The sequence below is a fragment of the Acinetobacter sp. FDAARGOS_559 genome (genome assembly GCF_003940475.1).
Classification (GTDB): domain Bacteria; phylum Pseudomonadota; class Gammaproteobacteria; order Pseudomonadales; family Moraxellaceae; genus Acinetobacter; species Acinetobacter baumannii.
On sequence record NZ_RKJG01000005.1, the window covers coordinates 3,458,805 to 3,570,947 of the forward strand.

General features: G+C 38.6%; 129 protein-coding genes (1 of these 129 cut by a window edge). 86 read left to right on the forward strand and 43 right to left on the reverse strand.

Features of this window, described 5'->3' with window-relative positions:
• Positions 1-35 precede the first annotated feature (35 nt).
• Complete coding sequence (locus EGS71_RS18150; protein WP_001109004.1) at positions 36-482, forward strand: hypothetical protein; 447 nt, start codon at positions 36-38, stop codon at positions 480-482.
• Between the two features lie 11 nt (positions 483-493).
• Here the strand turns inward: EGS71_RS18150 and EGS71_RS18155 are convergent, their stop codons facing one another.
• Positions 494-1,369 carry a LysR substrate-binding domain-containing protein gene (locus EGS71_RS18155; RefSeq protein ID WP_085941188.1) on the reverse strand — a complete coding sequence of 292 codons (876 nt, stop codon included), beginning with the start codon at positions 1,367-1,369 and terminating at the stop codon, positions 494-496.
• 184 nt (positions 1,370-1,553) lie between these two features.
• Between EGS71_RS18155 and EGS71_RS18160 the strand changes: the two genes are divergently transcribed.
• The 4 genes from EGS71_RS18160 to EGS71_RS18175 all read left to right on the forward strand — a co-directional run bounded on the left by EGS71_RS18160 (position 1,554) and on the right by EGS71_RS18175 (position 5,563).
• The gene (locus tag EGS71_RS18160; protein ID WP_000926495.1) at positions 1,554-2,303 is read left to right on the forward strand and encodes an SDR family NAD(P)-dependent oxidoreductase; all 750 of its coding nucleotides are present in this window, start codon (positions 1,554-1,556) and stop codon (positions 2,301-2,303) included.
• 78 nt (positions 2,304-2,381) lie between these two features.
• On the forward strand, positions 2,382-3,683 hold the full coding sequence (locus tag EGS71_RS18165) for an MFS transporter (RefSeq protein WP_000381866.1): 1,302 nt from the start codon (positions 2,382-2,384) through the stop codon (positions 3,681-3,683).
• Between the two features lie 19 nt (positions 3,684-3,702).
• Positions 3,703-4,548 (forward strand): transketolase, encoded by an 846-nt coding sequence (locus tag EGS71_RS18170; RefSeq protein ID WP_000935658.1) that lies wholly within the window; start codon positions 3,703-3,705, stop codon positions 4,546-4,548.
• 10 nt (positions 4,549-4,558) lie between these two features.
• A complete protein-coding gene (locus EGS71_RS18175) occupies positions 4,559-5,563 on the forward strand; it encodes a transketolase family protein (protein WP_000080238.1) in 1,005 nt (334 codons plus the stop codon).
• Between the two features lie 79 nt (positions 5,564-5,642).
• On the opposite strand, the gene metH is transcribed toward EGS71_RS18175, so the two are convergent.
• A complete protein-coding gene (gene metH, locus EGS71_RS18180; protein WP_002011265.1) occupies positions 5,643-9,329 on the reverse strand; it encodes a methionine synthase in 3,687 nt (1,228 codons plus the stop codon).
• Between the two features lie 462 nt (positions 9,330-9,791).
• Between metH and EGS71_RS18185 the strand changes: the two genes are divergently transcribed.
• Both EGS71_RS18185 and EGS71_RS18190 read left to right on the forward strand, forming a co-directional pair.
• Entirely contained in the window at positions 9,792-11,423 is a 1,632-nt protein-coding gene (locus EGS71_RS18185; protein ID WP_001087641.1) for an inorganic phosphate transporter, read from the forward strand.
• 161 nt (positions 11,424-11,584) lie between these two features.
• Complete coding sequence (locus EGS71_RS18190; protein ID WP_000859898.1) at positions 11,585-12,919, forward strand: D-serine ammonia-lyase; 1,335 nt, start codon at positions 11,585-11,587, stop codon at positions 12,917-12,919.
• A gap of 43 nt (positions 12,920-12,962) precedes the next feature.
• Here the strand turns inward: EGS71_RS18190 and EGS71_RS18195 are convergent, their stop codons facing one another.
• The 5 genes from EGS71_RS18195 to EGS71_RS18215 form a co-directional block, all read right to left on the reverse strand.
• On the reverse strand, positions 12,963-14,510 hold the full coding sequence (locus tag EGS71_RS18195; protein ID WP_000098376.1) for a hypothetical protein: 1,548 nt from the start codon (positions 14,508-14,510) through the stop codon (positions 12,963-12,965).
• A gap of 536 nt (positions 14,511-15,046) precedes the next feature.
• Positions 15,047-15,211, reverse strand: coding sequence for a hypothetical protein (locus tag EGS71_RS18200; RefSeq protein WP_000854552.1), 165 nt, complete (start codon positions 15,209-15,211; stop codon positions 15,047-15,049).
• 109 nt (positions 15,212-15,320) lie between these two features.
• A complete protein-coding gene (locus EGS71_RS18205) occupies positions 15,321-16,328 on the reverse strand; it encodes a formylglycine-generating enzyme family protein (protein ID WP_000769049.1) in 1,008 nt (335 codons plus the stop codon).
• Positions 16,325-18,001: an arylsulfatase gene (locus EGS71_RS18210; protein ID WP_000875364.1), complete on the reverse strand. Its 1,677-nt coding sequence runs from the start codon at positions 17,999-18,001 to the stop codon at positions 16,325-16,327. The genes EGS71_RS18205 and EGS71_RS18210 overlap by 4 nt, the downstream gene beginning before the upstream one ends.
• A gap of 170 nt (positions 18,002-18,171) precedes the next feature.
• Positions 18,172-18,789 (reverse strand): rhomboid family intramembrane serine protease, encoded by a 618-nt coding sequence (locus EGS71_RS18215; RefSeq protein WP_000902942.1) that lies wholly within the window; start codon positions 18,787-18,789, stop codon positions 18,172-18,174.
• A gap of 157 nt (positions 18,790-18,946) precedes the next feature.
• Here EGS71_RS18215 and nfuA point away from each other — a divergent pair, with 157 nt between their 5' ends.
• On the forward strand, positions 18,947-19,585 hold the full coding sequence (gene nfuA / locus EGS71_RS18220) for a Fe-S biogenesis protein NfuA (RefSeq protein WP_000102721.1): 639 nt from the start codon (positions 18,947-18,949) through the stop codon (positions 19,583-19,585).
• A gap of 169 nt (positions 19,586-19,754) precedes the next feature.
• Entirely contained in the window at positions 19,755-22,019 is a 2,265-nt protein-coding gene (locus EGS71_RS18225; protein ID WP_000044157.1) for a TonB-dependent siderophore receptor, read from the forward strand.
• A gap of 22 nt (positions 22,020-22,041) precedes the next feature.
• Here EGS71_RS18225 and EGS71_RS18230 read toward each other — a convergent pair whose 3' ends face one another.
• Complete coding sequence (locus tag EGS71_RS18230; RefSeq protein ID WP_002011190.1) at positions 22,042-23,049, reverse strand: hypothetical protein; 1,008 nt, start codon at positions 23,047-23,049, stop codon at positions 22,042-22,044.
• Between the two features lie 26 nt (positions 23,050-23,075).
• The gene (locus EGS71_RS18235) at positions 23,076-24,101 is read right to left on the reverse strand and encodes an alpha/beta fold hydrolase (RefSeq protein WP_000197530.1); all 1,026 of its coding nucleotides are present in this window, start codon (positions 24,099-24,101) and stop codon (positions 23,076-23,078) included.
• Positions 24,102-24,385: 284 nt separating this feature from the next.
• Between EGS71_RS18235 and EGS71_RS18240 the strand changes: the two genes are divergently transcribed.
• Complete coding sequence (locus tag EGS71_RS18240) at positions 24,386-25,000, forward strand: carbonic anhydrase (protein WP_001141695.1); 615 nt, start codon at positions 24,386-24,388, stop codon at positions 24,998-25,000.
• 32 nt (positions 25,001-25,032) lie between these two features.
• Here EGS71_RS18240 and EGS71_RS18245 read toward each other — a convergent pair whose 3' ends face one another.
• Positions 25,033-25,656 (reverse strand): arylesterase, encoded by a 624-nt coding sequence (locus EGS71_RS18245; protein WP_002036590.1) that lies wholly within the window; start codon positions 25,654-25,656, stop codon positions 25,033-25,035.
• Between the two features lie 44 nt (positions 25,657-25,700).
• On the opposite strand from EGS71_RS18245, the gene EGS71_RS18250 reads away from it, so the two are divergent.
• Both EGS71_RS18250 and EGS71_RS18255 read left to right on the forward strand, forming a co-directional pair.
• On the forward strand, positions 25,701-26,393 hold the full coding sequence (locus EGS71_RS18250; RefSeq protein ID WP_001136100.1) for an ABC transporter ATP-binding protein: 693 nt from the start codon (positions 25,701-25,703) through the stop codon (positions 26,391-26,393).
• 3 nt (positions 26,394-26,396) lie between these two features.
• Positions 26,397-28,856 carry an ABC transporter permease gene (locus EGS71_RS18255; protein ID WP_001245160.1) on the forward strand — a complete coding sequence of 820 codons (2,460 nt, stop codon included), beginning with the start codon at positions 26,397-26,399 and terminating at the stop codon, positions 28,854-28,856.
• Between the two features lies 1 nt (position 28,857).
• Here EGS71_RS18255 and EGS71_RS18260 read toward each other — a convergent pair whose 3' ends face one another.
• Entirely contained in the window at positions 28,858-29,667 is an 810-nt protein-coding gene (locus EGS71_RS18260; RefSeq protein ID WP_000195955.1) for a rhomboid family intramembrane serine protease, read from the reverse strand.
• Positions 29,668-29,743: 76 nt separating this feature from the next.
• Here EGS71_RS18260 and mtgA point away from each other — a divergent pair, with 76 nt between their 5' ends.
• Both mtgA and ppk1 read left to right on the forward strand, forming a co-directional pair.
• A complete protein-coding gene (gene mtgA / locus EGS71_RS18265) occupies positions 29,744-30,421 on the forward strand; it encodes a monofunctional biosynthetic peptidoglycan transglycosylase (RefSeq protein WP_000642938.1) in 678 nt (225 codons plus the stop codon).
• A gap of 104 nt (positions 30,422-30,525) precedes the next feature.
• Positions 30,526-32,604: a polyphosphate kinase 1 gene (gene ppk1 / locus EGS71_RS18270; RefSeq protein WP_001090303.1), complete on the forward strand. Its 2,079-nt coding sequence runs from the start codon at positions 30,526-30,528 to the stop codon at positions 32,602-32,604.
• A gap of 53 nt (positions 32,605-32,657) precedes the next feature.
• Here the strand turns inward: ppk1 and EGS71_RS18275 are convergent, their stop codons facing one another.
• Complete coding sequence (locus EGS71_RS18275; RefSeq protein ID WP_085940550.1) at positions 32,658-32,786, reverse strand: hypothetical protein; 129 nt, start codon at positions 32,784-32,786, stop codon at positions 32,658-32,660.
• Between the two features lie 57 nt (positions 32,787-32,843).
• Between EGS71_RS18275 and EGS71_RS18280 the strand changes: the two genes are divergently transcribed.
• The gene (locus tag EGS71_RS18280) at positions 32,844-33,434 is read left to right on the forward strand and encodes an SPOR domain-containing protein (protein ID WP_001161240.1); all 591 of its coding nucleotides are present in this window, start codon (positions 32,844-32,846) and stop codon (positions 33,432-33,434) included.
• A gap of 29 nt (positions 33,435-33,463) precedes the next feature.
• Here the strand turns inward: EGS71_RS18280 and oxyR are convergent, their stop codons facing one another.
• The 4 genes from oxyR to rubA all read right to left on the reverse strand — a co-directional run bounded on the left by oxyR (position 33,464) and on the right by rubA (position 36,816).
• Positions 33,464-34,372: a LysR family transcriptional regulator OxyR gene (oxyR, locus tag EGS71_RS18285; RefSeq protein ID WP_000729506.1), complete on the reverse strand. Its 909-nt coding sequence runs from the start codon at positions 34,370-34,372 to the stop codon at positions 33,464-33,466.
• A 6-nt stretch (positions 34,373-34,378) separates the two neighbouring features.
• Positions 34,379-35,323 (reverse strand): esterase EstB, encoded by a 945-nt coding sequence (gene estB, locus EGS71_RS18290; protein ID WP_001083353.1) that lies wholly within the window; start codon positions 35,321-35,323, stop codon positions 34,379-34,381.
• A gap of 54 nt (positions 35,324-35,377) precedes the next feature.
• Positions 35,378-36,559 (reverse strand): rubredoxin reductase RubB, encoded by a 1,182-nt coding sequence (rubB, locus tag EGS71_RS18295; RefSeq protein ID WP_000553407.1) that lies wholly within the window; start codon positions 36,557-36,559, stop codon positions 35,378-35,380.
• 92 nt (positions 36,560-36,651) lie between these two features.
• A complete protein-coding gene (gene rubA, locus EGS71_RS18300) occupies positions 36,652-36,816 on the reverse strand; it encodes a rubredoxin RubA (protein WP_000760495.1) in 165 nt (54 codons plus the stop codon).
• A gap of 442 nt (positions 36,817-37,258) precedes the next feature.
• Between rubA and EGS71_RS18305 the strand changes: the two genes are divergently transcribed.
• Positions 37,259-37,696, forward strand: coding sequence for an SRPBCC family protein (locus tag EGS71_RS18305; protein ID WP_000449045.1), 438 nt, complete (start codon positions 37,259-37,261; stop codon positions 37,694-37,696).
• A 69-nt stretch (positions 37,697-37,765) separates the two neighbouring features.
• Here EGS71_RS18305 and EGS71_RS18310 read toward each other — a convergent pair whose 3' ends face one another.
• Positions 37,766-38,254 carry a YqiA/YcfP family alpha/beta fold hydrolase gene (locus tag EGS71_RS18310; RefSeq protein WP_000697205.1) on the reverse strand — a complete coding sequence of 163 codons (489 nt, stop codon included), beginning with the start codon at positions 38,252-38,254 and terminating at the stop codon, positions 37,766-37,768.
• A 256-nt stretch (positions 38,255-38,510) separates the two neighbouring features.
• On the opposite strand from EGS71_RS18310, the gene lysS reads away from it, so the two are divergent.
• The 5 genes from lysS (at position 38,511) to cysN (ending at position 44,605) form a co-directional block, all read left to right on the forward strand.
• Positions 38,511-40,040 (forward strand): lysine--tRNA ligase, encoded by a 1,530-nt coding sequence (gene lysS / locus EGS71_RS18315; RefSeq protein WP_000193744.1) that lies wholly within the window; start codon positions 38,511-38,513, stop codon positions 40,038-40,040.
• A 189-nt stretch (positions 40,041-40,229) separates the two neighbouring features.
• The gene (locus EGS71_RS18320) at positions 40,230-41,672 is read left to right on the forward strand and encodes a capsule assembly Wzi family protein (RefSeq protein WP_000479765.1); all 1,443 of its coding nucleotides are present in this window, start codon (positions 40,230-40,232) and stop codon (positions 41,670-41,672) included.
• Positions 41,673-41,928: 256 nt separating this feature from the next.
• The gene (locus tag EGS71_RS18325; protein WP_002011285.1) at positions 41,929-42,060 is read left to right on the forward strand and encodes a hypothetical protein; all 132 of its coding nucleotides are present in this window, start codon (positions 41,929-41,931) and stop codon (positions 42,058-42,060) included.
• Positions 42,053-42,961, forward strand: coding sequence for a sulfate adenylyltransferase subunit CysD (gene cysD, locus EGS71_RS18330; protein ID WP_000140408.1), 909 nt, complete (start codon positions 42,053-42,055; stop codon positions 42,959-42,961). The genes EGS71_RS18325 and cysD overlap by 8 nt, the downstream gene beginning before the upstream one ends.
• 30 nt (positions 42,962-42,991) lie before the next feature.
• A complete protein-coding gene (gene cysN / locus EGS71_RS18335) occupies positions 42,992-44,605 on the forward strand; it encodes a sulfate adenylyltransferase subunit CysN (protein ID WP_000019502.1) in 1,614 nt (537 codons plus the stop codon).
• 53 nt (positions 44,606-44,658) lie between these two features.
• Here the strand turns inward: cysN and EGS71_RS18340 are convergent, their stop codons facing one another.
• Positions 44,659-45,207: a DUF2239 family protein gene (locus EGS71_RS18340; RefSeq protein WP_001092983.1), complete on the reverse strand. Its 549-nt coding sequence runs from the start codon at positions 45,205-45,207 to the stop codon at positions 44,659-44,661.
• Between the two features lie 221 nt (positions 45,208-45,428).
• On the opposite strand from EGS71_RS18340, the gene EGS71_RS18345 reads away from it, so the two are divergent.
• Entirely contained in the window at positions 45,429-45,941 is a 513-nt protein-coding gene (locus EGS71_RS18345; protein ID WP_000462918.1) for a hypothetical protein, read from the forward strand.
• Between the two features lie 47 nt (positions 45,942-45,988).
• On the opposite strand, the gene EGS71_RS18350 is transcribed toward EGS71_RS18345, so the two are convergent.
• The 3 genes from EGS71_RS18350 to EGS71_RS18365 all read right to left on the reverse strand — a co-directional run bounded on the left by EGS71_RS18350 (position 45,989) and on the right by EGS71_RS18365 (position 50,318).
• Entirely contained in the window at positions 45,989-47,326 is a 1,338-nt protein-coding gene (locus EGS71_RS18350) for a CitMHS family transporter (RefSeq protein WP_000956799.1), read from the reverse strand.
• A gap of 552 nt (positions 47,327-47,878) precedes the next feature.
• Entirely contained in the window at positions 47,879-49,204 is a 1,326-nt protein-coding gene (locus tag EGS71_RS18360) for a hemolysin family protein (protein WP_000051871.1), read from the reverse strand.
• A gap of 124 nt (positions 49,205-49,328) precedes the next feature.
• On the reverse strand, positions 49,329-50,318 hold the full coding sequence (locus tag EGS71_RS18365; RefSeq protein ID WP_001047619.1) for a LysR family transcriptional regulator: 990 nt from the start codon (positions 50,316-50,318) through the stop codon (positions 49,329-49,331).
• 590 nt (positions 50,319-50,908) lie between these two features.
• On the opposite strand from EGS71_RS18365, the gene EGS71_RS18370 reads away from it, so the two are divergent.
• Positions 50,909-52,513, forward strand: a complete 1,605-nt coding sequence (locus EGS71_RS18370; protein ID WP_000214789.1) for an isocitrate lyase — start codon at positions 50,909-50,911, stop codon at positions 52,511-52,513.
• A gap of 62 nt (positions 52,514-52,575) precedes the next feature.
• Here the strand turns inward: EGS71_RS18370 and EGS71_RS18375 are convergent, their stop codons facing one another.
• Both EGS71_RS18375 and EGS71_RS18380 read right to left on the reverse strand, forming a co-directional pair.
• The gene (locus EGS71_RS18375) at positions 52,576-53,055 is read right to left on the reverse strand and encodes a copper resistance protein NlpE (RefSeq protein ID WP_000749184.1); all 480 of its coding nucleotides are present in this window, start codon (positions 53,053-53,055) and stop codon (positions 52,576-52,578) included.
• Between the two features lie 203 nt (positions 53,056-53,258).
• Positions 53,259-53,582 (reverse strand): hypothetical protein, encoded by a 324-nt coding sequence (locus EGS71_RS18380; protein WP_000688341.1) that lies wholly within the window; start codon positions 53,580-53,582, stop codon positions 53,259-53,261.
• Between the two features lie 194 nt (positions 53,583-53,776).
• Here EGS71_RS18380 and EGS71_RS18385 point away from each other — a divergent pair, with 194 nt between their 5' ends.
• The 8 genes from EGS71_RS18385 to EGS71_RS18420 all read left to right on the forward strand — a co-directional run bounded on the left by EGS71_RS18385 (position 53,777) and on the right by EGS71_RS18420 (position 59,535).
• The gene (locus EGS71_RS18385) at positions 53,777-54,652 is read left to right on the forward strand and encodes an urease accessory protein UreD (RefSeq protein ID WP_002015743.1); all 876 of its coding nucleotides are present in this window, start codon (positions 53,777-53,779) and stop codon (positions 54,650-54,652) included.
• A 101-nt stretch (positions 54,653-54,753) separates the two neighbouring features.
• Complete coding sequence (ureA, locus tag EGS71_RS18390; protein ID WP_000422460.1) at positions 54,754-55,056, forward strand: urease subunit gamma; 303 nt, start codon at positions 54,754-54,756, stop codon at positions 55,054-55,056.
• 12 nt (positions 55,057-55,068) lie between these two features.
• Complete coding sequence (locus tag EGS71_RS18395) at positions 55,069-55,377, forward strand: urease subunit beta (RefSeq protein WP_000612142.1); 309 nt, start codon at positions 55,069-55,071, stop codon at positions 55,375-55,377.
• A 36-nt stretch (positions 55,378-55,413) separates the two neighbouring features.
• The gene (gene ureC, locus EGS71_RS18400; RefSeq protein WP_000784169.1) at positions 55,414-57,114 is read left to right on the forward strand and encodes an urease subunit alpha; all 1,701 of its coding nucleotides are present in this window, start codon (positions 55,414-55,416) and stop codon (positions 57,112-57,114) included.
• 69 nt (positions 57,115-57,183) lie between these two features.
• The gene (ureE, locus tag EGS71_RS18405; RefSeq protein ID WP_000708730.1) at positions 57,184-57,666 is read left to right on the forward strand and encodes an urease accessory protein UreE; all 483 of its coding nucleotides are present in this window, start codon (positions 57,184-57,186) and stop codon (positions 57,664-57,666) included.
• Positions 57,653-58,318, forward strand: coding sequence for an urease accessory protein UreF (locus EGS71_RS18410; RefSeq protein ID WP_000103640.1), 666 nt, complete (start codon positions 57,653-57,655; stop codon positions 58,316-58,318). Before ureE ends, EGS71_RS18410 begins: the two co-directional genes overlap by 14 nt.
• A 23-nt stretch (positions 58,319-58,341) precedes the next feature.
• The gene (ureG, locus tag EGS71_RS18415) at positions 58,342-58,956 is read left to right on the forward strand and encodes an urease accessory protein UreG (RefSeq protein WP_000140200.1); all 615 of its coding nucleotides are present in this window, start codon (positions 58,342-58,344) and stop codon (positions 58,954-58,956) included.
• Positions 58,957-58,965: 9 nt separating this feature from the next.
• A complete protein-coding gene (locus EGS71_RS18420) occupies positions 58,966-59,535 on the forward strand; it encodes a HupE/UreJ family protein (protein WP_001009276.1) in 570 nt (189 codons plus the stop codon).
• A gap of 42 nt (positions 59,536-59,577) precedes the next feature.
• On the opposite strand, the gene rsmD is transcribed toward EGS71_RS18420, so the two are convergent.
• Together rsmD and mrdA are read right to left on the reverse strand one after the other, a co-directional pair.
• Complete coding sequence (rsmD, locus tag EGS71_RS18425) at positions 59,578-60,129, reverse strand: 16S rRNA (guanine(966)-N(2))-methyltransferase RsmD (protein WP_000795851.1); 552 nt, start codon at positions 60,127-60,129, stop codon at positions 59,578-59,580.
• Entirely contained in the window at positions 60,129-62,147 is a 2,019-nt protein-coding gene (gene mrdA, locus EGS71_RS18430) for a penicillin-binding protein 2 (protein WP_000809155.1), read from the reverse strand. Before mrdA ends, rsmD begins: the two co-directional genes overlap by 1 nt.
• Before the next feature lie 236 nt (positions 62,148-62,383).
• On the opposite strand from mrdA, the gene EGS71_RS18435 reads away from it, so the two are divergent.
• From EGS71_RS18435 to EGS71_RS18450, 4 genes are all read left to right on the forward strand, one after another.
• Positions 62,384-62,902 (forward strand): hypothetical protein, encoded by a 519-nt coding sequence (locus tag EGS71_RS18435; RefSeq protein ID WP_001227325.1) that lies wholly within the window; start codon positions 62,384-62,386, stop codon positions 62,900-62,902.
• Between the two features lie 61 nt (positions 62,903-62,963).
• Complete coding sequence (locus EGS71_RS18440) at positions 62,964-64,277, forward strand: membrane protein (RefSeq protein WP_000895449.1); 1,314 nt, start codon at positions 62,964-62,966, stop codon at positions 64,275-64,277.
• An 86-nt stretch (positions 64,278-64,363) separates the two neighbouring features.
• Positions 64,364-65,017 carry an adenylate kinase gene (adk, locus tag EGS71_RS18445; protein ID WP_001220244.1) on the forward strand — a complete coding sequence of 218 codons (654 nt, stop codon included), beginning with the start codon at positions 64,364-64,366 and terminating at the stop codon, positions 65,015-65,017.
• Between the two features lie 71 nt (positions 65,018-65,088).
• Complete coding sequence (locus EGS71_RS18450; protein ID WP_000691574.1) at positions 65,089-65,226, forward strand: hypothetical protein; 138 nt, start codon at positions 65,089-65,091, stop codon at positions 65,224-65,226.
• 29 nt (positions 65,227-65,255) lie between these two features.
• Here the strand turns inward: EGS71_RS18450 and nth are convergent, their stop codons facing one another.
• Both nth and EGS71_RS18460 read right to left on the reverse strand, forming a co-directional pair.
• Positions 65,256-65,948: an endonuclease III gene (nth, locus tag EGS71_RS18455; RefSeq protein ID WP_000279329.1), complete on the reverse strand. Its 693-nt coding sequence runs from the start codon at positions 65,946-65,948 to the stop codon at positions 65,256-65,258.
• Positions 65,949-66,740, reverse strand: a complete 792-nt coding sequence (locus tag EGS71_RS18460) for an RnfABCDGE type electron transport complex subunit B (RefSeq protein ID WP_001069881.1) — start codon at positions 66,738-66,740, stop codon at positions 65,949-65,951. It abuts the gene before it with no gap.
• A 271-nt stretch (positions 66,741-67,011) separates the two neighbouring features.
• On the opposite strand from EGS71_RS18460, the gene gdhA reads away from it, so the two are divergent.
• Positions 67,012-68,415 (forward strand): NADP-specific glutamate dehydrogenase, encoded by a 1,404-nt coding sequence (gdhA, locus tag EGS71_RS18465; RefSeq protein ID WP_000972046.1) that lies wholly within the window; start codon positions 67,012-67,014, stop codon positions 68,413-68,415.
• 55 nt (positions 68,416-68,470) lie between these two features.
• On the opposite strand, the gene EGS71_RS18470 is transcribed toward gdhA, so the two are convergent.
• From EGS71_RS18470 to EGS71_RS18495, 5 genes are all read right to left on the reverse strand, one after another.
• Complete coding sequence (locus EGS71_RS18470; RefSeq protein ID WP_000696023.1) at positions 68,471-69,580, reverse strand: META and DUF4377 domain-containing protein; 1,110 nt, start codon at positions 69,578-69,580, stop codon at positions 68,471-68,473.
• A gap of 170 nt (positions 69,581-69,750) precedes the next feature.
• Positions 69,751-70,527: a dioxygenase gene (locus EGS71_RS18475; protein WP_000422995.1), complete on the reverse strand. Its 777-nt coding sequence runs from the start codon at positions 70,525-70,527 to the stop codon at positions 69,751-69,753.
• Between the two features lie 112 nt (positions 70,528-70,639).
• A complete protein-coding gene (rlmH, locus tag EGS71_RS18480) occupies positions 70,640-71,119 on the reverse strand; it encodes a 23S rRNA (pseudouridine(1915)-N(3))-methyltransferase RlmH (protein ID WP_000702193.1) in 480 nt (159 codons plus the stop codon).
• 301 nt (positions 71,120-71,420) lie between these two features.
• Complete coding sequence (gene lon / locus EGS71_RS18485; RefSeq protein ID WP_001292274.1) at positions 71,421-73,850, reverse strand: endopeptidase La; 2,430 nt, start codon at positions 73,848-73,850, stop codon at positions 71,421-71,423.
• 484 nt (positions 73,851-74,334) lie between these two features.
• A complete protein-coding gene (locus EGS71_RS18495) occupies positions 74,335-74,919 on the reverse strand; it encodes a 5-formyltetrahydrofolate cyclo-ligase (RefSeq protein ID WP_001004358.1) in 585 nt (194 codons plus the stop codon).
• Between the two features lie 241 nt (positions 74,920-75,160).
• Between EGS71_RS18495 and EGS71_RS18500 the strand changes: the two genes are divergently transcribed.
• From EGS71_RS18500 to EGS71_RS18510, 3 genes are all read left to right on the forward strand, one after another.
• Entirely contained in the window at positions 75,161-75,502 is a 342-nt protein-coding gene (locus tag EGS71_RS18500) for a hypothetical protein (protein WP_000768344.1), read from the forward strand.
• A gap of 107 nt (positions 75,503-75,609) precedes the next feature.
• Positions 75,610-75,723: a hypothetical protein gene (locus EGS71_RS18505; RefSeq protein ID WP_001166305.1), complete on the forward strand. Its 114-nt coding sequence runs from the start codon at positions 75,610-75,612 to the stop codon at positions 75,721-75,723.
• A gap of 75 nt (positions 75,724-75,798) precedes the next feature.
• Complete coding sequence (locus EGS71_RS18510) at positions 75,799-76,116, forward strand: hypothetical protein (protein ID WP_000669359.1); 318 nt, start codon at positions 75,799-75,801, stop codon at positions 76,114-76,116.
• Positions 76,117-76,534: 418 nt separating this feature from the next.
• Here the strand turns inward: EGS71_RS18510 and EGS71_RS18515 are convergent, their stop codons facing one another.
• The 11 genes from EGS71_RS18515 to EGS71_RS18565 all read right to left on the reverse strand — a co-directional run bounded on the left by EGS71_RS18515 (position 76,535) and on the right by EGS71_RS18565 (position 82,486).
• Positions 76,535-76,798, reverse strand: coding sequence for a hypothetical protein (locus EGS71_RS18515; protein ID WP_000088975.1), 264 nt, complete (start codon positions 76,796-76,798; stop codon positions 76,535-76,537).
• A complete protein-coding gene (locus EGS71_RS18520) occupies positions 76,799-76,981 on the reverse strand; it encodes a hypothetical protein (protein WP_001293054.1) in 183 nt (60 codons plus the stop codon).
• Positions 76,978-77,277 (reverse strand): hypothetical protein, encoded by a 300-nt coding sequence (locus EGS71_RS18525; protein WP_000043829.1) that lies wholly within the window; start codon positions 77,275-77,277, stop codon positions 76,978-76,980. The genes EGS71_RS18520 and EGS71_RS18525 overlap by 4 nt, the downstream gene beginning before the upstream one ends.
• Positions 77,277-78,224 (reverse strand): hypothetical protein, encoded by a 948-nt coding sequence (locus EGS71_RS18530; protein WP_001061228.1) that lies wholly within the window; start codon positions 78,222-78,224, stop codon positions 77,277-77,279. The genes EGS71_RS18525 and EGS71_RS18530 overlap by 1 nt, the downstream gene beginning before the upstream one ends.
• On the reverse strand, positions 78,221-79,291 hold the full coding sequence (locus EGS71_RS18535; protein WP_000215606.1) for an ATP-binding protein: 1,071 nt from the start codon (positions 79,289-79,291) through the stop codon (positions 78,221-78,223). The genes EGS71_RS18530 and EGS71_RS18535 overlap by 4 nt, the downstream gene beginning before the upstream one ends.
• 11 nt (positions 79,292-79,302) lie before the next feature.
• A complete protein-coding gene (locus EGS71_RS18540; RefSeq protein ID WP_000181050.1) occupies positions 79,303-79,626 on the reverse strand; it encodes a hypothetical protein in 324 nt (107 codons plus the stop codon).
• A gap of 2 nt (positions 79,627-79,628) precedes the next feature.
• On the reverse strand, positions 79,629-80,069 hold the full coding sequence (locus tag EGS71_RS18545) for a hypothetical protein (protein ID WP_001101034.1): 441 nt from the start codon (positions 80,067-80,069) through the stop codon (positions 79,629-79,631).
• Positions 80,070-80,395: 326 nt separating this feature from the next.
• Positions 80,396-80,635: a hypothetical protein gene (locus EGS71_RS18555; RefSeq protein ID WP_000462483.1), complete on the reverse strand. Its 240-nt coding sequence runs from the start codon at positions 80,633-80,635 to the stop codon at positions 80,396-80,398.
• A gap of 212 nt (positions 80,636-80,847) precedes the next feature.
• Positions 80,848-81,357: a hypothetical protein gene (locus EGS71_RS22490; protein WP_000923285.1), complete on the reverse strand. Its 510-nt coding sequence runs from the start codon at positions 81,355-81,357 to the stop codon at positions 80,848-80,850.
• Positions 81,358-81,530: 173 nt separating this feature from the next.
• Positions 81,531-81,707, reverse strand: coding sequence for a hypothetical protein (locus tag EGS71_RS22495; RefSeq protein WP_000370480.1), 177 nt, complete (start codon positions 81,705-81,707; stop codon positions 81,531-81,533).
• A 14-nt stretch (positions 81,708-81,721) separates the two neighbouring features.
• A complete protein-coding gene (locus tag EGS71_RS18565; RefSeq protein ID WP_001093658.1) occupies positions 81,722-82,486 on the reverse strand; it encodes a LexA family transcriptional regulator in 765 nt (254 codons plus the stop codon).
• 108 nt (positions 82,487-82,594) lie between these two features.
• Here EGS71_RS18565 and EGS71_RS18570 point away from each other — a divergent pair, with 108 nt between their 5' ends.
• The 47 genes from EGS71_RS18570 to EGS71_RS18805 all read left to right on the forward strand — a co-directional run.
• Positions 82,595-82,846, forward strand: coding sequence for a Cro/CI family transcriptional regulator (locus EGS71_RS18570; protein WP_000996060.1), 252 nt, complete (start codon positions 82,595-82,597; stop codon positions 82,844-82,846).
• Positions 82,847-82,856: 10 nt separating this feature from the next.
• Positions 82,857-83,177, forward strand: coding sequence for a hypothetical protein (locus EGS71_RS18575; RefSeq protein WP_000048912.1), 321 nt, complete (start codon positions 82,857-82,859; stop codon positions 83,175-83,177).
• Between the two features lie 62 nt (positions 83,178-83,239).
• The gene (locus tag EGS71_RS18580) at positions 83,240-83,512 is read left to right on the forward strand and encodes a hypothetical protein (RefSeq protein WP_002011308.1); all 273 of its coding nucleotides are present in this window, start codon (positions 83,240-83,242) and stop codon (positions 83,510-83,512) included.
• Positions 83,509-83,805: a hypothetical protein gene (locus EGS71_RS18585; protein ID WP_001084132.1), complete on the forward strand. Its 297-nt coding sequence runs from the start codon at positions 83,509-83,511 to the stop codon at positions 83,803-83,805. Before EGS71_RS18580 ends, EGS71_RS18585 begins: the two co-directional genes overlap by 4 nt.
• Complete coding sequence (locus tag EGS71_RS18590; RefSeq protein WP_001268067.1) at positions 83,802-84,164, forward strand: hypothetical protein; 363 nt, start codon at positions 83,802-83,804, stop codon at positions 84,162-84,164. Before EGS71_RS18585 ends, EGS71_RS18590 begins: the two co-directional genes overlap by 4 nt.
• Positions 84,157-85,038, forward strand: coding sequence for a replication protein (locus tag EGS71_RS18595; RefSeq protein ID WP_000064615.1), 882 nt, complete (start codon positions 84,157-84,159; stop codon positions 85,036-85,038). The genes EGS71_RS18590 and EGS71_RS18595 overlap by 8 nt, the downstream gene beginning before the upstream one ends.
• Before the next feature lie 2 nt (positions 85,039-85,040).
• On the forward strand, positions 85,041-85,841 hold the full coding sequence (locus tag EGS71_RS18600; protein WP_001003665.1) for a hypothetical protein: 801 nt from the start codon (positions 85,041-85,043) through the stop codon (positions 85,839-85,841).
• On the forward strand, positions 85,838-85,942 hold the full coding sequence (locus EGS71_RS18605; RefSeq protein ID WP_001031751.1) for a putative phage replication protein: 105 nt from the start codon (positions 85,838-85,840) through the stop codon (positions 85,940-85,942). Before EGS71_RS18600 ends, EGS71_RS18605 begins: the two co-directional genes overlap by 4 nt.
• 15 nt (positions 85,943-85,957) lie before the next feature.
• The gene (locus tag EGS71_RS18610; protein WP_000778991.1) at positions 85,958-86,365 is read left to right on the forward strand and encodes an HNH endonuclease; all 408 of its coding nucleotides are present in this window, start codon (positions 85,958-85,960) and stop codon (positions 86,363-86,365) included.
• Between the two features lie 95 nt (positions 86,366-86,460).
• The gene (locus EGS71_RS18615) at positions 86,461-86,679 is read left to right on the forward strand and encodes a hypothetical protein (RefSeq protein WP_029749821.1); all 219 of its coding nucleotides are present in this window, start codon (positions 86,461-86,463) and stop codon (positions 86,677-86,679) included.
• Positions 86,676-87,080 carry a DUF1064 domain-containing protein gene (locus tag EGS71_RS18620; RefSeq protein ID WP_000203142.1) on the forward strand — a complete coding sequence of 135 codons (405 nt, stop codon included), beginning with the start codon at positions 86,676-86,678 and terminating at the stop codon, positions 87,078-87,080. Before EGS71_RS18615 ends, EGS71_RS18620 begins: the two co-directional genes overlap by 4 nt.
• 2 nt (positions 87,081-87,082) lie before the next feature.
• The gene (locus EGS71_RS18625) at positions 87,083-87,496 is read left to right on the forward strand and encodes an antiterminator Q family protein (protein WP_000992314.1); all 414 of its coding nucleotides are present in this window, start codon (positions 87,083-87,085) and stop codon (positions 87,494-87,496) included.
• 150 nt (positions 87,497-87,646) lie between these two features.
• Complete coding sequence (locus tag EGS71_RS18630; RefSeq protein ID WP_000005274.1) at positions 87,647-88,330, forward strand: hypothetical protein; 684 nt, start codon at positions 87,647-87,649, stop codon at positions 88,328-88,330.
• A gap of 69 nt (positions 88,331-88,399) precedes the next feature.
• On the forward strand, positions 88,400-88,618 hold the full coding sequence (locus EGS71_RS18635; RefSeq protein ID WP_001017697.1) for a hypothetical protein: 219 nt from the start codon (positions 88,400-88,402) through the stop codon (positions 88,616-88,618).
• A gap of 354 nt (positions 88,619-88,972) precedes the next feature.
• Complete coding sequence (locus EGS71_RS18640; protein WP_001115721.1) at positions 88,973-89,251, forward strand: hypothetical protein; 279 nt, start codon at positions 88,973-88,975, stop codon at positions 89,249-89,251.
• A gap of 52 nt (positions 89,252-89,303) precedes the next feature.
• Positions 89,304-89,771 (forward strand): hypothetical protein, encoded by a 468-nt coding sequence (locus EGS71_RS18645; protein ID WP_000341077.1) that lies wholly within the window; start codon positions 89,304-89,306, stop codon positions 89,769-89,771.
• Positions 89,740-90,381, forward strand: coding sequence for a putative metallopeptidase (locus EGS71_RS18650; RefSeq protein ID WP_000372119.1), 642 nt, complete (start codon positions 89,740-89,742; stop codon positions 90,379-90,381). The genes EGS71_RS18645 and EGS71_RS18650 overlap by 32 nt, the downstream gene beginning before the upstream one ends.
• A gap of 58 nt (positions 90,382-90,439) precedes the next feature.
• Positions 90,440-90,910 carry a DUF2280 domain-containing protein gene (locus tag EGS71_RS18655; RefSeq protein WP_000212566.1) on the forward strand — a complete coding sequence of 157 codons (471 nt, stop codon included), beginning with the start codon at positions 90,440-90,442 and terminating at the stop codon, positions 90,908-90,910.
• Positions 90,900-92,327, forward strand: coding sequence for a phage terminase large subunit (terL, locus tag EGS71_RS18660; RefSeq protein WP_000102068.1), 1,428 nt, complete (start codon positions 90,900-90,902; stop codon positions 92,325-92,327). Before EGS71_RS18655 ends, terL begins: the two co-directional genes overlap by 11 nt.
• Positions 92,324-93,775: a DUF4055 domain-containing protein gene (locus EGS71_RS18665; RefSeq protein WP_001286359.1), complete on the forward strand. Its 1,452-nt coding sequence runs from the start codon at positions 92,324-92,326 to the stop codon at positions 93,773-93,775. The genes terL and EGS71_RS18665 overlap by 4 nt, the downstream gene beginning before the upstream one ends.
• Before the next feature lies 1 nt (position 93,776).
• Entirely contained in the window at positions 93,777-94,880 is a 1,104-nt protein-coding gene (locus EGS71_RS18670; protein ID WP_000179751.1) for a minor capsid protein, read from the forward strand.
• Positions 94,881-94,888: 8 nt separating this feature from the next.
• Entirely contained in the window at positions 94,889-95,317 is a 429-nt protein-coding gene (locus EGS71_RS18675) for a hypothetical protein (RefSeq protein ID WP_000965231.1), read from the forward strand.
• Between the two features lie 98 nt (positions 95,318-95,415).
• Complete coding sequence (locus EGS71_RS18680) at positions 95,416-95,658, forward strand: hypothetical protein (RefSeq protein ID WP_000004361.1); 243 nt, start codon at positions 95,416-95,418, stop codon at positions 95,656-95,658.
• Between the two features lie 15 nt (positions 95,659-95,673).
• Entirely contained in the window at positions 95,674-95,889 is a 216-nt protein-coding gene (locus tag EGS71_RS18685; RefSeq protein ID WP_001290160.1) for a hypothetical protein, read from the forward strand.
• 52 nt (positions 95,890-95,941) lie between these two features.
• On the forward strand, positions 95,942-96,256 hold the full coding sequence (locus EGS71_RS18690; RefSeq protein ID WP_000159203.1) for a Gp49 family protein: 315 nt from the start codon (positions 95,942-95,944) through the stop codon (positions 96,254-96,256).
• A gap of 113 nt (positions 96,257-96,369) precedes the next feature.
• Positions 96,370-97,137, forward strand: a complete 768-nt coding sequence (locus EGS71_RS18695; protein WP_000770059.1) for a DUF6651 domain-containing protein — start codon at positions 96,370-96,372, stop codon at positions 97,135-97,137.
• A gap of 27 nt (positions 97,138-97,164) precedes the next feature.
• Positions 97,165-98,121, forward strand: coding sequence for a major capsid protein (locus EGS71_RS18700; protein WP_000214189.1), 957 nt, complete (start codon positions 97,165-97,167; stop codon positions 98,119-98,121).
• Positions 98,122-98,187: 66 nt separating this feature from the next.
• Positions 98,188-98,853 (forward strand): Ish1 domain-containing protein, encoded by a 666-nt coding sequence (locus EGS71_RS18705; RefSeq protein WP_000692546.1) that lies wholly within the window; start codon positions 98,188-98,190, stop codon positions 98,851-98,853.
• Between the two features lie 4 nt (positions 98,854-98,857).
• Positions 98,858-99,247: a hypothetical protein gene (locus EGS71_RS18710; RefSeq protein WP_000008494.1), complete on the forward strand. Its 390-nt coding sequence runs from the start codon at positions 98,858-98,860 to the stop codon at positions 99,245-99,247.
• Complete coding sequence (locus tag EGS71_RS18715; protein WP_002011315.1) at positions 99,204-99,620, forward strand: hypothetical protein; 417 nt, start codon at positions 99,204-99,206, stop codon at positions 99,618-99,620. The genes EGS71_RS18710 and EGS71_RS18715 overlap by 44 nt, the downstream gene beginning before the upstream one ends.
• 211 nt (positions 99,621-99,831) lie before the next feature.
• Complete coding sequence (locus tag EGS71_RS18720) at positions 99,832-100,590, forward strand: serine/threonine protein kinase (RefSeq protein WP_000961023.1); 759 nt, start codon at positions 99,832-99,834, stop codon at positions 100,588-100,590.
• Entirely contained in the window at positions 100,583-101,326 is a 744-nt protein-coding gene (locus EGS71_RS18725) for a PP2C family protein-serine/threonine phosphatase (protein ID WP_000891860.1), read from the forward strand. Before EGS71_RS18720 ends, EGS71_RS18725 begins: the two co-directional genes overlap by 8 nt.
• Positions 101,327-101,393: 67 nt before the next feature.
• A complete protein-coding gene (locus EGS71_RS18730; protein WP_000626003.1) occupies positions 101,394-101,807 on the forward strand; it encodes a hypothetical protein in 414 nt (137 codons plus the stop codon).
• Complete coding sequence (locus tag EGS71_RS18735; protein WP_002011283.1) at positions 101,773-102,141, forward strand: hypothetical protein; 369 nt, start codon at positions 101,773-101,775, stop codon at positions 102,139-102,141. Before EGS71_RS18730 ends, EGS71_RS18735 begins: the two co-directional genes overlap by 35 nt.
• A 1-nt stretch (position 102,142) precedes the next feature.
• Complete coding sequence (locus EGS71_RS18740) at positions 102,143-102,541, forward strand: phage tail terminator-like protein (RefSeq protein WP_001251841.1); 399 nt, start codon at positions 102,143-102,145, stop codon at positions 102,539-102,541.
• 1 nt (position 102,542) lies between these two features.
• Positions 102,543-102,755 (forward strand): hypothetical protein, encoded by a 213-nt coding sequence (locus EGS71_RS18745; protein WP_025464877.1) that lies wholly within the window; start codon positions 102,543-102,545, stop codon positions 102,753-102,755.
• A 105-nt stretch (positions 102,756-102,860) separates the two neighbouring features.
• Positions 102,861-103,790 carry a phage tail tube protein gene (locus tag EGS71_RS18750; RefSeq protein ID WP_000094284.1) on the forward strand — a complete coding sequence of 310 codons (930 nt, stop codon included), beginning with the start codon at positions 102,861-102,863 and terminating at the stop codon, positions 103,788-103,790.
• Positions 103,791-103,837: 47 nt separating this feature from the next.
• Positions 103,838-104,362, forward strand: coding sequence for a hypothetical protein (locus EGS71_RS18755; RefSeq protein ID WP_001162958.1), 525 nt, complete (start codon positions 103,838-103,840; stop codon positions 104,360-104,362).
• 543 nt (positions 104,363-104,905) lie between these two features.
• The gene (locus EGS71_RS18765; protein ID WP_001258720.1) at positions 104,906-105,616 is read left to right on the forward strand and encodes a DUF3800 domain-containing protein; all 711 of its coding nucleotides are present in this window, start codon (positions 104,906-104,908) and stop codon (positions 105,614-105,616) included.
• Positions 105,617-105,701: 85 nt separating this feature from the next.
• On the forward strand, positions 105,702-105,878 hold the full coding sequence (locus EGS71_RS18770) for a hypothetical protein (RefSeq protein WP_001983384.1): 177 nt from the start codon (positions 105,702-105,704) through the stop codon (positions 105,876-105,878).
• Positions 105,879-105,886: 8 nt separating this feature from the next.
• On the forward strand, positions 105,887-106,210 hold the full coding sequence (locus EGS71_RS18775; RefSeq protein ID WP_000523923.1) for a DUF4236 domain-containing protein: 324 nt from the start codon (positions 105,887-105,889) through the stop codon (positions 106,208-106,210).
• A gap of 31 nt (positions 106,211-106,241) precedes the next feature.
• Positions 106,242-106,589 (forward strand): hypothetical protein, encoded by a 348-nt coding sequence (locus EGS71_RS18780; protein WP_000720535.1) that lies wholly within the window; start codon positions 106,242-106,244, stop codon positions 106,587-106,589.
• A gap of 54 nt (positions 106,590-106,643) precedes the next feature.
• A complete protein-coding gene (locus tag EGS71_RS18785; RefSeq protein WP_000720610.1) occupies positions 106,644-107,045 on the forward strand; it encodes a J517_1871 family lipoprotein in 402 nt (133 codons plus the stop codon).
• 58 nt (positions 107,046-107,103) lie between these two features.
• Positions 107,104-111,168 (forward strand): tape measure protein, encoded by a 4,065-nt coding sequence (locus tag EGS71_RS18790; protein ID WP_000046515.1) that lies wholly within the window; start codon positions 107,104-107,106, stop codon positions 111,166-111,168.
• Between the two features lie 9 nt (positions 111,169-111,177).
• Entirely contained in the window at positions 111,178-111,537 is a 360-nt protein-coding gene (locus EGS71_RS18795) for a hypothetical protein (protein WP_000012518.1), read from the forward strand.
• Positions 111,530-111,871 (forward strand): phage tail protein, encoded by a 342-nt coding sequence (locus tag EGS71_RS18800; RefSeq protein ID WP_000071080.1) that lies wholly within the window; start codon positions 111,530-111,532, stop codon positions 111,869-111,871. Before EGS71_RS18795 ends, EGS71_RS18800 begins: the two co-directional genes overlap by 8 nt.
• A gap of 53 nt (positions 111,872-111,924) precedes the next feature.
• Positions 111,925-112,143, forward strand: the 5' portion of a protein-coding gene (locus EGS71_RS18805; RefSeq protein ID WP_000155324.1) for a hypothetical protein. It continues 639 nt past the right edge of the window; the window shows 219 of its 858 coding nt (coding positions 1-219); its start codon is at positions 111,925-111,927; its stop codon lies beyond the right edge, outside the window.

Genomic DNA, 112,143 nt, shown 5'->3' on the forward strand with positions numbered 1-112,143 from the left:
ACTTTATTAGCAAACTTCAACAATAAGCTATTTTTATGAATTATCCCAACTCGGTTTTAAAGTTTTCACTTGGTCTTAATGGCATGTCATTTGACTTAGATAACCAGCCCATTCACCTTGAGCAGGGCTTAGGTTTTATTAATTCAAAAAGTATCAGCAATAGTGTTATTGATGAGCTTGCGATTGAAAAGATGATTTATTTTATTGAAGAAATCATCGAGTCGCAGCCACTCAGAAATCTCAATATAAATGGTGTAGCCGTTACGGCTGATACCGCCATGGCACAACTGAGTAAGTTATTTTTTAGTGCTAAAAAGCAAATCAGCCGTATCGAGCTTGAGCATGGATTTAATGATTTTATTGAACGTTTGAGTTACTACACAAACCAAGTGGATCCAAATCAGCTTTATATTTTTACCTACTTTGTATTTATTCGAGAGATGATGCATCACTTACGAGTTGAGCAAATTCAGATCATTTAAGAAATGATTTCTCAGCCTGCCAATTCATCATGAATCCAGTTTAAAAATAACTCAATTTTAGGAATAAATTGGTGGGTTCTTGGATATACCAAGTGATGAGCAGAGATAGGAATCGATAGCTCATCTGCAAAAACTCTAACTAATTTCCCAGATTCTAAATAATTTTGGGTAAGCAAATTACTTTCTAAAACAAAACCTAGCCCGTGTGTGGCCGCCTCAAGTGACATATAAGAGCGGTCAAAACTCAAAGTGTAGGGAAACTCAGGAATGCTTAAACCCTGATGGGCAAACCATTGGGGCCAAGTAACTAAAGTTGAACGCGATAAAATTAGTTCTTTCTTTAATAAATCTTGAGGTTTATGAACCGGACTACGTTCCAGTAGCTTAGGGGACGCAAGCACTTCAAGCTTTTCATTACGAATGGTTCTGATTTCTACCCCTGTCCAGTTGGGTAAACCATGACGAATATCAATATCGATCTTATCGCGGGTAAAGTGCAAATTTTCATACGAACACGATAGGTTAACCTGAATCATAGGGAACTTTTCTTTAAATGATTCAAGGCGAGGGAGTAACCAAAGTAAACCAAAACTTGGGGATGAATGAATATATAAACTGTCTTTAGGGCTTTTATCGGCAGCTTTTTCTGTGGCTAACATCAGATTATGCAAAATGGTGGTGACATCTTGAAAATAGCGTTCACCTGAAGGAGTAAGTGTCACACCACGGGCACCACGAATAAATAAACTCTGCCCAATCATTTCTTCAAGCTTAGCAATTTGATGGCTCACTGCCGAAGGGGTGAGATTTAAATTCTCTGCTGCCTTAGCAACATTGCCGAAACGGGCGGTTTGTTCAAAAGCCTGTAATGTTTTAATTGAGGGCATTTGGTTGAAATTGTTTTCACTACTATCCATGAAATGATCCGTTTTTATCCCTAAAACTTATTTGAAAATAGCATAGGCATGAATTTTTTTCATGCCTTGTTGAATTCGACATGATTGCTGGGCTTTGTGAAAAAAGGGATTCTAAGTCAGAACTCAGGAAATAAAGCGTAAAAGAGGATTCAACATGTTACTACAAGGAAAAGTGGCATTAATTACGGGTGCAGCATCAGAACGTGGAATTGGGCGAGCAACCGCAGAAATCTTTGCACAACAAGGTGCCAAAGTCATTATTGTTGATTTAGATATTGCCCAAAGCCAAAACGCTGCAAAGGCGCTTGGCGAAGGACATATGGGTCTTGCTGCAAACGTTGCGAACGAAGAACAGGTCAAAGTAGCTGTTGAACAAGCACTACAGCACTATGGCAAGATTGATATTTTAATTAACAATGCTGGTATTACTCAGCCAGTTAAAACCCTTGATATTCAACGTAATGACTATGACCGTATTTTAGATGTCAGCCTGCGCGGAACACTGATTATGTCGCAAGCTGTTATTCCATCTATGAAAGCAAACGGTGGCGGAAGTATTGTCTGTCTATCTTCAGTTTCAGCACAACGTGGTGGTGGTATTTTTGGCGGGCCACACTATAGCGCTGCCAAAGCAGGCGTGTTAGGTCTGGCAAAAGCGATGGCTCGTGAGTTTGGTGCTGATCAGGTTCGTGTAAATTGTCTTACTCCAGGTCTAATTCAGACTGATATTACTGGCGGTTTAATGAATGATGACCGTCGTCACGACATTTTGGCAGGTATTCCACTTGGCCGCTTAGGTAAAGCGCAAGATGTTGCAAATGCAGCATTATTTTTGGCAAGTGATCTGTCAGCTTACTTAACTGGCGTAACACTCGATGTAAATGGTGGCATGCTGATTCATTAATCGGTCACTATTTCAAAACTAAAAATAGAATAATGGTCACAAGAGGATACTGTGGCCAAATGTAAAGGGATTCGCATGATGGATACAGTATTTTCATCTGAAGTAGATGAGGCGGTTCGTAAATCGGCCTATCGAAAAATTGCATTTCGGCTCATGCCATTTTTAATGCTTTGTTATTTTTGTGCCTATTTAGATCGAGTAAACGTAGGTTTTGCCAAGCTCCAAATGATGAGCGATTTACAGTTTAGTGAAGCTGTATATGGACTAGGCGCAGGGATTTTCTTTATTGGTTATTTTCTCTGTGAGGTGCCAAGTAACATTGTACTTCACAAAGTAGGTGCGAGACGTTGGATTGCCCGAATCATGATTACATGGGGCATTTTGTCAGGCTGTTTCGCTTTTGTTCAAACCGAATGGCAATTTTACACCTTACGTTTTTTGCTTGGTGTCGCCGAAGCTGGGCTAGCTCCGGGTTTGTTGCTCTACCTCACTTACTGGTTCCCATCTTACCGCCGTGCGCGCATGACCGTACTCTGGTTTATCGCGATTCCAATTTCAGGAATGATTGGTGGACCACTTTCAGGCTTAATCATGGACCGAATGAGCGGTGTACATGGTTGGTTTGGATGGCAGTGGATGTTTGTAATTGAAGCCATTCCTACTGTACTTGTTGGCCTGCTTGTACTTGCTGTTTTAAAAGATTCAGTTCAAGACGCCAACTGGTTAACCCAAGACGAAAAGAACTTGGTGAAGCAAGAGCTTGCTCAAGATAACCAGCACAAAGAAGGTCATGCTAGCGTCAAAGAGTTCATCGCAGATAAACGCTTATGGCTATTGGCAGGTATTTACTTTTGTGTCGTGATGGGGCAATACGCCATTACATTTTGGCTACCAACTCTCATTCGTAACTCGGGCATTAGTGATAACTGGCATATCGGTTTGCTCACAAGCCTGCCTTATATGTGTGCCATTGTGGTCATGATTTTGGCAGGGCGTAGCGGTGACCATTTCCAAGAACGCCGCTGGCACTTAATTATTCCGATGTGTGCAGGCGCTATAGCACTCACATTTGCGACTTTATTCGCTTCAAATCTAACACTCTCTTTAATTTGCCTTTGCATCGCAGCCTCAGGTGTGCTGACGGCATCCTCTTTATTCTGGATGTTACCGACCAACTTTTTGGGAGGTGTTTCCGCAGCGGCAGGTATTGCAGCAGTGAATAGCTTCGCCAATCTTGCAGGATTTTGCTCACCTTATTTAATCGGTTGGGTCACTACCAACACAGGTTCAAATGCAATCGGTATGTTCTTAATCACAGCAGTATTAATTTTCGGTGCCAGTTTGGTTCTGCGTGTTCCGGCAAAACTGGTTAATCGTTAACAAGGAATAGTAAATGACAATGTTAAATGTTGATAAAGCAGGCCAAATTGCCGAGTTGCAACAACGTGCCTACCACATTCGCCAACATGCTTTACGTATGGGGCAAGTACAAGGCCAAGGCTATGTTGGACAAGCCTTAGGTGCAGCAGATTTGCTAGCAGTATCTTATTTCCATGCGATGAAATATCAGCCAGAAAACCCCGAATGGGAAGGCCGTGACCGTTTTTATCTCTCTATTGGGCATTATGCAATTGCACTTTATGCAGCCTTAATTGAAGCAAAAATTATCCCGCTTGAAGAACTTGAAACCTACGGTGCAGATGACAGTCGTCTACCGATGTCGGGTATGGCTTCCTATACACCCGGTATGGAAATTACAGGTGGTTCATTGGGTCACGGTCTTGGAATTGCAGTCGGCGCATGTTTAGGGCTAAAACAGAAAAAATCAGATGCTTTTGTCTATAACTTACTGTCCGATGGAGAGCTAAATGAAGGTTCAACGTGGGAAGCCGTAATGTCTGCTTCTCATTGGAAACTAGATAACTTGATTGCCATCATTGATGTGAATAATCAGCAGGCAGATGGACATTCCAGCGAAATTTTAGCGTTTGAGCCAATTGTTGATCGTTGGCAGTCATTTGGTTGGTACACCCAACGTGTAGATGGCAACAACATGGAAGCTTTGCTTGAAGCATTCGATCAAGCGCGAAACCATGAAGGAGCATGCCCACGCGTCATTATTTGTGACACCAAAATGGGTAAAGGCGTGTCGTTCTTGGAAAGCCGCGAAAAAACACACTTTATTCGTGTTGATGAACATGAATGGGACGATGCTTTAAATATTTTGACCCACTACGGACAGTAAGGAATACACCATGAGCCAGTTAGCCAATCCTCCTAAGAAAAAACTAACCACTTCGGCAATGATTGCTTCTATTGCTGCCGAGGGCCAACCGACTAAACCAGCTCCATTTGGGCATGCACTGAATGCCTTGGCAAAAGAGCGTGACGATATCGTAGGTTTATCAGCAGATTTATCAAAATATACAGACCTACATATTTTTGCCAAAGAAAACCCCGACAAGTTTTTCCAAATGGGCATGGCAGAACAACTTTTGATGAGCGCAGCAGCAGGACTTGCTCGTGAAGGATTTGTTCCTTTTGCCACGACCTATGCTGTGTTTGCATCACGCCGTGCCTACGATTTTATTTGTATGGCAATTGCGGAAGATAACCTGAATGTCAAAATTGTAGCAGCTCTTCCGGGATTAACCACAGGCTACGGCCCAAGTCATCAGGCAACAGATGATATTGCAATTTTCCGTGCTATGCCGAACTTGATGATTATCGATCCATGTGATGCCTTGGAAATCGAACAGGCGATTCCTCAGATTGCCGCGCATAATGGCCCCGTATATATGCGTTTATTGCGTGGTCAGGTTCCATTAGTGCTCGATAAATACAACTACCAGTTTAAATTGGGTAAGGCACAGGTGATTAAACCCGGTAAAGACTTACTCATTATTTCGACTGGTTTATTGACCATGCGTGTGCTTGAGGCAGCCGAAGAGCTTGAAAAAGAGGGCATTGAGGTTTCAGTGCTACATGTACCGACCATTAAGCCTCTAGATGAACAAACTATTTTAGATGAAGTCACAAAAGGTGGCCGACCTGTTTTAACTGCCGAAAATCATTCAGTCATTGGTGGGTTAGGAGAAGCTGTCGGCTCACTACTTTTAAGAAATGGTCAACATCCTCGTTTTGATATGATTGGTTTGCCAGATGCATTTTTAGATGCAGGTGCATTACCCACTTTGCATGATCGATATGGTATTTCAACAGAAGCAGTTAAAGAGAAGATTAAGGCACATTTGAAGTAGAAAGATTAAACTTTCAAATTGAAAAGGGCGTGATGGAAATTCCTTAACGCCCTATTTTTAAACAGGGTTATTTAAGAACTTAAACAATCGAATCATCTAAATTCGGAGCTAACCAACGCTTCGCTTCATCCAGTGTCCAACCTTTACGTTTTGCATAATCTTCAAGTTGGTCTTGAGAAATTTTACCCACGTTAAAGTATTCACTTTGTGGATGAGAATAATAGAAACCACTGACTGAAGATGGTGGCATCATTGCAAAGTGTTCAGTCAGTTTAGTACCGATCTTGTCGGTAGAACCCAACCAGTCAAATAACACTGCTTTTTCAGAGTGCTCTGGGCAAGCAGGGTAACCTGGTGCAGGACGAATACCGACGTATTTCTCTTTAATCAGTTCTTCATTGCTGAGCTGTTCGTCAGCTTTATAGCCCCAGAACTCTTTACGAATACGTTCATGTAAGTGTTCTGCAAAAGCTTCGGCAAAACGGTCAGCCAATGATTGTACTAAAATTGCAGAGTAGTCATCACCTTTGGCTTTGTATTCATTTGCCAATTCTTCTGCACCGAAAATTGATACAGTGAATCCGCCTAAGTAGTCCTGCTGCTCGCGATCAGCACGAATGTAATCTGCCAAAGATAAATTTGGTTTGCCTGTCACCTTGTCAGATTGCTGGCGTAAGTGCTCAAAAGTATGCGTAACATTTTGACCAGCTTCATCAAATACGCTGACTGTATCTGCGTCTGTACGCTGAGCAGGGAACATACCAAATACAGCACGGGCATCAAAACGATTGTTGTCGATAATATCTTTCAACATTGCTTGTGCTTGGTTGTACCAGTCAGTTGCTGCTTCGCCGACCACTTCATCTTCTAAAATTTTCGGGAATTTGCCAGTTAAACTCCAAGAAATAAAGAATGGCGTCCAGTCAAAATAATCCACGAGTGTAGCAAGCGGATAATTCTTTAAAACTTGTGTTCCTAAAAGATTTGGTTTTGGTGGCACGTAGCTTTCATCAATTTTAAAACCATTTTCAACCGACTCTTTATAAGTCAGTTTGGCTGCTTTTGGTTGTTTGTTGGCTAAACGCTCACGAATTTTTGCATATTCAGCACGATGTTCTTCAATAAATGCACCACGCATTTCTTTCGAAAGCAAGGTTGTCGCTACACCAACAGCACGAGAAGCATCAGCAACATAAATTACCGCATCGTTTTGATACTGAGGGTCAATTTTTACTGCTGTGTGTGCTTTAGAAGTGGTTGCACCACCAATTAATAAAGGAATGTTAAAGCCTTTACGCTGCATTTCTTTAGCAACAAATACCATTTCATCTAAAGATGGGGTGATCAGACCAGACAACCCGATGATGTCACATTTTTCATCAATTGCAGTTTGTAAGATCTTCTCGCAAGGTACCATTACGCCAAGGTCAACAATGTCATAGCCATTACAGCCAAGTACTACGCCTACAATGTTTTTACCAATATCGTGTACGTCACCTTTAACCGTTGCCATTAGGACTTTACCTTTAGACTGTCCTTCGGTCTTTTCAGCTTCGATGTACGGGTTGAGCCATGCCACTGCTTGTTTCATGACTCGGGCAGATTTTACAACTTGTGGCAAGAACATTTTGCCTGAACCGAACAAGTCACCGACGACGTTCATGCCGTCCATCAGTGGCCCTTCAATCACATCTAAAGGACGTTTTGATTTTAAGCGAGCTTCTTCGGTGTCTTGGTCAATATAAGTCGTAATACCTTTAACCAAGGCATATTCAAGACGTTTTTCAACTGATTCATTGCGCCATTCAAGGTTCTCGGCTTCTTTTGTTGCACCACCTTGTCCACGGTATTTTTCTGCAACTTCAAGTAATTTTTCAGTCGCAGCCTGACCAGACTCACCTTGATTTTGGTTTAAAATGACATCTTCAACCGCTTCTTTTAGCTCGGTAGGAATATCATCATAAATAGCCATTTGACCTGCGTTCACAATACCCATGGTCATGCCTTGCTTGATGGCATGGTACAAGAATACAGAGTGAATGGCTTCACGAACTGGCTCATTACCACGGAATGAGAACGAAACGTTAGACACACCACCAGAAATCATGGCGTGCGGTAAGTTCTGTTTAATCCAGCCCGTTGCTTCAATAAAATCGACTGCGTAGTTGTTATGTTCTTCAATACCAGTCGCAACTGCAAACACGTTCGGGTCAAAAATAATATCTTCAGCAGGGAAGCCTACTTCGTTTACTAAAATGTCGTAAGAGCGCTTACAGATTTCACGTTTACGTTCAGCAGTGTCGGCCTGACCTACTTCGTCAAAGGCCATCACAATAATTGCAGCACCATATTGACGGCAGAGGCGGGCTTTTTCGACGAACTCGTCATAACCTTCTTTTAAGGAAATTGAGTTAACAACCGGTTTACCTTGTACGCATTTTAAGCCAGCTTCAATGATTTCCCATTTCGATGAGTCAATCATGATCGGTACACGTGAAATGTCAGGTTCGGATGCTACAAGGTTTAAGAAATGCACCATCGCATTTTGCGAATCGAGCATCCCTTCATCCATGTTAATGTCAATAATCTGTGCGCCAGCTTCAACCTGTTGCTGTGCAACTTCTAAAGCTTCGGCAAAGTTCTCTTCACGAATGAGACGTAAGAATTTTTTAGAACCGGTAACGTTAGTACGTTCACCAACATTTACAAACAATGAATCATCATAAATATTAAATGGTTCTAAACCACTTAAGCGACAAGCAGGTACCGTTTCAGGCACTTGGCGAGGCGCAATGTCTTTTACTGCATTGGCAATAGCTCGAATATGGTCTGGTGTCGTACCACAGCAACCACCAGTAATGTTAATCAAACCGCTTTCAGCAAACTCTTTTAAGAAAGCTGCAGTTTGCTCTGGAGTTTCGTCATATTCACCAAATGCGTTTGGTAAGCCTGCATTTGGGTGCGCTGAAACAAAGGTATCTGCGACATCGGAAATAGTTTTTACGTGAGGGCGCATGGCATCTGCACCAAGGGCACAGTTAAAACCGATTGAAAGCAAATCGCCATGACGAACCGAATTCCAGAAAGCTTCCGCTGTCTGACCTGTTAAAGTACGGCCTGATGCATCGGTAATGGTCCCTGAAATCATAATTGGTAATTCGCGACCAATTTGTTTGAATACTTCTTTGACTGCAAAAATCGCTGCTTTACAGTTTAAAGTATCAAATACGGTTTCAATCAGGATAATGTCTGCACCACCTTCAATTAGTGCATGAGTCGCTTCAATATAATTTTCTTTTAGTTCATCAAAGCTAATGTTACGAAAAGCAGGGTTATTCACATCTGGAGAGATTGAACATGTACGAGATGTTGGCCCCAGTACACCTGCCACAAAACGAGGCTTGTCTGGCGTTGAATACTTTTCGCAAGCTGCTTTGGCTAAACGTGCTGCTTCACGGTTAATCTCTGGAACAAGATCTTCCATGTGATAGTCAGACATTGAAACACGTGTGCCGTTAAAGCTGTTGGTTTCAATAATGTCTGCACCAGCATCGAGGTAGGCTTCATGAATACCTTGAATGATTTGAGGCTGTGTTAGAACCAAAAGGTCATTGTTACCTTTTAAGTCATGTGCCCAATCAGCAAAACGCTCACCACGATAGTCAGCTTCTTCCAATTTATGGCGCTGGATCATGGTTCCCATTGCACCATCAATAATCAGAATGCGTTTAGCAAGAAGCGCTTTTAGGGTGGCAAGCGTAGACATAGAAAACCCCGATCTTTATATGAATTTAAAAATGCGGCGCTATTGTAACAGAATAGCAGCACAAATGATGATCTACGAAGGTCAGGTGTAGCTGACTAAAAAGTTAAAAAAGAGATCGCTTTATGTCAAAAACAAAAGAATTTTCATGAAATATTCATCAAATGATCATGATATTGAAATATTTCATGCTCAATATGCCGAAATATTACAGTTGCTTTGTATGAAAAATAGACACATGGGTCATTTTATTTATTTTTTTGCTGTAAAAATAAGCACAAAAGGAGCTCATAATTAATGGTTTAAATTATTGTATTTTAAGAAAAAAATAAAAACAGTCGGGGAAAGGTGCATCAAATGAGGTCAAAATATAAAAAATTGACTTCATCAGGCGCCTCTTTGTCATATAATTGTCATAATTTAATTTAAGAATACAGAGGATTTTATTATCCTCTTACCGTCTGCATGAATTCTAATCTACCCCCTGTTTCGGATTCAAAACTTGCGGCAAACCTGCAAGCAAAATCGACGAATGTACATGTCCCGACACCTAAGTTTTTTATGCCGGTGTTTCTGACGATTATTATTGCAACACTTATTTATATTGGGTTTCAGGTCAGTGCTGATTTAGCGCATGTTCCACCTTTAAGCCTTTATTCAGTTATTCTTTTATCTACTGCACTCTTGATTGCACTAGGCTTTGAATTTGTAAACGGTTTCCATGACACTGCTAATGCAGTTGCAACGGTTATTTATACAAATGCTTTGCCTGCACCGGTTGCAGTCATGTGGGCAGGTTTTTGTAATTTCCTTGGGGTAATGGTCGCAAGTGGTGCTGTTGCGTATGGCATTATTGCATTGCTTCCAGTTGAACTTATTATGAACATGGGCAGTGGTGCTGGCTTTGCAATGGTTTTTGCATTGTTGATCGCTGCAATTCTTTGGAATCTTGGTACTTGGTTCTTGGGAATTCCTGCTTCTAGCTCTCATACCTTGATTGGTTCAATCTTAGGTGTGGGTATTATGAATCATCTGTTGAGTGCATCGACTGGCGTAACAACCAGTGGTGTTGATATGGATCAGGTGATTAAAGTAGGTAAGGCATTATTATTTTCTCCTTTAATTGGTTTTGCTTTTGCGGCAATTGTATTCTTGTTGGTTAAAACTATTTTCAAACGCCAATTAGAATTATTCCAGCCACCTGAAGGGAATAAGCCACCACCAGCAATCATTCGTGCAATTCTTATCTTTACCTGTACAGGTGTGAGTTTTGCACATGGTTCTAATGATGGACAAAAAGGTATGGGTCTTATCATGCTGATTTTGGTTGGTTTAGTGCCATTAGCTTATTCATTAAATAAAAACCTCGATACACAGCAGGTTCAATCATTCCATCAGCTTTCTTCTCAAACTGCGGTTTTGTTAAACCAAAATCAACCAGAATTGACTGACGAAAAAGCGCGTGCGGTTTTAACTAAATACATTCAAACCAAGCAACAAACGCCTGAAGTTGTGCCTGCATTGGCAAGCATGACTGACCATTTGGGTGAGCGTGTTTCTAGCTATAGCAACTTAAAAGATATTCCAGAAGCTGCAATTAGCGAAATCCGTAATGACATGTATTTGAGCACAACGACGTTTAAGCGTTTGGATAAGGCAGATGCTTTACCAAAAATGGATGACTCACAGAAAAAGCTTGTGAAAGATTATCGTAGTAGCTTGGATTCATTCTTACAATACATTCCAAACTGGGTGAAAGTGGCAGTCGCATTAGCGCTTGGACTTGGTACTATGGTTGGCTGGAAACGTATTGTGGTAACTGTCGGTGAGCGTATTGGTAAGCATCACATGACTTATGGTCAAGGGATGTCTGCTGAACTTGTTGCAATGAGTACAATTGCTGCAGCAGATGGTTTAGGTATGCCGGTTTCAACAACACACGTTTTAAACAGTGCTGTTGCAGGTACTATGGTTGCCAATAAATCAGGCCTGAATTTCAATACTGTAAAAACAATTCTCTCTGCATGGGTATTTACCCTTCCTGCAACCATCTGTTTGTCTGGTGGTCTATACTGGTTATTCTTACAGTTTGTATAAGCTGTCTGTTTGAATAAAAAAAGCCACTAGCATGAGTGGCTTTTTTATTTCTATATTTCAAAAAAAATCTTTTTTTAGGGTAAATTCTCTAACAAGTTAATGACTATCTAGAACGCCTATATTAAACACTTTAGCTTAAAATTTTTATGAAAGGATATAAGATGAAAACGGTTCAACTCGACCAATTAAAACAACAATTTCCACTCATTCAAACATTACAAGACTATCAAGAAACATTTTGGTTTAATCCTCACCGTTATCCTTTAAATGAAGCATTAGCGAAAGTGGGTCTTACAGAACAGGATGTAAAAGAAGCAGAAGCAAGGCTAGCGCGTTTCGCACCTTATTTGGCAAAAGTCTTTCCTGAAACTCAAGCCCAGCATGGAAAAATTGAATCAGCACTAGTAGAAATTGCGGAGATGCAACAAGCTCTATCGCTACAAAAACATAAGACACTTACAGGGAAACTTTGGCTGAAAAAAGATAGTCATTTACCTATTTCGGGTTCAATCAAGGCACGTGGCGGTATTTATGAAGTATTGGCCCATGCTGAAAAATTAGCCATTGAGGCAGAGCTTCTCAAGCTAGAAGATGATTACAGTAAATTAGACCAAGACTCATTTCGAACATTTTTTTCCAAATATCAAATTGCAGTAGGTTCTACCGGTAACCTTGGTTTATCAATCGGTATTATGAGCGCGAAGCTTGGGTTTAGAGTGTCGGTACACATGTCTGCCGATGCAAGGCAATGGAAGAAAGATAAGCTACGTTCACTTGGTGTAAATGTGGTGGAATATGCCAGTGATTACGGAGTTGCTGTAGAAGAAGGACGTAAGGCAGCCGAACAGGACCCATTTTGTTTTTTTATTGATGATGAGAATTCGACTACTTTATTTTTAGGTTATGCAGTTGCAGGTTTGCGTTTAAAACAACAGTTTGAACAAAAGCAAATTAAAGTCGATGCAGATCATCCCTTATTTGTATATTTACCGTGCGGAGTAGGGGGCGGTCCTGGTGGGGTGAGCTTTGGGTTAAAACTTGCTTTTGGTGAGCATGTACATTGTATATTTGCAGAACCTACCCATTCTCCGTGTATGTTACTTGGCGTTTATACAGGCCTGCATGATCAGATTTCAGTAAATGACATTGGTTTAGATAACATCACTGCGGCAGATGGGTTAGCTGTTGGCCGTGCTTCTGGTTTTGTAGGACGTGCTATGCAGCAGTTAATTGACGGTTACTACACCATTCATGATGAATGTTTATATGAACTCATTGCGCTTTTAAATCAAACTGAAAATATTCAAGTTGAACCCTCGGCGGTGGCGGGCATGATGGGGCCATATTATGTGCAAACTACTCCTGATTATTTGGCTTTGCATCAATTGTCAGCTGAAAAGTTACAGCATGCGACACATGTGGTATGGGCGACAGGAGGAGGAATGGTTCCACCTGATGAAATGCAGAAGTATTTAACGCATAGCCAAAGCAATTAATTGCACAAAAAAGCCCAATTCTAAAATTGGGCTTTCAACGTTATTATTTTTTAGAAAATTTCCTAAATGGAAGTTTCTCGGCTGCAAAGCCATAGATGGCGGCAAAAGGAAGAGCTGTACGCGCCAAATAAGCTACACGCCATAAACCGCCATGGTTAGCCCCCTCCATCATCAACTCTAGAGGGTGGTCGAGTACGGTTTCAGGGTTTGCGACAGAAGAATCATTTCTTAAGTCATGAATCCATAACGCCGCCATAATCGCATTCGTGGTTTCTGGACTAAATGCCTCTACATCAAAAAGTTCTGCGCCATTAAAAGCAGCTTTAAGGAGCGGATTCTTTGTGACCGAATGAGTTGTGGTAGATGGTGCAATATTAATACTTACACGTTGACCTTGATGACGGGCAAGTGTTGCACGCCATTGTTGAATACGTTTTGCCAAAGCATAGTTTGGCCCTTGTTCAACTACCAAACAGTCTGCAATACCATAAGTTTTGCCATTTTCACTCGTAATCAAATCTTGATAAGGTGCTTGGAAAAAACGTTTGAGTGAGAGTGTAGAAACACCTTTCACAGCCATTTTTTGTAGTTGTGAACGAGATTTAAATTTCTCTTGAGCAGCTTCTGCAACTTCTTTAGGTACTGCATAAACATCGGTTGGCGTACACATAAACATTAAGCTGGTATCAGGTTTATGTTCACTCACATATTGCATAATACTGTCCATTGCCATAGAAACACGGACATGTTTTTCTCCGTCTAAATAAGCAATAGCAGCCAAGTCTAATTTTTGAGGAAATTGAACTAACCACTGGGCAATTTCTGGTATTTGCGTTAATAAATTGGCACCCAATTTATCTCTCAATGCTGAAGCTTTTGCCGAAGAGTCAATTTTTTCAATACTTGGTGCAATAAGCGTTGCGTTTCCTTGCTGGATTGTATTTAGAATTTTCCCCCAAACTCGTGGGTTTGGTAAATCTATTGCAACAATATTCGCTTTCCATTTTGCTAGCCAAGGTAATGGTCCTGCTTCTGAGGCTGCACCAAATAACACCATCGTACGGTCAGATAAATCAAACCATTCAGGATGAGCAGCAGCTTCACGTAAAGCCGTAGCATGGCTTGGTTCAATAATACCTGCATTTTCCCATTTTTGAATTTGGTCAAGTAAGCTTTGCCCGCTCAGTTTTTGGCCTTTATATGGAACATACCATTCTGGTGCAGCTTCACTTTCGCCTTTAAATTTTACTGTATTTAAAGGTGTAGAAGTGGGGATGTGTAGAGCATCTTTTAAAAGATAGTGTTTACCATCGCGGTAATAATCAAAAAGATGATGAGCCTTATGCAATCCCTGTTTTGCAATGGTAATTGGATTATTGCTGTTAGTAATTCCGTGCTTAACAAGTGCCTTAAAGTAAATAGGATAATTTTTTCGCCAATTTTTTTCAGCCAAAATCTGTTGAGCAGTTTTATTATCTACAATAGATAAAGCTTCTGACAAAATCTCTTGGCCTGTAAGAGACGTGCTTTGCTTTTTGATCGAGGCGTGAATCGGAAATTGTAGACCTTCGGCTGAACTCTGGCTGGACATAAAATATCTCGCTTGTACGATAAGGTTAATATACAGGTGTATACATTATCTATGCCAACGAAAAGAAACGTGTGGCAATAACTGCCAAAATAAAATTCAATATTTTTGTGATGAATATAAGATGAGTCATTTTTTATGATAATTACATCGCATTTTACCTTCATTTTTTTTCACATTTTTAGAACATTTTTATAGACTTACGTTACATAAATAGTTATTTTGTATAGAGCGAATTCATCAGGTTTGACCTGAAGGTAAAATGATCAAAATGTATCAATAAAAAGATACAACGATGAGTAAAAACTAGACTTTTTTATTAAATGATCAGAAAAGTCAAACGAAATAAGAAAGAATTGGGGTGAAACTAGATAGAAGACAACGTAAGATTGTCTTTTAAAAATCTTGGGGATATGGTGATTTTTTACACCATAATTTTCTAGTTTCATCCCATCTAATTTTGGGCTGGAACCCTCCATTTCGGTATTCAGTTCATCATTTAATAGAAGTCTCTATCTAATGACTTTAAAAGAGTACTTCTAACAACGTCCTTTTTTAGCCTGTCCAGGTGGGCAAAAACCTCCTGGGTGTCCGTAATACGGAGAGTCAGGATCAATCACAATACTACCCTCAGGTGTATGTACTGCACAGGCTGATAATGACATTGTGAAAATTGCTGCGGCACAAAGAAGTAAAGTTTTCATGTTGTTCTCGCTTTTTTATCATTCTCCCTTTTACTATAGAAATGTTTTGATTACATTTCGATCAGTTTTTGGTTAAAAAATATCTTTTAGCAGCTAAATTAAGAAGAAATTAAGGAGAGCGTAAAATCGTTCTAAAACCCACATGGGTAGCGGCTAAATCAAAATCTTGGGGATAGCGGCTACTATTACGATAACGTGAGCAGTAATTTTCAGCACATAAAAACGATCCACCTTTAATCACATATTGAGTACTGCTCATTTCTTGTTGTCTTAAAGCAGAATAATTACCCATGTGCTGGTCATGCGCACCTTGATAAGGAGATGATGTCCACTCCCAAACATTTCCAATCATATCGAATAGTTTAAAACCGTTAGGTTTAAAACATCCGACAGGAGCAATACCAGTAAAATGATCTTGGTTCAGATTTTCAAAAGGAAATGCACCTTGCCAGTAATTCGCTTGTGGATGCTGGTGCTCATCGGTAGGTGCTTGATGTAAAGGAGTATCAGTTGGTGAGTTTGCTTTAGCGGCATATTCCCATTCAAGTTCTGTGGGTAAATCACGTCCTAGCCAAACTGCATAATGTTCAGCATCATTTTTAGTTACGTAGCGTACAGGTTCATGAGGATTAGGAAGAGCTCCATTTTTACCGTTTGGTGTTTTCCATGTATATCCTGTCTTAAGTTGCCACCATTGCTGAGGATGATGTGGGTCTGGAGAAAAAACAGCAGCTTGTTTTTGTTTTTCAGCATCGGTGATATAACCAGTTGCCTTCACAAAACTCGCGAACTGAGCAACAGTGACTTCAGTTTGATCAATCCAGAAACCTTTAACTTCCCGTTGTTTTTTTCCAAAGTTAAGTTCATCTGGATAAGCTTTTTCAGAACCAAAATTAAAATGCCCATCTGGAATGAATACCATGCCTGCGGTTGTATTTTTAAGCCAGTCTGTAGGAAGTCCTGTATAGCTCTTACACTGTTCGATGGAACCCAAAGCAGCCGATTGAATGGCATGCTTTGGTAAAACCGTTTTAGCGTCAGCGTTATGTTCAGACTTGCTACAACCTGTGATGAACAACAGGCCGATTGTAGTACTTAAAACCAATTTCAATTTCATTTGGCGTTATATTCCTGTACGCCATTTTGTTCAGTGTATTTTTGATAAACCGCTAATAGCTCTTGAACTTTTGCAGGGTAAAGCTGCGCAACATTATGATTTTCTCCACGATCAGTGGCAATGTTATAGAGCTCCCAAGAACCTGTTCCTAATTCAGGGCGACCTTGAAGTGCAATTTTCCATTCGCCTTGTTTTGCATATTTACTACCATGCAATTCATCGGCAAAACTGAAATTGGCAGGGCGTATCGTTTGTGATTTATTTTCAAGTACAGACTTCCAAGAATAACCGCTTGGCGTATTAATGGTTCGGCCTTTATATTGCCCTTGAGGTACTGGAATATGAGCATAATCTAATAACGTTGGGAAAACGTCGAGTACCGATGCAAAACTATGATTGGTTTCTTCAGCTTTCTTTTGGTTTGGTAATTTCACAATAGCAGGAGCGGTAGTTGCACCTTCACCAGCTGTATCTTTCCATAAGTGGAAAGGGGCTGCACTGACCTCGGCCCAACGTGGTCCAATATAATGGTAAGAAGTAGGGGTACCTACATTTGCTACAGAATTATCAAAACCTGATTCACTGCCATAGCTTCCGCGAACAAAACCTTCTGCGCCATTGTCAGAAACAAAGAAAATTAAAGTGTTGTCATAAAGGTTATTTTGTTTGAGATATTGAATAATTCGGCCTACATTGGCATCAAGATTTTCTACCATGCCTGCGTAGATTTCCATTTTGCGTGCTTCAAGCGCTTTTTGTTCAGCTGTTAACTCATTCCACTTGCCATATTTTTGTGGTGCATTTTGAGATGCAATTGGTTCTGCAGCCTCAAAGTTTACTGGAATAATTCCAAGCTGTTTTTGGCGTGCAATACGAGCGTTACGGATAGCATCGTAACCAACGTTATAAACGCCACGATATTTTTCACGGTATTCTGCTGGCGCTTGTATAGGCCAGTGGGGTGCTGTATAGGCTGCATAGGCAAAAAATGGTTTGCCACTATTTTTGCCTGACTCTAAGTAGCTCAGCAATTTGTCGGTAAAATAGTTTGTCGAGAAGAAGTCATCAGGCAATGCTGAAACAGGAATAATTTGTCCATCTTCGGTATACGTCGAGTTCCGTTTAAAGGCACTTGGGGCTTGTTTAAAGTGATGGTCTAGACCTTGTAATAAGGTAAATGAATGATCAAAACCTTTGGCATGCGCATTGGTTTCAGGTGTTAATCCCAAATGCCATTTACCGCTAATATAAGTTCGATAACCATTATCTTTGAGCACCTGAGCAATCGATAGTGAGCGTTCATTTAAATAGCCTTCGTAGCCAGGCTGTCCTTTTAAATGATCAGGGGTAAGCTCTGCCATAGCACCTATGCCTGCCAAGTGATGATCAGTACCAGAAATGAGTTGTGAACGAGTAGGCGAGCATGTAGGTGCAGTGTGATAGTCAGTTAAAATTCGACCTTCTTGCGCTAAACTATCAATGTTTGGGGTATGAATTTCACCACCAAAAGCTCCTAAATCTGAATAGCCTAAGTCATCGGCCATAATGAATAAAATATTCGGCTGCTTTGGTGTACTTACCGCAGTTTCTTGTGAATCATTATCGTTACATCCAGCTAAAGATAAGCTAAATAAAGCAATGGAAAGACTAGATAGAAGAGCTTTGTACTTCATTGTATCATCTGAATTATTAAAAGAATTGTGCTTGAGTTTAATCAGATGGTTTTTGCAATCAAAACAAGGAATTGATCAAAGAAAATCAGAAAAATATCTGAGAATTTATCTTGATAAATAAATGAGAAAAAAAGAAAAGCCCATATTGGGCTTTTCTCAAAAATATGCATTTAAAAAGGTAGGCGAGTAAGTTGATCTAAGAAATGAGGAATCACTCTTGGCTCAATCAAAATCGTTACAATTACGCCGTAAGCCGCACCCCATAAATGGGCACTATGATTAATATGCGTATTGCCACGTTTACCTGCCCAAATACTATAAGCAACATAGAGAACTGCAAAAATAATAGCTGGCACAGGGATGAAAAATACAAAAATCAGCTTCCACGGCTGAAATAGAATATAGGCAAACAGAACAGCAGATACGGCTCCTGAAGCACCTAGACTTGCCCAGTTTGCATCATTTTTATGTTGTAGGTAGCTTGGCAAGATCGCAAAAATTAATCCGCCTAAATAGAACAGCACAAAACCCATGTCATAAAAATATTGGCGATAAAAACTTTCGATGATGCTGCCAAAGAAAAACAGGGTAATCATATTAAAGAGCAAATGAGTACCATCTGCATGGATAAAACCATGAGTAATGAATCGATCAAATTGTCCACGTTGCATTGCAGGCGGCCAGAAGATCAGACGGTTCATGACATTTTGATTGCTAAAAGCAAGTAAAGACACAATGACCGTAATAATAATAAGAGTAATGGTGTGATTAAACGGCAAATGCAACATAAGAAATATTTAAAAATGATCAATACTGATGGCAATAATGCCATTAAAAACACAACTTGAAACCCTGTTGTGTATAAATCCGACAAATTTAGTTGATTTTTTTTAAATCCACCTCATCTTCGGTTAATATAAAGGCATCAGCTTGAGGAATATTGTTATGTCGACTGAGAACACCAACACTGCTGTTGCAGAAGAAATTCCGAACCTTTTGATTACACCATCTGCACAAGAGTATTTGCACGAATTATTGGCGAAGCAAAATACTCCGGGAATTGGCGTTCGAATTTTTGTTGAACATCCGGGTACACCACGTGCAGAGTGCTGTATGGCATATAGTGCACCAGAAGAAGTGGTGCCGACAGATTATAAACAGGACTATCCTGATTTCCCTGCATATATTGATGCGCCGTCTATCCCTTATCTTTTAGACGCTGTTATTGACTACAACAAAGATCGTTTTGGTGGTCAGTTAACTTTCCGTGCACCAAACTCTAAAGTGCCGCGCGTAGGGCCAGATGCATCAATTGAAGAGCGTATTACCTATGTACTTCAAGCAGAAATTAACCCGGGTCTTGCAGGACACGGCGGTAACTGTAGCTTAGTTGAAGTGCAAGATGACCCTGAACACGGGCTTACTGCTGTATTGAAATTTGGTGGCGGTTGCCAAGGTTGTTCAGCAATTGATGTGACTTTAAAACAAGGTGTTGAAACAACTTTGAAAGAACACATTCCTGAACTACAACGTGTGGTTGACCAAACAGACCATACACAAGCAGAAGGTGCTTATTTCAAATAATTAAATTATTTGAAAAGTGAAATAAAAAAGCCTCGGAATGAGGTTTTTTTATTATTCAATATAAATAATGATAATTATTATCAATATCATTTGTAATTTTATTTATATTTGTTACAATGCGAAACTGAAAATGAGAGATGTTTAATAAATCAATATATTGGGAATACTTATGTCGAAGCGTATTATCCAGTCAGTGCTTTCTGTTTCAGTACTGGCAAGTATGATGTCTATGGCTTTTGCTGCACAAAATGAGCAAGAACAAGCTGAACAAACATTAGAAAAGCCTGCTGAACCTGTGAAATTGGAAACAATTTTCGTAACAGCTGAAGAGCAAGTGAAGCAATCGCTCGGTGTATCGGTTATTACCAAAGAAGATTTAGAAAAACTACCAGTTCGTAATGATATTTCTGACTATGTACGTCGTATGCCAGGTGTCAACCTGACAGGCAATAGTGCTACAGGGCAGCGTGGCAATAATAGACAAATTGATATTCGCGGAATGGGTCCTGAAAACACGCTTATTTTAGTGGACGGTAAACCAATTAACTCTCGTAATTCAGTCCGTTATGGCTGGAAAGGAGAGCGTGATACACGAGGCGACTCAAACTGGGTACCAGCAGAAGCCATCGAGTCGATCGAAGTTTTACGCGGACCAGCAGCTGCTCGATATGGTTCTGGTGCGGCAGGTGGTGTGGTTAACATCATTACTAAAAAAGTGACTAATGAAACTCATGGTTCAGTAGAATTTTATACTTCACAGCCTGAAGACTCCAAAGAAGGTTCATCAAATCGTGTTGGTTTTAACGTAAGTGGGCCACTAATTAAGGACGTTTTATCTTATCGTTTATATGGTAATTATAATAAAACAGAAGCTGACGATGTTGATATTAATAAATCAATTGGTAGTACCGCAGCTGGCCGTGAAGGTGTTAAAAATAAAGATATTTCAGGCCGTTTAGCTTGGCAGGCAACAGACCAGCAAATTGTCTTGCTCGATATTTCTTCTAGCAAACAAGGTAATATTTATTCTGGTGACTCTCAGTTAAATGCAAATGCTGAAGCGGATGCGATTCTTTCGCAGCTCATTGGTAAAGAAACCAATACCATGTATCGTGATAGCTATGCATTAACGCACGAAGGTGATTGGTCTTGGGGTAAGAGTAAGTTAGTTGCTCAATATGATAAGACCCATAACAAACGTCTACCTGAAGGCTTGGCGGGAAGTGTAGAAGGAAAAATTAATAATCTTGATGATAAAGCCACTTCGCGTTTAGAAACTCTTCGCTTTAACGGCGAGGCTAATATTCCTTTTGAATACTATTTACCCCAAGTATTAACTGTAGGTACCGAATGGGTTGAAGACAGATTTAAAGATAATGTCTCGACAACTCAAGGTAAAGACAGCAGTGGTTCAGGTTATGGCGATCAATTGGCGAAAGGTGATCGTAGTAAAATGGAGTCACGTATTGCTTCTGCATATATTGAAGATAACCTGAAAGTTACAGACAGCACAGATGTTGTATTAGGTTTACGTTTTGATGACCATAGTAAATCTGGTTCTAATTGGAGCCCAAGCTTAAATATTACTCAAAAACTCAATGATTATTTCACTTTAAAAGGTGGGGTAGCAAAAGCTTATAAAGCACCAAATATGTATCAAAATGCCGAAGGGTATTTATTAAGTACAAATGGCAATGGCTGCCCTGCTAATATTGAGTCGCGTTGTTTATTACAAGGTAATGGTGATTTAAAACCTGAAACATCGGTAAACAAAGAGCTCGGTATTCAGTTCCAAAAAGATATCGTGAATGCGAGCTTAACTTGGTTCCGTAATGATTATAAAGATAAGATTGTTGCGGGTACTCATGTTGTCGGAACAGTTGATGGCTCAAGTACAAATGCAAATACAGGAGCTGTGACCAATACGAAGTGGAATATTTTGCGTTGGGAAAATACGCCTAAAGCTCTAATTCAAGGTTTTGAGGGAAGTTTGGGGTTAGACTTCGGTGATATCCGCTGGACTAATAACTTTACCTACATGATGGACTCGAAAGACAAGCAAACTGGGAATCCATTATCTTTAGTTCCAATCTATACAATTAACTCAATTTTTGATTATGACATTACTGATCAATTGGATGTAAATTTTGTATTTACTCAATATGGTCGTCAAAAATCACGTCAATTTGCAGAGAATAGACTTGAATCCGGTATAGGTTCAGGAGGTGCGAATTCTGCGCTTAAGCCAAGTACGGTAAAAAGTTATAGTACCGCTGGTATTAATGTTGGTTATAAGTTTTCAGACCAAATTAGTACGCGTGTTGGTGTGAGTAATCTGTTTGATAAACAAATTTTAAGAGACAGTAATTCTATTAGCCAAACTTATAATGAGCCAGGTCGAGCTTATTACGCATCTTTAAAATATTCTTTCTAATCAATAAAATAACAAAGGCGCTTTAAGCGTCTTTGTTATTTAAAATCTCTAATGCTTTTTCTGAATAATAAAACTTCTCTAAGTATACACGGGCACGACGTCTTAAATGTCCTGTTGTGACTAATTGTTGTAGTACGGGTGCAAGCAATTCGGTGAGTTCATGCTTCACTAAATTTTCGTCTATATTAAGATCACGGAGCAACAAATCAAAATTACGTTCCTGATTACGTACATACCAAGTATAGATACCATCATCTACTTGCTGTTTTAGATAATCAGTTTGACGAATGTGGTCCCAGATTTCATGTCCTAGGCCAACGGTTTTTGTTAAATCTTGAACTTCTATATAGTTTTTTAAAACAGAAAGTGGTGAGGTTTTAACTTTATGCCAAACATTTGCCTGAAAATGGTAGAGCTTATCATTGTCAAAATGTTGGTTTAAAACACGCTCACTCATCTGGCTGAGTTTTAAAATATTCTTTTGCAAGTAATGGTTAATGGTATTGTCAAGATTAGAGTCGGTTACTGTTTCTAATACAGATTTGCCCATCTTCATAAAACGACCTACACCGGGTACGCGTTTTGACATAGATTCATCTAAATAATCATGCATTGTTTGCTGAATCAATTGAGTCAACAGTGCTGAAAAGGCAGGGTTATTCACAATTGTTTTAATGAGTTTTTTACGGTGCTCTTCTTTACTTGCTACGTATTGTGCAATTCGATCAATGGTTAAAACAGGAATAACATCTTCAACAGTTGTTGTGTCATTTGCAGGATGAATCAGTGCAAAGCGGATATGCTCAGCAATCTGTTCAATAAGAAAATCCGAAGCGGGTGTGTCTAAAATCTGCTTTTGAATGAGCTGTTGAACCTGTTCAAACGTCCAAAGGTGCTGTAATTGTCGACTCCCCAACCAATGATAAAACTGCTCAAACTCTTGTTGGATCACCTGAGTCTGAGCAAATTGCTCATCTAAAAAATCTAGATGAGCTTCAATAAGTTTTTCAATCATGGGTTGGGTAGACATAAGGTCTCACAAGTCGGAAGTTTTATTTAAGGTGTTGTCGTTTTTGACGACTGGTTTGTTTCTACTTTCAGTAAAAACGGTACGTATTGTTGGATAACTAACTGTTCAGCTTCCAAAATTGGCATATGACCTACGTTTTCTAAGATAACTGGAGGCTGGGCATTTTTTAAAAGCCGTTTTAGCTCGTTTGCTACTTCTACATTAATAATTTTATCCTGTTTACCCCATAAAATGAGTGTAGGGGCGTCAATCGTTTTAGTAAGTACGGCAAATGAATCTGGGGTATAGACTTTATTGAGTGCAATCAATTGATCAACCAGTTTCTGTGTTTGAGGTGCTTGATTAATCATCAGTTTTTCTTGAGCTTGCAGGAACTCTTTAGGAATAAACGGAGGATTAAACATGGTTTGTTTTAATAAATAATTAAAATCACCTTTTTTAGAGACTAAAAGTTGTTTTAGATAGGTTGGATCTTTTAGATAAATTGTGTTGGCAGAACGGAAAATACCACCGCTATCGACTAAAAATAGACTTTTAGTTTCAAATGGATATTGTCCAGCATAGAGTAGGGCAATAGATCCGCCGAGTGAGTGCCCAGCAATATGAATTGGGCCTTTTAAATTGGCGGCTTCAACAAAGCGACGTAATTTTTCAGCTAAGTTGGGAACCGAATAATCAAAGTCGTGCGAGACGATAGTTTCGCCACTGCCCGGTAAGTCAGGAATAATAACGTGATAATTTGTCGTTAGATAATGGGCAACTCGGTTCCAGTTATCTCGACTGCCCGCTAGGCCATGAATGAGTAGTAAAGTTGGCTTTGTGCTAGAGCCACCTTCACTATATGACCAAGTGATATCACCCACCTTTAGGCTTTTGCTTTGCAGTCCTGCCCAGTTACGTTCTTGCTGTAATATTGTTTGAAAGCTGACATCAATATTATCGGCTGCCTGCGCTTGAGAAATGCTCATGACTGACAATAAGCTACAAGCCAAAGTCAGTGCAGTAGCAGTTTTTTTCATAGAGGCTTTAATTGGGGCGGACAGCCTTGTCATAGATTTCATCCTTGATGCTTAAGCGAGTTTGAAAAATTATTGAAAAACTTTGCCAATGAGTCATTTGCCAAACGTTTGGAATCAAGAAAATTATAGTCAATCTATAAACTAAAGTATGTCTATTTTTTCACTAAACAGTAGGTAATTGTGCGGTGATCTTCCTTATAAAACTAATTAAAGTTTTAAAAAATTTTCCTGAAAAAGGATTTATTTTTTGTCAGTGACATTCAAATTTTGACACATTAAAATGATTTCTAACCTTGAAAAAACAATGGAAATATAAAATGCCTACTGCGCAAGAAGTTTTAGATCGTTTGAAAGCAGGTAATCAACGATTTGTAAATGGAAATACTTCCCTTGCAAAAACCTTATCACATCATGAACGCGCTGAAATGGCAAAGGATCAAAATCCATTTGCAATTGTATTAGGCTGTTCAGATTCTCGTGTACCAGCAGAAATGGTATTCGATCAAGGTCTTGGTGACTTATTCGTAATCCGTGTTGCTGGTAATGTTGTTGCACCTTCACAAGTTGGTAGTGTTGAGTTCGCGGCAGAACGTTATGACTGTCCGGTTGTAGTTGTATTAGGACACAGTCATTGCGGCGCGATTCAAGCGACAATTGATACCTTGATGAACCCTGAGCACCCGCCATCTTCTAACTTAATGTCGATTGTGAACCGTGTTCGTCCATCAGTTGAGATTTTAATGCAGACTGATTTAAAAAATGACTTGAAAAAACTCTCATGTCATGCGGTGCGTTCAAACGTATTTGCTTCGGTAAACCAATTACGTCATGGTTCGGCTGTATTAGAAAATCTAATTGCAAAAGGTGAACTGATTGTCGTTGGTGCTGAATATTCGCTAGAAACTGGTGAAGTTACTTTCTTTGATTTCTGATCATAATAAAAATATTTAAAACTAAAAGGTGCCTATAGGGCACCTTTTATGTATGGGTAAGCTAAATTCAGTAATTTTGATTGTGCTTGGGCATTTGGATGAATCAAGTCATTTTGCATTAGTTGCTTTTGCCCAGCGACGCCATCAAGAAAAAAGGGTAGCAATTTCACCTGATATTTTTGACTTACAGTTTTGTAGTTATTTTCGAATGCTTTGCTATAAGCCGTGCCATAATTGGGCGGAATCTTCATACCAAAAAGAATAACCTTAGCTTTTTGCTTCTGGCTTAATTGAATGAGCTGAGACAGATTTTTTTGAATCATTTGTGGTGGTTGTCCACGTAAGCCATCATTCCCGCCTAATTCAATAACAACTACCTCGGGTTTATAAGTTTGTAAAAGTTTTGGTAATCGTGCCAAAGCGCCACTAGTGGTTTCCCCACTCACACTTGCATTGACCACTTTATGTTGTTTGGGATACTGTTGGTCTAAACGTTTTTGTAGTAATTGTACCCAACCTTGTTTAGGGTCTATTCCATAACCGGCACTGATACTATCTCCTAAAATTAAAATAGTTTTTGCCGAGACGAACATGGGCAACATGCTCAATGAGATGAGCAAGAGACTTTTAGAACCAAACAAATAAGATTTATACATTTGTGTTTCGACCCGAATACTCAATATATAGGACTGTTCACATCATGCCACAACCTATCATTGCTGCCCATCAAGTTACACAAACTATTCAGATTAACCAAAATCAATTTACGATTTTAAAAAATATTGATTTAGAGATTTATGAAGGGGAGCAGGTAGCAATTACAGGACGTTCTGGTTCAGGAAAATCAACTTTACTGGGTATTTTAGCGACTTTAGACCAACCCTCTGAAGGTGAGGTGTGGTTATGTGGTCAGGCGGTTCATGAGTTAACAGAAGAGCAACGTGCCCAAATCAGAATGCACCATATTGGTTTTGTATTTCAGTCTTTCCAGCTTTTGCCACAGTTAAATGCCCTTGAAAATGTGATGTTACCGCTTCGGTTACGTAAAGACTTTGATTATAAAACAGCTGAACAAAAAGCCTTAGATTGGCTGCATCGGGTAGGATTAAGCCGTCAAGCTGAACAAACACCTAAGGTCTTATCTGGCGGCGAGCAACAACGTGTGGCAATTGCTCGGGCTCTCATTGCCGAGCCACAAATTATTTTTGCCGATGAACCCACCGGAAACCTTGATGGCCAAACCGCACAAGAAATTGAAACCCTTCTTTTTGATTTAAATCGAGAGCTTGGTACCACCCTTATTTTGGTCACACATGATCGTAATTTGGCAGCACTTTGCCAACGACATGTGGAGTTAGATGATGGCCGACTAAAGACGGTACAGGGTGGTTAAACTATGCGTAATCTTCTCAAACCACTTTTGTTACAAAGCTTTCGTACCGGGGGCTTATATTTACTTATTATTGCGCTCTCACTTGCGATCAGTGCAACCACCGCTCTTAAGTTTAGTAATGACCAAGTTAAAAATGCGGTAAGTCTACAAGCAGCGCAAATGTTAGCAGCAGATTTGGTTCTGTCGAATAATGAACCTATAGACGCAAAATGGCAAAAAAGGGCAGATCAGCTTGGCTTAAAGCAGACTAATGTGACCATGTTTAGTTCAATGGCACATACTCAAGATCAGTTTGTCATGGTCAATGTAAAAGCAATAGAACCTGCATTCCCATTAAGAGGAAAGCTTGAGATTGAACCTATAGCGCGTGGTATCCAACCAGGTGAAGTATGGTTGAGTCAAAGGGCAGCCGATTTACTTAAAGTTAAACTAGGCGATATGGTATCTATTGCAGATGCGGCATTTCGCTTTAGTGGCGTGATTGTGCGAGATTCAAATCAAGAACTTGGTTTTTCTGGTTTTTCGCCTACTGTCATTATTCATCAAGCAGATATTGTTAAAACCCATGCAATTCAAACTGGCAGTAGAATCGATTATCGACTGTTAATGTCTGGTCAGCCTGAACATGTTCAGTCATTTTCAAGGCAATTTAAGCAACAACATCAACCTGCAAATGAACAGGAAGAAACCATAGGGTTACGTTTACGCGATGCCAGTGAATCAAATAGCAGATTATTACGTCCGTTAGAAAACCTAGATACCTTTTTGCAATTGGCCAATATTTTAACGATTTTATTGTGTGGTATCGCCATTGCTTTAACGAGTCAAAGATATGTTCAGCAAAACCAAGATCACATTGCTTTAATACGTTGTTTAGGTGCGAGTAAGTTTCAAATTTTATGGGCCTATATTGGGCTACTTTGTGTAGTCAGTGCAATTTCGATTGTGATCGGTAGTCTCTTAGGAATAATGATGGGCTATGGCTTGCTTGAGCTCATGCTACAACTGATTCCACAACTAGAGTTAAGTTTCTCTGTGGTTGGTTTTTTACTTGGTCCCTTACCAATTGCCATTTTTACCAGTGTAATTGTGCTACTTGGATTCATTTTGCCAAGCATTTGGGAGTTGTTAAATACTCCTCCCATCCGTGTTATTCGCGAGCAAGCCAAATCTCGAAAATCGTTATTCTTTATGTTCTTTGCTGGTATTACCAGTCTTGTTATTTTTAGCTTAGTTTTAAGTGAAAATTTAATGCTCAGTATTTGGGTGCTAACAGCGATTATTCTGCTTTGCATTTTACTTTACACCGTTGTCTGGCTATTGCTTCGTGCTTTAAAAAAGATGAAAACCCGTTTGTCTTTTTATATTCGTTCAGCATCGCAAAGTGCCTTACAAATTACAGCACTGGCTTTGGGTTTAAGCCTCATTACCGTGTTAAGTGTATTAAGAACAGATTTATTAGAGCGTTGGCAACAGCAATTACCAGAGGGAACACCAAACCAGTTTGTTTATGGCCTACCACCATTTGATTTAAAAGCTTTTGAGCAACAGTTAAAGCAAAATGGTTGGCAAAGTACACCGTTATATCCAAACATTCGTGGGCGGTTACTCGCAAAGAATGATGTACCTTTTTCAGAAGAAGCTATAAAGCAAAATAACGCTTTACGCCGCGAATTAAATTTAACTCAGTCGAGTGCTTTACCAAATGACAATGTCATTACAAAAGGTCAAGCGGAATTTAATGCAGTAGGCCAAGTTTCAGTTGAGAGTAAAACAGCAGAAAGTTTAGGAATCCAGATTGGTGACAGGCTTACTTTTAGTCTGCCAGAAGGTACCTTGCAAGCTAAAGTTATAAATTTTCGGAGCGTTGAGTGGGAAAGCTTTAGTCCTAATTTTTTCTTTATTTTTTCGCCTAAAACTTTAGATGAAAATGCTGGTAGTTACTTGGGTAGTTTTTATGTGCCTAAGCAAGATCAACCTAAAATGATCCATATGATTCAGCAATTCTCAAATACGGTTTTTATTGATGTTGATCGAATTTTAGATGAAGTAAAACGCTTAATGAACGTTCTAGTCAAAATCGTGACTGTGCTTGCAGCTTTAGTTGGCTTTTCTGGAATACTTGTTTTAATTGCTTGTTTAAATCTATTAATGGATGAACGCCGTCGGGAAGTGGCTTTGTTGCGTTCATTTGGTCTCTCTAAAAATAAAATGAAGCAGATGCTCAGTCTGGAAATTGGTTTTTTAGGTTTGTTAGCAGGCATTGTTGCCTGCTGTTTTGCCGAGGTAATTAGCGCTATTGCAAGTTATAAAATGAATATGGCTTTACAGTGGCATATTGAAATATGGTTGATTTTACCATTTGCCATGATGTTGCTTTGCGCTCTGATTGGCCGATATCGACTCGGTTATCTGTGTAATTTACCGCCACTACAAAGTTTACGTGAGCTGAACCAGATTTAAGTTAGGGGAGTATTTCTGGGTTCTGAATTAAAACCTCATGCCAAAGTGGAAGTAATGGTGAGTTAAGCTGATTACAGTAAACATAGAAGCCGACAGTCATGAAAAGTCCTCCCACTAACCCTAAGAATTTTAGGAGGCTTTTAAATTGAGTGCGGTAGCTTAAATACCAAATGAATGCGAGTAAGGCACCCATAATCATACCGCCGACATGTGCAGCATTATTAATACCTGTTGCGACAAAACCGAAAATAAGGTTAATCGCCATAATCATTAATAATGCTTTTTTATCAAGTATATAAGCTTGATGAGGCAGCGGCGGAAATAAAGAAAGAACAGTTAATGCTGCACCTAATCCCATCACAGCGCCCGAAGCACCAGCACTGACATGGGGAAGTAAGCTCTGATCAAAATGTTGTAATAATTCATGCCCATTTTGAATATTAATATAACTACTCAAAAGGCTACCAAACAAGCCTGCAAGTAAATACAGACCAATAAAGTATAAACGTCCAAATAAAGCTTCAGCGACATTACCAAAAATATATAAAGCCCACATGTTGAGCATAAGGTGAATAATACCAAAGTGAAAAAACATGCTGGTAAATAAACGTTCTGGCTGTCCAGAGAAAGTAAGTGGTGTAAAATCTGCTCCCCAGCGAAGTGCATCTTTTATAGCTGGGTCACTTATGTCCACCCCAGATACAATTTGCCAGATGAACAAACCTACATTAATCGAGATCAGTAGGGCGGTCAGCCACCAAGCTTGTACATTGAGTTTACGATTAATGTGCGGAGGCTGATATTGAGTCATGCTATGCTTTTGTTATATATGAACATGCTTTACAGCTTAACATGAAAAAAGTTGAATACAGGAGATCAGGACGAACATGAAAGCCTTTATTGTTCGCGTGTTGTTAATTTTTATTGGGGCAATTCTCCTTATTCAGCTTTGGATCTTCTCAAGTTTGGTTTGGTGGCGTACGCATGAAGTTGATACCACCATGTTTATGCGAATTGATTATTGGTCAGATCCATCTGAGCCGATTGTTCATGAATGGCTTGACTATGATGATATTAGTGACAATTTCAAACATGCAATTTTAGCAGGGGAGGACGCAAAATTTATTCATCATCATGGTTTTGACTGGGATGGTATTCGTTTTGCGCTAGAGCGTAACAATGAGCAAGGAGAGGTCGTTGCTGGTGGTTCTACCGTATCTCAACAACTTGCAAAGAACTTGTTCTTATATAATAAGCGTTCATTTATTCGTAAAGGTCAAGAAACTGTAGCGACATGGATGATGGAGCGTATGTGGTCGAAACGTCGAATTCTTGAGGTGTATATGAACTCTGTTGAATTTGGCAAAAATTTATATGGCGTTGAAGCAGCGGCCCAATATTATTACGGCAAAAGTGCCAAAAGCTTAACGCGTGAACAAGCTGCTTTTTTAGCCGCGTTATTGCCTGATCCGAAATATTATCAAGATCATCGCAATGATCGTAAACTACAATATCGAAAACGCGTTATTTTACGTTATATGAATAGCACCCAAATTCCTGAATAACACTGTTTTAAAGATGTGTTATTTTTTTAGTTTTTATCAAATTGACATAATTTTGCAGCATACTATTTTGCAGAGATTTTGGTTGGAAAGAGATTAGGTTAGACATGAATACAGCGATTACAGCAACGACCCCAACAGAATATAGTTATAATGACCGTTATATTAATCGTGAATTGTCTATTCTTGACTTTCATTTGCGCGTATTGGAACAGGCCGTCGACCCTTTACATCCATTACTGGAACGAATGAATTTCTTACTCATTTTTTCGCGTAATTTAGATGAGTTTTTTGAAATTCGTGTGGCAGGTGTTATGGAGCAATTCGCTCTAGGCAATGAAAGTCGAAGCCCGGACGGTTTAACACCAAGACAAGTCTTACAAAAAATCTCTGAAACTGCTCATGCTGCAATTGAGCGCCAATATCGTATTTTAAACGAAGAAATTTTACCTAAGTTACGTGAAGAAGATATTTGCTTTTTACGTCGTGGTGAATTAACACCAGCTCAATCAGCTTGGGTAAAAAAATATTTTCAGGAACAGGTTGCGCCTGTTTTAACTCCAATCAGTTTAGATCCAGCCCATCCATTCCCGCGTTTAGTCAATAAAAGTCTGAACTTTATTGTGACTTTAGAAGGTAAAGATGCGTTCGGGCGACAAATTGATTTGGCTGTTGTACCAGCCCCACGTTCATTGCCACGTGTTGTACGATTACCAGATGAGTTAACGGGTGGTAAAGAACATCACGTCATGTTGTCTGCAATTATTCATGAACATGTTTCAGACTTGTTCCCGGGCATGACTGCAACTGGCTGCTATCAATTCCGTGTAACTCGTAATGCCGATTTGGCACTTAACGAAGACGTTGAAGATTTGGCAAAAGCGTTAAAAGGTGAGTTAAGTTCACGCCGATTTGGTCGTGCAGTACGCTTAGAAGTAACCCAAAATTGTCCACAGCATATTTATGAATATCTACTTGAAGAGTTCGACTTAAACGAAGAACAATTATATAAAGTTGATGGTCCTGTAAACTTGGCTCGTCTGGTTTCGAACTTTAAACGCCCTCATTTGCGTTACGATTCACACACGCCAGTCGTACCAAAAGTATTTAAAAAGACCGAGAGTATTTTCTCGGCTATGCAAAAGCAGGATATCTTACTTCATCACCCATTTGAGTCTTTTGCACCTGTTATTCAGTTACTCCGTGAAGCAGCACGTGATCCGCAAGTACTCGCAATTAAACAGACACTTTATCGTAGTGGTGCAGACTCGGAAATTGTTCAAGTTTTAGCAGAAGCCGCGCGTAATGGTAAAGAAGTGACGGCGGTAATTGAATTACGTGCCCGTTTCGATGAAGAGTCGAATATCGAAGTGGCTAACGTTTTACAAGAAGCAGGAGCAGTCGTTGTTTACGGTATTGTGGGTTATAAAACCCATGCCAAAATGATTATGGTAGTACGCCGTGAAAACAACAAACTGGTGCGTTATGTTCATTTAGGAACGGGTAACTACCATGCTATGAATGCTCGCATTTATACCGATTACGGCCTAATGACCACCGATAAAGACTTGTGTGAAGACGTACACCGTATTTTCCAAGAGCTTACGGGTATGGGTAAAATGGCAAAACTGAAAAAGTTACTCCATGCACCTTTTACTCTGCATGCTCAGCTCATCAACTTTATTGATGAAGAAATTGCCAATGCAAAGGCTGGTCGTAAAGCCCAAATTATTGTCAAGGTAAATGCTTTAACTGAAGTTCAGCTTATTAATAAATTGTATGAAGCTTCTCAAGCAGGGGTGCAGGTAGATCTCATTATTCGTTCGATTTGCTGTTTACGTCCGGGATTACCAAATTTATCGGAAAACATTCGGGTACGTTCAGTTGTAGGTCGTTTCCTTGAACATACTCGAGTTTATTACTTTAGTAATAATGGCGATGCTCGTATTTACTGTTCAAGTGCGGACTGGATGGATCGTAACTTATTTAATCGTGTTGAAGCATGCTTCCCAATTGAAGATCCTGCTTTGAAAAAACGTATTTATCAGCAAGGACTCCTTAATTATTTACAAGATAATCAGCAAGCTTGGTTATTACAGGGCGATGGTACATGGGTACGTGCCCAGCCTGCCGCAGGCGAAAAATTACATAATGCTCAAAGAGAATTATTAGAAACTTTTAAATAAAAAATTATTTTTAAAAAAGCCGATATCATGTCGGCTTTTTAATTAACTGAATTTCATAATAATTTAATTAATTTTTCTAAATGGTTGTAGGATAAACGGCAATAATTTGAATTAAGGCAATATGTTTGAAAAATATGTGATTCTTTACATAAAACATTGAATTTTAAAAATATACAAATCACAAGAAATCTACTTTAATACGCCGCATTAAATATACTTAACTTTGGTAAGTGAATAATATGCAAGGCTTTATTAAAAGTTTATTTATTAGAATATTTTTGGGGTTAATGCCAGTGACTGCTTATGCGGATCAGAAGTGCTATGGAGATATTATTGTATTTCAGAAATTTGATGATCAAATGATATATCCTTATTTTATACATCCTTCTAGAGAGAAAAATAAGAAGAATGAAATACAAAATAAGACAATCGTGATTCAGAAAAGAAAACTTACTCAAGAGGAATTGTTAGCACAAAAGAAAATTGACGATAATCAGTTAAAAAAAATTGAAGAAAAGAAAAATATTGAGAAGAAAAAGCAACTTGATGCAGCGGTCGCGAAAGAAATTTTAGAAAACGGTGAAAAAAAATGGATGGTGCAAGTTGCTTTGGTATCTAATCAAAATAAAGCAAATATGATTCAGTCCCAATTACAGGCTAAAGGGTATAAAGTTGTTACCAGCCCAACTACCAAAGGAATACGGGTCATGGTCGACCCTGCCAATGACTACGCAATTGCACAAATTATTCGAGAAAAAATAATTGCAGATGATAGCTTGGATTTGAGATCGGCTTGGGTATTTAAATGGGCTTCTCTAACAGCACAGTAAAATAAAAAGGAGTCTGAAGACTCCTTTTTTTATTCATGTAAGTTTGTGGTAATTTTCTGCATGATTTGTAGAAGAACATCAAACTCACTTTGCAACGGCGTACTTTTACGGGTAACAAGTGCTAAAGTACGGCTAGGTGCGTCTTCAATTGGTTTTGCAGTAATCTGATCATTAAATTTGATCATACTATTTTCAATTGCGATTTCTGGTAAAAGAGTAAAGCCTAAATCGGAAGAAACCATCTCAACCAATGTTGGTAGAGAACTTGCTTTTAAGCGGTTATCGTTTTTACGTTCACCAATTGGACAGGCACTTAATACGTGATCACGTAAACAGTGGCCTTCTTCAAGCAAAATAAGACGTGATAAATCGAGATCATCAAGAGAATTTGCTTGAAGTGCATTTGTATCTTGTTTACTACAAACAAGATATAAATTTTCTTTTGAAATTTCAGCTACTTTTAAACTTCTTGTGTCAAAAGGTAGGGCAAGGACAATCATGTCCAAATTACCATGTTCTAGGCGCTCTACAATTTTCTCACTTTGAGCTTCATGTAAATGCAATTGAATCTTCGGTAATTGTTGATGCACTTCATCAAGTAACCGTGTCAGGATAAAAGGTGCAATTGTTGGAATAACACCCAAATGAAGATCACCTGTTAATGGTTCACTCATTTCACGGCTTAAACGCATTAAATCCTGAGCATCTGCTAGCAATACACGGGCTCGAGCAACAACTTGCTCACCTAATGGCGTTAAACGCACATTCTGACGGTCACGCTCAACCAGAACGCCACCTAGTAGCCTTTCCAGCTCCATAATGCCGCCCGATAAAGTCGATTGGGTAACAAAAGAGCGACGTGCTGCTTCAGTAAAATGCAAAGTTTCCGACAACGTAACTAAATATGATAGCTGTCTTAGTGAGGGTAATGCAGCCATAGTGTCCTAGTATGATGATTTAAAATGATGCGCAAATAAACCGCTAAGCTGTGGAATAAAATGGGCAGGGATATCATGCCCCATTCCATCAATTAATTCAAACTTAGCACCGGAAATTGCTTTTGCTACGGCCTTACCGTGACTCGGTGGAAGTAAGCGGTCACGAGAGCCATGCAAGACTAAAGTGGGTTGCTTAATTTCACGGTCCAGTTGCAGTAAGGAACCTGTACATAATATTGCTAAAAACTGTTGAAGTACACCAGCAGGATAGTAGCTACGTTGATAAAGTTTTCTTGCAGTTTGAACGGCTTCAATATGGTTAATATAACCAGGAGAACCAATCAATTGGAATAATTTTAAACTGTGATTCACAATTCCTTCTTCATCATGTGATTCTGGCTTGCCAATCAAGCTTAAAAGTTGCTTAGGGAACGGTGGCGGTAAAAACGGTTGATTATTACTGGTAAACATCAAACCTAATTTTTCTACTTTTTCCGGATATTTTGCAGCGAGAATCTGGGCAATCATGCCACCCATTGAGGCACCAATCACATGTGCTCTGCTTACTCCTAAACGGTCGAGAAGCATAGAAACGTCATCTGCCATATCATAGAGCGTATAAGGTGCACCCTGATTTCTTAGCCCTAAAGCAAAACGTCCCATCAATTTCATGGTATTTAAACGTTTACCTTGATGGCGGACTTTTGAAGAAAGGCCAATATCACGGTTATCAAAACGAATAACACGAAAACCTTGATCAATGAGTGATTTGCAGAAAAAGTCCGGCCAAAATAGCATTTGGGCACCTAAACCCATAATCAGCAAAATAGTCGGATGTTCTGATTTTCCACCTACTTCTACATGTAGCTCGATACCATTGCCTAAATTGACTTTGGTTTCCTGCATAAATGGAGTGTACGGTGAAATACTAAATTGTAAGGCGCTATTCATGTTATTCATTCCTTGAGGGAATACTCAAGATCATGAGCATTCCCAATTTAAACCTTATGCTTGGGCAGGAATAAGATCTGGAACAAGCTTAGTTAAAGTTAAACGTTGCTTGCCTGCTGTTGCACCTAACAATACGAAACCACGCAATGTTCCTTCATTGTCAATTGCTTTAGCAAGCATACCATCGTCGAATTCTTCAGTTTCCCAATTTACATCCACATCAACCGGTGCCGGTAAAACTGTAAGCGGTGCAGCCGGAGTTTTTACCGCAACCGGCATAGCAGGGTAATGTACATTTGTTTGTTGACCACTTAATGTTTTTGCTAGAGCGCGGGCTTGTTGCATAATTGGCATTACATATGGAAGCAGGGTACCGTTAACTTCTGCACAGTCACCAATCGCATAAATATCTGCTTGATTGGTTTCAAGTAAACTATTGGTAATCACACCACGGCTGGTTTGAATATTTGCACTTTGAGCAAGAGAAATATTCGGTTGTAAGCCAATCGCTGAAAGCACAATATCAGCAACCAAAGTCTGACCATTTGCCAATGTAACCGCGTAATCTTCACCGTTATTGATTTTACTGACTTTTTCAACGGTTGTGCCTAAGGCAAATTTAACACCCGCTTCTTCAAGATTCTGCTGGAATGCTGAAGCAATGTGTGAAGGTAATAAACGGCCTAATGGTTGAGGCGCTAAATCAATCACTGTTACATCATATTCGCTATGAAGTAAGTCATTGGCAAATTCACAACCAATTAAACCTGCACCCAAAATCACAACACGTTTATCTTTGCGCTGAGCTAGATTTTCTCGGAAAGAACGATAGTCAATGAGTGAGTTCACCACATGGATGTCATCACTACCATCACCAGCAATAGCAAGGCGAATCGGGTTAGCACCGACAGCTAAAATTAATTTTGAATAGGGTTGCTGAGAAATAACGCCGTCTTTTTCTAGAACAAGTTCATGACGCTCAGCTAAAATTTCTTTCACCCAAGTAAAAGGTTCAATACGCATATTGAGTTGGGCACTCATTTTTGCAGCATCACCTAATGGAATCTGTTCTGGGGCTTTTTTTCCTGCAAAAGCGTTGGATAAGGTTGGTTTTGCATAGTTCACCGCATCATCCGCACAAATCATCACAAGTTCTTGCTCTGGATTAAGCTTACGGAATTCACGTGCTAAGGTATAACCCGCCATGCCTGATCCGATAATGACGATTGGATGCATTTTTTTCTCCAGAATTAGAATTGTTAATTTAAAACGGTGATTGGTGATATATAAAAAAGACCATGTAAATCATGGCCTTTTAATTTAAGACATTAGATTTCGATCATTTCGAAGTCAGCTTTTGAAACGCCACAATCAGGGCAAGTCCAGTCATCAGGGATATCTTCCCATTTTGTTCCAGCTGCAATGCCGTCTTGTGGCCAACCTTCTGCTTCATCGTAAATCCATCCACAAACGATACATTGATATTTTTTCATGAGACTCTCCGCACTGATAAGTTTGCTCAAAGCTGCCTTTCAGTAAAACTATTCCATCTATTAATAATATAACTACGATCCGCTCAATAATAACTAATGTCGCTTTGATCGGATATCAAATTTTTACGCAGTTCTACATTTAAAGTAAAGCATAAAGGGAGTTTAATCATTCATAAGCAAAGATGAATGGCATATCGAGACAAATAAATGGTTATTTAGGCAAAACTTCAACATAAACACATAATAAATCATATGTTTTTAAGAGTTTATTCATGCAAGGAGACGATGAGTGATATGAAGGGTTACAAAAAGAGCAAAGCATTTATATAAATAAAGTTCTTAAAAAAGTAATCTGGTTAATAAATGGACAAATAAATTAATGTTTATATAAAACAGAAAAGTTTATGGAACAATTAATTAACGGAGAATAAGGAAGTCGAATATGGAAACTCTAATATATGAAGTAGAAATTAAAGCACCTATAGAAAAAGTATGGGACGTACTCTGGAATAGCGATACCTATAATGCATGGACAAAATTCTTTGCTCCAGATTCTTCAATGCGCACAGATTGGAAAGTTGGTGGTAAAACATATTTTCTAGATGGAGAAGGTAATGGAATGGTTTCGACCATTGAAGAAATGAAAAAGCCTGAAGTACTAATTTTTAAACATTTAGGAATGATTAAAGACGGGAAGGAAGACTTGGAAAGTGAAGAGGTGAAAGGCTGGAGTGGTTCGCTAGAAAAATATTTTTTAAGTCAAAATGGGGATACTACAACGGTAAAAGTAGAATTAGCCACCTTACCTGAGTACATCGGTATGTTAAAAAGTGGCTTCGTTCAAGGCTTTGAAGCTGTAAAACAAATGGCTGAAAAATAAGTTTCTGTAATTCAATTTGTTATCTTTTTCCATAATAAGTTTTTTGAAAATTATGTGTCATATGTAAATTCAAGCAAAATATTTTTTATGAATTTTAGTAATGAGATCATTAAGACGAGAAGGATAAGCAAGCCGATGATGGCCTCCGTCATAAGTTTCTATTGTCATATATGGTGACAGCTTTTCCTGTACTTGATACATATCAAGTTGCTCGTCTCCTAACTCTAAATAGGCCATTTTAGGGTTAGATTGGTCAAGATCTTCGTCACAAAGGTGAGGGTAATCATTACGAAAATTAGGTGTAAGGCTTGGGTTGGCAACAATAACAGCTAATTTATGTTGAGCTGCAGTTTTCAAAGCCCAATAACCGCCGAGGCTATGACCGACTAACAAATCAGGTTTAATTGTTTCAATCGCTTGATGATAAAAGTCTTTAACTGAGGCATAACTTAGGTTGCGATAATCAACATCAATACAAAATTTTTCAGGATGTAAAATGGCATGAAATTTTGTTGATTCACGAGAAGAATCCAAGCCATGTAAAAATAGAATTTTCATTATTTACTACACAATCTCATAGATAAAATAAAAGGCAAATAGGGCCTTTTCAAATCGAGGTTATTTGGATTTTTTTATATTTTACTCAAACCTAAAAAAAATGAACTTAGCGATTGGTCTAAGTAATTTTTATCATTCAATGTCCACTCAGATTGACGGCTTGGACTTTTTTCGTTTTTGTTTGATTGAAATCGTTCGAAAAACCTCAGCAATCTGTTAAGCTATGCCACTTCATTTTTACTTAACCGAGGCAGAGATGACGCAACAAAACGCTCAATCGACTTCTGAACCAACTATTTCCGAAAACGATTTAATTGCACAGCGTCATGCCAAATTAAAGCAAATCCAAGATGTTGCAAAGGAAACTGGAAAGAGTCCTTGGCCAAATACATTCAAACGTGAACATTACGCTGCTGATTTACAAGAACAATTTAAAGATCAGTCTAAAGAACAAATCGAAAGCGCTGAACATGTTTATGTAAAAGTTGCTGGCCGTGTCATGTTAAACCGTGGTTCTTTCATGGTGATTCAAGACATGACTGGTCGTATCCAATTATATGTTGACCGTAAGGGTTTACCAAAAGATACGCTCGAAACTATTAAAGGTTTAGACCTTGGCGATATTATTGCTGCTGAAGGTTATATCGGTCGTTCTGGCAAAGGTGACTTATATGTACACCTTGAAGGTTTTGAACTTCTTACAAAATCGCTTCGTCCATTGCCGGATAAATTTCATGGTTTGAACGACACAGAAGTTAAATATCGTAAGCGTTATCTTGACTTAATTGTGAATGAAGAAACGCGTAAGACTTTTGAAATTCGTGCCAAAGTCGTTGCAGGTATTCGCGCATTTTTAACCAATGAACGTTTCATGGAAGTTGAAACGCCAATGATGCATGTGATTCCGGGTGGTGCGTCTGCACGTCCGTTTGAGACGCATCATAATGCTTTAGATATGCCATTATTCTTGCGTATCGCACCGGAGCTTTATTTAAAACGTTTAGTAGTGGGTGGTTTTGAGCGTGTGTTCGAAATTAACCGTAACTTCCGTAATGAAGGGGTATCAACACGTCATAACCCTGAATTTACCATGATCGAGTTTTATCAGGCATATGCTGATTATAAAGACTTGATGGCTTTGACTGAAAACATGCTTGAAAAGTTAGCACTTGATATTTTAGGTACGACTGATGTGCCTTACCAAGGCGAAGTGTTTAGCTTTAAAGGGCCATTCAAGAAAATCTCTATGTTTGATGCGATTTTGGAGAATAATCCGCAGTTCACGCCTGAAAATGTAGGCGATCGTGAATTCCTTGCAAAATTTGTTCGTGAGGAATTAAAAGAAGAAGTTAAACCTGGTTTTGGTTTAGGTAAGCTTCAAACAATCGTATTTGAAGAAACGGTTGAGACTAAACTTCGTCAGCCTACTTTTATTACTGAGTACCCAGCAGAGACTTCTCCACTTGCTCGCCGTAATGATGATAATCCGCACATTACTGATCGTTTTGAGTTCTTTATTGGTGGCCGTGAATTGGCAAACGGCTTTAGCGAGTTAAATGACCCGATTGATCAGGCTGAACGTTTCCAAGCGCAAGTTGCTGAAAAAGATGCTGGTGATGATGAAGCTATGCATTACGATGCAGAGTTTGTTGAAGCACTTGAATATGGTTTACCTCCAACAGCGGGTGAAGGTATTGGTATTGACCGTTTAGTTATGCTTTTTGCAGATGCACCAAGTATTCGTGATGTGATTTTGTTCCCGCATATGCGTCGTAAAGAAGGTTAATTTAATCTTCAATGCAGAAAAAGGCAGTTTATACTGCCTTTTTTATTAACTATTTATATATAAAAAATACTTAAGTTATAGAAAACTTAAAACACCGTTAAAAAATGTAATTGCACAGTTTAACAATTGCAAATTTGCGATAAAAAAATTAATGTGTTGCTCATAAATAACTTTGAGAATTGTGCTGACATGTTTTTAAGAAAAACACTTTCGATTGCATTATTAGCAACTGCTTCATCGGCTGTTTTTGCACAAGGTTTAGTGCTTAATAATGATGATTTACGTACCGACTTAAACTGGTTGAATCAACAAGGTGTTATTAACATCAGCACTTCTACTTGGCCATTAAGTGGTGATGAAATTCAAAGAGCGCTCTCTCAAGCTAAAGTGACTCATCCAGCACAGCAAAAAGTTATTAATTCAGTTCTCAATGCATTAAAGGCAGATAACGATACAGTTAAAGTGGGTGCTTTTGCTGAAACTGATATCAAAAATATTCCTCAAGCATTTGGTGATAACCAAAAATCGCAGTACCAAGGTTCATTAGAGTTTAATGCTGGTGGTGAAAATTGGGATGCAAAAATCCGTGTAAACGCAGAAAAAGACCCTCAAATTGATAGTGGGCATGACGTTAACGTTGAGGGTTCATATGTCGCTGGTAAACTCTGGAACCAGTGGCTTGTTGCAGGTCAAATTCCAACATGGTGGGGACCTGGACATGATGGTAGCTTAATCCGTGGCGATGCAAGTCGTCCTGTGTATGGCGTGACGGCACAAAGAGCTGTACAAAATGCTTTTGAGACAAAATGGTTATCTTGGATTGGACCTTGGCAATATCAAGCTTTTGCAGGCCAATTAGATGATTATAAAGCGGTTCCTCATGCCAAATTATTAGGCTTACGTTTAACTGCAAGACCTTTACCCTATTTGGAACTAGGTGCTTCTCGTACTTTACAATGGGGTGGTGAAGGACGTTCTGAAAGTTGGGATTCTTTGTGGAATGCAATTAAAGGGAATGACAATGTGTATGATTCTGATGAAGATCGTTCTAACCAAATCGCAGGTTTTGATGCTCGTTTAAATCTACAATCTCTTATAAATGCTCCTGTTGGTATTTATGGTCAATATGTTGGTGAAGATGAAGCTGGACTACTTCCTTCTAAAAAAATGTATTTAGCAGGAGTCGACTATTCTTCTAGCTATAATAATATGCCATATCAACTTTATGCAGAATGGGCTGATACCCGCACTAATAATGATGTGAAGGGTATTTCCTATAATCATTATGTTTATAAAGATGGTTATTACCAACATGGCTTCCCATTAGGACATGCGATGGGTGGCGATGGACAAATGTATTCTGTGGGGGGTGATATCCGCTTTGACGTGATGAACCGTTTAAGCGGTCGTGCTATGGTGGTTAAAGTTAACCAATCTAACTTGGCAATTAATAAAGCATTCCCTAAAGATGATGAAATTAAAGCGCTTGATCTAACTTGGACACATTACATTAAACCTGATCTTCCATTAAAAATTAATGGTTGGGTAAGTGATTCTGACTTAGAAGGTAATGATGCTGGTGCATCAATTGGAGTAGAAATTCCTCTAGAGCGTAAAATGTTTGGTTTCTAATTTTTAGTTAACCTTATAATAAGAAAGAGAGGCTACAGAGGCTTCTCTTTTTTATTGTTTTTAGAGAAATCCAAAGCACAGATGGTGATTTGCTTAAGTTGACTACACCAGTTACGATTTTAAAGTTATAAGTGAATCAGCATATTACATGCATATGATGAATTTGAATATCAATATGAAAAAACAAGCAAAAGAAAACAGTTTTAAATCACTATAATGCATAACTAATGCTATAAGCCTCATAAAGGGCTTGTGGTTGGACTATTTATCACGAAAAATTGGAGTTGTTATGGCACTCGTTCCTCCACATGGTCTTCTAAGTGGTGGTGTAATACCGCTTCTAGATTTTATGGGCAAAATGGATAGAGAAGGGCGTGTTCATGACTGAATCAAGACTTACACATCTCAAGCAACTTGAAGCTGAGAGTATTCATATTATCCGTGAAGTAGCCGCAGAATTTGAAAATCCAGTCATGCTTTACTCAATTGGTAAAGACTCGGCTGTGATGCTTCATCTTGCATTAAAGGCATTTTATCCTGCAAAACTTCCTTTCCCTTTATTACATGTAGATACGGGCTGGAAGTTTAAAGACATGATCGCGTTTCGCGATAACATGGCAAAAACACATGGTTTTGATTTAATTGTTCATCAGAATAAAGAAGGCCGTGAAGCAGGAATCAACCCATTTGATCATGGCAGTTCGAAATATACGGATATTATGAAAACCCAAGCTTTAAAACAGGCTTTGGATAAATATCAGTTCGATGCTGCTTTTGGTGGGGCGCGCCGTGACGAAGAAAAATCACGTGCGAAAGAGCGTGTGTATTCATTCCGTGATAGTAAACATCGTTGGGATCCTAAAAACCAACGTCCTGAACTTTGGAATCTTTACAATGGTAAAGTGAACAAAGGCGAAAGTATTCGTGTATTCCCGTTATCAAACTGGACAGAGTTGGATATCTGGCAATATATCTATTTAGAAAATATTCAAATTGTTCCTCTTTATTTCTCTGCTGTTCGTCCTGTGGTTGAGCGTAGTGGTACGCTAATCATGGTTGATGATGAACGTATGCGCTTAAAAGAGGGTGAAGTTCCGCAAATGAAGTCTGTACGTTTCCGTACGCTTGGCTGTTATCCATTAACAGGTGCAGTTGAGTCTGAAGCTGATACATTGCCAGAAATTATTCAGGAAATGCTGTTGGCAACAAGTTCTGAGCGTCAAGGTCGTATGATTGACCATGATGAAGCAGGCTCAATGGAAAAGAAAAAGCAAGAAGGCTATTTCTAAGACAGTTTCTAAATTTGTGGAGTTTGAGCAATGTCTCATCAATCAGACTTAATCAGCCAAGACATTCTGGCGTATTTAAAACAACATGAACAAAAAGACCTTTTGCGCTTTTTGACTTGCGGTAACGTAGATGATGGTAAAAGTACCTTAATTGGTCGTTTACTTTACGATTCAAAATTGATTTATGAAGATCAATTGCAAGCTGTAACACGTGACAGTAAGAAAGTGGGCACAACAGGTGATGCACCAGACTTGGCATTACTTGTAGATGGTTTGCAGGCTGAGCGTGAGCAGGGTATTACCATTGATGTTGCTTATCGCTATTTTTCGACTGAAAAGCGTAAATTTATTATTGCTGATACTCCGGGCCATGAACAATACACTCGTAACATGGCAACAGGTGCATCGACTGCTGATCTTGCAATCATCCTAATCGATGCGCGCTATGGTGTACAAACTCAAACTCGTCGTCATACGTTTATTGCGAGTTTGCTTGGAATTAAAAATATTGTTGTTGCCATTAATAAAATGGACTTGGTTGAATATTCATCTGAACGTTTTAATGAAATTCAGGTTGAATATGATGCGTTCGTGAGCCAATTGGGTGATCGCCGTCCAGCCAATATTTTATTTGTTCCAATTTCTGCTTTAAATGGCGATAACGTTGTAAATCCATCAGCTCATACTCCTTGGTACAAGGGGCAAACCTTAATGAGTATTCTTGAGTCTGTGGAAATCAACCGCGAGTCAAGTAAACATGAATTCCGTTTCCCTGTTCAATATGTAAACCGTCCAAATCTCGACTTCCGTGGCTTTGCGGGTACAGTTGCATTAGGTGAAATTAAAGTTGGTGACGAGATTGTGGCGTTGCCTTCTGGTAAGCGTTCTACAGTTAAGGAAATTGTTACTTTTGACGGTAACCTTGAGCAGGCAGTTGCGGGTCAAGCAGTCACCTTAACGTTAAATGATGAAATTGATATTAGTCGCGGTAATGTCTTAGTACGTGCAGGCGAGCAACCATTAATTTCAAGAAGTGTTCGTGCTTCAGTGGTATGGATGAATGAACACCCACTTGTAAAAGGTAAGTTGTACAATATTAAGATTGGTACACAAACTGTTCCAGCAAAAGTAACTAATATTAACTATCGTGTAAATGTGAATACGCTCGAACACACTCAAGTAGAAGAGCTTGAGTTAAATGCGATTGCAGATGTTGTGGTTGAGTTTGATGCTCCAGTCGTGTTTGACCGTTATCAAGATTCACGTTACACAGGTTCATTTATTTTTATTGACCGTTTAAGTAACGTAACTGTTGGCGCGGGCATGGTAGAAGCCGCGGTAGAGTGGACGGCTCATAGTAATCCTGTTACTGCTGAAGATCGTGCTGCTCGTTTAGGTCAAAAACCTGCTGTTATTGGTGTTTCTGCACAGTTAATTGAAAAAGCTCAAGCTTTAGAAAGTTTGCTGATTCAGCAAGGTGTAGTTGCGATCGCGAAAACAAGCTTAACAGCTGAGCAATTGGTTCTATTACGTGAGACGGGTGTTGTCATTATCACAACTTCTGTGGATGGTATAGATACAGAGGTAACTGCTGAAACGATTGAAGAAGCAGTAGAGAAAATTGTGGAATTAGTTCGTCTTTAATAGATTGAAAATAAGTTCTAAAAACCCGCGTAAGCGGGTTTTTTTTATTGAGTTTAGAAAATATTTTGAGTTTTTAAAGTTAAATATTCCCTTACATCTTTGGGATAGCTCTGAATCATCTTTAAAAATATATCTCGATCACCTTGATATAAGGCGCGTGTTGCTTCCTCGTAATTTGGCATATTGCCTAACATAGCAGACATAAAGCGGTCGATAGCTTGTTTGGCTAGCATAATATTGCCTTCAGAATTTGGGTTATTTAACTCTTTATCAATTAACTTGCGAATCACTGCTGATGCACTCGCACTTTGTTGATCTAACCAATCCCAATGTTTTTTCTGTAAAGTGATTTCACGTGAAATTACTCCAAGTTTAGGTCGTCCAACTTTTTTAATTTCTTCCGGTTCAGCATAACGTTGTTGAAGTTCTTGTTCCGAACCAGAAAGATCAAGATCAATTTGTTGACCTGTTTGATCATTAAAAATCAGAATATTTTCTGTTGTTTTAGGAAGAGCTTTTAGTTTCTTTGCAAGTTCAATAAGGGAGTCACTCGCAATAAGCGTGCTTCCAGTGAAAGCAGTATAGGTGATTTTAGTATTCATTTTAGCCGCATATTTTTATCAGGGTAAAATAATATTATCAGGGTAAAACTAATTTGGCAAATGGTAAAATCATAACCAAAGAATTAACGGATTTTATGAGTGTAGTCTCTGAGATTAGGACTATAAAAATAGTCAAGATAATATGCTATTAAAAATTTTACTCTGCTTTAGTATCGCTTTTATGAGAGAATACGCCTTTAGTTGTATGTATAGAGACTCCTATGTTTGAGCAATCTCCTGAATCTTTAAGCGATATCGAAATTTTAGACATTTTACAGTCGATGAAAAAAGATAAGCTAGATACGGAAGCCAATGAGATCATCCGTAACGGGGGAAAAGCAGGACGTCAGGAAGCACATAAGCAGGCTTTGGTGGCACTAAATACAAATTTTGAAGAGAAGTTTGTAGAGGCAGTTACTCTTGCACTAGGTTTAAATGCAGCTCAAGCTAAAAAAATTCGCTATAAAAAAGATCGAATTCGTATTTTAAAAGCGCGTGGTATTGATTATCTTGCTGTTGATGGCGCAGAGACAGCGCAAGTTTTGGCACAAATTTCACAAGCAATTGTTCGAGAAGATGCAATAGTTACTCATGACTTGCATAATATTTTCCCATTTTGGAAAGAAGGCTTTCCAATGGTGCAATTTGATAATGCTTATAAAATTTTACAAGAAGATATTAGCTTGCACTTTCATGCGTTCTTAGATGCCATGATTGAGTATGTAAATAAATAAAAAATAAAAGCCCCGATAGGGGCTTTTATTTTTATAGTAGAGCAGAATTACATCGTACTAAAAAGTGGGAAAACACCAATCACTAAAGCTGTACCCATCAATACCATACAAGTAATAAATGCCCACTTAAAAGTGAACTTTTGATGGTCTGCAAAGTCGACTTTAGCAAGACCACATAACAAGTAGGTTGATGGAACGAGAGGTGATAACAAATGCACTGGCTGACCTACAATTGATGCACGAGCAATCGCTTCTGGGCTAATACCATAATGTGAGGCTGCTTCAGCAAGAATTGGCAATACACCATAGAAGAATGCATCATTTGACATAAAGAACGTCAATGGCATGCTCACCAGAGCAGTAATTGGCGCTAGATATGGCCCCATACTTGTAGGGATCATTGCAACAAATTCTTTAGACATGGCTTCAACCATGCCTGTACCAGATAAAATACCTGTAAAAATACCTGCCGCAAAAATTAAACCTACAACAGCCAAGATACTGTCTGCGTGCATAGCGATACGCTTTTTCTGCATATCAACATCAGGGTAGTTGATGAGCATTGCAATACAGAACGCCAGCATGAATAACACTGACATCGGTAAAATACCTTTAATCAATGCAATCATAAGAAGAATGGTGAGTACCATATTTACTTTACGTAAATGTGGACGAGTTGCTTCTGGGTCTTTTGAAACTGTAATGTTGTCACCATGGTGACTTTCAAGCTCAATCACGCCTAAACGTTTTTGCTCATAGCGACCATATAAATATGCCAAGAAGAATAACCAGCCAATACTAATCACCATTGGAAGAATCATTGGTACAAAGATATGGCTTGGGTCAACTTGGAGCGCACTTGCTGCACGGGCAGTAGGACCACCCCATGGGGTCAGATTCATTACACCACTACATAACAACATAAGTGCTGTCATGATCAGTGTATTCATACCGAGGCGTTGATAAAGAGGGAGCATGGCTGCCACACAGATCATGTAAGTGGTTGAACCATCGCCATCAAGAGAGACTAATGTAGTTAAAAAAACGGTCCCTAATGTAATTTTTAGGGGGTCACCTTTAACTTTTTTCAAAATCCATTTAACCGGAGGATCGAAAAGACCTGCATCGATCATTAAGGCAAAATATAAAATTGCAAATAATAGCATTACGCCAGTAGGCGCAAGTTTTTTGATGCCATCTAGCATCATTTCACTGAGACCTTTAAGCTCGATATGGCTCAAGCTTTCAAAGTAGTGACCAAGGCCCCAGGCAATAAGAGAAAAAATAAATGGGATGAGAATTAAAGCAATAATAGGGCTTAAACGTTTGGACATGATTAAATACATGAAGCATAAAATCATGCCAACACCAAGTAATGTCAGCATACAATCAATCCTTTGCCTTTAGTTTTACTGAACAAGTTTATTCAAAAACTCTGACCTCGATTATTCTTATGAATTTTTATTAAAAAGACAAATAATATATTTAGTTTATTTGGTTAATATATATTCACTTGGAAAGGTATATTTTGAAGAAATACTGAACATATATAATAATGGTATAGTCTATTTATAATGTATAGTGCTTATTATATATTCTTATAAAACCTTTATCATGTTTGAAATTATCATATATTTTTAAAAATTATATTCTATTTGAATACTGAAATGAGAAGTATACCCATTTACAAAGCTTCTACTCCCTACGTTACATAACGAAAGTGAATCTGTAAATCTTTTATGTGCAAAATTTTATTTTAATTCAATTTAATTTTTTTATTTTAATGAATGAGTTAATTTATATATTTGAAATTGTGATTAGGATAATTAATTAAACTTTTAATATAAAAAATTTTAAAATAATAATTATCTAAAAGAAAAAAATTATTTATCAAAAAAAATATCCTGCATTTGCAGGATATTTTGCACCAAAATAAATCAATTTTCATCAGGTGGAGATGGTAAATCATTTTTTTCTAATACACGTGTTACTAATAGCTGATCAATTTTAAAATGGTCTACGTCAACAACTTCAAATTTATAACCACCAAATTCAACAAAGTCGGCTGGACGAGGAATTTTGCGTAAACGGTACATCATGAAACCAGCTAATGTTTCATAATTCTCTTCATCAGGTAGTTCATCCATTTCAAGCGCATGCTTAAGATCTTCAATAGGTGTACTACCATCAATCAGCCAAGAATTATTATCACGTTTAATAATTTGCTGTTCTTCTTCCATAGGGGTAACCCAATCCCCCATAACAGTAATCATGATATCGCTTAGCGTAATTACCCCAACGACAAGCGCATACTCATTAATTACAACAGCAAACTTTTCTTTTGTTGAGCGGAAACGATCGAGTAATTCTGATAGTGTTAAAGTATCAGGTATCATTAGAACCGTACGAATAGTCGATTCATTGAGCTGGGTTAAAGATTGGTTGTTTAAAATACGTACAAGAATATCCTTAGCATCTACATAGCCAATCACTTGATCAATATTTTCGTTACAAACCAGAAATTTGGAATAAGGATATTCTGCCAGTTTTTGGCGAATGCTATCTTCATGCTCGTTAAGCGTAAAATAAACAACATTTTCACGTGTTGTCATACTTGATGGAACGGTACGTTCTTCAAGCTCAAATACGTTTTCAATAAAGTGATGTTCTTGTTTTTGTAGTACACCTGCTTGAGCACCTGCATCCATCACTGCTGAAATATCATCAAAAGTAATATTGTCTTCGCGTGTGGTATTTACTTTAAACAAGCGGAATAGCAAATTGGCAATTGCATTAATTCCCCATGCTAAAGGCTTACAGATTTTGATAAAAATCTGAATAGGGTTAATTACACTAATTGCAATTTTTTCAGGTGCGATCATTGCCAAGCGTTTTGGCATTAAATCGGCGAATAAAATAAACAAAGAAGTTACCAATGTGAAAGATAGGGCGAATCCAATAGTTTGCGTCCAAGGTCCTTCATAGAAACGGTCAACTAAGTTCACAAAAAAAGGACGAAACGCAGCTTCACCCAATATACCGCCTAAGATTGCAACAGCATTTAAGCCGATTTGGGACGCTGCAAAAAAGTCTGCAGATTGTTCTTGTAAATCAAGTACTTTTTGAGCACGTTCTTCGCCAGCTTCGGCTAAGATCTTTAACTTTACTTTTCTGGCACCAGCTAGAGCAATTTCAGTTAAAGATAAAAAGCCTGCTGCGATGATGAGCAGTACGATGATAATGATATTTTGAAAGAGACTCACAAATCACCCGAGGATCATCATTATTATGACTATGTTTTAACACAAAAAAAGCGCTGAGGTAATCAGATTGATTGCTCAGCGCTTAAAGATAATGTTTGAAAGAGACAATTAAATTAAAACTTATTTAATAGTGGGAAAATTGTGAATTATTGGTTAGGAATTCACGATTTTCCTCTTCGATCATTTGGCGAGCAACAAATAGAATGAGTTGGCGTAACCAGCGATGAGCTGGGTGATGGTGCAATAATGGACACCAAGCCATTTTAAGTTCAAACTCAGGAATGTAAAACGGTGGATCTTTAATAACTAATTTTGGATTTTGTGCTTGTAAACGCGCCATTCGAGTTGGAAGAGTGGCAATCAAGTCAACATTTTGAGCAAGTAATGCCGGCATCTGATAGTGACGTGTAAATACAGAAATTTTGCGACGTTGACCAATACGTTCTAATGCTTGATCAATCCAGCCCAAGCCACCTTGTTTATCTGGGTTTACCCCAAAGCCAACACCCATACCCGTTTTAGATACCCAAATATGTTGAGCATCTAAATAGCTTTTTAGATTTAAATGAGTCACAGCGGGGTGTTTGTCATTTAAAATACAGCTAAAGCTATCACGCCAAACTAAAACTTGGTGGAAGCTTTGCGGGATTTCATTGAAGCGGTTAATGGCTAAATCAACTTTACCCTGTTCCATGTCTCTATATGACACATCACTTGGAGTAAGAAAATCGAGTACAACGTTTGGTGCTTCTGAGCGGAGGGCTTTAACAAGACGAGGGACTAGGGTGGCTTCTGCATAGTCAGAAGTCATAATACGGAAAACGCGATTACTGGTATAAGGGCGGAATTCGGTACGCGGTTCCAAAATCATTGAAAGGTCAGAAAGAGCATCACGAATACGCGGTTGTAATTCAAGTGCACGTTCTGTCGGTGTCATCCCTTCAGATGAGCGGATCAGGAGGGGGTCATTAAATAAATTACGCAAACGGCGTAAAATATTACTCATGGCAGGTTGAGTAACACCAAGCTGTTCGGCTGCGCGAGTAACGTTTTTTTCACGAAGAAGAACATCAAGATATATTAATAGATTAAGATCTACCCGCTCCAGATTCATAAAAAAAATACCGAAAATAAAACCCTAAAATTGTTTCAAATTATGCCATATTTAAAGAACATTGTGTGAAAAAATGATGAGAAAAACGACATTTTTTGTTGAAATTAAGTATGGGCAAAAAGTATCTCAAATGCTGGATTCTATTATCGTTGATCTGTTTTTATTTTTATAATTATTGAACAAAAATATTTTCTTAATATTTAGTACTGTTCTAGCATGTTGATTGACATTTTGCATTGGCAAAATTCGCCTAATTTACAATTGACTTTTTATAGTAAAAATGAATGGAAAATTTTTAAAAAAACTGTATAAAAATAAAGCTTGGAGTGTTTTTTAATCAAAATTCTATACTCCTTTAGGATTATTTTGTTTTTATAAACAAAGTGTTATGTTTTTTAGTTTTACTTATAATATCGATTTATTGGTATATTTTTTAAATAAATACTGAAGATTAACGAAGGATATTGGATTAATTGATTGGCTAAGTCTAAGCTGTGTACATGAAGAAGCAGCTGGTGTCATAGGGAATTTTCATAACATGACTCTAGGCTTCGATCGATGAAATCCTAAAATGAATACAGGACAATATCATGACTACATATCAAACAGCGATTGATGCAGTACGTGAATTAAAAGCAAAATTCGGCAACACTTGGGCAGACATTAGCCCAGAAGATGCTGCTCGTATGCAACTTCAAAACCGTTTCAAAACAGGTTTAGATATTGCTAAGTATACAGCTGCGATTATGCGTCGTGATATGGCTGAATACGATGCTGATTCAAGCAAATATACTCAATCATTAGGTTGCTGGCATGGTTTCATCGCTCAACAAAAAATGATTGCTAACAAAAAGTATTTCGGTACGACAAGCAAACGTTATATCTACCTTTCTGGTTGGATGGTTGCTGCTCTTCGTTCAGAATTTGGTCCACTTCCTGACCAATCTATGCACGAGAAAACTTCAGTACCTGCTTTGATCGAAGAAATCTACACTTTCTTACGTCAAGCTGATGCAAAAGAATTAAATGACTTGTTCCGTGCTTTAAATAAAGCAAAAGAAGCTGGTGACTCTGTGAAAGTAGCTGAAATCACAGCTCAAATCGACAACTTCGAAACTCATGTTGTGCCAATTATTGCAGACATCGATGCTGGTTTCGGTAACGAAGAAGCAACTTACTTACTTGCTAAGAAAATGATTGAAGCTGGTGCTTGTGCGCTTCAAATCGAAAACCAAGTATCTGATGCAAAACAATGTGGTCACCAAGCTGGTAAAGTAACTGTTCCACATGAAGACTTCATCGCTAAGATCCATGCACTTCGTTATGCATTCTTAGAAATGGGTGTTGAAGACGGTGTTATCGTTGCTCGTACTGACTCTGAAGGCGCTGACTTAACTCAGAAGATCCCTGTAGTTAAAGAGCCAGGTGATATCGCATCTAAATATATTAGCTACTTAGATACTCAAGAAATTGATATCTCAGAAGCTCAAGAAGATGAGATCTTAATTAAACGTGATGGTAAATTACATCGTCCAACTCGTTTAGCTTCTGGTCTATACCAATTCCGTGAAGGCACTCAGATTGACCGTGTTGTACTTGACTGTATCACTAGCCTTCAAAACGGTGCTGACTTACTTTGGATCGAAACTCCGACTCCAAACGTACAAGAAATTGCACACATGGTTAACCGTGTAAAAGAAGTGGTTCCGAATGCGAAGCTTGTTTATAACAACAGCCCATCATTCAACTGGACTTTAAACTTCCGTCAACAAGCGTACGATCGTTGGGTTGCAGAAGGTAAAGATGTATCTGCTTACGACCGTGCTAAATTAATGAGCGCTGAGTACGACAATACTGAATTAGCTGCTGAAGCTGATGAAAAAATCCGTACTTTCCAAGCAGATGCTGCGCGTGAAGCTGGTGTGTTCCATCACTTGATCACACTTCCTACATACCACACTGCTGCTCTTTCTACTCATGAATTAGCACAAGGTTACTTCGGTGACCAAGGTATGTTAGCTTATGTTGCTGGCGTACAACGTAAAGAAATCCGTGGCGGTATCGCATGTGTGAAACACCAAGCAATGGCTGGTTCTGACATCGGTGATGACCACAAAGAAATCTTCGCTGGTGAAAATGCACTTAAAGCTGGTGACGATGCTAAAAACACAATGAACCAATTCTCAGCTCACTAAGAATTGACTTCATAAAAAATCCGCTCATTTGAGCGGGTTTTTTATTTATATTGAAAAATAGATTAATCTTCTTTTTTCAAAACATAATGTTCAGCTAAAGAACCTTCAACTTTTTTACCTTCCATATCTAAAGCGGTCGCGGTATTTTCACCAATAAAGAATTTACGGTTTTGAGCTTTATCATCTAAGGTAATAACAGAAGTATTGTCTTTATCGAAAGTAAACTTACCATGGGTTTCAAATGGGTTTGCATCACCTTTACCAAGATAGGTTTCTGTTAGCTCATAAGTTTTATCATCTTTTAATTCTAATTCAGTTTTGATGCCTTCACAGTCTGCGCAAGGAAGCGTACCTTTATATTTACCATCCCAATCTAAAGAATTCTCGGCTGTATGCGCTGTATCTACCGCTTCATTATTATTTGATTGAGCAGTTTGTACAGGAGTAGATGTATCAGAGGTTGTTTCTGTTTTATTTTCATGTTTATTACATGCGACAAGAAGAGTACTCATAAGTGCAATTGCTAATAATGATTTTTTCATAATGAATAAAACCTCAAAAAAATAAATATAAAGTACTGACAGGCTAGGAAAAAAGAATCGAAAATAAAAGCTCTAGTATGTAGTTTAATTTTAACAAAAGGTAAAGTGAGTAAAAATTGCACAGATTAGGGCTATGTTTTTTTATATTTTAGTTGAGAATTAAAAGTATCCACTAAAATGATTTAATGGATACTTTTAAAAATTTATGGTTGGGCAGAAACCCCACCTAAAGAATCGCACGCTGCTTTATAAAGTTGGTATTGCTGTTCTACGACTTCATCTAAGGGCATTGCAAATAATTCTTCACCATTTTTATAGCTTTCTACATAAGAGGTCGCTTTTTCCTTACTCACCGCTAAAGATTGCTGGTAATAAGAGTTGATTGAACTTGTAGAAATTTCACTTGTTTCAATATTTTTACATTGAAAGTTATTTAAAAGTTTTTCTGCACGTTTGACCTCACTTGATTGGCCAAAAATACACCCAGTTAAAAATACAAACGGTACTAACACGAAAAAGATTTTCATGGGAAAAATTTATAAGAGCGAGGATGGGCGCTATTGTATAAATAATTCCATGCTTTACTGTGGTTTTATGTTAGACATTGATGATTTTTTGACTCATTAAAATAAAAAAATTGTTTCTAAGTTTGTAATAACCACTTTTTGCTTTTGGTGCATATTTTGCTTATCAAAAAAGCCATTATCAAAAATGAGCCAAAATGAATCGAATTCAACAAACTTTTCAGACTTCTTCAGCACCATTTTGGTATGCCCAGTTAGAACTGGGATTTTGTTATGAAAACTCTCGCACCATAATGAGTCACCGAAAGCATTATGGCCCCGTTCGGGTGCAAAAAATGCTCTGGCCCGAAAAAACTGGGGTTTGTCATGCCATTATTGTTCATCCACCTGCTGGAATTGCAGGCGGTGATCATCTTACTTTTCAAATTGAAACAGAAGGGCAGGCGCATGCTGTAATTACCACACCGGGAGCGGGTAAATGGTATAGGACAAATGGAAAACAGGCTTTCCAGCATATTTATTTGAATGTAAAAGATGATTCTATTTTAGAGTGGATGCCGCAAGAAACAATGCTTTTTGACGGTGCTTTAGCCCACTCTGAAACAGATATCCACCTTGAACAAACTGCAAGTTTTATTGGATGGGATATGTTGATCTTGGGGCGGCAGGCTCGGGCTGAGAATTTTGTTCAGGGAAGCTATCACAACCAGTTTAAATTATGGCGCAAAAACAAGTTATTAGTTGCCGATACTTTATATTTTGAGGGAGGCGATCGCTGGTTAAGCTCGTGTTTAGGAATGAATAATCAGGCGGTGATGGCCAGTTTTTGGGCCGTGCCCCCTGAAAAATTCCGTTCTTCATTCTATTTAGAGCAACATATTGAACTCATCCGTGAACTCATTATGCGTATGGATGTTCCCGTGACGTTGACCTTATTAGAAGATGTACTGTGTGCGCGTTTTTTAGGAAATGATGTACGGCGATGTCATGATGCTTTCGCAGCTATACGGGCTAAATTAAGACGTTATTGGTTTGATTTAGATGAAGAATTTCCAAGAATTTGGAAAACTTAAGTTACGTTAAATTGCGTATTTTAAAAACGATTAAAACCGGTATGCTGCTTTTGAGCACGCATTTTGCTTAAAGAAAATTAGATGCTATTTAGGAAAGAGATATGGAACTCAATCCAACAGAAAAAGATAAGTTACTCATTTTTACTGCAGGCTTAGTGGCTGAGCGTCGTAAAGCACGAGGCTTAAAGTTGAACTATCCGGAAGCTGTTGCATTTATTTCCGCAGCCTTACTTGAAGGTGCACGGGATGGTATGACGGTGAGTGAACTTATGCACTTTGGAACGACTTTATTAAAGCGTGAAGATGTCATGGATGGCGTACCAGAAATGATTGCTGAGGTACAGGTTGAAGCAACTTTTCCTGATGGTTCGAAATTAGTCACTGTTCATCAGCCCATTGTATAAAAAGGAATACTTATGATTCCCGGTGAAGTTATTACTCCAGAAACTGACATTGAATTAAATGTTGGACGAGAAACTTTAAAAGTTGTGGTGGCTAATCTTGGCGACAGGCCTATTCAGGTCGGTTCGCATTTCCATTTTTATGAAGCAAACGATGCCTTACAGTTTGATCGTGAGGCAGTCAAAGGTTTTCGGTTAAATATTGCAGCAGGCACAGCAATACGTTTTGAACCGGGACAAAGTCGAGAAGTAGAGCTTGTTGCTTTAGCTGGTAAGCGAGAAGTATATGGTTTTGCTGGTCGGGTAATGGGCAAGCTGGATTAAAGATAACAACAATAATGAAAAGATGAGTAATAAGTTATGAAAATGTCACGTCGTGCATACGCAGAAATGTTTGGTCCAACGGTTGGTGATCGTATTCGTTTGGCTGATACAGCGCTTTTTATTGAAGTTGAGCAAGACTTAACGACATATGGTGAAGAAGTTAAATTTGGTGGCGGAAAAGTTATTCGTGACGGGATGGGACAATCTCAGCTTTTAGCTGATGAAGTTGCTGATACAGTCATAACCAATGCTTTAATTGTAGATTGGTGGGGAATTGTTAAAGCCGATGTGGGCTTAAAGAATGGACGAATCTGGAAAATAGGGAAAGCTGGAAACCCTGATATTCAACCCGACATTACTATTCCTTTAGGTGCTGCGACAGAAGTAATTGCAGGTGAAGGACAAATTTTAACAGCTGGTGGTATTGATACTCATATTCACTGGATCTGTCCTCAGCAAGTTGAAACCGCGCTGATGTCTGGGACAACGACAATGGTGGGCGGTGGGACAGGACCAGCAGCAGGTACTTCGGCAACGACAGTGACTCCAGGGTCTTGGCATATTGCGACCATGTTGCAGGCGATTGATGATTTGCCTATGAATATTGGTCTATTGGGTAAAGGGAATTTAAGTTTACCTGACCCCATTCGCGAGCAAATTAAAGCAGGAGTAATTGGGTTAAAACTACACGAAGATTGGGGTTCAACACCTGCGGCTATTGATAACTGTTTGAGCGTTGCAGATGAGTATGATGTACAGGTCGCAATTCATACGGATACTTTAAATGAAGGTGGTTTTTTAGAAGAAACGCTAGCGGCATTTAAAGACCGTACGATTCATACTTACCATACCGAAGGTGCGGGCGGCGGGCATGCTCCCGACATTTTAAAAGCAATTGGGCAAAGTAATGTGTTGCCATCTTCGACCAACCCAACACGACCTTATACGATCAATACCATTGATGAGCATTTAGATATGCTCATGGTTTGCCATCATTTAGACCCTGCAATTGCTGAAGATATTGCTTTTGCAGAAAGTCGTATTCGCCGTGAAACCATTGCTGCTGAAGATATTTTACAAGACTTAGGCGCAATTGCCATGATGTCATCTGATTCTCAGGCAATGGGACGTGTGGGTGAAGTAATTTTACGAACTTGGCAAACTGCCCACAAAATGAAAGTACAACGTGGCCCATTAGAGGGTGACAATGAGTTTCATGATAACAATCGCGTTAAACGCTACATTGCCAAATATACAATTAACCCGGCAATTACCCATGGTTTAAGTCATGAAATTGGTTCGGTTGAAGTCGGAAAACTTGCTGATCTGGTGTTATGGAAGCCTGCATTTTTTGGCGTGAAACCTTCCATGATCATTAAAGGTGGCATGATTGCAGCAGCGCCAATGGGTGATATTAATGCTTCAATTCCTACACCTCAACCAGTGCATTATCGTCCAATGTTTGGTGCTTATCCACGTGGTGTGCATAACACCTGTATTACCTTTTTATCTCAAGTCGCAATTGATGAAAAAGTTGCTGAGAAGCTAAATCTTAAAAAGTTAATCAGTCCCTGTAAAAACACGCGTTCAATTACCAAAGCCGATATGAAACACAATACATATTGTCCTGTTATGCAGGTTCATCCTGAGACTTACGAGGTGCGGGCCGATGGTGAATTATTAACGTGTGAACCTGCTGACGTGTTACCGATGGCACAACGTTATTTCTTGTTTTAATGAATTTATAGAGGTGATTTGCCTCATTACCTTATATATGAAAGAAATAAGTAAGGAGAGAAAAGCTAAATGAAAATTTACACCCAACGTCTTGAAGATATTTCTCCTGATCAGGCATTTGAAACGGTTGAGCTAACGTTTGATACCCGACAAAAATCACGTTTTCGAGCGGCTTTAGCAAGTGGCGTAGATATCGGTGCGGATTTGCCTCGTACTGGCATTTTGCGTAGTGGTTCATATATTGCAACGCAAGAGGGCGATGTATTGCGAGTTGATGCAAAACCTGAACGGTTAATGCAAGTCACTGCTCAGACTGAATTTGACTTGCTTAAAGCGGCTTATCATTTAGGTAATCGACATGTGCCATTAATGCTGACACCAACAGCTTTATATTTTGAGCCTGATCATGTGCTTGCAGAAATGGTGGAAGGTTTGGGGCTTGCTGTGACAGAAACCGATCATCCATTTGAACCTGAAAGCGGTGCCTATGCACAGCATAGCCATGACCATCGTTTAAGCCCAATCAAAGCTTTACATCATGTCCACTCATAATGCTGCGCAATTACTGCAACTACTGACATTGTCTTCTACGGCATTGCCAGTTGGAGCATATTGCTATTCGCAAGGTGTGGAAACCGCCATTGATATTGGCTTAATACACGATGAATCCTCGGCAATTGCTTACTTTGAAGAAGTGCTTGAAATGCTGCTAGTACGCTTTGAGTTACCTGTACTCAAACGTCTTATGCAACATTATGATGATCCAGATCAGTTTCTAATTTGGGCACATTTGTATAAGGCAAGCCGAGAAAGTAGAGAGCTTTTGGCCGAATCTCAGCAACTCGCATTTTCTTTAAATGCATGGATTAAAGATGTTTTAAAGAAAACAGTTGAGGTTAAAAAGCAGTTTGGTTTTGTGCCTGTCTATGCGCAGCTTTGCGGTCGTTTAGAACTTAAAGATGTGGATGTACTTACGGCGTATACCTTTACCGTTTTAGAAAATCAGGTTTTAGCCGCAGTAAAAACTGTCCCATTGGGCCAAATGGCAGGACAAAGAATTTTATGGCATTTGCAAGGGCGAGTACCACAAGCTGTAGAGAAGGCTTTAAAACTTAAAGATGAGCAATTGAGTAGTGCTTTGCCGCGCTATGCCATGCTGAGCATGAAACACGAAACTCAATATTCACGGTTATTCAGATCTTAAGTTTAGGAAAAAGGATAAAAATCATGACAGAACGTAGTCCATTACGAGTCGGAATTGGCGGACCGGTCGGTTCAGGTAAAACAGCACTTACGCTTAACTTATGCCGTGCCTTGCGTGATAAATATAATATGGCAGTGGTGACAAATGATATTTATACCAAAGAAGACTCAAACTTTTTAACCCGTAATGAAGCGATGTCACCAGATCGTATTGTGGGTGTGGAAACAGGTGGTTGCCCGCATACAGCAATTCGTGAAGATGCTTCAATTAATTTAGCTGCGATTGATGATCTGTGTGAAAAATTTGATGGCTTAGAACTCATTATTATTGAAAGCGGTGGTGATAATTTAGCGGCAACATTTAGCCCAGAGCTTTCTGATTTAACTTTATATGTCATTGATGTAGCAGGTGGCGAAAAGATCCCTCGTAAAGGAGGACCGGGTATTACCAAGTCAGATTTACTGATTATTAATAAAACTGACCTCGCACCTATGGTGGGAGCAAACCTTGATGTCATGGACCAAGATGCAAAACGCATGCGTGGTGAAAAGCCATTTTTATTTTCAAACATGAAAACACAAGATGGGCTTGAAGAAATTATTCAATTTATTGAGAAGCAAGGGCTGTTTAAGGCTTAAGGAGTAACTATGAACTTCATTAAAAAATGGAGCGTTGGGCTCCTTAGCATGTTACCTGCGTTAGCTATGGCTCATCCAGGGCATGACCATGTACATTCAGGTTTTATAGCAGGCTTTATTCATCCGTTTACGGGGTTGGATCATTTAATAATGGCTTTAGGCTTTGGTGTCTTGCTTTGGTCGGCAGCCAAACAGTGGAAAATTGCTGGCGTCATCACTTTAAGTATCACCTTAGTGATTGGCTTTTTGGTAGGTGCTCAAGGTTTGGTACCCGCCAATGTTGCTGAATACGGTATTGTTGCTTCTTTAATTATTACAGCGATTGCGCTATGGACAAAATCAAATCGGATTTTACCTATCGCTGCCGCTTTACTCGCAAGCTTTCATGGGATAGCTCATGGTGTTGAGTTAGCACATGCAGGGCATATCGTGGCGTTAGTAACCGGTATGGTTACTGGTATGGCACTTATCTATTGTGGTGGGCTTGCACTAGGTGCAGTATTTACACGTTATGTGCCATATGGCAAAAAAATTGTAGGTGCCTGTGCAGCAGTTGTTGCAGTGATTGGTTTGAGTTAATTAAAACTTTGTAGCGAAAAAAGGTAGCTTTAAGCTACCTTTTTATTCGCTTACTTTTTGGTAAAGCCCTGCATGGACTGTACCAGCTTTGGTTGATTTAATTTGCTGCCATGTTGCAGGAAGGTGAAGCTGAGATAAATCTCGGTCAGCTTCAACGTAAATGTACCCATTATTTTTAATATGTGAGTCTGCCAAGTGAGCAAGCTCTTGCCATAAATTAAGACTATAAGGAGGGTCTAAAAAAACGACATCAAACTGTTCTTTTAAGCGTGGTAAGGCTTGTTGAGCAGTTGCATTAATTAAATGGCAATTCTGCGCTTTGAGCAATTGAATATTATCTTTTAAAAATCGTGCCTGCGTCTTATCTGGCTCAATCATATAAATAGATGCAGCACCGCGCGATAATGCTTCAAAGCCTAATGCCCCAGAACCTGTGCAGATATCGAGAACCTGAGCGTTTTGAATGTCCCACATGAGCCAGTTAAATAAAGTTTCGCGGACACGATCGGGAGTTGGTCTTAATCCTTCAATACTGGCGAATGGTAAAACTCGTCTTTTCCATTCGCCCCCAATAATGCGTAATTGATTTTTCATTATTCATCGACCTCGTTTGTAGCAGGACGAGTTGGTGTTGCCTGTGGAGTAGAGGCTGCTGCGGAAGTCGGAGCAGAGGTCGCAGGAGTAGAGCTGGCACTTTCATTACCACTTGGGAGTTCACCCGGTTTAATTCCAGCGGTCATCAAGCCACCATTAACCTGATGGTTGGCTGGTCGAATCGGATTTTTCTTACGGGTTAATAACCAGTAATCAAACACGGGTTTAGCAAGTTGGGCTGCTGAACCACCATGACGGCCATTTTCCCAAATAACTGCAATAGCGATTTCGGGTTTATCAGCCGGAGCAAAGCCAACAAAAAGACCATGGTCAAGTTGGCGTTCACTAAGCGCAGCTTCGTTATAACGTTTGCCTTGAGCAATACTTTTAACCTGTGCTGTACCTGTTTTTCCGGCAATTTGATATAGCGGTGTACGGATGCCACGACCAGTACCTGATTGAATTACATCAATCATGGCTTCTCGCATTTTTACCCAATCTTCATCTGTACCATTGAAATTAATTTTTCCATCAGGTGCATTACGTACGGTAAAAGGTTTTGCACCATGGGTTGCACGTAAAACATGGGGAACTACATGCGAGCCGTGGTTCGCCGTAATGGCAGTTGCCATGGCGAGTTGTAAAGGAGTTGCTGTAAATGCACCTTGACCAATACTTACTGAAATCGTTTCACCTTTCATCCATTTGGATTTGCGTGTACGCATTTTCCATTCAGGATTTGGATATAAGCCTTCACTTTCACTTGGTAAATCGACACCTGTTTTTTGGCCAAAGCCAAATTGGCGCATCCATTGGTTCATCTGATCGATGCCCATTTGATTAGCCAAAATATAAAAATAGGTATCACAAGACATGATAATGGCTTTGTGCATGTTCACAATGCCATGACCGGTTTTTTTCCAGTCACGGAATTTGTGTGAGTCACCCGGTAAATGGAAATAGCCAGGGTCGGAAATAGCAGTAGCCCAATCAACAATTCCATAATGTAAACCGCCCATCGCTTCCATTGGCTTAATGGTTGAACCAGGAGGGTATACACCTTGTACTGCACGGTTATAAAGAGGCTGATCTATATTGTCACGTAGAGAGCTATAATCTTTATGATTAATACCCGTTACAAATAAGTTAGGGTTAAAGCTTGGGCTTGAAACCAACGCAAGAATTTCACCAGTGCGTGGGTCTATCGCAACAATTGCTCCACGTCGACCAGCGAGTTGTTGCGACGCGACAACTTGCAAACCATAATCTAATGATAAGTAGAGATCATTACCACGGGTTGGGTCTTTACGACCTAAGTGACGCAAAATATTACTATGAGCATCTGCTTCTACAGACTCATAACCAGGTGTTCCATGAAGTAAATCTTCATAGCTTTTTTCTACACCAATTTTACCAATCAGGTTTGTTCCAGCATATAAATCTTTATCAATACTTTTTAATTCTTTATCGTTAATACGGCCAACATATCCAATCACGTGAGCAAATAAATCACCATGTGGATAATAGCGCGTCATTTGGGTTTCAATTCTAACCCCGGGGAACTTGTATTTAACTTCACTAAACTTGGCAATATTTGTCTCGGTCAAATTCAGTTTAATGGCCACACGTTCAGTTTTACGTGCTGTTTTAATGCGGCTTTTAAAACGATCTACATCTTCTTGAGTGAGTTCTAAAATAGGCTGTAATTGTTCAATAACGGTATCAACGTTCTCAACATCTGCTTTACTTAATGTTGCGGTAAAAACAGGGTAGTTATCTGCCAGTAAAACCCCATTGCGGTCATAAATATAACCACGAGCAGGTGGAAGGGGTTGTAGGCGAATACGGTTTTTATCCGATGCCGTCGAGAACTCATCATAATGAAAAATTTGTAGATAAGCGTATCGGCTGGCTAGTACCAATAAACAGATAATCACAAGCCCTACGGCAAAAAATATACGACCTCGATAAATGCGCTTTTCTTGCTGGATATCTTTTAAAGGAAAGTGCTGTTTCATACGGATCGACTTAATGACATAGGGTGAGAAAAATAGCTGCTTATTCTAACGCAAGCGCACTTAAAATATCGCATATTTTTCAAAGTTTCAGTGAAGAGGCAAATTGGCTTTTTTGACTTTGTAGACAACAAAATTGTAGAGTCTTGTATATAAGAAGCAAAATAATTCTGTTAAAGTCTCTCATTCAATAGAATAGGGTTGTTCTCACCATACGATTAGGGAAAATGGAGAAAATAATGAGAAAAATTTATCCCTTACTTGCAGTTTTGACAGTAAGCAGTTGGGCACATGCTCAAGATTACTCATTTCTTCCAGAAGCAAAATTAGCAGATCATAAAGCATCTACCTGGAATGTAGGCGCCGGTTTTACACAAAAATTGTTACATCTCAATGGTGAGTGGGTAAATCCTTATGGCATTGCTTACGCAAAAGTTGGTGCATTTTTAAATGGCGATAAAACTGCTGGAGGACAAGTCGGATTCCGCTATCCGTACTACCTTACTGGAACAGATAAAAATGGTTACTATATTGGCTTTTACGCTGGACATCTTGATAGCAAATCGGTAGACGGAGATTATAAATCTCGTTTAGGTGCTGGTGTCGATTTGGCTTATGTATTGTTGAATTCAGAAAGAATTAGTACGTTTAGTGTGGGTATCGGCGCAGCGGAAAAATTAACGGACCAGAATGGTGATGTTGCTGCAGATACTAAACCACAAATTCAATTTTCTTATTCTCTAAGTTTTGGTTTATAAAACAAAGCAGTTTATCGTTAACTCGCCATAAGCAGAGCACAAATAAATACGAGAGTCTTACATGTTAGAGTACGTCAGCGGATTGTGGCAGACCTTTTTACACAGACCTGATTTTTGGGCCGTTTTGAGTATCATTCCGGTCACTGCCTTTGTCACATGGGCACATGTGTGGATGGCTTTAAAAATGGTGTTTTACCCAATCAAGTTTTGGGGATTTCATTTAGGTCCTTTACCAGTCGGCTGGCAAGGTATTGTGCCACGTAAAGCTGGACGTATCTCTGGAATTATTACCGATAATACTTTATCCAAGTTAGGTTCTTTGCGTGAGTTTTTAGAGGCAATGGACCCTGAAGACATGGCGCGTATTATTGGTGAGCAAGTCGGATTTGAACTTGAGCATTTGATTGATGAAGTGATGATCGATCGTAATGCAGTGCTTTGGGAAAATTTACCTTATTCGATTAAACGCCGTATTTATGCTCAAGCGCATAAGCAATTACCAGGTGTACTTAGAGAATTAGTGACTGAGCTGACTATGAACGTTGAGTCACTGGTTGATATGCGTGAAATGGTGGTGAGCCAAATGGAAGGTGATCGCCGTTTAATGGTACGTATGTTTTTAAAAGTTGGACAAAAAGAAATCAACTTTATTTGGCATATTAGTGCACTAATCGGGATGTTCTTTGGTGTTTTCCAAATGGTGGTCTGGTTTGTGGTGCCTTGGCATTGGACAGTACCGTTTTGGGCGTCTATTTGGGGCTTTTTAACTAACTGGATTGCAATCTGGATGGTATTTAACCCGATTGAACCGCATTACATTCGTTATCCGCAAATATTTAGATTAACAAAAGATCGTAAGTTCCCTTGGATTGTACCTGTTTTACGAATTGGTACTTATAATGTTCAAGGGGCTTTCATGAAGCGTCAAGAAGAAGTTTCAGAAGTCTTCTCAAGCGTAGTGACAGAAGATCTGATTACGTTAAAATCAATTATGACAGAAATGATGTATGGTTCCCGCAAGGACAAAACGCGTCGTATTGTTAAACGTCATATTAACGAAATCATGGAAACTCCACTTGTTCGAACATCTTTACAGCTTTCTTTAGGCCCAAGAGAGTATGCAAGGTTAAAGACGGACTTGATTGATCGTTCAATTGAAATTACGATGGGACCGGTATGTGACCCTGCACTAAATGCAAGCCGGGCACAGAAGATTTTTCAAATGTTTAAAGAGCGTATTCGTGAACTAACACCAAAAGAGTTTCAGAATTTGTTACGTCCAGCATTTCAAGAGGACGAGTGGATTCTTATTGTACTAGGTGGGGTAACCGGATTTATTGCTGGTACAATACATTTGTTTGTGGCTTTCTTATAATTCGAAGTCGGGCAGGATCTATTGAAGATCAATGAAACTAAATCTGCCGGACCTCACATTCATTGTTTTAAATGAGGATGTTTTTTATGCGCATTATCTTACTCGGACCACCTGGGGCAGGCAAAGGTACTCAGGCTCAGTTGATCTGTAAGCGCTACAATATCCCACAAATTTCAACCGGTGATATGCTCCGTGCTGCAATTCGTGAAGGTACTGAATTAGGTTTAAAAGCTAAAAGTGTGATGGAATCTGGCGGTTTAGTTTCAGATGAACTCATTATCGGTTTAGTAAAAGAACGTATTGCTCAACCTGACTGCGTGAATGGTTGTATTTTCGACGGCTTTCCACGCACTATTCCTCAAGCAGAAGCTTTGGAAAAAGAAGGGATCAGCATTGATCATGTAATCGAAATTGATGTACCTGATGAAGAAATCGTAAAACGTCTTTCTGGTCGTCGTCAGCATCCAGCTTCTGGTCGTGTTTATCACGTTGTATACAATCCACCTAAAGTGGAAGGTAAAGATGATGAAACTGGTGAAGATCTTGTTCAACGTCCAGATGACCAAGAAGAAACAATCCGTAAGCGTTTAGCGTCTTATCACACTGAAACAGAACAATTGGTTGGTTTCTACCAAGGTCGTGCTGCTTCTGGTGAAAACGCGCCAACTTATGACAAGCTTGATGGCTTGCGTACAATTGAAGATGTACAAAAAGATTTGTTCAACATCTTAGACAAATAATTTAATATTATTTGTAATACCGAGCCCTCTTTGTGAGGGCTCTTTTCTTTCATTAAGTGCAGGAGAATGATTTGAAAATCATTTTGATTTTGGTGGTATTGCTGAGTCTGGCACTATTGTTATTTTTACTGTATCAAAGCTACAAAATGCTGAGAAAAGTACAAAAACAAGCGAAAGAAGAAAGAAAACAGCAAAAGCGTTTAAAGTAACTAAATTGGGTATAAGCTATACCCAACTTTTATTCTGCCTCAATGTTTTTAACCGCAATTTGTTTTTGTGCACCAAACTCAAAGCGGTCCGGCCAGTTACATACATCAGCAACCACGCACTCTGAACATTTTGGTTTACGGGCAATACAGCAGTAACGACCATGTAATATCAGCCAGTGATGTGCATCTAAAATAAATTCTTTAGGAATGACTTTTACTAAGCGGTGTTCAACTTCAAGAACATTTTTACCTATTGCTAAGCCCGTTCGGTTTCCAACACGGAAAATATGGGTATCGACAGCCATTGTCGGCTGACCGAATGCAGTATTTAAAACTACATTAGCTGTTTTACGGCCTACACCTGGCAAAGCTTCCAAATCTTTTCGGTTACTTGGAACTTCACCGTTAAACTGCTCCATTAAAATCTTACAGGTCTTGATAACATTTTCGGCTTTTGCGTTATAAAGACCAATCGTTTTAATGTACTCTTTTAACCCGTCTACACCTAGGTTATAGATTTTTTCAGCGGTGTTCGCAACAGGATAGAGCTTATCAGTTGCTTTGTTCACGCTAACGTCGGTTGCTTGTGCCGATAACATAACGGCAATGAGCAATTCAAATGGTGATGAATATTTTAATTCGGTCTGTGGAGAAGGTCTTTGTTCACGAAGGCGTTCAAAGAAAATTTGAATCTGCTTTTTCGTCATATTTTTGACGGCCATTCAGACCTCCTGTAATTGAATGAGTTGCTGTTGTAGTTCATCAAGTTGAAGCCGCTTTTTGGCATCTTCTCGAACACTGAGCTGCTTTTCCAACTTTTTAATTTGTGTACGAATTTTCGCTAATTCAATTGTGGTTTTTGCATCGCTTACAATCGCTTCTTTTGGCTTCTCGATGAGCTGAATTGAAGGTAAATCATCAAGTGCTTGAGAGAACTGTGCAAACAGCTGAGTATCTATTTCAGCACGTACAACAGGGCCTTTGCGGTGAATACGGCGTTTTTCTTCACGTTGAATATGCGCGTAATAACGTTGACGTAAATCATTTTGTTCTGCAATGCGTTGCTGTTCGCTTGGCAATGCTTGAGTGTCTTCGACCAGATCAATACAGTCAACTGGGCAGGGTGGAATACATAACTCACAACCTGTGCATAGATCAGTCAAAATGGTATGCATGAGCTTACCACTACCAATAATGGCATCTACTGGGCAGGCATTAATACATTTTGTACATCCGATGCATTCATCTTCGCGAATAATTGCCTTCATGGGTTGTGGGCGTCCATCCGCCTGTACAGGCCAGACACTCGTTTCAGCAGGTAATAATGGGCGATTTAATAATTGTGCCAGTGCATCGGCCACTGGCTGTCCACCAGGAACACATTTATTTGCTTCTTCACCTTCAGCAATGGACTTTGCGTAAGGTAGACAGCCGTCACGGTGCCCACACAGACCACATTGTGTTTGTGGTAATAACGCATCAATCTCGCGTATGAGAGAAATAGATGGATTCATAGAGGAAAATAGCTTGCTTAAAACGATGCGATAATGAAGAAAAACCTAAGTAAGGTCAATGGATTTTAACGAATTTATTGGCTTTTTGATTGACCTAAAATGTTGCCAATTTTGCACAATAATAGATCAATAAAAGTGAAAAGATAAATGACTATTATTGATTGTTAGACAGTTTTTATAAAAATAAGTTTATGATAATTAAGAAAAATAAAATAATTTAAAATAACTATTGTTAAAATTGATGGAAAGGGATTTAATATTTTGCTGCTAAATGATGCATTTTAAAATGTATTGCACCAATTTAATTCATTACTATGCTGAGGACCGTGCATTGAAATATAACAACCTGAATGAATTCCTGAATTACGTGCAAGCGCGTGATCCGCATCAACCTGAGTTTTTACAAGCTGTCGAAGAGGTCATGACAAGCTTGTGGCCATTTATTGAAAAAAATCCAGAATATGCCGAGCAGGGATTGCTAGAACGTTTGGTGGAACCAGAACGCGTGATCCAATTTCGCGTTTCGTGGATGGATGATAAAGGGCAGACTCAAGTTAACCGTGCTTTCCGTGTTCAATACAATTCAGCAATTGGTCCATTCAAGGGTGGTATGCGTTTCCATCCGTCGGTCAACCTATCTATTTTAAAATTTTTAGGGTTTGAGCAAACTTTTAAAAACTCGCTTACAACTTTGCCAATGGGTGGAGGAAAAGGTGGTTCAGATTTTAACCCTAAAGGTAAATCTGATGCTGAAATTATGCGATTCTGTCAGGCACTTATGATTGAGCTTTACCGTCATTTAGGTCCAAATACTGATATCCCTGCTGGAGATATTGGTGTGGGTGCACGTGAAGTAGGTTATATGGCTGGCATGATGAAAAAGCTCAGTAATGACACGGCATGTGTGTTTACAGGTAAAGGAATTTCATTTGGCGGTAGCTTAATGCGCCCTGAAGCAACAGGCTACGGTACGGTTTATTTTGCAGAAGAAATGCTAAAAACACGTGGGCAGTCTTTTGCTGGTAAAACCGTTTCGATATCTGGTTCTGGTAACGTTGCGCAGTATGCTGCTGAAAAAGCAATGTTCTTAGGTGCAAAAGTGGTTACGCTATCGGACTCAAATGGTACCGTTTATTTAAAAAATGGTTTTACAGATGAGTTGCTTGCTGAAGTTATGGAACTCAAAAATATCAAGCGCGGCCGTATTTCAGAATTTGCTTCTAAGCATGGCTTTGAATATTTTGAAGGGAAGACACCTTGGCATATTCCTGTTGATATCGCTTTGCCGTGTGCTACACAAAATGAATTAACAGGTGAAGACGCTAAAACACTTATTTCTAACGGTGTCATTTGTGTAGCTGAAGGCGCTAATATGCCATCTACACTTGAAGCTGTTGAGCATTTTATTGAAGCTAAGATTTTATATACGCCTGGTAAAGCTTCTAATGCGGGTGGGGTGGCAACTTCTGGTTTAGAAATGTCTCAGAATTCGATTCGTTTAGGCTGGACACATGCTGAAGTCGATGAACGCTTACATGCAATTATGAAAGATATTCATGCCAACTGTGTTAGATACGGTACTAAAGAAGATGGTACTGTGAATTATGTAGATGGCGCCAATATTGCTGGCTTTGTAAAAGTTGCTGATGCGATGCTTGCACAAGGTATCTATTAAAATATAGAAATAAAAAAATCCGATGCAAAAGCATCGGATTTTTTTAGTCTAAAACTTATTTTTTAGGCTTTTTAACGAGTTCTTGCTCTACAACCATATCTAACACATCTGCTTGGCTAGATTGATCTGCTGCAGGATTTTTCACTTCAAAACGTTTTACACGTAAGATTACGCGTTGGTTTGGATTGTGTTCAAAACCTTCGATTTGACCGTAATATAATGACCAATTTTTGTCAGCATAAGTTTTTACGCCTTTGTCATCATATTTAACTTCACGAACTTGCAAGCAAGTTTGTGGTGCAACACCTGTGCAAGATTTAGTTTCTGGCGCTACTTCAAGGAAAACAGTTTTACCTTCAGATTGATATTTTGCTTCAGGTGTCATTTTACCTGTGAAAGTATATTTCTGGCCTTGAGCATCAGCTACTGTCAATGTTGGTTGATCAACATTTGTTGTATTGAGTTCAAATGGAATCGCACGTTTTTGGAAGAGGCTGCTAGAGAATTGTTCCTGTTTCATTAAAGCAGGTTCACAAGCCATCATAGTTGACATGACATCAGTCGTTACAATCGTATTGTTTTCAACTTTCCAAGTGGTGCCTTGGCGGTTACAACCTGTATCAATTGATAAACGGTCGTTTGTAAAGTTAAGAACAATCGGCTTTTTAGTATTTTCAGGTTGGTATGACCATGAATAATCAGTTAAAGCTTGAGTATTAGTTGCTTTTTCGCCTTGGAAAATATGCTTTTGACCTGCTTTATCTGTCACGCTTAAGATTACCTGACCATTGTTATTACTAATTTCGATTGGCAATTTCGCTTCACTAAAAATGCTATTAGACAATTGTTCTTGTTTCATTAAATCGTCTTGGCAAGCCATCATTGTTGATGCAAGTGGAGAAGTTACAAGTTGGTTGCCTTCAACTTTCCAAGTACCGCCTTGGCCATTACAGCCAGTGTTAATTGCTAATTTACCGTCTGCATTAAAGTTAAGAATAAGGGGCTTAGATGCTTTTACATTTTGATAAGTCCAAGCATATTCACTTAAAGTAGTAGCCAAATTTTGTTGTTGCTCAGATACAATTGGAGCTTGAGTGTTTGAAACTGTTTGACACGCCATCAAAGAAAAAGGTAATAACGCAAGAATTAAATATTTAATTTTCATTTAAAAAAACTTCAAGTAAAAAAACAACAGCACTAAGCTTAAAACATTCTTAAAAAAAGAAAATGTAAACATTTGATTGTTTCGGTTTTTAAAATGTATAAGTTTGTAAATTATTCTATTTTTCAACAAAAATAGTGGTATACCCCGCAAAACGGGGTATTTTCCAAAAATTAATCAAAGCGGTATATATCCATACCTAGTGAGCCCATTGTGAAGCTACTATGAACAATCGTAAAACGATGTCCCGTACCCATAGCGAAAAACAAAGGTGCAAAATGCTCAAGTGAAGGATGATTACGTTTCACAAACGGCAGGGTTTGCCACTCCAGTACACCATCATAGTCTTGATGACTCAACTTACTGACCACTGTATTTCTAAAAGTTGAAGCCCATTCAGGTACTTTCGAATTGTCACCTTGCCAAGACAGTTCAGCAAGATTATGAGTAATACTTCCAGAGCCAATCAATAAGATTTGTTTTTCACGTAAAGGCGCAAGCGTTTGGCCAATCCGATAAATTTCCTGTGCAGTTAAGCCCCTAGGTAAAGAAATTTCAACGACAGGAATGTCTGCTTCTGGATACATATGTAAAAGAGGCATCCATACGCCGTGGTCACGAGGACGAGTGCTATTGGCATGTGCGAAAAAATGAGCATCTGCTAATAACTTCAAAATTTCTTCTGCAAGTTCGGGTTGACCGGGGGCACTATAGCGAATTTCATACAACTCCGGCGGGAAACCACGGAAGTCATGCCAAGTTTCTGGACGAGTCGAACTACTTACTTCGAGTGCCTTACTTTCCCAGTGAGCAGACATCACTATGATTGCCTTTGGAGTAGGCAGATTTACACTAAGACGGTGTAAGGCAGGACCCACTTGTTCTGGATCAAGTGCAAGCATGGGCGAACCATGTGAAATAAACAGTCCGGGAAGGGTTTGTAGTTCCATTTCATTACACCTGAGTTGAAAAGCAGAATAATAGTCATTATGCCAAAATCAGGACATGTTAAAAGTATCCTGATTTCAACGGATTGTTCTTAAAATGAAACGTTTGTTCTTTTTATGCACGGTGGTAAGGATGATTATGATTAATACTCATTGCTCGGTAAAGTTGCTCGATTAATAAAATACGTACTAAAGGGTGTGGCATGGTAAGTTTTGAAAGTGACCAGTGCCAAGCAGCGGCTTTACGTACCTGATCTGACAAGCCATCTGGGCCACCAATAGCGAGTGCCACATCATTACCTTCAAGCATCCATTGTTTCATAGTGTCTGCTAGTTTTTCTGTGCTGAGCTCGCGTCCGCCAACTTCTAAAGCAATGAGGGTCTCATTAGGTTTTAAAGCATTTAAAATACTTTCACCCTCGATTTGACAGTATTTTAAAATATCTGCTTCTGAATCATTTTTACCGCGTTTTGCCATTGGGAGTTCAATAACCTGAGTTTGAACAAAAGGCTGGATGCGTTTGAAATAATCTTCAAAACCAGTAAGTACCCAAGCAGGCATTTTTTGACCAATGGTCAGAATACGAATTTTCATGGTGTCTATTCAGTCAAAACAGCTGGCACATTATACCTGAGGAGAGGTTAACTGCGGGGGAGTAAGTGGGCATAAAAAACGCAGTCCAAAAAACGGTGTTGGACTGCGATCAAATGATCATCTGTCTGGAGTTCAGATGATCATAGAGAATAAAAACAAGGCTATCTGTGACATAAGATAGACAAGAGCAAATAATAGAATTAATTACTCTTACTTCTTATTATGAGGATGGTTGGATATTTTTCAATCAAATTGTGTAACAAAAAAAAGAGAGCCGAAGCCCTCTTTTTTTATATGTGAATTAGTGACGCGCTGCTTTTGAGCCTTCCACCGGTTTTACAATCGGTGTTTTAGGTAAAGGCTTTGGCATCGAAGTTAATGCTAAAGGTAAGATTTCATCAATGCTTTTCACAGCTTTGATTTCCAATCCTTCTTTCACATTGTCTGGAATTTCTGCCAAATCACGAACGTTATCTTGAGGAATAAAGACAAGCTTGATTCCACCACGATGTGCAGCAAGAAGTTTCTCTTTCAAGCCACCGATACGCATCGCACGACCACCTAGACTTGTTTCACCTGTCATTGCAATATCTGGTCGAATCGCAATTCCAGTAAATGCTGATACAAGTGCAGTTGTTAATGCCAAACCAGCAGATGGACCATCTTTTGGAGTTGCACCTTCAGGTAAGTGAACGTGTACATCAGTTTCTTCAAAGCGAGATGCTTCAATGCCAAGTTCATCGGCACGTGTGCGTACTACTGTCATTGCTGTGGTAATTGATTCTTTCATTACATCACCGAGTGAACCGGTTGTAATGAATTTACCTTTACCTTTAACAGCTGCAACTTCAATAGTAAGCAATTCACCGCCTACAGAAGTCCATGCCAAGCCATTTACACGGCCTACTTGTGCTTCATCTTCGGCCATACCAAAGTCAAATTTATGTGGACCTAGGTATTCAGGAAGATTGGCAGAGGTAACGTCAAGCTGTAAGTTTTTAGATTTTTTACTTACCGCTTCTTTTACGACTTTACGTGCAATTTTAGAAACTTCACGTTCTAAATTACGTACGCCAGCTTCACGTGTATAGCGTTGAACAATGTCACGGATCGCTTCTTCATGAATAGTTAACTCTTTTGGACGTAGGCCATTGTTCTTAATTGCTTTAGGAACAAGGTAACGCTCAGCAATGTTAACTTTTTCATCTTCCGTATAACCCGGTAGACGAATAACTTCCATACGGTCCAACAAGGCTTCTGGAATATTCATGCTGTTTGCAGTACAGATGAACATCACTTCAGAAAGGTCAAGATCAAGATCTAAATAGTGATCGTTGAACTTACTGTTTTGTGATGGATCAAGCACTTCAAGCAAAGCAGAAGCAGGATCACCACGGTAGTCTTGTGCCATCTTGTCAATTTCGTCGAGTAAGAATAATGGGTTCTTCACACCAACTTTTGTTAAAGACTGCACGATTTTACCTGGCATCGCACCAATATAAGTACGACGGTGTCCACGAATTTCTGCTTCATCACGTACGCCACCAAGCGCCATGCGAACAAATTCACGACCTGTTGCTTTCGCTACTGATTCACCAAGTGAAGTTTTACCAACCCCTGGAGGTCCAACCAAGCAAAGGATAGGGCCTTTGAGTTTTTTCACACGTGATTGAACAGCTAGGTATTCAACAATACGATCTTTAACGTCATCAAGACCATAATGATCGGCATCAAGAATCTCTTGCGCTTTGTTCAGGTTAATACTGACTTTGCTCGCTTTGTTCCATGGCGTATCTAGAATCACTTCTAGATAGTTACGTACCACAGCAGCTTCACTAGATGCAGGCTGCATTGCTTTAAGTTTACGGAACTCAGCTTCGGCTTTTTTACGTACGTGTTCAGGTAAATCAGCTTCAGCAAGACGTTTCTCAATTTCAGCAACGTCATCTTCAGCACCGCCATTCATGTCGGAAAGTTCACGTTGAATGACTTTCATTTTTTCATTTAGAAAGTATTCACGTTGGTTCTTTTCCATTTGGCGTTTAACACTGTCATGTAAAGTTTGCTCAATTTGCTGTTCAGCAGATTGATTCATCAAGTAGTTCATCAACTCTTGCAAATGAGCTTCAAACTCATCGTACTCTAAAAATTTCTGCTTAATTTCAATATTTAGAGGCACACGAGTTGCTACGAAGAACATCAATTGCAATAAGTCTTCGATTTTGTTGGCAGCAGCAACCAGTTCACGTGCATTACGTAATTTTGCTTCTGCATATTGAGCAAATAAGTTACGTAACTCTTGTAAACGAGTTTCTTGCGTTGCCTTATCTACATTAATCGTCATTGGACTTAATTCATGTTCGGCAGTCAAATAACTATCTTCATCGATAATTTTTTTCAACTTAGAACGATGTAAGCCTTCAATAAGTACTTTAATGCAGTTTTCATCATTTTCATGATTAACTACTTGTACAATCTTAGCGACTGTACCGTACTGGTATAAATTGTCGTGATCAATTTCTTCTGTAAGCGAATCTTTTTGCGCAACTACAAATACTAAATTGTCACTGTTACGAGCCACATCAACTGCATTGATCGATTTTTCACGACCCACAAATAGCGCAATCTGCATGTGTGGATAAACCACCACATCACGTAAGGCTAATAGTGGTAATACACTTGGAACCTGAGGCTCTAAGTCAGTTTTTTCATTCATAATAAGTTCAGACATGGGCACTCCTAATGAGTGACAACGAGGTTGCCATGTTTTTTATAGTGATGTGTATTTTAAAAATTACAAGGGCATGACAATAGAAAATGTTGAAAAAAGGACTAATTTAGTCAACTTTTTTTTAAAAATGTTATGAATCAATAGATTAATTCTTAAGAAGAATAAAATTTTGTAGAGCGGCTACTCATTTTTACTTAATAATTAATAAATATTTAAAACTTTTCTTTAATGTTGGAAGAGTTATTTCACCTAACTTTGGAAGAATACTTAAAAAATTTAGCCATAAATATTTTTATTAGTAGTGTAGTGATAACAATAGTTCACAACTTATTCAATGTTTAGCGCCAAATAGACGTGTTAATATAAGTTGGTAAAACGGTTTGTCACGGCAAAGTAACCATCCTTAGGGTGGTTACTTTTTCGTTTTTAAGGAGCTAAAAAAGTAAAAGGATATATTGGAGATTTTATAAATTTTATATAAAAATCATCTTTTAAAATAATAAAAGTGCTGTGGAGTCAATAAACCATCTAACGGTTGATCCCAACTTTGACGTTCTAAAGTATGTTCAATAAATTGGAATTGATGTGCCAATCCTAAACGGTAGGGCTTATGTTTAGCACTTGCTAATGTACGATCATAATAACCACCACCCATACCAATACGTGTCCCATAGTGATCGCAAGCTAAAAGTGGCATAAGTAGCAAATCAAGCTGTGATACATGTTTTCCGCGAGTCGCCATAGGTTCTTTCATTCCCAATGGGTGATGAGAAAAACGACGACTTAAATATTGGTTTTTATTTATTTTTACCCATACTAAATGTTGGTTCATCGAACAAATCATGGGTAAATAAACTTGTTTGTTCTTTTTAAAACATAATTTGATAAGAAGATCGGTATGGATTTCACCAAAAGCATGCAGATATAAACCGATTTTTTTTGATGAATGAAAAATAGGAAGGTGATTTAGGCAATGTAAAACATTAAGCTGAGCCTGTTTTTGCTCAAATTGGGTTAAAGCTCGTCTTCTAGATCTTAAATTTTTTCTAATAAAACTTAATTCATTCATGGAGAAATCTAACAAAGATTTGCGGACAGTCGAGCAAAATTATACCTACTTTTCTATAGTTTCACCGAAATTTAAAAATTATTAAAAAGCAGTCTTCTAATGTATTAGACCAGGTAAAAATAGTTTTGTTGTTAGGAGAAGCTATCTACATATAATTTTTTCTTTTTTACGTATTTACAGTATTTATTTACATTTAATCAGGATAAGTATATTTAAGGATGAATATGAAAATGTGAAACCTATGAAGTTAAAAATTTTAACAATGATGTTATGTGTGGCATTGCTGAGTGCATGTACGAAACAGGCTGAATCTGAGGCACCTCAAATGGATTATAAAGCTCAATTTGAAGAGTCGGACCGAAAAATTGGTGAATTTTTAGATCAGTTAGATAATCCAAATACCCCTCAAGAAGTTAAAGTTAAAATTTTATGTCATGACTATCCTGATGTGTATAAAAAACAATACATGCCTGCATTAATAAAAGTTTCACCAAAACCGTATACTGAAGAAAAATTATTGTCAGATTTGAAAAGTGCAACTGACTACTATAAAGGGACTTTGGGGATAAAATGTAATGAATAATATTTGAATTAAATCACGATAAAAATTTAAAAGTGTGAATTGATTGGCATTATTTAGTTGTGCTAAATTTCTTCTGTTAATTACTTAAACTTTTCTCTGGATTTGAAATGCAGATCTTAAAATTTTTACAGAGTTTTAATACAGTCGGCACCTATTTAACACTTGCTTCCATCTTGCTTGTGGTCATGATCATTTATTTTTATGTAATTAATCCCGCATGAACATTTTGAAAGGAATAGGTCTTCTCATCTATTACTTTTTTAAGAACGGAAGATGAATAATAATAGGATAGGGATATGAAATTTAAAATATTATTATTAAGTTTTATTGCCACCGGTTGTTATGCTAATGAAAGTACAGCTGACCCAGATATTTGTAATATCGTAAAAAAGGTCGCTTATAACGTGATGGAAGCACGGCAGCAAAAAGTACCAGCACAAGATTTACAACAAATTGCTGATGGGCTGGCAGATGAAGAAGCCAAGCAGCTTTATCAAGACTTAATTAGCTCAGCTTATGCTGCCAAAGTATTTAAGACAAGTTTCTTTAAACGCCAAGCAATTGAAGATTTTCAAGCAGGATGGTATGAGGAATGTTTACGTAGAAATGAATAATAATTAAAAAATAATGAGTATTTAATTTTAAGAACAACTAATTAGTTAAGAGAATAAAAAATAGACTGACAGGTCTGTCTAGGTATTTTAATTTGAAAATAGAATTCGAATTTATAGGTATTTATTTAAAAATAAATGCTCCGAAGATGCCGCTGCATGTCGTTACCCTTGAACCCTAAAGTTCATCGGGTCTTTCTCAATTCTAGCAATACAGTGCAATATTAAGCAATACCTAACGATATTAAAAAATCAATATTTTTAATAATTTATATTAAAACAATACAATGCAATATTACACAATCTTTAGCAATACAAAAATAGTCTATTAATGGTCTATTTCGGTAAATATGGTCTATTTATCAGGTTTAAGTCTATTAAAGGTCTATTTTAATTGGTTAAAAAAGCGGCACTTAGCCGCTTATGCTGTGTGTGCCATTTTGTTTTGTTCAATATAAGCCAAAACATCAGCCTTCACATAATTTACTTGGCGTTTATGAGGCTTTGAAAAGGGAATGCCTCCACCTTCACATCTTTTCTTTTGCAACCACGGTAAGGATACGTGCATAACAATAGCTACTGTTTCAGGTGGAAAAGTTTGATTATCAGCAGCTTCCCAAAATTCCTTCTTAGCAGCCTCTTTTTCTGCATGTGTCATACGATCTAATTTAGTTAAACGTGACATCTATTTCTCCTTACTTTCCGCTTTACGATTAGCATCTCTGATTGCTTTAGCCCAAGATTCAAGTTTTTCTATTCTTTGGCAACGCCATTCAGCTACAGCTTTTTCACCTTCAATGTTGTCTACAATCAATTCATTGCAAATTTTGATGATTTCATCTGCTGCTTTAGCAGTTAATTCACTCATGCTGCCACCATCTGATATATACGCTTAACTTCATGATCAAGCTCATCCATTGCAGAGCGACCTTCTTTGAAATACTTCAAAAGCATTAGTTTGTATCGCTCTTGAGCCGCTTTGTTCATCACACCTTTATCGGTTAAGGAAAGGGTAGGCTTATTACCTTTAATAAGGTTCACGCCGTGCGGTGTGCCTTTCCCGCGATACCCGGCATTTACGTTGAACACAATGAACTTCTCGAAAAGCTGCATTGGTAGCAGCTTTGGCTCGAAAAGAAACTCTGGAGTAGTTTGTTTCGACATTAGATAGGTTTCTCCAGTAAATAATCAGGTTCGTTTGATGCCGCATTTTCTAATTCAAAGCGGCGTTTCTTAACAAAATCCATGAGTCGTGATTGAATCTGTGGATCTCGTGCGGCCACATCTATTTCCAAAGCATCTAATGTTGTTAAGTCGGGCGCGTTTTGGATCTGGACCATTAGTGAAGGTGGTTCATTTGCAGGTGCCTTAGATTTTTCGAGCTCTTCAAGTCGTTTGTGAGTGGCAAGGAGGAGTGGTTCCATTTGTTTGTCATTCCACGTACGGGTATATCGATAAACAGCATTTACCTCTTCAGGTGTTTTTGATTCTTTTACACGCTGAAGAAGAGCATCTAATGCCTTCTGATATTCAGGATCTACTTTAGGCTCGTTAGTTTCTGGAACTAACAGATCCTCAGATGTGGTGACGTTAGTTTGTTCGGTAATAACAATTGTTGGTTGAATTTCTGCAGAAATAACTTCAATAGGCTTTTCTGCTTTTGATTTTTTGCCTCTCTGTTTTTTAGGTTCCTCACCAAGACGAATAACACTTAAATCATTGTTGATTTCAATACCGAGTGCTTTTGAAAAAGCTTTTAATTGAAGCTTGGCATTTTCAGCATCACGCTGAACAAAACCACTATTAATTGCTTCAATGAGTGCAGGAGTTTTAAATCCAACGTTATAAATGGAAGGTAAATATGTGTTGATTACAAAAACATTTTGACCTTCTTCATACTCATCAATAGTTAATGGCTTTGTGAATGTAATGCCAGCCAGCTCAATAGTTTCGATTTTGATGCAGAATTCAAAACCCGGTTTACCAAAAACAGAAGCGGGGAATTGATCTAAGTCAGAAAAGTCCAACATGTCTCCAATAGGACGACAAAGTACAGTTTTACCTTTTTGAAGAGCTGCAAATGCTTCAGCTGCAGTGATTAGATTATTCATGCTGACCATCCTTCCATATCTGATTTAGCTGTACAGGCGTTTAAAATGTTTTGTTCATACTTAGTTCCCTTGAAGTAATTAGCTGGGTAATCTAAGTCACTTAGACGAATTGCAGACTCGATGTGTTTTAAAGCAAGTTGATACTCATTTTCTAAAGTCTGTTCTTGCTGCTTGATGAGTTGTTGCTCGTTCTCTTGTTGAGCGAGATGATTACGTTGAATGATTTTTTTAATGCTTTCACAAGTCTCTTCATAAATTTGCTGTTTTACATCATGCAGGCTATTTAGACCGCGTTTTGCACAGTAATTTCCAATATCAATTCCCGCTTGCAACATTAAATGCTCAAGTTCTAAATATTGATTTCCATTAATACAGGCATTTGCAGATCCAGAAAGCAGCCATTGTTTTAGTAAAACACCGTCGTGTTCACCTAACTGGCGAGGATCTAGAAATAAACGGGATCGGTCCTTTGTTGCGACAGCAATATTGTCATGAGTTAAATCAAGAACAGTCGTAAATTCATATTCAATGCCATCACGCTGTTCAGCCTTCATTCCCACTTTTTCGACTTTCTTTTTGCCGTTATCGTTGGTTTGAATGGTTTCCATCTTTGAGCGCATGGTCACAATGATATTTATGCTTGACTGAAGCATTGCATCAATAAATTTACGGTGGCGTGGAGTTACTTGGCTCCATGCGCCCCAAGAATTACCTTTGAATGTAGAAGAAGTTAATTGATCAACAATCTCTAAACATCCACCTACACCAGACCATTCATGCGTGATGCTGTCTAAAATTAAGGTATCAAAATTAGCTTTTTCAGCAGCTTTGATGACTTCAATAAACTTTTCAGGAGTGTAAGGAGGCTGAATATTGGCGTGTTCAAATTCCACCAAATCTTCATATAGTTCAGCACTACTATTTTCAGTATCCGCAACAGCAATACGACCTCCGATTCCTTTAGCTAATACTAATGCCGTGAACGTTTTACCTGATCCAGTAGGCCCAGCAAGAGCTAAGCGCAATTTCGCATTTTTGCGTTCTGCCTTTTTGAAGAAAACTGTCATTTTTCTTATCCTCATCTAGAGCCGGTGAAGCCGCGCTTTTTCTTATAAGCTTTGCGGTCATATGAAGGGATGTTGTTAAGTTGCAGTGCAGTTGCTAATGCTTTTTTGCGCTGGAAGCTAATTTCATTCATTAAGGATGCGTAAACCTTAGGGCGCTTCGCCTTAAACTCTTCAACATTTAAAGGAGTCTTCACTTCGCCTTTTACTGTGTACAGCACACTGCCGTTTGCATTAGATGCGTACACTTGCCAGCCGATGCGGACAGAGTAGAGGCCCTTATCATCACGGCCTAAAAAAGACATGTAGCCGTCAGGGTGCTTTTTAAAATTAGTCATCTTTAAGCCTCCACCAACTTGTTACGTTCGATGAAGCCTTTTAGAAGGCCATTGATGTTTCGAATGTCTTCAAATTCGGTGAAATCGTTATATGACTTACCGTTAATGTCAGTGATTTCATTTACAGTGAGTTGAGTAATATCAACAGCGGTAAATTCAGAACCCGGAACGCCGTAACTGTCTAAATGAGCTTCAAAATCAAAGCTAACGTTTAAACGGAAGCTATCTAATTTAATTACGGCAACGCCAGAATGTTTACCTGTGATTTTTGCGGTTAAAACACCGTAATTACTTGGTTGAGTCTTAGGGGTAAAAAGAGTAGGTGCGTCTTTTGTTTGGAAAGCTAGCTGCAATTGGCAAGCAACTAAAGAACCACCAGAAATTGCAAGAGCAGCCATGCTGACAAATGCAAAGGAGTTGAAAGGGGTAGCTTTTACGTTCATAATTGATCTCGCAGTTTGCAAAAGCACATCGGACCTGGGGAGGGCGGTGTGCTTTTTTGTTGTCTGTGAGATAAATATTAGGTAAACCTAATTATTAAGTCAATAGGTATTCCTAATAAAATTAGAAATACCTAATTTTTGTGTTTTAATAGACAAAAGAAAACCCACCATAGGGGTGGGTTGGATGGAGTTTATTGAGATGATTGGAATTACAAAAAGTGGAAAGTTGATGGTAATTGATAAAAACTCTTCAATTACAGGGCATCAATTTATTGGAGTTATAATTACTGATCCACAAATACTTAATGAGGATTCTTTAAACATTGCTAATCATTTTTACAGCAGAGATCATCAACTACTTGATAAGTTAGTCCTAGAGACTTTACATATAAATCAGAATCACCACCATTTGTTGAATGAGCAACCTTAACTACCTCGAACATATTGCTTTCACCATCTATTTCTATATCAATCCATTCACCAATGCGAGGATGAACTTTAAATTCCCTTGCATATAGTGATTTTGGTTTGTTTCCTGAAATATCAATTACAGACAACTCAAACATAACAATCTCCTCCCGATATGTTTTTAAAGGATCGTGTCGGGTCACGATAGGTAAGTTTATGAAATTAGAAAATATAGTAATTATTGAAAACAGACTTTTCCAAAACTCAACTCAAATTTACTTTGAAAATTTTCCATTTGATGGTGATGAGTTTTATGTGCCAGTTGGTGATTACACTAAGCCAATTGGTTTCCTAAAGTTTAAGCAAATTGCTAAGCCAGGCTGCTTTGAATTATCCGAATTAGTGTCCCTAGATTATCCCAGCCCAAATCCACAATTTTCGTTGTCAGGTGTTTTATACTCTCGCCAGAAAGCGATCGAAGCCCATCAATCAATTTGCGCTTATCAGCAGGCGGTAAATCGGTTGCCATGATTTTTGATTCTAATAAAGTTTTAAATTGGTCTGCTTCGAATTTTATTGTCACCACTCCAAATATTGCAGATAAACCTCCATCATTAGCCATGAAATCTGCACCCTTTTGGGTTAAGCGAGTATACCCAAGTGTGAATGTTGAGTTTTGTATTGCTCCAAAGCCAAGCTGAAGAAATATACTTTTAGGCTCTAATAATTCATGGGATTGTAGATAATATAAATTTGCAAATACCTTCTTCCTAGATTCGTCTTCAAGTTGGTACACTTCATGTGAAAAATCATAAGCTAAAGGGTAGGTTGAAGCCATTTTTTCCATCAACTCCAATTGCAAAACTCTATCAAGCAACATGAATTTCTCCAAACATATGTTATTCTCAATTTATCAATTATCTTGTGATATTGGTGGGCGCAAAGGCTAATGCTGCCAACATTAGTCAAATCCAAGACCTTGCTAACCTTGGATGGAAAGACCGACTTATCATCGGTCTTTTTTTATTATTTAATTTTCTGTCCAAGCTTTCCTTATTTTACCAACTGCACTACTTGTTCATTTGTAAGGACTGGAATAAAGACTTTATCACCAATGTCCTTTGAGAGGATCTTCACTTCTTCGGCTGTTAGCACCAAAGCTTCACCATGTTTCGCAGCATCATTGATGCGAGCAATAATCTGGTTGATTGGTCGTTTTGAATTGTCCATAAGTCTTCCTGTGATTAATGCGAATAAGGATGTTCTTGTCTATGCTGACTTGGCGGCACGATATCTGTAATAGCGGTAATACTTTCAACCTCGTCCATTTCAAAGAAAAATCGCTCACCACCATTCACAGAAAGCAAACTTAAAACCCCACCATTGATGCCGACAAATTCTTTAATTGTGCATCTTCCATCCTTCAAGCACACCTGAACAAACTCATTCGGCACAAGATCTGCATCAGGGTCGCATACAACATACCAGCCATTACGAATTGCTGGAAACATTGAGTCGCCAGTGCCTTTAATGCCATAGGCTCTTGGTCCTGCTGAGTGGGTTGGAACATACCCATCTCCAGCATTGCCTTCATAACCCATATCTGTGAAATAGCCATCCATGCCCATCTTGGAGTAAGCCTTAACAGGAACCCAACGCTTAGATGATGGGATAAACGGTTTTTCGATAATTGTTGAAAATAAAAGAGCTTCATCACTATCACTAATGTTGTATTTCTTTTTGAACTCTTCGATATCCAGTTGTTTAAATTTATCTCTCGTGCTTGATTGAATCTCTCCCGTGCCAGATGCAAGCCATGAAGGATTAACATTCAAAAATTTTGAGGCACGTAATAAATTTTCACCTTCCATTGTTTTGGATTTTCCAGACAGCCAATCACTCACAGAAGGAGGTTTAACTCCTACTGCACGAGCAAGCTCAACACCTTTAATCTTTTTAGGTGGCAAAACTTCCATGGCATACCTAAGTCGTTCAGCAAGAGTATTCATACAACTATCCTCACAATGTTAGGAAATCCTAACATAAATAAAATTAGGTATTCCTATTGATTTAATATAAGGAATGCCTAATAATTAAAGAAAAATTAGGAGCACGTTATGAATGACGCACAACTTATAGACAAGCTAGGTGGTGTCACAGCGGTAGCAAGACTTCTGGGGATTGCTCCGTCATCAGTTAGTGGATGGAAAGCTATCCCCCTTGATAGAAAAATCAGGCTAGCAGTTATTGCTGAAGATCTTGGTTTAACAACGCGAAAAGAGCTTTTCCCTGATAACTATCAAGATATTTGGATTGAACTTCGTCCCCAGACGACAAAAAGCAAAAACCTTGGATCATTAACCGCTTAGGAACTAAACCATGAGCAAAGTATTAAATGAATTGCCTGCAAGCGCTAGCAATAACGAATCGCTCATATTGCAAGCACTTAACGCTAGCAATCAAAGACAAGTAGCAGAGAAGATAAATGTCGATGCGAGCATCCTTTCAAGGATGAAAACAGAAAAGAAATCAAATGGTTGGACCGAGATTGAGTTTATTAGCTTTTTGTTGACAGCCATTGGTTTGAAGGTTGTGCAAGAGAGTGATGTGTATTGCTCACCTGAAATTGCAGAAGCAACGCGAGTTTATTTAGCACATGCATTCACTTCACCTGAATACATGCGGATTTTATTCAAATAAAAAACCACTACCTGCGCGAACAGGAGTGGTCAGTTATTCAATCTCTGCTAGAGGAATCGAATATGCAAAATAATTTATCAGAACAGCCAACCGAACTCAACTCGCAAGATTTTTTAGTAGGCGATGTGGTTGTGCTTACACCGCAAGGCTCCAAAGATTACCTGCTTGAAATCATTGACTACAAGTACACGAATGATTTGTTCCGAGTAAAGGTTATCTCCTCTGGTGCTTGTGGACCAATCCATAAAAGCCAGATTCGCCACGCAACAGTTGCTGAACTTAACGCCAAATGCCGGCTAACAAGCGCTGAGCAAGCATTAGCGGAGGTGTCATGAACAGCTTTACACACCAAATCAAAGATTCTCGCCAGCAAAGTGAAATCCAATCTTTCTATGAGCCTGCATTGCGAGTACTTGGCCACCTATTTGAGGTGAAAAAGCAAAATTTACGCAACAAGGGGTATGACGAAAATAATGCGGCGGTAACCAAGGTTGAATTTTCAGAGGCTATGGCTCGTCAATTTCGCATAACGCAGTGGTTAGCACAACAGATTGTAACCAGCTTAACCAAAGCGTGTTTGGTTGATTCTTTTGGAGGCTATGTTAAGCCAAAGGATGGTGAAAAGTGAGATATGCAGTAAGAAGAAAACAAGATATTTCCGTTTCCACCACACCGCTAGAGGTGGTAATTCCACTGGAGCAACCAGTAAAGATCTATTCGGCTAAAGAATTAGCAGCTATGCCACTTTCAGTTATGAATGCCGCAATTGAGGCTCAGGAAAGATTTTATCAACTTGAAGAATTAACCCATATGGGGGGGCAGGCTATAGCAGTTCGCCGTCTCATGGAGGATGGGCACAAACTAATTCAGGTGAAAGAAAAGTCTCGTATTCGCTACAAAATCAACAACGAATTTATTCCTCCAAGAATTATTCGTCAGTTGGAAATGCGTGGCCTTGTCAAATTGGAGACAAAATCACATGAGTAATTTTGTACCAAATTCATTTCAAGTACCTAATGCATTTGTTGATGAGGTTTTAAATAAAATCTCTGATGCTGCATGCAAAATTTACTTGGTTATTTGCCGTAAAACTCGCGGTTGGAATAAGGAGATGGATTCCATCTCTTTATCTCAATTTGAAGAGATTACAGGGAAGAGTAGACCGACTGTTGTTAAGTGCCTTAATGAGCTTATCAAGGTCGGTTTAGTCGTGGAACAACCAAGCACAATTCATGGAAATACATTCAAATTAGGTAACGATACTAGCGTTGGTTTAGTGCTTAAATTCCCTAGTAAAAAATTTTTACTACCTGAAATTTATGGACAGACTAGTAAAAATTCTTTACCACTGCTAGTTAAAAATTTTAACTACACTAGTAAAAATTTTTTACCGCTACTAGTAAAAATTTTTAACACACAAAGTATCACTATCAAAAACAACTCTCAAAGTAATAAAAAAATAAATAAAAAAAGAGAGTCTGTTTCTGAAAAACCTAAAACAGAAAAACCAAATGAATTTAATCCACGTTCAGTTGAACTGCCAGCATGTGTAGATCCAGAGCTGTGGAACAATTTTGTTGATATGCGTATCAGCATCAAAAAACCACTTTCTGAAAACGCAGTAAAGCTAATCCTTAAAAAACTTATCTCGTTTGGACCTTTGGCTAACCAATCACTGGAAAACTCAATTATCGGAAATTATCAGGGTGTATTTGAACCTCGCCAAAATCAAATTCAGGAAAACCCACAATCTCATAACGTTCCTGAAGAACCGGGTTATTTCACTCAGATGTACGCTGAGAGCAACCGTTCAAACGTGATTGATGTTACCCCTGACCAGCAATATATCGGAGGCTATTAATCATGAATGAATTAGCACCATTTGAAAGTTTTTTAAAAGAACTAATTGCGGCTTACAGAACTAAATACGCTGTTCAGTTCAATAAGAATTTTCCAGTAGAGGGGAAAAATGCCGTTCCAATGCAAATCATTGAACAGCAGCTTGCTAAAGCATTGGTTGGGGTTACACCTAACCAACTTCAAAGAGGCTTAGCGCTATTTTACGCAAGTACAAATACATACATGCCTAACTTCGCTGAATTCCGTGCTATGTGCATGGGTGATGATTGGTGGAGCGCTGAGAAGGCTTGGGTTAAGGCTTGTGAATACACCCAAATCACTCAGCACAAGAAAGTGAGATTGCCTGATGGGCGTGAGCAAAACCAAGAAATTACTACATTAGCCAAATTTGTACTTGATCAAGTTTATTCGCTTATTCAAGACGGCGAAATGTACAAAGCCAAAATGGAATTTATCAAGGTATATGACGAGTACAAAGCGGAAGCTCAGTTAAAAGGAAAAGTTCAAGCTTGGTACCAAGAACCAATTTTATTAGCTCAGAAAAATGAGCAAAAAGTGCATATACCAGTTTCAAATGACGAAGCACAAAAGCATCTCAAATCATTGATGGAACGTTTAAAAATCAATGGTCGTAAACCTGCACCAGTACAAAAGCTTAAGGCTAAGGAAAAAGAGCCAGAACTCAAACAAGAGCTAGGTCCAGATCCTTTTGACAATCCGCACGAATACGCAGAGATGTGCCATCGTGAAGGTATGCCAATTCCTAGAAATATTCTTCAGCTAATTGATGGGGCGAATATATGAATAAATTCGAGATTTTAGCGTGGGGTTTACTCATTTCATTTTTTACATCAGCTATTAGCGGTGCAGTGGTTTTGTGGCGGTTGGCGCGTAAAGAACATTAAGAAAGGAATTCACCAATGAAACTAACTAAACAGCAACGTGCTGAGCTAAAACAAAAGTTTGGTGGACATTGCGCTTACTGTGGTGATTTGCTTGGCGATAAGTGGCATGCAGACCATATCGAAGCAGTGAAGCGAGATTTAATTCATGTTGGTGGCGGTAAGTTAATTACGGGTGAAATGACTAGACCGCAAAACGACACTTTAGAAAACATGAACCCTGCATGTGTTCCTTGCAATACAAACAAATCGTCTATGCCGCTGGAAGGGTGGCGAAAAATGCTTACACATTACCGTGATGTGCAGTTACTACGCGATAGCACACATGCTCGTCATTTACTTCGATTTGGACTGATTGAAATTAAATCCGAGCCTGTAAAGTTCTTCTTTGAGACCTACGCTAATTGCAAAGTGGAGGATGTGTGATGGAAGAGTTTGAGCAGTGGTACTTAGATACATATTACAAGCCTTATGGTTTTGTTCCGCCCGCTAATCTATTTGAACGCTATGAAGATACGTACATTAGAGAAAATGTTTATCAACACAACCTTGTATGGCAGCACCTGCAAGCGAAAGTAGTGGAATTGCAAAAGCGTTTAGATGGGGCATTAAAGGAGACTCAATATGCTTTGCAGTATGTTGAAGGGGACATGCGCGGCAATCATGAATTTCTACAAATGGCAATGATTCGAACCTTTAAAGCTTTAGAGCAAGTGCTCAATGGTGGTGAGCCTAAATGACATCAATGAGCCTTGCTGATTACCGCCTTACATGCCCGAAAGTTCAAAAGAAAAAGGGTCGAAACAAGTTTAATGCTTCGAAAATTAAATTGGATGGAATGACTTTTGACAGTACTAAAGAATACAAACGGTATATCGAGCTAAAGGCTCTACAACAACGAGGTGAAATTAAAGAATTGCAGCATCACACAAAATTTGAATTGGCACCGAAGACAAAATTAGAAGGGGAGAAACGAGCTAAACCAGCACTTAGATATTTTGCCGATTTCACTTATTTCACGACAGCAGGTGAATACGTTGTTGAAGATGTGAAGTCTATAGCTACACGCAAGCTACCGAGTTACCGAAATAAAAAACACCTGATGAAAACAGTTCACAATATTGATGTGAGGGAAGTTTAAACATGAATGCAAAAGTTAATAACAAGACAATGGACTGGTCTAAACGTTCTGCTCATCAATGGTTGGAACAATATGGTCTATGGGTAAGATCAACAAAATCTAAAGTTTCTGCTAATCCTCTAGCATGTTTAATTGACCAAAATGACACAACTAGAATTAGATCAAGTAAGGTCTCTATGCCATGCGAAATTGAAGATTATGAGGCAGTTGAAGTAAGCAAACTCTTGGCTAAAATGCATAACGATAATAGGGAATTTCTACAAGAAAGAGCTTGGTTTTTAATACTTTATTATGAAAATAATTGGTCGTATTTAACAATTGCCAATGTACATAGATGTAGTAAAGCAAAAGTACGTGCTGAGATTGATAAAGGTTTGGCTTATTTGGATGGTAAAATAGAGGTATTGCAATCTTGACAGTGCAGCACACTTGGTTTAGATTTGTGATATGGTGGGACGAAGTTATAAGCGTTGCACCAAATTGTTTTAAAAGCTCGCCAAATGGTGAGCTTTTTTGTTCCATGAATTTTAATATAATAAGTTTTTTATAAATCCGAATTAAATAAAATGTCAGAAACTAATCCTTCTAAAAGTGAGAAAACAAAGCTTATTTTTATAATATCTTGTTTCATTGTATTAACGGGGGTAGCTTACAGAATTCTTTATTTAGGACAAATACAGGGATCAGAATTCGTTATATTAGTTATCGCCTCTATGTTCATTTGTTTGACAGGTTATTTTTTAAAAGAAATTCAGGAATTCTCCATTGGAGGCAATCTTTTTAAATTAAGAGATATCGGGAACAAGTCAGAAAAGTTACTTCATGATATGCAAATTGAATATTATAAAATGCGTATCGATATGGCTTTTACACCTACTGGATTTTTCGGTGGAGTTGGAAATTCAATTTTTCAAAGTAAAATTGAATTCTACAATGTTATTAGAGAAATTAAAGATGTGGGGCTGTTGAAAAACCCTACCTTAAGACAAAAGATTGAAATACAACTTAGAAAATCCCTTCAACAACAACTTGAGAATGTTCACTTAATAGGAAATGTGCTTAATGAAAATCCTTTAAATGGCAAAGTTGATCCTTTAGAAATTAGAGGGTTAATCTCAGAAGAAATTATAAGAAAAAATATAAAAGACAATGATTTGTATAGAGATGAAACAACTGCTAAAAATACAATTTTAATGAGAATTGAAATTTATGAGAACTTATTAAAAGCTTGTAATTGGCTTGAAGAGTAATTTTTTAACCTCCTTCGACCGGTTCTCTTTTGTGCTATAGTCCAGACTAATTAAAAACTGGTAAGTAAAATGAATATCTGTGTTGGTGGTGAACTTGATGGGCAAAAGATAGAAAAAGAAGGTAGATTGCTTAAAGCTTCTGATATCGACCTATCTTTTAAAACTGAGTACTACAAGCAAGTTTTTAACCGCGACAACATCAATTATCATTTTTGGCTTCCAATAGGATCCAACTTGCACGAAATGTCTGAGCGAGTTTTGGATATTTTGAGAGCACCTAAAAAATAAGCATAAAGTATATTGTAAATACATATTCTAATTTGTATGATGTATCACAAATACTGCGCTGAAAGTTTTTGTTTTTGTGACCCGTTTCTTTTTTAGAAGCGGGTTTTTTGATTTTAAAACCCCACTCGCTTAGGACGCTTTGCGAGTTTTCTTGCCGGACGGATTACGGCGCAAATGGCCCCGCTACATACTAGTTATTGGCGGGGCTTTTTATTTTATTAATTTGATGATTTAGTTCTCGATAGTAAATAATTTACTATTGAGAACTAAGTATTTGAAAAATAAAATAAATTTTATAATTAACCTATGAATTAGTATAATAAATAAACATTAACTAATTTAATTGGTGAAAATATGCCATTCGAAAGAAAGACAGGGTATAAATTGAAGTTTATCAATGAAAATGACTTTGAAATTATCTGCCTAGACTGTAACGACACCAATACTGTGAGACAACAACTTAAAGATGCTGGATTTGTTACAGATATTAATTCAGTAGATGAAAAGGATGAATACCATCTTCAAAAGATTATTGGAGTAACAAGTAGCAAGGAAGACTTGATTGCATTACTAGATAATTGGTTTGATTTGTTAAACAGTATGGAGGTTACAGCCTACAAAGATTTTGATTAAAAAATGATAGTAATAAAAACCACTTTTGCAGTGGTTTTTTTATGGGTGAAATATGGATGATAAAGAATACTTCTGGCTTACAAGAAAAAAAGAACCTAAAACAAAACCCAAAAGTAGACCATTGCCTAAAGCTACTCAAAAGTACTTAGAAGCTGAAGAAGAATTTACACATGCTTTAGATAATCTGGAAATTAAATACGAAAAGAAATTCCAGTTTAAATCAACAAAGCATTGGCGTTTTGATTTTCATTTAATTGAACATCGTATTTTAGTTGAAATTGCTGGCGGTCCTTGGTCTGGTGGTCGAAAGGGTAAGCTGGCAACAAAGGCGTGGAGTATGGACCGTTACGATGTTGCTGAATCAATGGGATATACCGTTGTTCGGTTAGAGGCAGTACCAAGATTTAAGATTAATGAATCTGGTCCATTGCAGATCCAAGCTCATTTCGCTAGCCAATGGCTTAAAAATTTAAAGAGGCAAATATTTAATGGATCAGATCAGACCATTTCCTCCAACTGATTTTATAGACCAAGCAGATGAAGAGGAAGCGATACGCATAGTACCTGCGCCTGATTTAAAAAACTGGGTAGTTGCTAATTACTTAACTATTGGTGGACCTCTTTATAACCCCGATCATGATCACATAGCTGAGCTGCTTCACGATAATGAAGAATTTTTAGCATTCGCGTGGGCCTCTTCTGCATATAAAAGCAAGCAAGCTATGGTGTTGGGCCAGTGCGAAAAAGTCATGTTCAATGTTGGTGGATGGCGTAAAGCTCGACAAGAGCAACAGATGCGAGACTGGTTCGGCTTTGTGCCAACATACTTAATAACTGTCGACGCTTCTTTCTGTGAGCGTGCAAACGATACAGAGTTCTGTTACTTACTTGAACATGAGCTTTACCACATTGGAGTGATGAGAGACGAGGACGGAGAAATTGTTTATAGCGATAGTTCTGGTCTTCCTAAGCACTATCTTGCAGGTCATGACGTTGAAGAGTTTATTGGCGTAGTTAAACGTTATGGACCAAGCAAAAATGTTAAGCGACTTATTGAAGTCGCAAAAAATCCGCCGTTTGTTTCGAATCTTGATATTTCAAAATGCTGCGGAAACTGTGTAATCAATTGAGCCTAATGGCTCTTTTTTTTGCCCATTTTGTTATACGTAGTTATACGATGAGGAAGTTATGGCGACACTAAAAGAGCCTGTGAAAATCTTTATAGTTCAGTCTCTTGCTTGTCGTGATACACCTCAAGAAGTGGCTGAACTCGTAAAACAAGAGTTTGGCGTTGATATAGATCGTGTTCAAGTTGCAACTTATGACCCTACAAAAGTTGCTGGTAAGAACTTAAGCAAAAAGTATGTCGAACTATTTGAAAAAACCAGAGATGAGTTTGATAAAGGCTTAATTGATATTCCTATTGCTAACAAGTATTACCGACTGAAGCAATACCAAAGACAGCTTGAGAAGACTAGAAACGTCAAAACAGCCTTAAAAATTCTTGAACAAGCCGCTAAAGATATTGGTGGTCAATTTACTAATCGCCAAGAAATTACAGGCAAAGACGGCGGACCAGTCCAAACAGTTAATTCAGAAATTCCAGTTCCAATGGAAGATTACTTAAAAGCGCGGAGGGAAGTCTTAGATGAGTACTGATGCGGCTCGGGATAAAGCCATCCGAATCGAGGCGCAAGAAGATTTATATTTCTTCACAAGGTACATGTTTAAGGAGCGCCGTGGTTATAAATGGATGCAGAACTGGCACCACTTAGAAATCTGTGAAGCTTTGATGAAAGTTTATCGCGGAGAGATAAAGCGGTTAATTATTAACGTTCCACCACGATATTCTAAAACTGAAATTGCTGTAATTAATTTTATGGCTTGGTGTTTTGGAAAGAAGCCTGACTGTGAGTTTATTCATATCAGTTACTCGGCAATGCTTGCCGCAAATAACGCCTTCCAGATTCGAACACTCGTACAAGAGGAGGCGTATAAAAAGGTCTTTCCTGATCTTACATTGCGTGATGATAGTAAGGCTAAAGACTTCTGGAGAACTTCTCAAGGCGGTGTCTGCTATGCGACTGGTACAGGCGGTACGATTACTGGTTTTGGCGCAGGTAAACTTCGTGATGGGTTTGGTGGATGCATCATTATCGATGACCCACACAAAGCGCATGAAGCTTCTTCTAAAACAATTCGAGAAGGGGTAATTGATTGGTTTCAGAACACACTCGAATCGCGTACTAACTCGCCAGATACGCCGATCATTGTGATTATGCAGCGACTTCATGAAGATGATTTAGCTGGATGGTTGCTAGGTGATAGAAAAGACGGCGTTCCTGTAGCTGGTGGTAACGGTGAAGTGTGGGAGCATCTATGTCTTTCAGCTATTCAGGAAGACGGATCCGCACTGTGGCCAGCAAAACACAATATCCAAAAATTGAGGCTAATGGAGCAAGCAGCACCATATGTATTTGCCGGGCAGTACCGACAAATGCCATCACCGCCAGCAGGCGGTTTTTTTAAGCCCGACAATATTCAAATTGTTGATGCTTTGCCTGCGGATGTATTGAAACAAGTTAGGGCTTGGGATTTTGGGGCTACCGAAAATGAGGGCGACTTTACAGTAGGTGTGCGAGAAGCTCTAGGCGCAGATGGTTTTACTTACATTGTCGATGTAACTAGAGGACAGCTTGGACCTGACAATGTGAATAAGCGCTTAGAACAAACAGCAAAAATAGATGGGAAAAAAGTTTCTGTGCGTCTACCACAAGATCCCGGTCAAGCTGGTAAATCGCAAGCTAGTTCATTTGTGAAGCTTCTTGCGGGTTATAGCGTGATAGCTAAGCCAATTTCAGGTGACAAGCTTACACGGGCACAACCATTTGCGGCCCAAGTTAACGTGGGAAATGTACGAATGCTCAAAGGTGAATGGAATAAGGATTTTATTGATGAGCTTCGTCATTTTCCTAACGGTACACATGACGACCAAGTGGATGCAGCTTCAGATGCGTTTAATGAATTACATGAAGGATTTGAAACCTTCTTCGCTGATATGGGATTTGCTCGATGAGTGATGTAACTTTTCAACATGCTGAATATGTTAAGAACTTGCCATACTGGCAAAAACTTGATGATGTTTGTGAAGGTGAAGATGCAGTTAAGGCTAAAGGTGAAAAATATTTGCCGATGCCAAATGCACATGATAAATCACCTGCAAATAAAAGCGCTTATGAGGCTTATCTTACCCGTGCAGTCTTTTATGAAGTAACAGGGACTACATCAAATAGTTTAGTTGGTGCAGCTTTTGCAACCGATCCAAGTTTTAAATTTCCTCCGGAACTTGCTCATTTAGAACGTAATGCAAATGGTGCTGGTTTAAGTACTTATCAATTGGCTCAAAATGGAATTCGCCATTTATTGAAGCATTATCGTTGTGCTTTATATGTAGATTATCCCGATGTGCCACCAGCTCGTAATCTAGCGGAATTTAAAGCGCAAAAAGCCTATCCAATGATTCATTTATTGAATGCCATAGATGTAGTGAATTGGGATTCAGTAATGGTCGATAACCAGAAAAAACTTTGTCTCGTAGTTATCCGTGAATTTAGGTCTGAGCGCGGTGCTGATGGATTTAGTAAAACCGAACAAGAGCAATATCGTGTACTTCGTTTAGAGCAAGAGGGTAATGGGGAATATATTTATTCCGTTCAGGTGTATACAAAGGGTGAAAAGGGTAACTGGGTTGGCGGAGATAAGAAGTTTCCAACAGATTACAACGGGAATTTCTGGACTTATATACCTTTTACATTTGTAGGTGCAATTGATAATTCAGAAGAGATTAAAAAGCCTCCATTACTTCCTTTGGCTAATCTCAATTTAGCCCATTACAGAGACAGTGCGGACTTTCAAGAGTCCGTTTTTTATATGGGGCAACCTCAATACTTTGCAAAGGGTGTTACATGGGAATGGTACGACCAAGCCAAAAAACGTGGCATATACATTGGTGCGAAAGTACTTTTGCCTTTACCTGAAAATGGTGGATTAGGAATTGTTCAAGCCGACCCTAATACTCTTGCCCGGGAAGCGATGAAAGATAAGTGGGAAAAAATGAAGGAGATGGGGGCACGTTTAATCGAGAAGGGTTCTGGAAGCAAAAAGACTGCTACAGAGGCAAATAGTGATGACGCCGTTCAACATTCCGTTCTTTCGCTTTGTGTAGTCAATATGAATGAAGCCTTGTCAGCAGCATTACGATGGGCTGCTAAGTTTGTAACGCCTAATGTGGATGTTCTAACTAAAGATGATTTGATGTTCGAAATCAGTCAGGAATTTAATAAACAAGGGTATCAAGCTGAACTAGCTCGACAATTATATGAGGCAGCTTTACAAGGCCGTTCTTCATTTAAATCTTGGTGGGAATACAACCAAACAGGTATGTTCCCTAAACAAAAATATGAAGAAGAGCTTCAGAATGTTGAAGCAGAGCAAGATGGGACTTTAAATCAAAAGGTAGAGTGAGATGGCAACAGATATCAAAAAACTATTTGAAGCACTCACTCAGCACCAGGCCTATCTTTATCGTGCTTCATCAAAAACGGTAAATGAGTTATTGGCTTTATTCAATGATGATACGAGCAAGATGCTATCTAAGCTTCGGGATTTATTGGATGAGCTTAATGAGTCGGAGAAAGTTGCTTTAGCTGGTGGTAAATATACAACTTCAAATTTAAGGGAAATTAGGGATTTGATTGCCCAATGGTTTGCCAGTGTTAATTTAGCATTACCTGAAGCTTTTGCCGTTTCTGCTACGGCGCTGGCTGTTTATGAGGCCAATTACGTAGCTAAGCTCTATGGAGCAAAAATTAATAAGCCTGATGGGGAAAAACTATTCTTATCCGCTAAAAAAGTTCCGTTGGCAGGTGGCGCTCTTGTCGATGATCTGCTTTCAAGAATTGCTGAAAGTGCCCGTCAAAAGGTTGAGTATGCAATTCGAGATGGTATTAATTCAGGCAAAACTAACCAAGAAATTGTTCAGCGTATTCGTGGTACCAAACGGCTTAACTATGAAGATGGGATCTTAAATGGTACCAAAACTGATATTGAGCGAACGGTAAGAACTGTGCGAAGTCATGTAGCTAATCAAGCCTATCTAAATAGCTTCAACCAAATTGGCTTTGAATATGTCCGATTTGTTAGCGTTTTAGATGGACGAACTTCTAAGCTTTGCGCTTCATTAGATGGTTCAGTGTGGGAAATAAATGATCCGGCAAAGCGAGTGCCGCCGTTACATCCTAACTGTCGCAGTATCTTGGTTCCGGTCGAGAAGGACGGTCAACTTGTTGGCGAACGGCCATTTGTAATGGACGAACGTAGAGTTAAAGACATCCCCAAAGAAGAGCGAAGCCAGTTAATAGGACAGTTAGATGCAAACACCACATTCAAAGAGTTCTTTAAGAAAACAGATGATTTCTTTCAAAGGGAGTGGCTAGGGCCAAAGCGCTTTAAGCTCTATAAAGATGGGAAATTTGATTTTGATAAGTTCTTTGATCCTGAAGGCCGTTTCTATAGCTTAGATGATTTGAGAAAGTTGGATGAAAAAGCTTTTAAAAAGTTGGGTCTGTAATTTTTCTTATGTTATATTTTTTAAAACATCAGAATTTATACAATATGAAAACAATAGCTTTTGTATGTCTAACCCTAATTTCCATCACTTGTTTAGCTGAACCAAGTCAAAAATATCTTAAAGAATATGATCGATTGTCTGAAGCTTTGGAGTCAGCAATGGCAAATGCATATTCTTTTGATCCTGCAACTGGTCAAGTAAAACAGGCTACTCAAGGTTTAGAAGCTAAAAATAATTTATGTAGAGCTGCCCAGGCGAAACTAAACCTCACCACGTTTTTAAAAGACAATTTAGAGGAATCTAAAGAGCTTTATAAATCTATTGATGGTGCAGAGACTCTAGATAAAAATTATCTTAGTGGACAACAGCAGGAACAACAAAATCTCGTTTCAAATTTGAAAAAAGACCTTGTTGGAACTGGATTTAACTGTGAGTAATTATTGCCGATTACAGGTAATTCTAAACTCACTTAAGACACAATTTTCACCTATATAAGCGCCCAAATGGCGCTTTTGTCATTTATGGAGTTTGGTTTATGAGTGAATCAAAAGTTAGACATTTGGTACTTAAAAGAGTTTCAGATAAATCTTCTCATCTTGCTCTTTGTGACGAGGAAACAGGTATTCCATTAGCTGGATTAACCGCTGTAAAAATGAATTGTAGTGTTTTTGAGGGTCCAGCGACTATCACGGCAACATTTGATGTAGGTGGTCCTCAAGGCATCCGCTTAGTTGGTGATGAACCTAGACAAAAGGTTTGGGGTGCAAAGGAAACGTAGCGAAAGGTGGTAAAAATGTCAGAAATATCTGTTGCTGAATATGTAAAAAGAAAAGAAGAGTTAGAAAGAACCCTAACATTTCAACTTGCTGAATTGATCAGTAAATTTGAAAAAGATACAGGCGTAAATGTACAAGATGTTTATGCAAATTTTTCTAGCGCCACTTGTTTGGGTGGTTCAGAAAAACACTTTCTAACTGGTGTGACAGTTAAAACCTCAATTTCTAATTAAACCAATTTATTAATTCAATAGCACCTTCGGGTGCTTTTTTTGTGAGAAGAAAATGACCAAAGACGTAACAGAGCAAGAGTTAGTTGAAAAGTCCGAGGCACCTCGAGTAACTAAATCTCAAATTGATGCATTAATGGAGCGTGTTACTTACACGGTTGAGCAATGTCCCGGAGTCACAACATCTACTTTTGTTCATGCATTTTTAGATGGAAAGTTTTTTCTAGCTTCGGGTTTTAGTGCATGTGTGAATGCTGAAAACTTTGATGCTGAAATTGGTGAGCGTATAGCTCGAAGCAATGCAGAAAAGTCAGCCGAAAATAAACTTTGGGAACTCGAAGGCTATCGTTTATTTGCCACAAACTTCTAAGTTTTTAATCGAAATAAAGCGTCCTTAGGGGCGCTTTTTTAATGTCTGCCGGAAGCGGATGTGGACGGTGAATCCGGGCGGATGCCCATTTGTGTATATAGGTTGGATGACCAATGAAACTTAAAACAGTAACGATCGACGGTAAAGTTTATGCAGAAGTAGACGGCGATAAGCCGATCTATATTCATGATGACGGCAAAGAAATGCCACATGATGCACCACACTCGGTAGCAACAATTGCACGCTTAAACAATGAAACTAAAACACATCGTGAAGCCAAAGAAGCAGCCGAAAAAGCATTAAAAGCTTTTGAAGGAATTGAAGACCCAGCGGCAGCTAAAAAGGCATTACAAACAATCCAAAATCTCGATGATAAAAAGCTGGTGGATGCCGGTGAAGTTGAGAAAGTGAAAGCTGAAGCTATCAAGGCAGTTGAAGAAAAATATGCTCCGATTGTTGAGCAACGTGATGCTCTAGAGGCCTCTTTACATAAAGAACTTATCGGCGGTGGTTTTGCTCGTTCTAAGTACATTCAAGACAACATTGCAGTACCTGTGGATATGGTTCAGGCAACCTTTGGCCATCACTTCAAAATCGAAGAGGGCAAGGTGGTTGCATATGATCCGAACGGCGAAAAGATTTATTCGCGTGTACGTCCGGGTGAACTTGCAAATGTTGATGAAGCTTTAGAGTCATTGGTTGGTGGATACCAGCATAAAGACTTAATTCTTAAAGGTGGTAAAGGAACTGGTGGCGGTTTTCAAGGTGGGGGCAAAGGTGGAGCGCCTGCAGGAATGAAACGCAGTGAAATGTCTGTTTCTCAGAAAGCAGATTACATCAAAGAACATGGCAATGATGCCTTCCTAAAACTACCGAACTAATCATTAAATATTTGGAGATAAGTAGTTATGACTACAACAGTTAATTCCGACATGATCATCTACAACCAACTGGCTCAAACAGCCTATTTAGAACGATTACAAGACAATTTGAATGTTTTTAATGAAGCTTCCAATGGTGCGATTATTTATCGTAATGAAATCATTCAAGGTGACTTCAATAAAAATGCATTCTACAAAGTTGGTGGTAGCATTAAACATCGCGATGTGAACTCCAATGCAAAAGTAACTCCGGAAAAAATCGGTGCAGGTGAGTCTGTAGGTGTAAAAATTCCATATAAATATGGTCCTTATGCATCAACTGAAGAGGCATTTAAGCGCCGTGCTCGTACACCAGAAGAATTTGCTATGGTTGTTGGTTACGATCTTGCAGATGCATTGGTTGCAGGCCGATTAGAGTACAGTTTAGCTTCTTTAAAAGCTGCTATTTCTAGTAATCCCGATATGGTTGCGAAAGGAAGTATCGTTGTTGATGGCCGCAAAGCATTAACTCGTGGTATGCGAAAGTTTGGTGATAAGTTTGGCCGAATTGGCTTATGGGTGATGAACTCAGATACATATTTCGATATTGTCGATGATGCTATCACTAAGCAAATTTACGGTGAATCTGAAATCGTTATCTATGGTGGTTTACCAGGAACCTTAGGAAAGCCGGTATTGGTGACGGATGCTGTAGGTGATAACGATGCTTTTGGCTTGCAGTATGGTGCTGTAACAGTAACTGAATCACAAGTACCGGGCTTCCGAGCTTATGACATCAATGATGAAGAAAACTTAGCAATCGGTATGCGTGCTGAAGGTGCATTTAACCTAGATATTCTTGGTTATAGTTGGGATACATCGAAAGGTGAAAATCCTGATCTTACATTACTTGGTTCAAGTGCTAACTGGATTAAATATGCAACCAGCAACAAAATGACAGCAGGTACCTTACTTGATTTATCAGGTACAGCGACAACTGGTTAAAACCTAAAAATTAAAACCGTAAGAGGGCTAATAAGCCCTCTTTTTTATTATTAAGAGAAAAGCGCCATGAAGATTATCTATACACGCATTGCAGCACTGGCTGCATTAGAGACGGGCATTATTGCTAACCCTGACTATTATGAAACCCCAAATCTGAAAGCAAAAGAGGTAATTATTTACGGTAATTATCCAAAGATTCAAAAGGATTACGAATCTTTAGAAGTTCCAGTTGAAGTTCGTAAGTTGGAAGAGCCACAAAAAATGACTTTGGCCACGGTAAATGTCGAGGTAGGAGTCACCCCTGAACTTCAAGCTGTGATTGATGATGCAAAAGCAGAATGTGAAAAGGTCGTCGAAGAAAACACTCAGCTTAAGCAAAAAATTGCCATCTTAGAGCAGGCTGGTGGTAACCAGTCAGAGTTGTTATCTGAGAATTCACGATTAAAAGATGCAGCAGTCTTAGCAGATAAAGCTCTCAAAGATGCTGAAGCTCAAGTGGTCGGTATAAAAACTGAATTTGAAGCTTTTAAAAACGATATTCCCGCAATGCAAGCACGTATTGTTGAATTGGAAGCTGGAAAATCGGCAGAAAACCCAGCTACAGAAACGGCAGCTAATGATTTTGAAAACTGGTCAAATGATCAATTAAAAGAGTATTTGGCTAGTAAGAACATTGGCTACAAGCCTTCTGCAACAAAAGCAGAACTCCTTAAATTAATCCCGAAGGAATAATGCAATGAGCTTTATTACTGTAGATGACGCAAATTCAATTTTGGGCAGCGATTTTGCACCAGACAGTGATAAAGCTCGTCTGGTAAAGCTGGCTAATGTTTGGATGAAAAACAGAATAGGTTTTGTACCAGATCCTATTGATCCACTTCTTAAGGACGCGGCTTGTGAAATCATCAAAGGAATTCTGGCCAAAGTAATTTATAACGGCAAAGACCAGCAGTTGAAGCGTAAGAAAGTTAAAGCTGATTCTGTTGAGTCAGAAAAAGAATACCAAGATGGATCTGAAGCAATTTCTAGCTTTGAACAGATTGCAATTGATTTTATTGATTCACTTGATTTGAAAGATCCAAATGCAAGTTTTAATGGCTTTGGCATACCACTTTACAGGGCATGATATGGGCTTACGTGACGAAATTCAGGCAGATATTACCGAAGCATTTAATGATGATTTAGCGGACGCCGTTCATACCTTTACATGTGACAGGGTTGTTAGTTCCAACTGGAACCCTAAAACAAATACTTCAGAAGAAGTTGTTGAACATTATGAAGGGCGTGGTGTTCTGTTCGGTTCATACAGTCAATATGAGATCCAAACACTTGGAGTACTGGCCACCGATAAGAAAGCTACAGTGCTTCAAAATGAAGTTACAAAAGAGCCAAAGATTGATGATGAATGGCTAACAGCTTTAGGCTCATTTCGAGTTATTCACATTCAACAAGATCCAGCTGCGACAATTTGGAAATGTCAGTTGCGATGGGTGAAATAAATCTCTTTTGAATAACTATTTTTTAGAATTTAAGTACCATTGAAATATAAAATTTTAAAACTTCACTTCTTGTTTATTTTTCAAAATTTTTTTCTCTCTGTTTAATTAAATAATACATCTTCAAAATAAAGATATTTTTTAAAACATCTATTGAATGTTTTAATCAATAACCGTTATTTTATAATTATGTAAAAACGGTTTGGGAAAATAAATGTTAGTAAGAGGTAGTTATAAAATTATACCTATAGAAGATATGGGGGGAGGGTCTTTCGGTTTTGTACAAAAAGTTGAAGTTTATAATCAGAAAGACCATCTATGTGGCTTATTTGCAATGAAGACAATGAAGTCAAATGCAAGAGAAATAGAATCTTTTAGGAGAAGGTTTGTTAGAGAAGGGCATCTACAAGCTAAATGTAGTCATCCAAATATTGTTCAAATTTATATTTGTGATCTAGAAAGTGTAGAGCCTTGGTTTGTAATGGAATTAGGCGAAATAGATGTAGAAAAGTTAATAATTAATGGCAAATTTCCCAAAAAAGAAAGATTAAAATGTATTTTAGATTTACTTTTAGGAATGAGTCATATCCATCAACAAAAACTTTTACATAGAGACATTAAGCCGTCAAACATGGTAAAAGTTGGTGATAAATATAAAATTGCTGACTTTGGTTTAGTTAAAGATACAGTTTCTAGCCCAGAGACAACACCATTGACTGCTATTGGTCAAGGAATGGGTACACCGGGTTTCCTTGCTCCTGAAGCAGTTTTTGGGCATTTTAGTGATCAATCAGATATCTATGCTATTGGTACATTCTTAGAGTATATGTGCTATTTAGATGAAGAACTAACTCGAAAGTTAGCTCCTATTATTAATAAGTGTAGAGCACATGTACCTTCTGACAGATACCAATCAGTTAATCAAATATTGAAAATATTTTTACCAATTTATGAGGAGGGGATGAATGCTTGAACTAACTAATGTAGCTGCTTTCACGCACTCTAAATCTTCAAATAAAATAAATGAAGACTCTATTCTTCTCCCATTGAAGCTAAATGGAGGATATATTTTTGCTATTGCTGATGGTGTTGGCTCATATCCTGGTGCAAAATTGGCTTCAGAATTAGCAATTGAATTTATTTCTAAAATAGAAAAAATACCTACAGAGATTGAAATAGATCATTTATTATTAAAAATTAAAAATAAAATAAGTGAGCTTGAATTAATTAACCCTGAATATTTTCAGGCAGCGACAACTTTAACAGTTGGAGTAGTTGAGAAAAGTGGTGTGCATATCATTCATGTTGGTGATAGCAGACTTTATATAAAATCTGAACAGAAATTAATTTGTCATACAAAAGACCATACACAACATCAAAAGTTATTAGAGGCTGGACTATATACAGAGCGTCAGTTAAAAAAAATGCCAGGTAAAAACATACTGGTGACGGCCTTATCAAAGAGTATTAATTTAGAATATCAATATTCATTTCATATGATGAAAGATTTAATTGATGAGCAAGGAAATTTAATAGTAAATATTATGTCTGACGGAGCTTATGAATTCTGGGAAAAAAGACCAAAATTTTCCTTGAATACTATGAATAACCCAACAGCCTTTAGTACCAGTTTGCTTAAACGTATAGAAAAAAATGGTCCTGTTGATGATTATTCTTTAATTTCTACTAAATTTAAAATTATTACTTAAATATAGTTTTAATTTTCAAAAAACCACCTTCGGGTGGTTTTTTTATGGGTGCAATTTAGGAGTCTAGATGATAAGTACAGATTATGTTCCTGAGTGGTACATTTCACCGTTTCAACATGTCAAATATGCACTTGCTAGAAATCAGCTTCACATGGATTTGTTATTTGAAGATATGGGCAAAGCTGATCAATTTTTGGATATGGGATCGGATGCACAAGTTAGTACTTTTTCTGATGGTGCTTATGCAATTGTCCAAATTGGAGATACATCAGATAAAGATCAAATTCAAGTTTATGGACTACTTTTACATGAAGCAGTTCATGTTTGGCAGTTTGTGAAACGGCGAATGGGTGAGCGCGATCCGAGTGTTGAGTTTGAAGCGTATTCAATTCAAGCGATAGCTCAAGACCTTTTTGAAATGTTCGAAGCAAGTGAGGTTAAAAAACATGGGGTGGAAGGGAGCAAGGCCGAGCAGCTTTAGTTTTGAAGTTGAGAAACAGGCAGATGAGCATGTAAAGAAAATCACTATGGATACAGTGCAATCACTTGTCGTTTCCAGTCCAGTTGATACTGGAGCTTATCGGGCTTCTCACATTGTTTCTGTTGGATCTGGCGACTATGGGGTAAGAGAACCTTCTACAAATGCTGCGCAAGATGCCGCGATTCAAGCTGTTAAGTTTAAGTTGGGGAGTTTGATCTATATTCAAAACAACCAGCCATATGCTGAGCGTTTAGAAAACGGTTGGTCCGATCAAGCACCGCAGGGCATTTATAGCACAACGTTTACTTATATTACTCAAAAGTACGGTGGCTAAAATGGCAATGACTTTAGAGCAAGCTAGACAAGCTATCGTGGACCGAATGATGAGTTTTACAGGGATTTCTCAAGATAGAATCCAGTATCCAAATGCACCAGGTTTTACGGTACCAACAAAAGGTGTGTGGTGTCGTTTAACCATTACGGGAGGACCAAGTTTTATTGCTGGACTAGGAAATAAGCCGTGTACACGCCGTACTGGGAATATCTTAATTCAATGTTTTGCCCGTCCTAATACTGGAGACAGGGAAGTAACAGAACTTAGTGATGCATTGCTGGCACATTTTGAATATTTCTCAGTCGAACATTTAGAGTGTTTGAATGGACAATCCGTTTATACCGGAAAAGATGCTGACTTCATTCAGTATAATGTGACTATTGGTTATAGGGTGAATTGATATGTCCTGCATGCTTACGCAAGAAGAAATTGAAATTAAACGGCAAGAACTGGAACGACACTTGGCAAGTGTAATGGTTGAAGAGCTGAATAAATGGCAATTAGCTAATAAACTATGTGTTTCTGATGTGAATATACGTTTAGCCGATGTTAGTAGTCTTGGCGGAACTAAACATAATGTAGTTACTGGAGTAAGTGTCGATCTAGATGATTAATTTAAAATTTTAAAGAAATAACCGCCCATGAGCGGTTTTTTTATGTTCCTAATTTTGTAACCACCTTTCGAGGTGGTTTTTTTATGCCTATAAGGAGTAAAAGCCATGTCGAGTGGTGCAAAGATTCGCCTCTATTATGCAGAGGAACAAACCCCCGAAGTATTACCAACTACACCAGTTTGGAAAACCGTACGCCGAGTTACTGATGGCTTAACTGAAAACGTCACCACTGAATCATCAAACAGTGTGGTCGATTCGCGATTCCGTCAAGGTGGCATGGCTACCGAAGCAGAAATCACAGGTTCTTTAGAAGTTGAATTATCTATTGGCTTGTTTGATGACTTCTGGTCGGCAGTTGCAATGAATAACTGGGCCAGTGATGTTCTTAACTTTGGCGGTAATGTGCGAAAGACATTTACCTTCGTCAAAGTATTTGAAGATATTAACCAGGTATTTATTTACCGCGGTGTACGTATAAATGAAGCTACGATGTCTATTGCCACTACTGGCAAAATCACCGCCACATTTGGTTTGATGGGCACTCTGTTTGAGCGCACTACTACAAACCCTGTTACTTCGCCTTTACCAGTACCTGAATTAGTCCTTGTTTCAGCGCTTAATGTTGGTGATCTTAAAGTTAATGGTGAAACAGTTGTCGGTACTGCTTGTATGCAGTCTCTTGAATTGACTATTAACAACAATATGGAAGCAATCCGTTGTATTGGCTCTAAAAAGCTCACTGCAACGACTTATCTCGAGAAGATTGTTGATATCACCGTCAACACTCAATACATGTTCTCGGCTCAATCGGCAGCATATATCGACTTCATTAAAACCCGTGACACCATGCCGCTAGAATTCTCTATTGAAGATGATGCAGGTAATGGTTATGCATTCCAGTTCCCACAATTAGAAGTGGCTGAAGCTAATCACCCTGATGGCGGTGGAGAAGACACCATCACAGTCGACATCAACTACAACCATATTCGCGTATCGCCAGTTATTACTCGTGTGATTGCGCCAGTTACACCTTAATACTGATTTGGCAGCTTTATTGCTGCCTTCTTATTTGGAGATATAACATGGCTCTTGAAGTCAATATTCAAAGAAATAAAGACGTTAGTTTGTGGCGCAAATATAAAGATGAAGAAGGTAATGTACTTGCTGAGTTCAAAATCCGAGGCATTGGATATAAGCCTTATCAAGTAGCTTTAGAGCGTGCGAATAACCAAATCACAGCTAAAGGATTTGATGTTGCTAAAGCTTCACCCGATGACAAACTCTTTCATGAATTACTATTGGAAGCAGTTGCATGCCATTTAATTGAAGACTGGAAAGGAGTGGTTTTTGTTGAGGAAGACCCTGAAGGTGAGTTGGTAAAAACAGAGCCTACATTCAATGGTGAGAATGCATTTAAATTACTTAATATGGGTGATTTAGGCGTTTCAATTTGGTCATTTATCCGTACTGAATCAGAAAAGATTCAATCAGAAGCTAACCAATATCGAGATGATGTTGTGGGAAAGTCACAACCCTCTACACCTTCGCGAGCAAGTACGCAGGGCTCACGGACCACGAAAAAAAGCAAAGAGAAGCGCTCGGCGTAAAGCTTCCTGATGCTCCTGACTATTCGTATGTAGCTAATGCCATCCTGTCTGCATATAACACGATTGCAAGATCTAGACGCTATGAACAAGGTGTTCCTCTGGCGTTAGATATCTCAGCAATTAATGCTTATTTAGAACAATACGACTTGCCAGTGGAGCGTTACATCTTTAATGACTGTATCTTTACGCTTGACGATATGTTCTTGGATGAGGCGCATAATAAGGCGACGCAACGAGCGACGAAGACTTAAATGCTGACTTCGGTATATAACTTAGACTTTGCGACGTGATTTAGCGCGATTGATGTAACATAATACGGTCAAGTGGTTGACATTCCCGTTAAAATTCCTTATTGACAGGAATGTCATTATCAAATATTCTATCAATGTAGTCGCAGCGCGGTATAAATACACCACGCCTAGATTGAGGTACGATAAACACTGCGATAATCGTAAACGTATTGTAAATACGTTGCCTCTAGGTGCCGCACCGAATTCTAGCCTCTAAGTTTCTTAGGGGCTTTTTAATGCTTGATAATAAAATATGCGAACATTTATATACTTGGATGAAAGTGGTGATTTAGGTTGGAACATGGAAAAGCCTTATCAAAAGGGTGGTTCCAGTCGAATGCTTACGTTAGCGGCAATCTGTTTGCCTGAGAATAAGGTTAAGTATGTTCAGCGTATTGTAAGAGCATTATATGAAAAAAGAAAAAGACCTTTAAAAAATGAATTAAAATCAGTTGATTTGAATCTAAAAGATAAAGAAATATTCGTCAAATTGACTGCGAAACTTATCAAAGACCATCCAGATATACAGCTTCGCTCAATTACAGCAAATAAAGAATTTGTTAATGCAAGATTCAAGAGCGACCCAAATGCTTTCTATAATTATATGGTGAAGCTTTTACTTCTTGGGACTATCTGCAAGCATAAATATGTAGATTTTATGCCTGACAGAAGAAGTGAGCGGGTTTCGTTGAAATGGAATATGGGCGAGTATTTAAAGCAGATGGTTTTAGAATGTGGCATTGAAAACCAAATTGTTAACCAGTCATGCAATATTATGCCAATGGATAGCTCAAAATGCCTTGAGCTACAATTTATAGACTTCTATGCAGGTTTGGTCTGGTCGGCATATGAATTTAAAGACATGACAGCAAGAAAATTTATGGCAGAAAACCGAAATACCAATCATAAGCTTTTCTTTCCAAAAGAAGACAAAGTGGATAACGTTGTTGATGAAGCTGTCTAAACCACCTTCGGGTGGTTTTGCTTTATGTGACATTTGTTAACCAGTTTGTTAAAGTTAGTACACTTTATAACAAACGGTAAAAACCATGAAACAAGTCATTTTAAGTCTTTTATTAGTTTTAAGCTCATTAAGTGTTGCGGAAGCAGGTAGAGGGAGACAACCGTGCTCTGGTAAGAAAGGTGGGGTAAGTCATTGCGATGGTAGTAAGTTTGTTTGTAATGATGGTTCCATCAGTGCTTCTAAAAAGATCTGCTCTAGATAGGTGATGTGATGGGATTGAATTTTAGAAAAAGTATAAAAATTGCTCCTGGAATCCGTGTCAATATTAGTAAAAAAGGGCTATCAAGTGTTTCTGTGGGTGGGAAAGGTGCACGTGTAAATGTAAGTAAGAAGGGTACTCGCACAACAGTAGGTATTCCAGGTACTGGTTTATCTTATTCTAAGTTCTCTAGTCATACTAATAAAACGACACGTAGAAGAGAACCTGATTTTAATAATCCAGATAATGTATGGGGTTACCCTAAATCTGAATGGATAATCAGTGGAGTTCTTTTATTTATAGCTTTAATAATTTTTATTTGGATTATTAGCTAATTTTAAAGTGTTGATATTGGGTGCATTTTATATGAAAAAGATTATTTTAATAGGTCTAATCTTCTTTCCTTTACTAGCATTAGCTAAACCAGTTCAACCTGTGAGTGATAGTGAGCATGAGCGAAATTGTAGAAATACAATGGAAATTGCAAATGTAATTATGCAACAAAAGCAAAATGGGATGCCGTTAATGAAAGCATTGGAGGCTAATGATTATGCATTTAAAAAGAATCCTGATAAAAATATGCAAAAAATTATCAACTTAATTACCCGTGATGCTTATGAGCAACCAAGTTACTCAACACCCTCAATAAAAGAAGAACAGTTAAATGAATTCTCAGCAAAATATTACTTGGGTTGCATGGCAATGTATGAATAATTGAATAATCACACGTTGTTAGCATATTCGAGTTTTATAAAATAGGTTGTGGGTATGAAAAAAATTATTTTATTGAGTTTGGTTCTAGGTTTGGGAGGCTGTGCAGCCACAACAGATATGATGAATAATCAATACATGTCTGTAATACCAACATCAACGGATCTCAATGGCTTTTGGACGGGCAATAATGGCCCATACGCTGTGACTTACTCATTCAATAAAGATGGCACTGGTCTAATGTGTTCCAGTTGGAATGGTAAAGATTCTATTGAAAAGCTAAAAGTAAATGGTAATGAAATTATTGTTCAATCAGGGTTAAAGCAAACGATTAAAAGTAAAACTGACTCTAAACTTGAGTTAAAAGTTAACTACTATGGTGGAGGTAGTTACCAGTACAGCCCAGATCCAAACTTACAAAATGCATCGCCATATTGTGAGAAAGCACTGAGAAATTAATTCAAATTAAACAATTAACCCGCGAAAGCGGGTTTTTTATTGCCTAGAGGAAAGTAAGATGGCACAAGAATCACGTCTCGTCATTGTAATTGATGCTAAAAATGCAGAGCGTAATGCGCGGAATCTAGGCAATGAGTTGGATAGCATTGAGCGCAAAGGCGACTTTGCAAGTAAATCAATGGATGCATTATCTGTTGCTACACGTCAACTTGCTGGATACATGGCTGGATTGGTTACTGTAAGTGCTGCCATTTCTAAGATGGACACTTACACTGGTCTTCAAAACCGTCTCAAATTAGTAACTAACAACCAAGTTGAGTTAAACAAGGCAACAGAAGATACCTTCCGAATTGCTCAAAAAACCTATTCAGCATGGGATTCTGTTTTACAGGTTTACCAACGTTTTAGCGACAATGCAAAAACCTTAAACCTCACAATGGATGAAACTGCTCGTTTAACTGAGACTGTATCTAAGGCTGTGGCAATTAGTGGCGCAAGCGCCTCAGCAGCCGATGCTGCATTAGTTCAGTTTGGGCAGGCATTAGCAAGTGGAACATTGCGTGGTGAAGAACTTAACTCTGTAATGGAGCAAACCCCAGCATTAGCAAAAGCAATTGCTCAAGGTATGGGTATAACTGTTGGAGAGTTACGCACAGTAGCAGCGGAAGGGAAAATTACTTCACAAGAAATCGTTAAAGCGCTTAAAAATGTTCAAAATGATGTAGATGCATTATTTGCTAAAACAGATATCACTATTAGCCAATCGCTAACGCTGCTTAACAATGAAATTACTAAGTTTGTTGGCGAGTCTGGAAAGGGATCTGGCGCAGCAGAAGTATTGTCAGGTTCTATTAAAACGCTTGCTGGTAACTTAGATGTTTTAACATCTGCAATGATGGTTGGTGGCGCATACTGGCTTGGAACATATATTCCTGCTATTTATGCATCAGGTGTAGCCGTAGCAGCGAAAACGAAGGAATTAGCGGTTCAAACCGTAACGCAATATGCCGCAATACAAGCCGAGCGTGCGGCTGCTGCTCAACAAGTGCTTAGCACTCAAGCAGTTGTAGCAAATACCCAAGCAACTTTAGCGGCTATTGCGGCTGAGAAGGCTCTAGAAGTACAGCGCCTTAAATCTCAAATTACTGAAAAAGGCAGAACAGCGACATTAACTCGTATGGCTGAGTTAAAGAAAATTGAGGCTCAAGTTACTAGAGAGTTGGCAGTAGCGGAAGGTGCACTGGCAACAGCACAAGCTAGATCGGCAGCGGCAGGTGCGGCTAGTGTAGGGATAGGATCACGGCTTTTAGGTTTACTTGGTGGTCCAGTTGGTATTGGCATCACAGTAGCAAGTTTGGCGGCTGGATATCTGCTAATGCGAGACAATGGCGATAAAGCCAATGACATGCTTGAGAAGCAATCTCGTTATGCAGGCATGGCAGCTGATGAACTTATGAAGCTAGAAGGTGCTCAAAAGCGTGCAGCTGAAAGTGAACTGACAAAGCAACTAAGTTTACAGAATGCTCAACTATCCAAATCTCAGAACGAGTTCTTGTTACTTACTCAGTCTATCACTGACAACAATAAGCAAAGTGCTGAAGCTTATCGAATATGGGCAGAATTAAAAACTGGCGTTATTGATGTAAACCAAGCTTTCAATAGATTAAATCAACTTTCATTCATCAGTTCGGATCAAATTAACCAGCTGGCTGATAGCAAGAAGAAAGTAGATGAAAACACGAAAGCTGTGAAGCAAACAAACTCTGAGTTAAATCAGGTTCGTACTTCTGGTGCTAATGCAAAAGCAGGTTTTAATGATGTTAGTCAAGGGGCTAAGGGGGCGGGTCAAGATGTATCTGAACTAAATAAAAAGCTTCAAGATTTACAAAAAACATATGCTCAGAAAAATCTAGATACTGATTTTTCACTGATCAACATTAAAAGCCATGGACTGGAGATGGGTAAAGCGTTATCTGATTTTTACGATAACAATAAAATCCCTAAAACTCGCAGTTTAACTAAAGATGAATGGGCAATATTCCAGAAAAACTTTGATAAGGTTCAAGAACTCAAAAAACTTGAAGAGGATATAGCTGATTCTAAGAGACAGCAAACCAAGGAACTTGAGAAGCAGCAAAAAGTACTTTCTGTTAATGCCAAAGTTCAGGCTAATGCTGTTAAATATGGCTTTGCTGGAATTGAGTCAAAGAACAACTTACCAGCTGGCACCTTATCTGCAATTCATGCAATTGAAACTGGAAACAGTGGGCGAACTGATCTAGTCAATAAAAGTACTGGAGCAACAGGTGGATTCCAGTTTCTTGCGGGCACAGCAAAGCAATATGGTGTAAAAGACCGTTATGACTTAGCTCAGTCTGCTGAAGGTGCTGGCAAGTATATGTCTTATCTTTTGAAGCTCTTTAAGGGTGATCTAGAGAAGGCTGTACGTGCTTATCATGCTGGTGAAGGTAATGTTCAAAAGGGTAAAGGTATTGGTAAATATAACAACCAATACTGGAAGGATTATCAGGGCTATATGGCTGGTATTAATGGCTATGCAGCTGGCGATATCACCTCTAAAGATTTTGATAGGCTTATTCAAGACGCCACAAAAATGGCAGAAGAGCAGGCTAAGTTACGCCTTCAATTGGAAAACGATGTAGCCAATGAAGTGACCAAGATCAGAAATGATCTTGCCAAGAAATTGGAAGATGTTGATAGAGCCAACTTTACCCCAGAACGCAAAGCTGAAATTAAGGCAGAACTTCAATCTCGTGCTGACAATGATGTTGCCATAGCTCAACAAGCTCTTAAAACAAAGCTTGATGACTATAAACAGTTCAATATGACTGAGGAGCAACTACTTAAGGATAGTTTTGACCGCAAGAAGTTTAATGCGGCTCATGATATTGAATTAAGTAAGAATCAGCGTGATGAAGCTATTAAATATCTGGAACAGCAAAAACAGCAAGAGTTAGGGTTATTAAAACTCGCTCAAGAGCAACGTCTTTTTCAGGCTAAACAAGCTCTACTGACAGAAACCCAAGCCATGCAGGAACGTTACAGACTCGAACGGGAGGAAATTCTTAAGAATACCAAGCTTTCTATAGAAGAGCGGCAAAAGCTAATCGCATTATCTAAAGCCAATCAGGATAAAGAGACACGCGATAAAGTGAATAATGCTGTTCAAAACTGGGATGGTATTCAGGCGAGTATCACTGGTAATAGTGGACAATTCGCTTTAGAACAGGAGCGCTTTAGCCGTTATGATGCTTCTCAAAAAGTATTTGATAGCCAGCTTGCTGATATTGAAACTCAGGAACAAGATCCAAATGCAAATATGGTAGCTCTAAATGCACAACGTGAACAAATCATGAAGGAACACTTTGAGCGTTTGAAATTGATTGAATCTACTTATCAAAATGATTCAATGAATCTCCAGTTGGGTTATGGAGCTAGTGTCACAGGGGCATTGGCTGGCATGTTTAAAAATATGCTTGGTGAGTCATCAAGTGCATACCGCATTCTTTATGAAAGTCAGCGGGCATTCGCATTGGCGCAGGCTGGAATGAACATGTGGAAAGCTGCTTCAGATGCTTACGCAAATGAGCCAGGTACTTGGTACCAAAAAGCGGCAGCAGCAGCGATCGCGACAATTAAATCAGGTACATTTGTATCTCTCATCCAAGCTGCAACCCCGCAAGGATTTGCGGATGGTGGTTATACAGGTAACGGCCTAAAACACACTCCAGCAGGGATTGTGCATAAAGGCGAAGTCGTATGGTCGCAAGAAGATATCAAACGTTGGGGTGGTGTTAGCGTTGTTGAAAGCATGCGTCAAAGTAAACCAAGTGGTTATGCAAATGGAGGTTATGTTTCTAATAATACTAGTGAAGCTATAGCAGCCCGACGGGAGGCACGACAATTTGATGCGATTAATTCAAATCAAACACAAAGCAGTTCGAGTCAAGTTCCAATCAATGTTTATGTAACAGTTAATCCGGATGGATCAAGCAAAACTGATACCCAAAATGACTCTAAGCAGCTTGGGCAAATGATCGGCAATGCTGTTAGAACGATTATCCAGCAAGAGCAGCGACAAGGCGGTTTATTATCAAAGTAACCCACTCGAATGAGTGGGTTTTTTAATGGGAGTACAAAAGTGAAAAAGTACATTATGACTTTTCTGCTTGCTTTATTGATTGCTGTAGTTTTCTACATAAGTGCAAATTTAATTGATTTTAATCTAATTGAATATGCAACGGGTTTCGTCTTTGGATTGTCATTCACCCTCATTTTTAAAAAACAATCTAAGAGTTCTAAAGCTGCAGAGCTACTAAACAAACATGTAAAAGAATGGGCAGTTCGTGAAAGTAGGCGGGCAGGTTTATTGGCTCCAGATCAAGATACGAAGGATCTAGAAAGTTGCAAAAAACGTTTTAAGGATAGTCCGGTAAGTATGAAAGTTGAGTGGTCAAAAAAAGATGAGTAATCGTAAATTCACTTGGTGCCAAGATTTAGAAGGTAATTCAGGTTCGCAGAGCTTTAATACTTTGTCCTCTAAGTTTGGTGATGGTTATGAACAAAACATTGCTGTAGGTATCAATAACCGATCTGGTGAATGGACTTATCAAAGAACGGCTTATAAAGCCGAAATTATGCAAATCAAAGCATTCTTTGATGACCATAAAGGAGCTGACTCGTTTCTTTGGGATTCGCCTTTAGATGGTGAGGTCCGAGTAAAAACAGGTGAATATCAACCACGCTGTTTGGGCGGTGATGTTTGGCAAATCTCAACGACTTTCACCCAAGTTTTTTACCCTTAATTTAAACCCCTTTGATGCCCCTTTTTAGGGGCTTTTTTTATGCGAGTAAGAAAATGACGATTCAAACAGTAAATTTAGGTACGGCACCGACTGGCGCAGGCGGTGATACATTTCGTTCAACTGGCGCAAAAATAAATGAAAACTTTACGAATAACAACCATGCAGCTAGTCGTTTGGTTGGGACTGCTGCTGGGAATGTGATGGAAGTTGGTGCTTTTGGAGTTGGAAAGTCAATTCTATTAGGTAGTCAAAAATTATCAACATTGAGGGGA

Excerpts from the sequence above, each read along its gene's own strand:
- EGS71_RS18150 (WP_001109004.1), top strand. The coding sequence starts at position 36 with ATGAATTATCCCAACTCGGTTTTAAAGTTTTCACTTGGTCTTAATGGC.
- EGS71_RS18155 (WP_085941188.1), bottom strand. The coding sequence starts at position 1,369 with ATGCCCTCAATTAAAACATTACAGGCTTTTGAACAAACCGCCCGTTTC.
- EGS71_RS18160 (WP_000926495.1), top strand. The coding sequence starts at position 1,554 with ATGTTACTACAAGGAAAAGTGGCATTAATTACGGGTGCAGCATCAGAA.
- EGS71_RS18165 (WP_000381866.1), top strand. The coding sequence starts at position 2,382 with ATGGATACAGTATTTTCATCTGAAGTAGATGAGGCGGTTCGTAAATCG.
- EGS71_RS18170 (WP_000935658.1), top strand. The coding sequence starts at position 3,703 with ATGTTAAATGTTGATAAAGCAGGCCAAATTGCCGAGTTGCAACAACGT.
- EGS71_RS18175 (WP_000080238.1), top strand. The coding sequence starts at position 4,559 with ATGAGCCAGTTAGCCAATCCTCCTAAGAAAAAACTAACCACTTCGGCA.
- metH (WP_002011265.1), bottom strand. The coding sequence starts at position 9,329 with ATGTCTACGCTTGCCACCCTAAAAGCGCTTCTTGCTAAACGCATTCTG.
- EGS71_RS18185 (WP_001087641.1), top strand. The coding sequence starts at position 9,792 with ATGAATTCTAATCTACCCCCTGTTTCGGATTCAAAACTTGCGGCAAAC.
- EGS71_RS18190 (WP_000859898.1), top strand. The coding sequence starts at position 11,585 with ATGAAAACGGTTCAACTCGACCAATTAAAACAACAATTTCCACTCATT.
- EGS71_RS18195 (WP_000098376.1), bottom strand. The coding sequence starts at position 14,510 with ATGTCCAGCCAGAGTTCAGCCGAAGGTCTACAATTTCCGATTCACGCC.
- EGS71_RS18200 (WP_000854552.1), bottom strand. The coding sequence starts at position 15,211 with ATGAAAACTTTACTTCTTTGTGCCGCAGCAATTTTCACAATGTCATTA.
- EGS71_RS18205 (WP_000769049.1), bottom strand. The coding sequence starts at position 16,328 with ATGAAATTGAAATTGGTTTTAAGTACTACAATCGGCCTGTTGTTCATC.
- EGS71_RS18210 (WP_000875364.1), bottom strand. The coding sequence starts at position 18,001 with ATGAAGTACAAAGCTCTTCTATCTAGTCTTTCCATTGCTTTATTTAGC.
- EGS71_RS18215 (WP_000902942.1), bottom strand. The coding sequence starts at position 18,789 with ATGTTGCATTTGCCGTTTAATCACACCATTACTCTTATTATTATTACG.
- nfuA (WP_000102721.1), top strand. The coding sequence starts at position 18,947 with ATGTCGACTGAGAACACCAACACTGCTGTTGCAGAAGAAATTCCGAAC.
- EGS71_RS18225 (WP_000044157.1), top strand. The coding sequence starts at position 19,755 with ATGTCGAAGCGTATTATCCAGTCAGTGCTTTCTGTTTCAGTACTGGCA.
- EGS71_RS18230 (WP_002011190.1), bottom strand. The coding sequence starts at position 23,049 with ATGTCTACCCAACCCATGATTGAAAAACTTATTGAAGCTCATCTAGAT.
- EGS71_RS18235 (WP_000197530.1), bottom strand. The coding sequence starts at position 24,101 with ATGACAAGGCTGTCCGCCCCAATTAAAGCCTCTATGAAAAAAACTGCT.
- EGS71_RS18240 (WP_001141695.1), top strand. The coding sequence starts at position 24,386 with ATGCCTACTGCGCAAGAAGTTTTAGATCGTTTGAAAGCAGGTAATCAA.
- EGS71_RS18245 (WP_002036590.1), bottom strand. The coding sequence starts at position 25,656 with ATGTATAAATCTTATTTGTTTGGTTCTAAAAGTCTCTTGCTCATCTCA.
- EGS71_RS18250 (WP_001136100.1), top strand. The coding sequence starts at position 25,701 with ATGCCACAACCTATCATTGCTGCCCATCAAGTTACACAAACTATTCAG.
- EGS71_RS18255 (WP_001245160.1), top strand. The coding sequence starts at position 26,397 with ATGCGTAATCTTCTCAAACCACTTTTGTTACAAAGCTTTCGTACCGGG.
- EGS71_RS18260 (WP_000195955.1), bottom strand. The coding sequence starts at position 29,667 with ATGACTCAATATCAGCCTCCGCACATTAATCGTAAACTCAATGTACAA.
- mtgA (WP_000642938.1), top strand. The coding sequence starts at position 29,744 with ATGAAAGCCTTTATTGTTCGCGTGTTGTTAATTTTTATTGGGGCAATT.
- ppk1 (WP_001090303.1), top strand. The coding sequence starts at position 30,526 with ATGAATACAGCGATTACAGCAACGACCCCAACAGAATATAGTTATAAT.
- EGS71_RS18280 (WP_001161240.1), top strand. The coding sequence starts at position 32,844 with ATGCAAGGCTTTATTAAAAGTTTATTTATTAGAATATTTTTGGGGTTA.
- oxyR (WP_000729506.1), bottom strand. The coding sequence starts at position 34,372 with ATGGCTGCATTACCCTCACTAAGACAGCTATCATATTTAGTTACGTTG.
- estB (WP_001083353.1), bottom strand. The coding sequence starts at position 35,323 with ATGAATAGCGCCTTACAATTTAGTATTTCACCGTACACTCCATTTATG.
- rubB (WP_000553407.1), bottom strand. The coding sequence starts at position 36,559 with ATGCATCCAATCGTCATTATCGGATCAGGCATGGCGGGTTATACCTTA.
- rubA (WP_000760495.1), bottom strand. The coding sequence starts at position 36,816 with ATGAAAAAATATCAATGTATCGTTTGTGGATGGATTTACGATGAAGCA.
- EGS71_RS18305 (WP_000449045.1), top strand. The coding sequence starts at position 37,259 with ATGGAAACTCTAATATATGAAGTAGAAATTAAAGCACCTATAGAAAAA.
- EGS71_RS18310 (WP_000697205.1), bottom strand. The coding sequence starts at position 38,254 with ATGAAAATTCTATTTTTACATGGCTTGGATTCTTCTCGTGAATCAACA.
- lysS (WP_000193744.1), top strand. The coding sequence starts at position 38,511 with ATGACGCAACAAAACGCTCAATCGACTTCTGAACCAACTATTTCCGAA.
- EGS71_RS18320 (WP_000479765.1), top strand. The coding sequence starts at position 40,230 with ATGTTTTTAAGAAAAACACTTTCGATTGCATTATTAGCAACTGCTTCA.
- cysD (WP_000140408.1), top strand. The coding sequence starts at position 42,053 with ATGACTGAATCAAGACTTACACATCTCAAGCAACTTGAAGCTGAGAGT.
- cysN (WP_000019502.1), top strand. The coding sequence starts at position 42,992 with ATGTCTCATCAATCAGACTTAATCAGCCAAGACATTCTGGCGTATTTA.
- EGS71_RS18340 (WP_001092983.1), bottom strand. The coding sequence starts at position 45,207 with ATGAATACTAAAATCACCTATACTGCTTTCACTGGAAGCACGCTTATT.
- EGS71_RS18345 (WP_000462918.1), top strand. The coding sequence starts at position 45,429 with ATGTTTGAGCAATCTCCTGAATCTTTAAGCGATATCGAAATTTTAGAC.
- EGS71_RS18350 (WP_000956799.1), bottom strand. The coding sequence starts at position 47,326 with ATGCTGACATTACTTGGTGTTGGCATGATTTTATGCTTCATGTATTTA.
- EGS71_RS18365 (WP_001047619.1), bottom strand. The coding sequence starts at position 50,318 with ATGAATCTGGAGCGGGTAGATCTTAATCTATTAATATATCTTGATGTT.
- EGS71_RS18370 (WP_000214789.1), top strand. The coding sequence starts at position 50,909 with ATGACTACATATCAAACAGCGATTGATGCAGTACGTGAATTAAAAGCA.
- EGS71_RS18375 (WP_000749184.1), bottom strand. The coding sequence starts at position 53,055 with ATGAAAAAATCATTATTAGCAATTGCACTTATGAGTACTCTTCTTGTC.
- EGS71_RS18380 (WP_000688341.1), bottom strand. The coding sequence starts at position 53,582 with ATGAAAATCTTTTTCGTGTTAGTACCGTTTGTATTTTTAACTGGGTGT.
- EGS71_RS18385 (WP_002015743.1), top strand. The coding sequence starts at position 53,777 with ATGAATCGAATTCAACAAACTTTTCAGACTTCTTCAGCACCATTTTGG.
- ureA (WP_000422460.1), top strand. The coding sequence starts at position 54,754 with ATGGAACTCAATCCAACAGAAAAAGATAAGTTACTCATTTTTACTGCA.
- EGS71_RS18395 (WP_000612142.1), top strand. The coding sequence starts at position 55,069 with ATGATTCCCGGTGAAGTTATTACTCCAGAAACTGACATTGAATTAAAT.
- ureC (WP_000784169.1), top strand. The coding sequence starts at position 55,414 with ATGAAAATGTCACGTCGTGCATACGCAGAAATGTTTGGTCCAACGGTT.
- ureE (WP_000708730.1), top strand. The coding sequence starts at position 57,184 with ATGAAAATTTACACCCAACGTCTTGAAGATATTTCTCCTGATCAGGCA.
- EGS71_RS18410 (WP_000103640.1), top strand. The coding sequence starts at position 57,653 with ATGTCCACTCATAATGCTGCGCAATTACTGCAACTACTGACATTGTCT.
- ureG (WP_000140200.1), top strand. The coding sequence starts at position 58,342 with ATGACAGAACGTAGTCCATTACGAGTCGGAATTGGCGGACCGGTCGGT.
- EGS71_RS18420 (WP_001009276.1), top strand. The coding sequence starts at position 58,966 with ATGAACTTCATTAAAAAATGGAGCGTTGGGCTCCTTAGCATGTTACCT.
- rsmD (WP_000795851.1), bottom strand. The coding sequence starts at position 60,129 with ATGAAAAATCAATTACGCATTATTGGGGGCGAATGGAAAAGACGAGTT.
- mrdA (WP_000809155.1), bottom strand. The coding sequence starts at position 62,147 with ATGAAACAGCACTTTCCTTTAAAAGATATCCAGCAAGAAAAGCGCATT.
- EGS71_RS18435 (WP_001227325.1), top strand. The coding sequence starts at position 62,384 with ATGAGAAAAATTTATCCCTTACTTGCAGTTTTGACAGTAAGCAGTTGG.
- EGS71_RS18440 (WP_000895449.1), top strand. The coding sequence starts at position 62,964 with ATGTTAGAGTACGTCAGCGGATTGTGGCAGACCTTTTTACACAGACCT.
- adk (WP_001220244.1), top strand. The coding sequence starts at position 64,364 with ATGCGCATTATCTTACTCGGACCACCTGGGGCAGGCAAAGGTACTCAG.
- nth (WP_000279329.1), bottom strand. The coding sequence starts at position 65,948 with ATGGCCGTCAAAAATATGACGAAAAAGCAGATTCAAATTTTCTTTGAA.
- EGS71_RS18460 (WP_001069881.1), bottom strand. The coding sequence starts at position 66,740 with ATGAATCCATCTATTTCTCTCATACGCGAGATTGATGCGTTATTACCA.
- gdhA (WP_000972046.1), top strand. The coding sequence starts at position 67,012 with ATGATGCATTTTAAAATGTATTGCACCAATTTAATTCATTACTATGCT.
- EGS71_RS18470 (WP_000696023.1), bottom strand. The coding sequence starts at position 69,580 with ATGAAAATTAAATATTTAATTCTTGCGTTATTACCTTTTTCTTTGATG.
- EGS71_RS18475 (WP_000422995.1), bottom strand. The coding sequence starts at position 70,527 with ATGGAACTACAAACCCTTCCCGGACTGTTTATTTCACATGGTTCGCCC.
- rlmH (WP_000702193.1), bottom strand. The coding sequence starts at position 71,119 with ATGAAAATTCGTATTCTGACCATTGGTCAAAAAATGCCTGCTTGGGTA.
- lon (WP_001292274.1), bottom strand. The coding sequence starts at position 73,850 with ATGTCTGAACTTATTATGAATGAAAAAACTGACTTAGAGCCTCAGGTT.
- EGS71_RS18495 (WP_001004358.1), bottom strand. The coding sequence starts at position 74,919 with ATGAATGAATTAAGTTTTATTAGAAAAAATTTAAGATCTAGAAGACGA.
- EGS71_RS18500 (WP_000768344.1), top strand. The coding sequence starts at position 75,161 with ATGAAGTTAAAAATTTTAACAATGATGTTATGTGTGGCATTGCTGAGT.
- EGS71_RS18505 (WP_001166305.1), top strand. The coding sequence starts at position 75,610 with ATGCAGATCTTAAAATTTTTACAGAGTTTTAATACAGTCGGCACCTAT.
- EGS71_RS18510 (WP_000669359.1), top strand. The coding sequence starts at position 75,799 with ATGAAATTTAAAATATTATTATTAAGTTTTATTGCCACCGGTTGTTAT.
- EGS71_RS18515 (WP_000088975.1), bottom strand. The coding sequence starts at position 76,798 with ATGTCACGTTTAACTAAATTAGATCGTATGACACATGCAGAAAAAGAG.
- EGS71_RS18520 (WP_001293054.1), bottom strand. The coding sequence starts at position 76,981 with ATGAGTGAATTAACTGCTAAAGCAGCAGATGAAATCATCAAAATTTGC.
- EGS71_RS18525 (WP_000043829.1), bottom strand. The coding sequence starts at position 77,277 with ATGTCGAAACAAACTACTCCAGAGTTTCTTTTCGAGCCAAAGCTGCTA.
- EGS71_RS18530 (WP_001061228.1), bottom strand. The coding sequence starts at position 78,224 with ATGAATAATCTAATCACTGCAGCTGAAGCATTTGCAGCTCTTCAAAAA.
- EGS71_RS18535 (WP_000215606.1), bottom strand. The coding sequence starts at position 79,291 with ATGACAGTTTTCTTCAAAAAGGCAGAACGCAAAAATGCGAAATTGCGC.
- EGS71_RS18540 (WP_000181050.1), bottom strand. The coding sequence starts at position 79,626 with ATGACTAATTTTAAAAAGCACCCTGACGGCTACATGTCTTTTTTAGGC.
- EGS71_RS18545 (WP_001101034.1), bottom strand. The coding sequence starts at position 80,069 with ATGAACGTAAAAGCTACCCCTTTCAACTCCTTTGCATTTGTCAGCATG.
- EGS71_RS18555 (WP_000462483.1), bottom strand. The coding sequence starts at position 80,635 with ATGTTTGAGTTGTCTGTAATTGATATTTCAGGAAACAAACCAAAATCA.
- EGS71_RS22490 (WP_000923285.1), bottom strand. The coding sequence starts at position 81,357 with ATGTTGCTTGATAGAGTTTTGCAATTGGAGTTGATGGAAAAAATGGCT.
- EGS71_RS22495 (WP_000370480.1), bottom strand. The coding sequence starts at position 81,707 with ATGGACAATTCAAAACGACCAATCAACCAGATTATTGCTCGCATCAAT.
- EGS71_RS18565 (WP_001093658.1), bottom strand. The coding sequence starts at position 82,486 with ATGAATACTCTTGCTGAACGACTTAGGTATGCCATGGAAGTTTTGCCA.
- EGS71_RS18570 (WP_000996060.1), top strand. The coding sequence starts at position 82,595 with ATGAATGACGCACAACTTATAGACAAGCTAGGTGGTGTCACAGCGGTA.
- EGS71_RS18575 (WP_000048912.1), top strand. The coding sequence starts at position 82,857 with ATGAGCAAAGTATTAAATGAATTGCCTGCAAGCGCTAGCAATAACGAA.
- EGS71_RS18580 (WP_002011308.1), top strand. The coding sequence starts at position 83,240 with ATGCAAAATAATTTATCAGAACAGCCAACCGAACTCAACTCGCAAGAT.
- EGS71_RS18585 (WP_001084132.1), top strand. The coding sequence starts at position 83,509 with ATGAACAGCTTTACACACCAAATCAAAGATTCTCGCCAGCAAAGTGAA.
- EGS71_RS18595 (WP_000064615.1), top strand. The coding sequence starts at position 84,157 with ATGAGTAATTTTGTACCAAATTCATTTCAAGTACCTAATGCATTTGTT.
- EGS71_RS18600 (WP_001003665.1), top strand. The coding sequence starts at position 85,041 with ATGAATGAATTAGCACCATTTGAAAGTTTTTTAAAAGAACTAATTGCG.
- EGS71_RS18605 (WP_001031751.1), top strand. The coding sequence starts at position 85,838 with ATGAATAAATTCGAGATTTTAGCGTGGGGTTTACTCATTTCATTTTTT.
- EGS71_RS18610 (WP_000778991.1), top strand. The coding sequence starts at position 85,958 with ATGAAACTAACTAAACAGCAACGTGCTGAGCTAAAACAAAAGTTTGGT.
- EGS71_RS18620 (WP_000203142.1), top strand. The coding sequence starts at position 86,676 with ATGACATCAATGAGCCTTGCTGATTACCGCCTTACATGCCCGAAAGTT.
- EGS71_RS18625 (WP_000992314.1), top strand. The coding sequence starts at position 87,083 with ATGAATGCAAAAGTTAATAACAAGACAATGGACTGGTCTAAACGTTCT.
- EGS71_RS18630 (WP_000005274.1), top strand. The coding sequence starts at position 87,647 with ATGTCAGAAACTAATCCTTCTAAAAGTGAGAAAACAAAGCTTATTTTT.
- EGS71_RS18635 (WP_001017697.1), top strand. The coding sequence starts at position 88,400 with ATGAATATCTGTGTTGGTGGTGAACTTGATGGGCAAAAGATAGAAAAA.
- EGS71_RS18640 (WP_001115721.1), top strand. The coding sequence starts at position 88,973 with ATGCCATTCGAAAGAAAGACAGGGTATAAATTGAAGTTTATCAATGAA.
- EGS71_RS18645 (WP_000341077.1), top strand. The coding sequence starts at position 89,304 with ATGGATGATAAAGAATACTTCTGGCTTACAAGAAAAAAAGAACCTAAA.
- EGS71_RS18650 (WP_000372119.1), top strand. The coding sequence starts at position 89,740 with ATGGATCAGATCAGACCATTTCCTCCAACTGATTTTATAGACCAAGCA.
- EGS71_RS18655 (WP_000212566.1), top strand. The coding sequence starts at position 90,440 with ATGGCGACACTAAAAGAGCCTGTGAAAATCTTTATAGTTCAGTCTCTT.
- terL (WP_000102068.1), top strand. The coding sequence starts at position 90,900 with ATGAGTACTGATGCGGCTCGGGATAAAGCCATCCGAATCGAGGCGCAA.
- EGS71_RS18665 (WP_001286359.1), top strand. The coding sequence starts at position 92,324 with ATGAGTGATGTAACTTTTCAACATGCTGAATATGTTAAGAACTTGCCA.
- EGS71_RS18670 (WP_000179751.1), top strand. The coding sequence starts at position 93,777 with ATGGCAACAGATATCAAAAAACTATTTGAAGCACTCACTCAGCACCAG.
- EGS71_RS18675 (WP_000965231.1), top strand. The coding sequence starts at position 94,889 with ATGTTATATTTTTTAAAACATCAGAATTTATACAATATGAAAACAATA.
- EGS71_RS18680 (WP_000004361.1), top strand. The coding sequence starts at position 95,416 with ATGAGTGAATCAAAAGTTAGACATTTGGTACTTAAAAGAGTTTCAGAT.
- EGS71_RS18685 (WP_001290160.1), top strand. The coding sequence starts at position 95,674 with ATGTCAGAAATATCTGTTGCTGAATATGTAAAAAGAAAAGAAGAGTTA.
- EGS71_RS18690 (WP_000159203.1), top strand. The coding sequence starts at position 95,942 with ATGACCAAAGACGTAACAGAGCAAGAGTTAGTTGAAAAGTCCGAGGCA.
- EGS71_RS18695 (WP_000770059.1), top strand. The coding sequence starts at position 96,370 with ATGAAACTTAAAACAGTAACGATCGACGGTAAAGTTTATGCAGAAGTA.
- EGS71_RS18700 (WP_000214189.1), top strand. The coding sequence starts at position 97,165 with ATGACTACAACAGTTAATTCCGACATGATCATCTACAACCAACTGGCT.
- EGS71_RS18705 (WP_000692546.1), top strand. The coding sequence starts at position 98,188 with ATGAAGATTATCTATACACGCATTGCAGCACTGGCTGCATTAGAGACG.
- EGS71_RS18710 (WP_000008494.1), top strand. The coding sequence starts at position 98,858 with ATGAGCTTTATTACTGTAGATGACGCAAATTCAATTTTGGGCAGCGAT.
- EGS71_RS18715 (WP_002011315.1), top strand. The coding sequence starts at position 99,204 with ATGCAAGTTTTAATGGCTTTGGCATACCACTTTACAGGGCATGATATG.
- EGS71_RS18720 (WP_000961023.1), top strand. The coding sequence starts at position 99,832 with ATGTTAGTAAGAGGTAGTTATAAAATTATACCTATAGAAGATATGGGG.
- EGS71_RS18725 (WP_000891860.1), top strand. The coding sequence starts at position 100,583 with ATGCTTGAACTAACTAATGTAGCTGCTTTCACGCACTCTAAATCTTCA.
- EGS71_RS18730 (WP_000626003.1), top strand. The coding sequence starts at position 101,394 with ATGATAAGTACAGATTATGTTCCTGAGTGGTACATTTCACCGTTTCAA.
- EGS71_RS18735 (WP_002011283.1), top strand. The coding sequence starts at position 101,773 with ATGGGGTGGAAGGGAGCAAGGCCGAGCAGCTTTAGTTTTGAAGTTGAG.
- EGS71_RS18740 (WP_001251841.1), top strand. The coding sequence starts at position 102,143 with ATGGCAATGACTTTAGAGCAAGCTAGACAAGCTATCGTGGACCGAATG.
- EGS71_RS18745 (WP_025464877.1), top strand. The coding sequence starts at position 102,543 with ATGTCCTGCATGCTTACGCAAGAAGAAATTGAAATTAAACGGCAAGAA.
- EGS71_RS18750 (WP_000094284.1), top strand. The coding sequence starts at position 102,861 with ATGTCGAGTGGTGCAAAGATTCGCCTCTATTATGCAGAGGAACAAACC.
- EGS71_RS18755 (WP_001162958.1), top strand. The coding sequence starts at position 103,838 with ATGGCTCTTGAAGTCAATATTCAAAGAAATAAAGACGTTAGTTTGTGG.
- EGS71_RS18765 (WP_001258720.1), top strand. The coding sequence starts at position 104,906 with ATGCGAACATTTATATACTTGGATGAAAGTGGTGATTTAGGTTGGAAC.
- EGS71_RS18770 (WP_001983384.1), top strand. The coding sequence starts at position 105,702 with ATGAAACAAGTCATTTTAAGTCTTTTATTAGTTTTAAGCTCATTAAGT.
- EGS71_RS18775 (WP_000523923.1), top strand. The coding sequence starts at position 105,887 with ATGGGATTGAATTTTAGAAAAAGTATAAAAATTGCTCCTGGAATCCGT.
- EGS71_RS18780 (WP_000720535.1), top strand. The coding sequence starts at position 106,242 with ATGAAAAAGATTATTTTAATAGGTCTAATCTTCTTTCCTTTACTAGCA.
- EGS71_RS18785 (WP_000720610.1), top strand. The coding sequence starts at position 106,644 with ATGAAAAAAATTATTTTATTGAGTTTGGTTCTAGGTTTGGGAGGCTGT.
- EGS71_RS18790 (WP_000046515.1), top strand. The coding sequence starts at position 107,104 with ATGGCACAAGAATCACGTCTCGTCATTGTAATTGATGCTAAAAATGCA.
- EGS71_RS18795 (WP_000012518.1), top strand. The coding sequence starts at position 111,178 with ATGAGTGGGTTTTTTAATGGGAGTACAAAAGTGAAAAAGTACATTATG.
- EGS71_RS18800 (WP_000071080.1), top strand. The coding sequence starts at position 111,530 with ATGAGTAATCGTAAATTCACTTGGTGCCAAGATTTAGAAGGTAATTCA.